Raw genomic sequence first — 114,648 nt, forward strand, 5'->3', positions numbered from 1 at the left:
ACCGCCTGGCCGAACGGATTCACCGGGTCGTGGCGTCTGCTCGCGCCCGGCATTATTGTGACGTTCCTGCCGTCGGTTCTCTCCACCGGAACCGACCCGCAAACGTGGCGCGCCATCCTGGTGATGAGCCTGGCCCTGGCCTCAATCCTGATCGGTGCGGTCAAGCGACTGGCCGCGCCCTTCATTCTGGGACTGGCGGTGCTGCCGATCGAGATCATCGTCGTCTTCACGGTGCAGATCGGGCGGACGATCAACCCGCTGCTCTGGTGGATCACCCTCGCCACAGCCGGCGCCGTGCTGCTGATCATCGCCATTACCGCGGAGCGCAAGGGCGCGGACGGCACCGCGGTGACCGCCCGGATGCGGGACCTCGGCTAGGTCGATCGGACGCCGCGTGGTGGCAGCCCGTGGCACTTGTCCACCCGGATTCACGGTGCAAGAGTGAATTGGTGATCACGCCGAAAGTTCTCTTTCTCCCGGGTAGTGTGCTCCCGGCTCAGCTCGCCTACGGGAGTCTGCTGGCCGAGTTGGGTCGCGACGTCGATGCTGTAGCGAAAGAGCTGGAGGTCTACTCAGGGGCCCACCCGCCAACCGACTACTCCCTCGACAACGAAGTCGATGGTGTGCTGCGGGAGGCGGACGGCCGCGGCTGGGACAGGTTCCATCTCGTCGGCTACTCCGGTGGTGGCGCGTCAGCTCTCGCCTTCACCGCACGATTCCCCGACCGGCTGCTCAGCCTCGCCCTGCTAGAACCGGCCTGGGCGGGTAATTGGGTTGACATCAGTGAGGCACACCGTGCATTCTGGGCGACAATCGCCACGCTCGACGCTGTGCCGCCCGGTGAATTCATGAGCGCCTTCATGCGACTCAACGTGCGCCCCGAGGTCGAGCTTCCCCCGCCGCCCGCCGGCGATCCTCCGCCATGGATGGCGCTGCGCCCTGCGGGCATGCGGGCATTCATTACGACGTTCGGCACGTACGATCTGGACCGTGACGCACTGCGCCGGTTCTCTCGGCCGGTCTACTTCGCCCTCGGTGGGTTGAGCAATCCCGACGAATACGGCGAGATCGCCGAGCGGCTGGCCACAGTGTTCGCAGATTTCACCCTGGAGGTCTTCGAAGACCGCCATCATTTCGATCCGCCGCACCGTGCAGAGCCAGAGCGATTGGCCCGCTCCCTGCGCACGCTCTGGGCCCGCGGCGCGACCGCTGCGTAATTCCACCGCGGGTCACTCTGTGTCGCGATCGAGCATGCGGAGGTCACGGGCGGCGATGCGTTCGAGTTCCGCACCGATCCCGATGTCAACGACCACGAGCCTCCCGACGAAATCAGAAGCCGGCGCTCTCAGCAGCCCGGCCTTGCACCCGCCGAATGTCACGGTCAGGATGGCGGGCAGCACGGTCGAATCGGGCACGTCTCCTCGATCGGGGCCGATCCCGCTCGGGATGTCGACGGCGACCACCGCCGGGCCGCCGCCGTGCACCAGCGGGAGAAGGGCCGCAACGAGCGAGCGCGCTCGGCCGCGGAGCGCCGGATTTTCGCTGGTGCCGGTGCCTAGAATTCCATCGAGGATCACGTCGGCGTCGGTAGCCGCAGCGACCACCGCACTGGTGAGTTCTTCCGCTGAATCGCTGAGCGACAGCAGCCGCGCCCCGGCGGCACGTGCGGCGGCGAGGCCGGCTTCGTGCATTCGAGTCGCGGTCGGGACGATTGTCACGAGTGCTCCGCGCGCGGCAAGGAGGGCGCCGGCATGAAGTGCGTCGCCGCCGTTGTCCCCCGCACCGGCCAACACTATGATCCGTGCTCCGGCGATGAGACCATCGGCTGGAACAGAAGAGCCGGGGGCCGGATCAACGACGGACTGTCGCCGCTCGCGGAGCAATGCGGCGGTCTCGTCGGCGAGTGCCGCCGACGCCCGGGCCATCAGCGGCACACCGGCCGCCAACGCGGGCGCCTCGGCTTCCCGCACCTGCGCAGCCGTGTACGTCTTCACCTCGCCACACTACGCCGATGCCGGGACATCGCTGCCAATCGCCGCTGTCGTGGTCAAATAGGTTCTGATGATCACTCCTGCCGCACCTCCGCCCCGCTCCGTCTACTCCCCCGACGGCGTCAAGCTGGCGACCTATGAGTTCGGCGATCCCACCGACCCGACGATCGTCGCGGTGCACGGATTCGCTTCGAGCGCTCTCCTTAATTGGCATGCAACGGGATGGACCCGCGACCTCACTCGGGCCGGCTATCACGTGATCGCCATCGACCAGCGTGGGCACGGCGCGAGCGACAAGCCCCACGATCCCGCGGCGTACACGATGGAGTTACTTGTCGCCGACGTGCTGCAGGTTCTCGACGCCTACCTTCTCGACGAAGTCAGCTACGCCGGCTACTCGCTCGGTGCCCGCGTCGGCTGGCAGTCCGCCCGGGAGCATCCCGATCGCATTACCAGGGCCCTGCTCGGCGGGATTCCCGACGGCGATCCGCTGAAGCGCTTTCAGGTTGAGGATGCCCGGGCGCACATCGAGAGCGGCACGGATCTGACCGACCGACTCACCGGCGCCTATCTCACGATGGCCCGATCGGTTCCGGGGAACGACCTCGAGGCGCTCGTCGCACTGGTCGAGGGCCTGCGTGACGGGCCCCAGCCGCAGGCTGACAATGCCCCGGCGCAGCCCGTTCTGTTTGCGACCGGGAGCGAGGATGCGATCCTGGCCGCGTCACGCACTCTCGCCGAGGCCACGCCGAACGGCGCATTCTTCGAGATTCCGGGTCGCAATCATTTCAACGCGCCGACCTCACGGGCATTCCGGGATGCCGGCGTTGCGTTCTTCAACGCGGGCCGCTGACCGTCACGATCATCGATGCACGAAGTGCGGCTGACGCTTCTCCGTGAAGGCACGCATGCCTTCTTTCTGATCCTCGGTGGCGAAGCTGGAGAAGAAGAGCCGGCGCTCAAACTGCACTCCGGTCGTCAACGGCAGGGCGAAGGCCGCGTTCACGGCTTCTTTGGCCATGATGGCCACCGGCTTGGACATCCCAGCGATCGTTTCGGCCGCTGACACAGCCGCGCGCAGAAGATCGCTGGTCGGAACGACCCGGGCGACGAGCCCGGACCGCTCGGCTTCGACCGCATCCATGGTGCGACCGGTCAGTACCATGTCCATGGCCTTGGCCTTGCCGATCGCCCGCGTCAAGCGTTGCGAACCGCCCATTCCCGGAATCACGCCGAGCGTGATCTCCGGCTGACCGAACTGGGCATTGTCGCCGGCAATGATGAAATCACAGAGCAGGGCGAGCTCGCAGCCGCCGCCGAACGCGTAGCCCGCCACGGCCGCGATGAGGGGCGTGCGCACCCGGGCGAGGTCGTCCCAGGCCGAAAACCACTCGGCCCGGTACATCTCGCTCACCGACTTCTCGGCCATCTCCTTGATGTCGGCACCGGCAGCGAACACGCGCTCCGACCCGGTGATCACGATCGCGCCGATCCCCGCATCCGCGTCGAAGTCCTGCGCGGCGGCCAGCACTTCGCGGCTCAGTGCGTCGTTGAGCGCGTTGAGGGCCCGGGGCCGGTTCAGTGTGATGATGCCGACCCGCCCCTGCCGGGTCACAAGAATTGTCTCGTTCTCTGTCACAGCTTCCCCCTCGAATCAGTCTTCGTCGGGTCGCTGTTCGCCCGAATCTCTTCGATAATTGCCGAGAAGTCTCTGGCCCCACCCGGGCCGTCGGCGAACTGACGGTAGATTTCGGCGGCCCGGCCGCCGAGCTCTGCGACGACCCCGGTCGATTCCAAAGCCTGGGCGGCCAGGCCGAGGTCTTTGGCCATCAGCGCTCCGGCAAAGCCCGGCAGATAGTCCCGGTTCGCGGGGCTGCCCGGAACCGGCCCCGGAACCGGGCAGTTGGTCGTCAACGCCCAGCACTGACCGGATGCGTGCGCTGCGACATCGAACAGCGCCTGGTTGGTGAGGCCGAGCGCTTCGCCGAGCACGAATGCCTCGCTCACGGCGATCATCGACACCCCGAGGATCATGTTGTTGCACACCTTGGCCGCTTGACCGGCGCCCGGCCCGCCACAATGCACGATCCGCGAGCCCAGCACCTGCAGAATCTCTTCGGCCGCCGCGAAATCGTTGGTCTCCCCGCCGACCATGATGGTCAGTGTTCCAGCCTCAGCCCCCACGACCCCGCCGGAGACCGGTGCGTCAACACCGCGGTGCCCCGCAGCGCGCAGCAGTTCGTGGGCGGCCCGGGCGTCGTCGACGGCGATGGTCGACGATTCAATGAACAGGGTGCCCGGCTGTGCAGCCGCGATGAGCCCGTCGTCGAGGTAGGCGGCGCGAACATGTTCTCCGGCGGGCAGCATCGTGATCACCACGTCGGCTGTTGCCGCTGCCTCGGCCGCCGATTCCACCACCTGCACGCCGTCAGCGCGCGCTTGCGTCAGGGCGGCGGGAACCAGGTCGAACCCTCGAACTGCATACCCCGCTTTCACCAGGTTCGCTGCCATCGGTCCGCCCATGTGGCCGAGCCCGATGAAGGCGATTGTTTCGTTTGTCATGCTGCGCTCCCCTGCATCGTTGACGCCCGTGTCCCTACTCGTCGGCCAGAATCCGGCCGACGATCAGACGCATGATCTCGTTGCTTCCCTCGAGGATCTGGTGAACGCGAAGGTCCCGCATGATCTTCTCCAGGCCGTATTCCGCCAGGTATCCGTAGCCGCCGTGCAGCTGGATGGCGCTGTTGGCGACGGTGAAACCGGCATCTGTGGCGACCCGCTTGGCCATGGCGCAGAGCTTGACCGCGTCGGGCGCGTTGCGGTCAAGCGCATCCGCTGCCCGCCAGAGCAGCGCCCGGGCTGCCTGCAATTCGGTCTCCATGTCGGCAAGCTGAAAGAGCACGGTTTGCTGCTCGATCAGCGGCCCGCCGAACGCCGTGCGTTGCTTCAGATAGGCGATGGAACTGGTGAGGGCGGCTTGCCCGCCGCCGAGCGAGCAGGCGCCGATGTTGAGGCGTCCGCCGTTCAGTCCCTTCATCGCAATGCCGAACCCGCTGCCTTCCTCACCCAACCGGTTGGTGAGCGGCACACGCACATTATCGAAGATCACCGAGCGCGTCGGTTGGGCGTTCCAGCCCATCTTCTTCTCGTTGGCGCCGAACGACAGCCCGTCGACTCCAGCGGGAACCACGATGGCGGTGATGCCGCGGCTGCCGGTGTCGGCAGTGCGCGCCATGACAACGTAGATGCCGGATGCCCCGGCACCCGAAGTGAACTGTTTGGCGCCGTTGATCACGTAGTCGTCACCGTCGCGCACAGCCCTCGTGCTCAGTGCTCCGGCGTCGGAACCCACCCCCGGCTCGGTCAGGCAATAGCTGGCCAACATCTCCATGCTGGCCAAAGCCGGTACCCATTCGGCCCGTTGCACGTCGTTTCCGAACTCGTCAATCATCCAGACCACCATGTTGTGGATGGAGATGTAGGCGGCGATTGTCGGGTCGGCCTTGGCCAACTCCTCAAAGATCAAAACAGTGTCGAGCCGAGAGAGACCCGACCCGCCGAACCGCTCCTCCGCGTAGATTCCGCCCATTCCGAGCGCTCCAGCTTCGCGAAGCACGTCGACCGGAAAATGTTTGGTCTGGTCCCATTCGATGGCGTGCGGGGCGATCGCCACGGAGGCGAAGTCGCGCACCATGTCAACGAGTGCCTGCTGCTCTTCGGTGAGTTCGAACATGGCTGCCCGGTCAGCGCGTCAACGTCGTCGGGCCGACGTGCGCATCGAGCCAGGTGGTCAGGGGCCGAGCGTCGTGCAAGAAACTGACCACGTGCTCCTTCGCTTCTGCCGTCTGGAGCCAGTCACCGGTGCCCCACTCCGTCCACGCCGCGAGGTCTTTGTTCTTCAAGAGATCGGCGCGTGGGTGCTCTTTCGGGTAGCCACGGGGAACGGTTTTGAGGGCGTCGCGCACGGTGACCTCGATGCCGCGCTCCTCGACCGCGGCGATGCTGTCCCGCAGGCTCTCTCCGGTCTGCTCGTCGGCCACGGCCCGGCGGTAGCGTTCCAGCTGGTCAAGAGCGAGCCGATGGTATCCGGCGCCGGCGGCCAAGCCGCGCGCCGACAACTGAACGTAGCCCCCGCTCGGCAGCGTCGCGCCGATCGCCGTCTTATAGAGGGTCTTGTCGGCGCTGAACCGCACGTCTCGGTAGGGCCGAAACACACGACCGGGACCGAACTCCTCGGCGAGCTCGTCGAGAAGTTCGGTCATCGGCTGCAGCACCTGCTGCTCGTACACCTCGTGGTGGGCAAGCCAGTAGGCCTTGGAATTGTCGAGTTCCAGGCCCCGGTAGAAGTCAAGTGCTGCGCGCGGCCAGCCGTCAAAGGTCATGACCAGAGGGTATGCCCGGCCCGCGCCGGGCGGCAAGCGTTTTGGTTAGTACCAGCCCGCTGACTCCGAGTGGTCCCAGGCGGCGCAGGGGTTGCTGTAGCGACCCGCGATGTAGCCGAGACCCCAGGTGATCTGAGTGGCCGGGTTGGTCGCCCAGTCGGCACCAGCCGTTGCCATCTTGCTACCGGGCAAGGCCTGCGGGATTCCCGTGGCACCGCTCGACGCGTTGTACGCGTTCACGTTCCAGCCTGATTCCCGGTTCCACAGGCTGACGAGGCAGCCGAACTGGTCGTCTCCCCAGCCGTACTGGGACGCCATCAGGTCGCGGGCGATGGCCTGGGCACCACTCGGGTCGGTCGGTGCTGCGGGCCGGGACGACGCGGCCGGCGCCTTCGGGGCAGCGGCTTCAGCAGCAGCCTCGGCGGCAGCCTTGGCAGCGGCAGCTTCGGCGGCAGCCTGCGCTTCGGCAGCGGCCTGTGCGGCGGCGGCAGTGGCCTGCTCGGCGGCAACACGGTCGACCTCAACCGTCGCGGCCTGAACTGTTGCCGTCTGAGTCTTGGTCACAGTGGCCAGATCAGTGATCGTCGCGGGTTCAGCGATCAGGGTCGCACGACTCAGCGCGGTGACCGAGGTCGCCAGCGTCGTGGCGTCGGTCTTGCCCTGTGCGGCGGCGATCACGGTGTTTGCGCCGGAGACCGTGGACTTGGCGGTCCAGACGGCGTGGGCGCGCAGAACGCGATCGGCCAGTTCGGCCTCGGACTGACGGGTCTCGGCTGCCGAAGCAGCACTCTCGTTCTGAGCGGCGACCGCTGACTGCACCACGAAACCGGTGCCGACGAGGGCTCCGACTGCGACGACCGCTCCGGCCATCAGCACCCGCTGGCGGTTGCGACCGCGGCGTCGGCGCCTCTGCTCAACACGGGTACCACCCGAGTCGGAGTCGAGATCTGTGGAATTGGAGAACGAGGAGAACAAAGAACGAAGTGGGTTTGGCATGACTTTCACAAAGTGAATCGCTCAGGCGTGACGCCAGAGCGACTCTTGATCGACAATCCACGGGCGGGGGTCCGCCCGGGCGAAGTTGCCAGTATGCAGACGTCATCTGCACAAGTCCTGCCGGTTTCCTGGCAATGTCATCAGAGCTGAGGATTGGTCGAACTCACACCGGCTGCAGCAGAAACAGTCGCACCGTGCGCCCTGAATCCCGCTCATAGCCCCGGTATCCGGGCCACTGCCGTTCGATCTTGTGCCACGCGGCATCGACTTCGGAGGGGGTCAGTCGCCGGGCCTGCACGTTCGTGCGTTTGCCGCGCACGCTGATTGCGGCATCCGGATGTGCCATCAGGTTGTAGGTCCAGGCCGGATGCCCCGCGCGGGCGAAACTCGTTCCGGCGACGATCGCCCGACCGCGACCGTCGGGGGTGTACATCAGCATGGTGTCGCGTTCGATGCCGGAATGGGCGCCGATCGAGTGCAAGACAAGTGAGGGAACGAGCAGACCGCTCAGTTGTACGCGGCCACCGCTCAGCCATTTCAGTACGCGTTCGGCCGGGGGCAGCACGCGGGGACCCAGCCAGCGGAACAGGCGCGTGCGCGTGAGCGGGGCGATGAGTGAACGCACAAGCTGCAGGGCGGTGGGCATGCGCCTATTCTGCTCGTGCTCGGCGGCTCGCGTCGAGATCTGTGCGGGGGCTAACTCCGGTAATTCTTCGCAGATCGCGCCCGAACAGCCTGTTTCGGACGAATCTGACGGGGATTACCGGAGTTAGCCACCCACCACCGAGGAGGGAGGGGATGACTGCGTGCGCTGGCTAGGCGACGGCAGACTCCGGCACCGATGTATCTGCCGGCGAGGAAAGCGGCGTGATGTAGGAGTAGCCCGTCGCGTTGTTCTTCGTCATCGACAGCACGAGTTCCATGTGCGGCTCCAGCGCAGTGACCTTGTCGAGCGGCGCCCCGATGATGAGCTGGAAACCCAGCCCCTTCCAGGCGGCGACGGCCCGGCCTGCGAACTCGGAGTCCGACTTCACGAACCCTTCGTCCAGGAAGACCGGGGCGAAGCGCGGGCGCGTGCGACTCTCGTCGCCGAGCTGGAACCGCAGTGCGGCCCCGACCACGAACGCCACGAGCTCCTGCGATTCGCCACCGCTCTTGCCGCCGAGCGAGGAGTAGGTGCTCACCTCGACCCCGTCGGGTGTCATGCGCACCGCGGTGATCTCGACATGCTTGCGCACATCGAGCAGCAGATCGCGCGGCGACTCCCCTTTCGAGACGCCGTCGGGCTTGCGGATCAGGCCCATGAACGCCTGCAGGCGTCGGAAACGGCTTTCGACCTCGTCGTCGTTGAGTTCGTCGGTCGCGCCCGACGAGAGCGCCTTGAGCTCCTTGCGGAACGCCGACGAGTCATCCCGGTGCAGGCGACGCAGCGAGATCTTCAACCGGTCGCGGCCCGCACCGAACGGCAGAGTGGCCAGAATCTCGTTGATCGGACGCAGCCGGTCTTCGATCTCCTCGATCGCGGTGGCGAAGGCGACGGTCAGCGGCACGAGGTCTTGCCCGCTCCACTCGGAGAGGCGACGCTTCCACTCCTGCCGACGTTCATGCAGGCCGAGGGTGTGCACCGCGTCGAGAATGTCAAGGTAGCTCGTGTACGACTCGATCGACACTCCGACGTTCGGATCTGGCCAGCGGTTCTGGAACGTCACGAAGATGGCCACCAGGGTGTCGTGCGCGCTGTCGGCGTTGCGTCGGTCCTGCTGCGACTGCTCGGTGAGACGCTCACGCAGCCGGCGAAGGCTCGCGGCGAAGCCGTCGAGATCGTGGGTGTCGCCGACCGCGGCGAACTGGGCGTCAAGGTGCTCGACGTGTTCGTCGGCCAACGTGACGGCCTGTTCGCGTTCGATCCGGTCGAGCAGATCGTTGACTTCGTCGTTGCGGTCGACGATGGATGCCTGTGAGGCGGCCAGCGACGCTGCCTCGAGATCGGTCACGTGCCTGAGCTTCTGTGCGTTCTCAAGCTCGGCGACGAGACGTTCTTCCTCGTCTTTCAGCCCGCGCAGAATGTCGCTGTTGGCGAGCACCCGCTCGAGTTCGGCCTTCTTCTCGGCCACACGTGCCTCGGCGGCATCCACGTCGATCGAGAGCCACACGGTGTCGAGCACGAACTGGTGTGCTTCCTTCTGCGTGCGCAGCTCCCCGAGGCCGACGCCGACCGCGGCAGCACGACCGGCGATGGCTGTCGCCTTTTCGGCCAGCGCATCCAGCTCGGCCGAGAGCTCCTCCAGCCGCGCGACACTGGAGAACCCGATGATGGGTTTCTGGTCGGCGTTGAAACCGTGGGCGCCGCGCTTGCCGTTGCGGGTTTGTCCGCTCTGGGTGACGCGCGGGCCGTCGCCGGCCAGCTCGGACGGGCCCGACACGCAGAGCGCGTCCAGGTGCGCTGCGCTCACCCGATCCTGAACCCAGCCGCTGAACGGCGACGGTTTGAAGACAAGCTTGCCCGAGACGTAGCGCGGGTCACCGGCCCTGTCCTGGTGCGGGGCCAGGGCCACCCCTTCGAACTGAATCCGCACCGGGATGCGCAGCGGCTCAATGGCGGCGCTGAGGGCACCGAGGCGGGTTTCGTCGACGAGCATGACCCGGGCGACGGATGCGAGCGTCACCTCGGCCGCGCGCCGCCAGGAATCCTCCCCGGGGGCGAGGTCGATCAGCTCAGCCACGAAGGGCAGCTCCTCGATCGGCAGGCCGGCGGCCTCGGCGATCAGAACGCGGGCGGCGTGCAGGTGCTGCGGAACCAGGCTCTCGCGCCCGGTGAGGAACGTCTTCTCCTGCTTGAGCGTGCGAATCTGCTCTTCGAGCGGGTAGGACTCCTTGTGGAGCGCCGTGCGACGCGCCTCCAACTCGGCGTCGGCGGCAGCGAATCCGGCCAGAAAGCTCTCCGCGTCGGCGCGCGCAGCCATGAAACCGTCGGCCGAGTTCACCTCGGAATCGAGCACGGCGATGCGTTCGGCGAACCTGCTGTGCTCGTCCTGCACGGCGTCACGCTGGGTGGCGAGTGTGTCGACATCGCTCTGCAGCCCGGCCAGCACATCGCCGCCGTTCTCCCGCTGCTGACGCTGCACACCGGTGACCCGCGACTTGAGGTCGCTTTCCGCGTCGCGAGCGGCGCTCAGCGCGGCCTGGTTTTCACGGCGTGCCGCCCGGTTGGCGTCCTCGGCCTGCTCCAGCAGGCGCTGCTCCGTCGTCAGGCTCCAGAGCACGAACGGGGTGTCGCCGCTGCGATTCACGCCGAAGGTGTCGACCATCGCCGCTTGGGCGCTCGAGGTCTCCCATTCGGCATACAACTCGGGCAGACGCTCAAGCACCGCGGCCTTCTGCGCTTCGGTGAGCATTGCCCCGTAGGAGCGCTCGAGATCTTCGAAGTGGGCCACGGCCTTGTCGGCGGCGGCGAAGGTCGTCGGCTCTTCGAGCACCATCGACTTGTAGAGGCCGTCGACGGTCTTGACCTGCTGTCCGGCCTGAATGCGGGCGAGCAGGCGCAGCGCCTTGCCGCCTTCACCGTTGGCGCCGATGCCGAGGCGCGTGTACAGGGTTTGCGCGAACGCGGCGTAGGTGTCGAACACCTCCAGATCGGTGAACCGGTTCTTCAGCGCGCGCTTCTCGAACCGGGAATCGACGACGTCGGCCAGTTCACGCAGGTCGAGGGCGCCGTCACGGGTCGCCATCTTCATGCTGATGTCACCGAACTTGTTGCCCCCGCGCGGCAGGAAGTAGGTGCGCAGCACCGTGAACCGGCGCTGGTTGTCGTCGATGAAGGTCATCGCCACTCCGCCCCAGGTGGCGGAGTCCGCGCCGCGCAGAACCTGGTCGTGCATCTCGCCGGTCTGCGCCTCACGAGTGGAGTCAGTCTTGCCCTTGAGATAGGTCATCAGGTTGCGCTGGTCACTCGAGCGCGCCCGCCCGGAACCGGCGTCGTTGGACGCACCGTTGAACGGGGTGTCTGAGGGCATCAGAAGCGCGAGGTAGGCATCCATCAGGCTGCTCTTGCCGGTTCCGGATGCGCCGGAGATCAGCGTGGCCGTCGGGGCGATCGCCACTTCGTGGTGCCCGTGGAAGCCACCCCAGTTGACCATCTGGAACGACTCGGCACGCCACTGGGTCGTGCCCTCTGTCGCGCCATCCATGTGAAAGAGAGGGGAATCGGTCATTTGATCGGCTCCAATTCAGGCTCGGTCGGAGCGGTCAGATCGTCGATGTCGGTGAAGCCGTCGTTGTCGGCGCCATTCTGCTCGACCAGCCAGTCGAGAAGTTCCCGCAACCGTTCGACCGGAAGAAGCACCTCGATCACGGGCGAGATGCGGAACCGGTCGGGATCGCTCGTCTTGGCGAGCACCCGCGACTTGACGAGGCTGTCGACCGCGGCCGAGGCACGACGGGCATCGCCGGAGCGGTCGGTCGCGTACTCGGGCCGGAAGTGCGCCACATTGTCCAGCAGATTGTCGCGGTCGACGATCACGATGTCGTGGCCGTTCGCGCGTTCGCTGCGGAACCTCTGGCGGAGCAGCACGAGCAGGATCGTCTCTTCGCGCGTGTAGGAGACGTCGTGCAGCAAGGTGGGGAACCGGTCGCCGCCCTCGGCCACGGCCTGGCGCTTGAACGCGACCTCGTAGTGCCGGTCGACGTGCAGGTCGAGGAAGAGGTCGTTGAGGCGGCCCTTGAGCAGGCGCTCGGAGGCGAGCAAGGTGCGCCACTCCGACGGGTAAAGCGCGGCGGACAGGTAGCGGTGCTTCAGCAGCAGCACGAGCGTGCGGCGCTGCGCAGGGGTCAGCCCGCCCTCATCGCCTTCGAAGAGCGAGAAGCTCTCCGACTCGGCGCGGGTCGCGTCGTCGATCGGTGTCTCGTCGGTCGGGGCATCGTCGGTCATCGCGTCTCCGTCGAAACGGTCGTCGGTCGGCTCATCAGTCATGATCAGATCCATAGCTCAGAGCGGCCAGGGCCGCGGTGTCGTCGGTGTTCAGGGTGAGACGCGGAACCGAGAAGCTGCGGCTCGTGCCGTCGGGCCGGACGGTTTCAAACCGCTCGACCTCGTTCGCGTGGAGTCCATCGCCCAGCTGGGTGGCCATCTGCAGCAGTCCCAGAATCTCGACCGGACGGCGTAGCCCCTCGTCGAGGTCGTTGAAGGCTTCGCCGAGGGATGCCGCGTCGCCGGCGCCGAAAGCGCTCACGAGCGCATCTCGCATCTCTTCCAACTGAGGCCCACCCTGCTGGCGCATCGCATCGAGACTCAGCGGCTCGGGCGCATCGTCGGACACGTCGTCGAGTGGTGGTGGTGGCAGGTGGGTTTCCGGATCGTAGAACTTCTCACGCAGGTGCTCGACGTCGAGTGTGCCGGGCATGAGTTCCGCGGTGACGACGGAGCGGGGGCCCGAGGTCTTCATCCAGGAGAACAGCTCCTTGTTGATGTCGCGCAGCAGCCGCTCGAGTTCGCGGTCCTTGACCACATCGTGGTTGACGATGTGCTCCCGCAGAGTGGTCGTCAGGCCGTTGCGCTGGGTCAGCACGTTGTCGATGCCGGTGCGGATCAGGCTCACCGTCGCCATGAAACTGCGCCGTTCGGTCTGACTCAATTCAAGGGCGAACGGGTGCAGGATGATCGTCTCGAGGTCGCTCTTCAGGTCGAGCAGCAGCGCGTCGTTGCGGAGCAGTGCGAACGCCCCCTCGAAGGCGCGCCCCTCGGCGGTCGACGACATCAAGGCATCCGTCTTCGACAGGTACTCGTCGAGCACCTCGCTGATCGGGCGTTCCTCGCTGCGGAAGTCGTTGACGATCTGGCGGTGCATACCGGCCACCGACTCTTCGACCCGCTTGAAGTCGCTGGGCAGTTGGGCGATGAGGTCGACCAGGTCGACGTAGCCCTCGTGCATTTGATCGACCGAGGCGGCGGCGATCTCACCGCCCGCGGCGAGACGATCGCGTTCGCTCATTTTCTCGGCAATGTCCTGGTCGAGGCGACGGATGCGCTCCTCGCGATCGGGGCTGGCCTGCGTGGCGCGGTGACGCACGGCGTCGACGATCGTGGTCAGGCGTGATTCGCTGATCAGGGCGCGATCGCGGGACATCCCGTCGACGAGAAGCATCGCTTCGAGCGCGTGCGAGGTAAGCGAGTACTGCTCGTCGCCGGCCTCATCGGTTTCCCGGTAGAGCCAGAGGTCGTTCATCCACTGCACGCAGAGCGCCCGCCCGTTCTTGCCGGGCGGCACTTCGGTGCCGACGGTGCGCAGATCGGCCAGGTAGGCGTCGACCTGGGTGTGCAGCAGATCGGAGGGAATGCTGCGACGGTCACGGCTGAACGACGATTTGAAGACGGCGAGCACGAACGGCGCCCACTTGCGATCCAACAGGCGCAGGGTGGGTTTGTCGAAGGCCTCACGCACGCGCGCCAATTCGCCCGCAATTTCACTCACTCTTAATGCACCTCTTTCGACCTCATCAACCGTAGCTTGCCGGGTGCGTAAGGCAGGTATTGGCGCACGCGGCATGTGGACTTCGTAAGGATCCGGCAGAAACCCGTATGGACGGCGTATGGATCATTCCACTTTCAGCGGGAGCGGCGCACTCTTGAATTGTGAACACCATCATGCGGCGAGTGATTGACGGCGACCGGAAGTGGGGCACGCTTGACTTCTCCCCGGCCGGACGCACCATGTGGCAGAGCGTGCACCTCACCGCCTATCCGCCCGGCATCACGACGGCCGAGCGCCGAATGCTTCATTTCGCTCATGTCTGGCCGGTTGCCGGTTCCGTGCTCTGCCTGGTGCTGATGGTCATGCTGAGTGATGTGCTGACTCCATTGTGGAGCCTGATCACAGCCGTCGCCGTCTTCCTTGCCGGCCTTCTGCTCGGCTCGCGCCTGACCCGTCCACTGAAGGGGCGTATCCGCACCCTGACCGTCTCGACGGTCTATCTGGACGGAAAGCTCAACTCGTTCGGCGATACCAAACTGATGGCAGTGGCGCGGGCGCGGTTCGATGCGCTCGACGCTCGCGATGCGGACGGATCTCTCGCGCCGGTCGAGTATGAGGCTGAATGGGCGGACATCTACGCCATGCTTCCGGCCCGTTCGTCTGCGCCGGCCCTGATCTGAGCGGAGTAGCGCCGTCCCGCGTACCCCTGCAGATTCGACGCGGCACCTATCAGGCGCGACTATGGAGCCATGGATTTTCAAGACGTGGTGCGCCGCCGGCGAATGGTGCGTCGTTACAGTTCGCAGCCCGTCGACGGGGCCGCCGTCGACCGGATGCTGCGAAACGCAGTGCGGGCCCCCAACGCCGGATTCACCCAGGGCTGGGCGTTTCTGGTTCTTGACACGCCTCGGGATGTCGCACGGTTCTGGAGTTCGACGACTCCTCTTACTCAGGCGGGAACCTCGAACCGTTGGCTCGCCGGCATGCAGACCGCGCCAGTCGTGATCGTTCCGATGTCGTCGAAGGCCGAGTATGTGCGCCGCTATGCCGAGGATGACAAAGGCCGGTCAGAGAATGAGGAACCGCGTTGGGCGGTGCCGTATTGGCATGTCGATGCGGGAATGGCCGCCCTGCTCGTGCTGCAGACGGCAGTGGACGAGGGGCTGGGCGGATGCTTCTTCGGGCTGCCGCCGGCACGCATCGACGCGTTTCGGGCCGAGTTCGGCGTGCCGGAGGACTACTCCCCCGTCGGCGCGATCACCATCGGTCACCCGGAATCGCCCGGCGCGACGACCGGCTCCCCCACCCGCCGCGCCCGTAAACACCTCGACGAGGTGGTGCATCGGGGCGACTGGCGGGGCTGAGTTGGCGCCCGGGCCGCCGGGCGATCTACCGGCCCTCGGTGAGACATCCGCCGGCATCGAGAGCGAGCCACCGGGTGATTCCGAGCCGCTCCAGAAACGCGTCGTCGTGACTCACGATCAGCAGGCCGCCCCGGTAGCCGGCGAGGGCATCCACCAGCTCGTCGACGCTGTTCAGGTCGAGGCTGTTCGTCGGCTCATCCAGAATGAGCAGCTGACTCGGCGGGTCGGCCAGGAGCAGCCGGGCCAGCGCGACACGAAACCGCTCCCCGCCTGACAATTGGCCGACCGGGCGGTCGACGGCGTCGCCGCGGAACAGAAAGCGGGCCAGGCTCGCCCGCACCTCGCCCGGCGGAGTGTTCGGCGCGGCGGCGCGCACGCTCTCCAGCACGGTGACCTGGTCGTCGAGGCTGTCCAACCGTTGCGCGAGGTAGCCGATTCGCTCGGTGAGCGCGACGCCGTAGCTCGACGCACCCCGCTCCTCGTCGGCCGGCCCGACGAGTGAATCCAGGAGTCGCGACTTCCCGACCCCGTTTCCACCGGTCAACGCGACTCGCTCCGGCCCCTGAATGACGATCGAGTGCTCGGCATCGTGAAGCTCGGCGAGACGCCGGGTCGATGCAACGCCCGGGTCGGGCAGTTCGATTCGGATGCGTTTGTCGGTACGGATGCGACGGCTCTGCTCGTCGAGCGCGTCACGCGCGCTGTCGACCTTGCTGTCGGCTTCGGTGCTGAGCCGCCCGGCCGATACCTGGGCATTCGATTTGCGTTGGTTCATCAGAATCTTCGCCGCCCGCTTGTTCTCGAAGTCCGAGCGGGCATACCGGCTGCGGCGAGCAAGCTTGGTCTCGGCCTCGATGCGCTGACGCTTCTCGGTCTTCAGCACCTGTTCCGCGGAGCGGACCGCTCGCGCCGCGGCATCCTGTTCCTGCTCGAGGTGCTCACGGTAGGCCGTGTAGTTGCCGCCGGACACGGCCAGCGCACCGTTGTTGAGCTCGGCAATGTCGTCCATCAGGTCAAGCAGCGCGGTGTCGTGGCTGACCACGACGAGCGCGCCCTTCCACGATCGGATCATGGCGTAGAGACGGTGTCGCGCGGCCCGGTCGAGGTTGTTCGTCGGTTCGTCGAGCAGCACGATCGGCGCGTTGGCCAGGCGCAGGCCGGCCAGCGCGGCGAGGATCGACTCGCCTCCCGAGAGTTCCCCCACCGATCGGTCGAGGTCGAACTCGCCGAGCCCGACCAGTCGCAGCGCCTCCTGGGCTCGCGTGTCGACATCCCAATCGTCGCCGAGCGTCTCGAAGTGGTGGATCGCCACGTCACCGGACTCGATCGCCCGTAACGCGTCGACGGTGTGACGGATGCCGAGCAGGTCCGCGAGCGTCGCCTCCGTGTCCAGCGTGAGATGTTGCGGCAGATAGCTTCGGTCTGTCGACGCGGTCACGGTGCCCGCGGTCGGGGTGAGTTGGCCGGTGATCAGTCTGAGCAGCGTCGACTTACCGGTGCCGTTCGCCCCGACGATTCCGGTGCGACCAGCGCCGAAGCTCGCCGAGGCATCGCGCAGGATGCCGGTGCCGTCAGGCCACGCGAAGCTCGCGTTGTTGAAAAGGACAGTCGGTTGGTGAGTCGTGAACATGAAGCTCCAGAGTTGTCAGCGGATGCGCTGACACCGGAGCCCGGAACGGGAAGATCGACGAAGTCAGCGCGCAGAAAGCGGCGGGAAATCGACGAGAATCTTCACTGGCTTCACCAAACTGTAAGGAACAAGACGTCACCTAGTCTTGCACACGCGACGTTCTACGCGTTCGCAGACCGGAGCGACTACGTGAGCGGATTGCGTGGCTTGCGCCCGAAGATCCAGTAGGCGACCGAGCCGATCGTGTTCAGCGCACTCGCCACCCGCCACACCGCTTTGTTGCCACGCACCTCGTCATCGGTGCGCGAGGCGATGTCCCGCCAGGTCAGGATCAGCACGATCACGTGAATGATCAGGGTCGGGATGACGGCACGCTTGTCAGGTTGCTTCTCCATGCGCTTCGCCTTGAACTTGTCCATCTGCTTCGCCATACGCTTTTCCATTTGCTTCTTGCGCTGCAACAGCTCTTTCGACGTCGGCTTCACATTCGACTTTGTATTCACGGCAGCTCCTTCGATCCGAGGAAAGCGACGCGCACACGGCGTTCGCGTCGCAAGTGTCCCCATCCTGGCACCGCGTCCGGCAACCGGTAAGACCACGACCGGTCAGATTCGGCCGAGCAGTTCGGTGCGTTTCACTTGGAATTCTTCTTCACTCAACAGTCCCTGATCACGAAGTTCTGCGAGCCGGCGGATCTGCTCGACGGGATCGATCTGGCCCGCGCCGCCACCCGGGCGAGCCGGCGCGACGGGGTCTGCGGCTTGGGCTGATCGACCGGGGCCGGGCGGGGCTGCGCGGCGGGCGAGCGACACAATAATGAGTACTCCGCCCACCACGACGGCTCCGATCACGATCAGCACGCCAAGGATGATCAGCACGTGCCATCCCGTCAGATTCTGCACGATTGGTCCCCCGAGTCCCCGCTGGCAGCCGCATCCGGACTGCGCAGATAGAACAGAGACTACGCACCGCTCGGTTCTCGCGCGAGGAATCGACGATGTTCGGAACAGAGATATGAGATTTCTGCTGCTATCTTGTGATGCATGACAGCGGATGTGGGTGCACAGCTTCGGAAAGGTGTTGTCGAGTACTGCATCCTCGGCGTGCTCTCGCGCGAGGCGATGTACGGCTGGCAGCTGTCGGAAACCCTGATCGAACGCGGGCTGATCGCCAGCATCGGCACCCTCTACCCGGTACTCAGTCGCCTCCGCGCCCAGGGACTCGTCACGACGCACGACGAGCAATCCGACACCGGCCCGGTTCGCAAGTACTACCGGTTGACGGAGGCCGGTACCCAGCAACTCGACAGCTTTCGCACGCAGTGGGGCCCGTTCACCCGGACGGTCACTGAATTGGTTGGGGGAACCGACAATGACTGAGACCACGACACCGCCCGTGGTGCAGGACTATCTGGCCCAGCTCGACGCCGCACTGGTCGGGGTGGCGGATGCGACGGCGCACGACATCCGCGACGCGATCGCCGAGGAGCTCACCGGCCTCGACGCCGCAACGGCAGCCGTGCGCATCGAACAGTTGGGCGACCCGTTCTTCATCGCCGCCGAGGCGCGCGAGGCGAGCCGCGTGCCCGCGCCCACCGAACCGGCCCGACCTCAGACATTCGTCGCCGAGGACCGGACTGACGGCGTCGGCTACGTGCTTCTCGCTTCGCTGCTCGTCGCGCTCGGCGGCATGGTGATCCCCGTGCTCGGTTGGGCCGCCGGCATCGTCATGGTGTGGTTGTCGCGAGCCTGGAGCCGTGCGGAGAAGTGGGCCGCGGTGCTGATACCGGTCGGTGCGGTGCTCGTGACCGCCGCGAGCTATGCCATTGGGATAGCAATCAAGCAGAGCACCTCGGCGCAGGGTGCGTTGGAGCGAGTGCAGGGCGGCGGCGACGGATTTCACGGGCCGAAGATCGAAGACTTCACTCCGGTCATACCCGCCTGGTACGACCTCCTCTGGTCGTCGGCGTTGGTGCTCATCCTGGTCAATTTCGCCGTCGGAATCGCGTTATTGGTGCGTGCGGTGCGCCGCCGTCGGCTCAGCGAATGAACGAAGCGAGTGCCAGCACGATCGGAGTCGACTGGCCATCCCAGGTTCCGACCAGGCTCTGCGCGGCATCCGTGACCTCGACGCCCTCACCGAGCACACGCCTGACCGACAAACGGAGTGAGCCGGCATCGATGACCGTGACGTCGCCGTGCTGCGTCGCCGCTACCGTGTCGATCGGCGCGACGGTCGTGTCGCGGGCTCCACTCCCCTGCACGTGAGTCGTGCTGGGTTGGGGCTGGAGGCTGTCGCCGACCTGCACGAACTGTTCGACCTCGGTGCCACCCGCGAGAATCGCAGCGGCCAGAGCGGATGCGTATACCGGGTCGCCGCTGGCGTCATACACCCAGCGCTTGCCCAAGACGGAGTGATCCATCGTGCTGATCAGCCACTGCTCGGCGCCGTCGAGCGGAGCACCACGGTAGGTGAGCGGAACTTGGAGCAGGTGTCCCTCGCCCGCCCTGACAATCAGCGTCTCGATTCCGACCTCCCCCGCTGGATCGTCAAAGCGGTAGGACGCAACGCGGTGAAGATCAGACTCCACGAGCTGCCCGACCCCTGACCAGTCCTGGGCCGGCAGCCAGCGGGCAAGGAGCTCAAGTTTGGAGGGCCGCAACTCGGCCTGATGCAGGATCGCCATGACTCCGATCGTAGGACATGGCGATTCCCCGAATCGCGAACCGATAGCATTAGCTCCGTTTGGGGGAACAGTTTCAAGCGACGATTGAGCGCTTGAGAGTCATTTCATGTGAAAAGGAACTTCGTGGGTCGTCGCGCAACAAAGTTGTTCAGCTCGATAGCAGCAGTCGGAATCGGGATCGTCGGTGCCGGCCTCGTGGCCCAACCTGCGTCGGCGACGCCGCCCGCAAGCGACTGTGTCACCGCCTGCACCGTCACGTTCTCCACGACTGGCCCCGGCCAGACCTTCACGATTCCCACCGGCATCAGTTCGTTGCATGCGACGATCGCCGGTTCGGCCGGCGCGCCCGCCTCCTTCGCCATCACCAACGATCCGACTGCCGTCGGTGGTGGCGGCGGAGCCGCATCACTCGACCTCGGCGCATCGTACGCCGGTTCAACGTTCACCTTCGGTGTCGGCGCGACCGGCGCGGGAACGTCGTTGCAGGACAGCGACAACACCCTTCTCGCAGTTGCCGGTGGCGGTGGAGGCGGCGGATATGCCGCGTATTTCCAATGGCCAGACCAGATCCTCGCTACCTACCCCGGCGGTGATGGCGCGGCGCCCGCCACCCTCGGCGTGACGGCCGGTGGCGACGGCACGGCGTTCGGAACTCTTGCGGCCAACGGCACAGGCGGAACAGCCGTCGGCGGTCAGGCCGGCACCGGCGACTCAACCGGATCAACCGACGGAACACTGACCACCCTGTCCGCCGGGGTGCCGACACTCGGTGCAGGCGGAGTGGGCGGCTCCCTGACCGTCGGCGCGACCCACGTCGGCGGGGCCGGCGGCGGCGGATACACCGGTGGTGGCGGCGGTGCGGTCAAGCGCAACGTACCGGGCGGGGATGTCGACGTCGATGTCGTCGCACCCGGCGGCGGCGGCTCGGCCTTCCTCGCTGTCGACCTGGCGGCATCCGCGCTGGCTCCGAACCCCAACGGTGGCTACGTGAGTTTCATCTGGGACTACACCCCCACCATCGACAACCCCCTCCCCGGCGCGACTCCCGGCACGCCGCCGGTCGTGAAGCGCGGCGCAATCATCCCCGTACGCATCGCGGGACTTCCTGCCGCTGCCCCGTTCAGCGTGCTCTTCGACGGTGAAGTCGTGGCCTCCGGCACGACGGATGCCTCCGGCACGGCGATCGCCTCTTTCACGATTCCCGAGACCCAGAGCGCGGGGACCTACACCTTCGCCCTGCGGGTCGGCACGACCACCGTTGCGGTCTCGGCACCGATCGTTGTCGAGGTTCCGAACCCTGTCGATCCCGGTACCGGCGGACCCGGCGTGACCAACCCCGAAACTGACGTCCCAAGCGTGACCGTTCCCGCGGCCGTGGCAACGGCGAACCCGACTGCTGGCACAGCAGGTCTGGCCTCCACTGGAACGGCCTTCGTCGGAGGGCTGGCCGTCGTCGCCGGCGTGCTCCTCATCGCAGGGGCGGCCATCTTCTTCATCGGTCGCCGACGACGCACCGCCGCGTCGGACACCACGACGTCGCCGACCGACGAGTCGTAACCGCTCGGCCACTGCCGCTCAACCCCGACCGCGGCAGGCGGTACTACTACTCCTCGTCGCTGAGCAGATTCGGGTCGGTGCGCTCCGTGAGCGATCCCTTCTGCTGCGTGCGCCGCCTCTGATTCGCGATGAAGGCAATCACCCCGAGCGCGGCAAGCACCAGCGCTGCCGCGATCGGAGAGGCAATGTCGAGGCCGGTTGACGCCATCGGGCCGCCCTGGCTCGCTCCCCCGCCCGGGGCTCCCGGCGTCGCGGCGGGCCTCGGAGCCGGCGTGACGCTCGGCTTCGCGGTGGGAGTGGGCGTCGCCGTGGGAGTGGTGGTGGCCGTCGGCGTCGGCGTCGGCGTCGGGATGACAGGTACCGGCGCCACGACGAAACGTGCGGATGCGATATCGAGGCCCACCGAGAAGACGGTCGGTGCTGCCACGGCGATACCGCGCTCCAGCCGCAGGCACTCAAGCGCAAGAGTGACGCCGGTCGACAGTGGATAATCAGCGAGCACGACGTCGGTCGAAACAACGGCCGGTTGCGCCGGGTCAGCGATCGGCTCGGAGGCGGAGACCACAAATGCAGCACCTGAATCCGTGATCAGACTGATTCGCGCAGCATCGGTGAACCCCGTTGAGCAGGCGTCGGCTGCCGTGACGCTGGCGAAGCTGGGACTGCTCGTCGTGCTGCCGTCAGCCAGAACCCGTCCCGTTGCATCCTTCAGCGTGACAATGCCGACGCTGTTCGACGGAACGGTCGGGGCCAGCGCGAACGAAGCGACCGGTGCCGCGAGTGCGATGAACCCCGTGAGGGCGATCGAAATCGGCCGGTGGGAGGTAAGACGAGATAGCACGGGTGAGGCCCTTCTACGCGTTCTGCACCAGTCGGTGCAAACCTGTGAATCGTCTCGCACGTGGGTGTCGCGGAAGCATCGCCGCTCTGAACAACCGACGCCTCCCGGCTACCGCGTGTTTGCTTCCCGACTTCTCTCGTCTATCTGAACTCCTTAGGCTCGCGATGCCCTGTCAGCAGAAGGAGATTTCCGATGTGCACGATCCCTCATACCCCGACTTTGAACCGGCGCCAGCTCATGCAGGCCGCTGGGGTAGTCGCGGCCGGCGTTGTGGCCGCCTCCGCCCTCTCATCTGACCGGGCTCACGCCTCAACAGCCGTCGTGCCCCACATGGATGCCGCCGGCTTCGACGACCCCGTCTCGCCAACCTGGCTGGTCGGTGATCACCACGTGCACACCGTCTATAGCCACGACGCCAAGTATTTGCAGAGCCAGCAGCTCGACAAAGCGCAGGAATACGGCGTCGACGTTCTCACCTTTACCGAGCACAGCAATTGGGGTCATGCCAACGGTGGCGGCGCCCTGAACTCGCACCGCGACATCACCCTCGCCCGTGCCGCCCGGCCCGACATGCTCATCTTTCAAGGACTCGAGTGGTACATCCCGGCTGCAGAGCACGCGTCGGTGATTGTTGCGCCGGGGCTGAACGAAGCGCGCATCCTGCGTCAATTCGAGCTGCTCTGGGACGGCAAACTCAACAAGTGGGAGAAACCGGAACCCGACACCGGCCAAGCGGCAGACTGGGAGCCGAAGGCGCGGCAGGCGATTAAATGGCTGGCCGCGCAGAAGCGGGCTGGCTTCATTGACGATGTGCTCGTGCTGGCCAACCACCCGTCACGGCTCGGCTACGACTCCCCTCATGAGATGCGCGGATGGCGTGACGCCGATCCCGAGATCATGATCGGGATGGAAGGCGCACCCGGTGCACAAGCCTCGGCGTTCGGGCTCAACCGCAGCCCGAACAATCAGCGTGGCGAGTACGAAAACTCACCGAGCAGGTTCTCATTCGCCGGATTCCCGGCGGAGGCATATACGACGAGGGGCGGTTTCGACTGGGTCACCTCCGTTGTCGGCGGCATGTGGGACTCGATGCTGGCCGAAGGCAAGCCGTTCTGGATCACCACGAACAGCGACAATCACCTCACCGCCATGGACACCATGCGCGTCGGCGACTTCCCGAGCGGCAGCCCGTGGAACACCGACCAGGGCCTCGACAGCTTCACTCGGGCCGGACGCCGGGCAGACCCGATCGAAACGGGCAGCCCACAGGGCGGAAGCGACTACTGGCCCGGCCAATTCAGTCGTACACACATCGGCGCTGACGCCCGCACCTACGGCAGCGTCATGGCCGCGATGCGTGCCGGTCGCATGTGGGTCGACCACGGTCACCTGATCAATGGCCTCGACGTGCGGGTGCGCCCGGTCGGGCACGCCGGCCCTGGACGCGGCATGGGTTCGACACTCACCGTTCCGCGCGGCACCGATGTAGAACTGACCATCACCATCCGCCCGACGACGACTGAGAATTTCGCGGGAATCCTGCCGAAGCTGGCCCATGTCGACATCATTCGCGGGCTTGTGACCGGGCCCGTCTCAGATCCCGATGCCATCACCACACCGGGCACACGCGTGCACGAGCAGATCGACACGACGGGCACGACTGGGCAAATCTCCCTCACGCGCACGTTCACCAGCGTCGACACGTCCTTCTATCTCCGGTTGCGGGGCAGCGACGGCAATCGCGGCGGTGTGGGGCCGCTGGGTGCGACAGTCGACCCGCGGGGCCCGATCGCGCACGGTGGTGGCGCCGACGAGGGCAATCCGTGGATCGACACCTGGTTCTACAGCAACCCGGTGTTCATCACGGTCGTGTAGACGTCGGCAGACGAGGGCAGCCGTTGGGCCAACCTCACAGTGTGATGACGACTTTGCCGCCAACTCGACCCGCCTGCATGTGCTCGATCGCTGCGGCCGTGTCGCTGAGCGGATAGGTGCGGTCGATCGCCGGCGTGATCGCTCCCGCCTCCAGCATCCCCGCAAGTTCGACAAGATCGGCGCGATTCTCGGAGGCGATGAAGCTCACCAGTCGCTGGCTGATCCAGGGCGACAACACCATGGCCTGCAGTTGGCGTTCGGTTCCGCCGAGCCACCGGCCGCCCGTTTCGGCGCCCACGATCACCACGGTTCCGGTCGGCGTGAGCGCCTTCCGGAGCAGTGACAGCGGCCGATTTCCGCCGGTGTCGAGAATGACGTCGTAGCGCTTACCGTCGTCGGTAATCCCGGAGGTGATGTCAGCACGGGTGTAGTCGATAACGCGATCGGCCCCGAGCGAGGTCACGAGCTCGACCTTGCCCGTGCTGCAGACCCCGGTGACGTCCGCGCCCCGAGCCTTCGCGATTTGTACCGCGAAACTCCCCACCCCGCCGCCGGCGCCGATGATCAGCACCTTCTGACCGGCCTGAACCCGACCGTGATCGCGCACCGCCTGGAGTGCGGTCAGCGCGGAGATCGGCACGGCCGCCGCCTGCACCATCGTCAGATTCTTCGGCTTCGGCACGAGGAGATCGGCCCGGCACGACGCAAACTCGGCGAACGCTCCCTCGCCGATCCCGAAAACCTCATCGCCCGGCTTCACCGTGTTCACCCGGTTCCCGACGGACTCGACGACACCCGCCAGTTCGCGACCCCGAACCCCGGTTTTCGGTGACCTGATCCCGTATCCCGCGAGCCGTACCGGATAGGGCAAGCCCGCCATCAGGTGCCAGGCTCCGCGGTCGACCCCTGCAGCATTCACCCGCACGACGACCTCCTCATCATCGGGTGCCGGCCGCTTGATCTTCAGAAGGTTCAGCACATCACGCGCCTCGCCGTACTCGTGCTGCACCATCGCTGACATGCGCTGGTCCCCCGGGCTCACACGTGTCGACGCAGCCTGTTGCTTGGTGTCGTTCATGATCATCCTTCGTTCACTGATTCCAAAACTTACGTTGTAAGTAACGGTAGGCTTACGCTGTAAGTGTTGTCAAGGGGAATGCAGAGCGAAAGTACGAGCACCGTGACGAAATCCACCACAGAATCCCGCCGCCGCCTCGATCGCGCACAGGTGGTGGCGGCCGGAATGACGGTGGCGGATGCCGGCGGTCTCGACGTGCTGACGATGCGCAAGGTCGGCGAGGCACTCGGCGTAGAGGCGATGTCGCTCTACAACCATGTGGCGAACAAGGAAGACCTCCTCGACGCAATGATCGATGTCGTCTATGGGGAGATCGAGCTGCCGACCGTCGGCTCCGAGTGGAAGAGCGCGATTCGCCGCCGGTCGGTGTCGGTCAATGAGGCACTGCGCCGGCACCCCTGGGCGACCCCGTTGATGGAGTCCCGGCAAGCCCCCGGCCCGGCCAACCTCCGCCACCACGACTCGGTACTCGGCACGCTGCGCGTCGGCGGGTTTCCCTTGCTCCTCGCCGCGCACGCGTATTCGACGATCGACAGCTATCTCTACGGCTTTGCCCTCCAAGCCAAAAACCTGCCGTTCGATACTTTCGAAGAGACCGAAGCGGTGATGGAGATGATGATGGCGCAGATGCCAGTCGACCAGTATCCGCACCTCGCCGAGATTGCCAGTGAGCTCGTGATGCAGCCGGGCTATTCCTACAACAACGAGTTCGAGTTCGGGCTCGACCTCGTTCTCGACGCGCTGGAGCGTCAGCTCAACTCCGATGCAGCCAGGGACGCAGCATCCGCGTGATGAACGGAAGCACCCAATAGGTCATGACCGGCGTGAGCAGGAGTGTTGAGACCAGTACCGTGAAGAGTGGCAAGAAGCTGCGCCACCCGGGGACCAGTGCGACGGCGAACAGGGTGAAGGCCAGGTTGACCGGGTAGAAGCCGAGACCGATGATCACCGCTTGTTTCCAGCGAGGCGGCGCGGATGTCACTGGCGCTTCGGTCTCCTGCGGCGAGTCGAACCACCCCTCAATGCCAGTGCGTTTGTCGACGCGAGCCACCTCAACCAACTCGCGGCCGTCGAACAGCCAGTCGGCGCGGTCGTCCGAGACCTCCCAGTCGTCAAGCAGTGCCACATCGCTGAACCGATAGAGCAGATGCCACTCGTGCGAGTCGGCCGAGGCGCGCACCCAGCCGGAGCCGAGGAATCCCGGATAGCTGCTCGCCAGGTTCACGCCCTCCTGCACCCAGCGCGTCGCCTCGGCGATGTTTGTCGGGTCGACCAACCGTGTGATCGACACTGTGACGGGCAGGCCGCCGCCGTGGGATGCTCCGGTGTCGTCGCCCGAGCGTTCGTCAGCGTTCATCCTTCAAGTATTGCCGGTGTGCCGAGCCGACATGCCGCGCTGGGGCGCGCCGCAGCCGCTGGCTAGCGCTCGTCAACCACCCGGATGACGACGTTCCCGATCTTCACCCCTGACTCGACGTATTGATAGGCCAGGGCAATCTCGTCGAGGGAGAAGCTCCGGTCGATGACCGGCTTGAACGCGCCGATTTCCATCAGCCCCTTGAGAAAAATCACGTCGTCTCTCGTGTCTTTCGGGATGGGAAAGAGCACCTTTTTGCCGCCAAACATGGCGGTTCCGATGGCGAGTAGCGGGTTCTGCCACCCGCGGCCCAGCTCGGTCGACACGTAGACGCCGTGCGGGTTCAGCAGCGTCTTGCACGCGCCGAAGGAACTCTTTCCGACGGTATCGAGAACCGCGTCGAACTGCTCGTCGAGCCGGGTGAAATCCTCCCGGGTGTAGTCGACGACGCGGTCGGCGCCGAGGGAGGCGACGAGCGCGACGCTCTTCGTGTCGCACACCGCGGTCACTCGCGCGCCGAGATGCTTCACGAGTTGCACCGCCGACGACCCGATGGCGCCGGTTGCACCATAGATGAGCACGTTCTGCCCGGCGAAGATTCCTGCCGCGCGAATGATGTTCAAGGCGTAGTGGGCGCCCTCCGTGCTGGGAACGACCTCGGCGTAGGTCATCCCCGCGGGGATGAGCGCCACCATCCCTGTGACGCGGGCCGTCTTGTACTCGGCCTGGCCGCCGAACCCGTATCCGTCGTAACCGAAGACATCCTGACCGACCGAAAACGTGGTGACGCCGTCGCCCACCGCTTCGACCCGGCCGGCGAATTCATTGCCGAGGGTCTGCGCCTTCGGCTTGCCGACGCCGCTGAACAGCCTGACGAGCAGTGGTTTTCCCCGCAGGAATCCGCAATCGGTGCGATTGACCGATGCGGCGAACACCTTGATCAGAATCTCACCGGGCAACGCGCGCGGTTTGGCGACGTGCTCGATGCTCAGAACCTCGGGTCCGCCGTACTTCGTATGAACTGCAGCGCGCATGCGCACAATCTAACAGGGGATCCCCGTGCAGGCGGCACGTTCATTTCAGCCTGTTGCACTTCGCCTCACCCACTTGGTGTGATGCTCACGTTTCGGCCAATCCGTAGCCTGAATCCGCCGTCGGCCGAAGCTCGTCGGGCTCAGGTAGTGGCGAACCGAGTGGAGGACCCTGGCATGACGACTCTCACCGACCCGAAGCAGCGGACTAAAGCAGTCACGACCGAATCGAGGGCGTTGATGGCGGGCGCGATCGCGTTCGTGGTGACGGCTCTGATTGGGCTGGTGGCGTTCGCCGGCCACGACGCCCCGCTCGCGGGGCCGGGATCCGTCGGCCAGCTGGCCGCCTTGACCGGCGCCGCGTGCACACTGGTCGTTTTCGTGATCTCCTACACACTCGCCACTCGCACACCGTCGATGGTCTGGCTGCGCGGTTCCCACCTGCCGAAACAGATCCTCGATGTGGCGGCGCTCGCGTTCGCGCACGCCGCCCTCGCGCTGCTCACGATCCTGGTCAGCTTCTGGGTCATCCAGCGTGGCTTCACCGATGCCGTGCTGTACTTCGTTCCCGCCGCATTGTTCGCCGCCGCCATCGTCGCAGGCACGATCTACTTCGTCTATCTCTCCGCAGCCCGGATGGACATGTTCCGCCTCTCCACCCTTCTCGCGGTCTTTCTTGTCGCGGGTGGCCTCACGAGCATGCTCACCGCCCAAGACCCGCATTGGTGGCAGGAGAACGTGAGCACACTCGGCATTGACGACGACTTTTCCTCGGCGGCCTTCAACGTGACGCTCGTCGTGACCGGGATCATCCTGACCACGCTCGCCAACTACATGACCACGGAACTCGAGCTGACAGCCGTTGCGGCAGGTCGCCCGACCCGGGGTCCGCGGGTCGTGAAATGGTCGCTGGTGCTGATTGGATTGTTCCTCGCCTGCGTCGGGATCTTCCCCACCGACGAGTTCCACACCATTCACAACACCGTCGCGATCGGAATGGCGCTGATCTACGTCTACCTCGTCATCGCCGTTCGGAGCCTGATCCCCAGCCTTCCGCGCACCTTCCTCGCCCTCGGCTATCTGTTCATCGCCGTGATCGGGGTTGCCGCAGTGCTGTACGGCATCGGCTACTACAACCTGACGGCGGTCGAGCTGATCGCCGCCGTGCTGATCTTCACCTGGGTGATCGTGCTCATCCGCAACACCGCTGCGGTCAGTCAGGATGACCGCACCGAGGCGCACGCGCAACTCGACGACGCCGCCGGACTCGGGTCGGAGTCTGCTGTCGCGGTGGCGCCGAATTTTCCGGGTTAGGCGCCGCAGCGTTGGAGAGGCCCAGCGAATCGCCCCGCAGTCACATGCTCACCGGTTCATCACCTCACCGGTTCATCGGCCGACCGGTTCACGGCCGTCAGAAGCTCGGTGCCGAGTTCGGCCGGCCGGGTGAACTGCGGCCAGTGACCGGTCGGCAGATCGACATACTCGACGTCGTGGATGCGCGCGAGCTCGGCCACATACGGATGCGCGCCCTGAATCCACTCACGAATCTGCGCCGACGGAAACTCGCACGCAATGATCGTGGTCGGCACGTCGAAACGGCGCTCGTCGTTCAGCGGCTGCTGCGAGTCGTAGGCGACGCCACGCGGCTCGGGAATCGCCCTGGCCCGGAATCCGGCCCGCAGCTCGTCGGTCAGATCGGTGAGGTCGGCGGCGTCGAAGGTCTCCCACGACGGCAACGGCACCTCGTCTTCGGTGGCCGGAAGCTCGCTGTTGATGACGCCGCCCGGGGCGAGCGGGCCGCTGTCGACGTAGATCGCGCGGGCGACCCGGTCGGGACGCGCGTCCGTTGCGCCGTAGATGATGGCGCCGCCGCCGGAATGGCCGACGAGCACGACGGGGCCGACAAGAGCGTCGATCGCCTTCACGACGGCATCGATGTGATCCTGCAAGCCGATGCCGGCCCGCGAGGCTTCGAGAGACTCTTTGCCGGGCAGGGTCAGCGGGTGCACGCGATGGCCGGCCGCGACGAGCGGCGGCGACACCTCTGACCAGGACGACGCATCCAACCAGAATCCGGGTACCAAAATGATGTCCATGCGGGCACGCTACACCGCCCCTCCGACATGGTGGCGTTGGCCGGCGCGTGCGCCGAACATCCACAGGTCGCTGTGTCAGGAGTACGCTGCGCACGCAGACGGGAGAGAAAATGTTCATGAAATATGTGTTGATTCCGGGTGCCGGTGGGTCGGCTTGGTACTGGAGTCGTGTACTCCCGCACCTCCGCACCGCCGGGCATGACGTCGTCGCGGTCGATCTCCCCGGTGACGACGAGTCGGCCGGGCTCGCCGAATACGCCGCACTGGTCGAGCGGGCCATCGGTCACAGCAAGCACGTGGTGCTCGTCGCGCAGTCGCTCGGAGGGTTCACCGCGCCACTCGCCGCGGCCCACCCGGCGGTTCAGGAGCTCATCCTGGTGAATCCGATGATCCCGGTTCCCGGCGAAACTCCAGGCGAGTGGTGGGAGGACACCGGTTGGGAGGAGGCGCGGGTGCAGGCCGCCCTCGACGGTGGATACAGCACCGACTTCGACAACGACACCTATTTTCTTCATGACATTTCACCCGATGTGGCGGCCGAGGGCGAGCCGTACCAACGGCCGGAGGCCAGCGCCGCATTCGACTCACCGTGTGACTTCGTTGAATGGCCGGAGATCGCGGTGCGGGTGCTGGCCGGACGGCACGACCGGTTCTTCCCGCTCGAGTTTCAACGTCAGGTCGCGATTGATCGACTCGGCATCGAACCGGATGTCGTGGCCGGCGGTCACCTGGTCGCACTCGCGAACCCGCGGGGCGTGGCCGACTACCTGCTCGGTTAGCTCTGGGTGGTAATCACTTCTCTTCGCCCAAACGCCCAGCCGGCCGCGAATGCCAGAAGCAGCATCCCGAGACTACCGATGCCAGATGCGGTCTGCTGCAGCGGGGTCAGAAAGGTCCCGGACGGCACGAAGGTCGTCTCACTGAGCGGTTGGTAGGCGAACCAGCCGATCGTTGGCGGGCTGACGGGCAGGAAGAAAAGCACGAGGCCAACCAGCACTGCCACGATCCCCACGGCAAGCAGGCCGAAATGGGCCGACCTGGAGCGACGCGTGCGGGGACCTGGCGCCTGATTCGCTGACTGCTCGCTCATGCAGCCAGACTAGTGCGGCGCTCTCCCCGCTCTGGGCAGTCCGGCGCGAAATGCTCGCGTATCTCCCCCGGCACTCAATAGACTGTGCCGCATGTTCGCCGTTGCCGTCGTCACCTTCATGCTCGTTCTCGGTGCGCTCATCGACATCATCCTGAGGCAAGACGGCCAGGTGAAGCATCTGCCGAAGACGATGTGGATCATGATCGTCATTTTTCTTCCGCTGATCGGCTGCATCCTCTGGTTCACGATCGGGCGCGAGTATGCCACGCCCATCGACCGCGGTGGCTTCGGCGACCCTCGCCGACGCGAAACGCCCCGCCCGAATGCTGACGAACCCATGCGCAGAAACGGCAAGACCACCGAAGACGAACTCGCTGAGCTCGATCGGGAAATCGAGTTCTACAACAAGCAAGCTCAGCTGCGCCGGCTGCAGGGCGAACTCGACGAACCGCCCCGCGTGTCGGACTGATGCCGCCGCCGACCCCGATCAGACTGCGACGCGAAGCCTGGGGCTTTGCGCTCGGTTCCTTCTTCTTTCTCATCGGCGCCGTTCCGTTCTATGCCGTCGCCGTCGGTCCCGCGATCACCAACCTCACCTTCTTCATCGGGGCACTGTGGTTTACCGCCGCCGCCTTCATCCAACTCAGCTTGAGTGGCAGGCGTCCGCCGCACCGGTCAATGAACCGACCAGACGCGTTCGACTGGTGGGGCTCGGCCATCCAGTTTCTTGGCACCCTCTTCTTCAACCTGAGCACCACCGAAGCCCTCATCACCGCACTGAACAGCGACACGCGGGTCAACAGCGGCTGGGCGCCGGATGCCGTCGGCTCGGCCTGCTTTCTGGTCGCGAGCGCCTTCGCCGTGGTCGCGACGACCGAGCGGGACACGCTGTGGGACCCGAGCGCACGCACCTGGCGGTGCACCTGGCTGAACATGCTCGGGTCGGTCTTCTTCGGCCTGTCAGCGATCGGCGCGTACGTGCTTCCGGCGACCGGCGACCTGGTCAGTCTGTTCTGGGCGAATCTCGGAACGTTCCTCGGTGCCGCGTGCTTCCTGATCGCGGCGCTGTTGAGTCGCCGCGGTATCGAGCCGGTGAGCCGGCGAGTGCCTCAGCCGAGCTGATACCGAGGCCAGCCCTCATCCCGGCTCGGCGCCGGCGCGACCGTTAGGCCGCGGCATCCTCATCGTCGGCATCCTCTGCCTCGTCGACGCTCCCCCGCGTGACTGCGGCAATCTGCTCGTAGAGCTCCTCGTAGCGCAGGATCACGTTCTGGGCGTCGTGCTCCTGGGCCTTCCCGAATGCCGCGCGGCGCATCCGTTCGTCTGCTTCGTCATCGTTTCGAAGGATCGATTCGATCGCCCGGGCGAATTCCTCGGCGTTCTGCGGTTCGACAAGATGACCGTTCTCGCCATGCTCGATCAAGTGCGGCAGCGCCATCGCGTCGGCGAGCACGACCGGCGTGCCACAGGCCATCGCCTCGAGGGTGGCGATGCTTTGCAGCTCGGCGGTCGAAGCCATCACGAACACCGAGGCCTGCTCGTGGAGCTCGATCAGTCGTTCGTCGCTGACCCGGCCGTGGAAGACCACGCGGTCTTCAATTCCCAGCTCCCGCGCGCAGGCCTGCAAACGTGAGTGTGCGGTTCCGCCGCCGACGAGGTCGAGTCCGTCGCTGAGTTCGCGCGGAACCATCGAGTACGCGGTCAGAAGCGTGTCGATGTTCTTCTCGGGGTCGAGGCGACCGACGTAGACCACGCGGTTTCCGGCGGGGCGCTCGAATCGCGGGGTGAAGCGCTCCAGGTCGATGCCGCACGACAACGGGATGACGGTTCCGACGCTCGTGTTCTCGGTGAGGTAGCGCGCGGCGATCGGGGTCGGGCTCGTGACGGTGTCGGCGAGGGTGAGCACCGAATCGGCGAGGTTCCAGCCGATCTGGGCGAGGCGGGGCTTCAACACTTCGGGAAAACCGCTGACGTCGACGATGTTATCTGGCATCACATGGTTGGTGGCCATGAGCGGCAGCTCCCGGGCGTGGGCTTCACGTGCGAGGCCGCGACCGATGTTGATGAAAGACTGAACGTGTACCACATCAGGTGTGACCTCGTCGAGAATGCGTCCGGCCGCTGCGCGTACCCGCCACGGAGGCACGAAACGAAGCCAGTCGTGCGACGGCCAGCGCACGCTGCCGAGTCGGTGCACGCTGATCGGCTGCCCGTCGATGAGTTCGATCCCCGTTGCGGAACGGGTGCTGGTCGCCGGTGCCACGACGTGGACATCGTGGCCGCGCTTCGAGAGTCGCACGGCGAGATCGCGGGTGAATCGTGCTGCACCGTTGACGTCGGGGATGAAGGTGTCAGCACCGATCAAAATCCGCAGACGATTGGTGCTGAGGTCAGACAATGGGTGGCCTCTGAGTTGACAAGAGCGTCGCCCTTTCCGGGGTGCATGGCGTTCAAGAAGACTGAGGTGCCGACGGTATGCGTTCCCCCCGCGTCGATGCCCCCCATTCGGAGGTGACCATCGCAGATCTCGAATGACCAGTCGGCAGCCGTTATATTACCGGTTCCCGGCAACCATCGGACGCCGGCGCCCGCTTCCTGCGATTTCCCTTCCACGTTCAGCGCCGCACGGGCAACATCGTGAACGTTCTCGGCGCGGTGTATCCCGCTGGGCGCGGGGTAGAGGGCGCGCCAGTGGGGATACACCGCGCCAGAATGGGGCAGGCAGGCGGAAACAGCGCCCGGGTCGGGGTCAGAGCACCGGCAAGACCTGCTCCCTCACCTGCTTACGCAAGATCTTGCCCAGCATCGAACGCGGAGTGTCGGTGATCGGCACGATCCGCTTCGGGATCTTGTAGGCCGCCAGGTGGTCGCGGCAATGCGCGCGCAAGGCTTCCTCGTCGAACGCGCTTCCGGGTTCGAGCTCGACCGCCGCGACGACCATCTCACCGCCGCGCTCCAGCGGCTTGCCGAACACCGCGGCATCCTTCACCGCGGGGTGCAGACGCAGAACACCCTCGACCTCCGAGGGCGACACGTTGAAGCCGCCCGTGATGATCAGCTCCTTGGCGCGGTCGACGATGGTCGTGAAACCGTCGGCGTCGACGGTGACGATGTCGCCGGTGCGCAGCCAGCCGTCGGCCGTGAGCACCTTGGCAGTCTCTTCGGGATTGTTCAGGTAACCGCTGAAGACCTGCGGTCCCTTGATCAACAACTCCCCCGGCTCCCCCTGCGGCACCTCGTGCGTCGGGTCATCAAGATCGACTACCTTCATCAGGGTCGACGGGAACGGCACGCCGATCGTGCCGGTGCGCCGGGTCGGGTGGAACGGGTTGCCGAGCGCGACCGGCGACGACTCGGTCATCCCGTAGCCCTCGACGAGCAGACCGCCCGACATCGATTCCCACAGCTCAACCACGTGGTCAGGCAGGTTCATCGCACCCGAGATGCAGTACTTGCACGAGCGCAGCGACACCCCCTTCTCCTTGGCCGCCAGCGCCGTGCGCTCATAGATCGGCGGCACCGCGCAGTACACCGTGGCCGGCGACTTCTTCATCGCGTCGAGGATCAGGCCGGGCTCGAACTTCAGAAACAGCACGAGCAGACCCTGCTTGCGGATGCCGAAGGTCAGGTAGAGCGTCATGCCGAACGCGTGGAACATGGGCAAGATCGCGTAGAAGATCTCCTTGCGGTACTCGGCCCCCTGCATCCATGCCTCGCCCTGCAACGCGTTGGAATACAGGTTGAAGTGGGTGAGCATCGCGCCCTTCGGGCGGCCGGTCGTACCCGAGGTGTACTGGATCGCGGCCAAGTCGTCGACCGAGGGGCGCGGATGCTCCGGGTCGATCGGTCCGTGACTGAGCAAGTCTTTCCAGGGGATGGTCCCGGGTGCAGCACCCGTCAACGCCTCGCGTGATTCGCGCAGACTCTTCACCGGCAGGTACAGCGCGAATCGCTTGACCGCGGGGAAGGCCTGCAGCAGGTTGACGGAGACGACATGGTCGATTTCGATGTCGGCCGGGAAATCGTGGACCGCCGCAGCGGACTTGTCCCAGGCGATCACGACGCGGGCCTGGTGATCCTCGAACTGGTGACGCAGCTCGCGCGAGGTGTAGAGCGGGTTGTGCTCGACGACGACGGCACCGAGGCGCAGGATCGCGTAGAACGCGACGACGTGCTGTGGGCAGTTCGGCAGGATGAGGGCGACGCGGTCGCCCGCGCGCACCCCGAGCTGTCGCAGCCCTTCGGCGGCCCGGTCGATCTGCTCGCCGAGCTCGGTGTAGCTCGTGCGGCGGCCGAAGAATTCGAGGGCGGGAGCCTCGCCCGCCTCGGCGACCGAGCGTTCGAGCATCGCCACAAGCGACTCCGTCGGAAGCTCGATCTCGGCCGGTACTCCCGGCTGATAGTTCATGACCCAGGGCTGCTGCTCAGTGTTCGCCATGAGTCAATCTTCCCCCGAACCCGGCGCTCTGGCGTGCGAAATCCCGGTGGGCGTGCGCCATCTCGCACGCCCAGCGGGATTCGCCACGCCCAGATTGGAAGCCAGGGCTCCCCTACGAGCGCTCGAACACCGTCTGACCGCCCACCACGGTCAACATCACCTGGGCGCCGAGGAGACTCTCCTCGCCCTGCTCGAACGGGTTGGTGTCAAGCACGATGAAATCGGCGAGCATTCCAGTGGCCAGACTTCCACGATTGAGCTCGTCGCCGCACGAGTAGGCGGCGTCGATGGTGGCGTGCCACAGCGCGTCCTCGAGGGAGACCTTCATCGACGGCACATTCGCCAGCAGGCTCGGCACCAAGGCGGACCGCCGCGTCGCGGCGATGAACATATTGGGCAGCGCTTCGTGAGGGGCCGTCGGGGCGTCGGTTCCAAACGCCACCCGGGCACCGGCATCCGTCATCTCCGGCCACGGAAACCCGCGATCCACCCGCCCGTCACCGAGCATCGCGCGCCAGTTCTCTTGCACAGCCGGGTCGGCATGCACCGGTTGCATGGATGCGACGACACCGAGTTGCGCGAGCCGCGTCACGTTCTCGGCCAGCACGGTTTCCAGGTGCTCGATGCGGTGCCGCCGGGGCCGCGGCCCGTTCACGATCTGGGCTTGTTCGAATGCGGTGAGCGCGTTGTCGGAGGCCAGGTCGCCGATGGCATGCACGGCGATCTGAAGCCCGGCGGCATCCGCGGCGGTGATGACATCGATGAGAGAGTCCAGGTCCCAGATCGGGTCGGGGCGCGACCCGTCGTGGAACGGATCGACCATCGCCGCGGTGCAGGCGTCGATGACGCCGTCGACCATGAGTTTGATTCCGGCCAGGCGAAACCAGGGGCCGGCGATCGTGCGCGCCAGTTCGGCGGCGTGCTCGACCTCGGCCAGGCCGAGCGCCCGGTCGTCGAACAAGGAGACGCGCCAGTGCCCGACCACGCGCAGCGGGAGTCGACCGCCGTGACGCACGATCGCGCGTTCCATGGCGGCGACGGCGTCAGCATCCATCGCCATGTCGATGGCTCCAGTCACCCCGGCCTCGGTATACGCGGCGAAGGTGGCATCGATCGCCACATCGCGCTCCTCATCGGAGGTCAGCGCTGCGAGCCCGGCCCAGGCGATGCCCAACGCTGCCATTTCGTAGAGCATCCCGTCGGGCTCGCCGTCGCTGTTGCGGCTGATCGTGCCGCCGATGGGGTCTGGCGTGTCTCGGCTCACGCCGAGTTCGGCGAGCGCTGCGCTGTTCAGCCAGATGGAATGGAGGTCGTTGGCGTCCAGGTAGACGGGGATGTCTGACACCGCCTCGTCGAGCATGGCCCGCGTCGGCGTTCCATTGGGAATCACGTTGAAGAGCCAGCTGCGGCCGAACAGTCGCTTCGCCCCGGGGTTGGCGGCCCGGGCGGCGCGCAGACGCTCCTGGATGTCTGCCACGTCGACGGCATCCATCAGGTCGACTTTTTGGAGTGACTGCCCCATCATCAGCAGATGCGTGTGCGCGTCGATGAACCCGGGCATGACCATCCGCCCGCCGAGGTTCACCTCCGTCGTCGCCGACCCGGCGAGGCGACGGGCGGTCGCCTCGTCACCGACCCAGGCGAGTCGATCGCCCTGGACGACGAAGGCCTCAGCCCAGCCAGTCTCGTGAGCGGTGAATACTGTGCAGCTGGTGTAGAGGGTTGTGGAGCGGGGCGTCATTGGCTTTTGTTTCTCTCTCTGCGGTGGCTGGTCTCGGGGTGGTCGCCGTGTTCGATGCGGGCGATCTACGCAGTTGAGCTGGCAAGCAAATTGATCTGCAGGCTAGCGGTCTTCAGCGCCTCGCGCTTTTCGATTCGGCTCGATAGACGCGCGATGTAGACAAGCGGAACCACCAGCGCGAACGAGATACACCCCAGGATGATGCCCAGCCCGTTGTAGCCGAAGAGATCGGCCAGCGACGCTCCGATCACGGGCGCGAAGCTGGAGCCGACGAGGTAGGTTCCGAGCAGCGGCCCCGACCAGCGGCCGGCGGCATCGAGTGCTGCGGCAGTGGCGACGATGTACATGAACGCCGTGGCATAGATGGTGTTCCAGACGATGATGAGGCCGGCATAGAGCACGGGGTCTGTCGCGTAGGCCGCCCAGATCTTGAGGGCACCGCCGAGCACGAGCATGATGCCGAGCGGCAACGCACGACCGCCCTTCGCCCCCACGAAGATGAGCGCGATGGCAACGACAAGCCCGCCCGCCGTCGACGCACTCAGCACCAGCCCGAGGTTCTGTTCGGTGAAGCCGGCATGGTCGGCGCCCATCGCCCCGGCCATCGCCCAGAGAGAGTCTTCGGCCACGGCCCAGAGGGCAAAACTTACGAGCAGAATGAACCCGGCGATCGTCACGCGACGATCGCCGGTGGGCTTGCCTGGCACGCGAGCCGAGGGAGCCGGCTCTACCGCTGCGCCGACCACCGGGGTCGACACCGCTGCTGCCGTCGACAGCGGCAGCCAGCGCACGGTGAAGATCGCGGCGAGCGCCAGCAGGGCAAGAATTCCGAATGCGCTCTGCATCACGATTCCGAACAGGGGAATCAGCGCAAGCACGACGGTGACCAACACTCGGTTGGTCAGCCCGCTGAAACCGGATGCCCTGTTCGGGTTGCGCAGTGCGGCCAACGCCGCACCGGCAGACGAGACCGCGCCACCCGCACCGAGCCCACCCACGATGACTCCGGCGATCGCCAGCGGTGCGATCAGCACGACCGCCGCCGCGCCGAAGCCCAGGAAGGCAACAAGCAATCCGAGCCGGGCGATGAGCTGCCGCTGTGTTCCCGCAGCCCAGCGCGCTGTGATCAAAGCGGTCAGAGCGGTCGAGACAAGACTGGCGGTCATGACGGTTCCCGCCTGCGTGACCGTCAGGCCGAGCTGGTCGGACAGCGCGATCATCATCAACGGCACGAGGTTCGCCGTCATGAAACCGACGACTCCGATGCCGAAGATCGCGACTCCTTTGCGGAGCGTCAGAGCGACCCGTCCGTCGGCACCCGGAGCAGCCGAAGCAGTGCCGTGCTCGGAGGCATCTGCGGTCAGGTCGGCAGTTTCACGTGTTTCAGTCATTCTTCTCCATTGAAAACGAGTGCACGGGGTCGGTCATCAAGGTAACCGAATGGTATTCGGTTACCTTACGAGAAAGGTCGGCAGTTCCACAACCTTTTTCTTGGGCGCCGATAGGGTGAACTGAGCGTGACGCTCTCCCTTCCTGCAACGCCGACCTTGGAGTGCACGTGGCTCGCCCTCTCTCGCCGAAGCTCTCGCTCGATCTCATCGCCGAAGAAGCCCTCGCCTTGATTGACTCCGGACAACCATTTGGAGTGAATGCTCTGGCCCGTCGGCTCGGCGTCACCCCGTCATCGCTATACAGCCACGTCAGCGGGCGCGACGAGATCGTTGAACTCGTGCGCGCCAGGATGATTCCAGACGTGGGGATGCACCCCGATCCCACCCTGCCCTGGGATGAAGCCCTCCAAGCAACGCTGTGGGCTCAGCGTCGCATGTACGCCTCTCACCCCCACGCGATCTTGCTCCTCGTCGAACTCACCATCACCTCCCCCGATGTCGTTGCCTTCTACGCGCGGCTCGCCGATCTACTCACCGACGCCGGCTTCCCCGAGTCCGACGTGCTCCCCATCATCGAAATGCTCGACGCTCTGGCCATCGGATTCGGAATCGATCAGGCCTCGCCGAGCGCTATCTGGCAGACGAGCGACACCTCGAGCCGATTCGGCCGGCTACTCGCCGCCGCCGAACAGGGAGACGGCAGATCCGACCACGCGTTTGAACTCGCCCTCTCACTCCTCATCGACGCACTGCGCAGACGGCTCGAAGGCATCCACTAGGAGCAGTGGATGCCTTCGGTGCGCCGGATCGGCGGCTCGATTGCGAGCGGTTTCGAGTGGTTCAGGCGAGGATGCGGGCCTTCTGAGCTTCGAACTCCGCATCGGTGAGCGCTCCGGAGTCCCGGAGTGCCGCGAGCTGCGTGAGCTGGGCGATGGGATCTGCCGGGGCCGCAGCGGGAGGTGCTGCAGCGGGGGGCGCGGGAGGCTGTGCGGCCTGCGCATCCGCCACGCCCTGCTGGTACCCGGCTTCACTCGCTTCGGCATTGGCGGTATTGGCTTTGTTCGCTGCATGCGCTCCCACGGCAGCGGCGGTGCCGGCGACCACGGTCGTGCGTACCGCCATGCGGGCGAGCGGGCGTCTTCTCAACATGTCTGACTCCTCTTCTATCTTTCTCTGGCTACTCTGCCGACGGCAGGCCGTCAAGTGCTGCGCTGATGATTTCGTGCGGGATGCGTGCCCCCTCGAGCAGGATTCCGCCCGAGTTGCGCAGCGATTCGGCGAACGGTGCAGCCCACACGTCTTCCCAGATGAGCAAGGCTGCCGACGAGTTGGCTTCCAGTCGCTCTGCCGCGTGTTCGATGTCCTCCGGGCTGATCAGCCCACCCACGTCGGCGTCGACGTCGGCGAATCCCGGCATGTCCTCGACCTCGAACGAGACGGTGTCGCCGTTCGCGTCCTTCCCAATGAAGATGAGGTCAAGAATGCGGATCTTTCCGGATTCGACAAGCGCAATCAGCTCGGGAGCGATCGCACCGTGGAACTCGTTGCCGGGAAAGCCGACGACGATGTATTCAACAGGTCCAATGGTCATGTCGTTTGTTCTCTCTCTCCTTGATCGATACCGATGTCGATACCGGTTGCTACTGGATGGCGGTTGCCACCCGCATCCGCTCTTCTGCGCTGATCAGATGGTCTTGGCTGTCGGTTCCGGTGCGAGGCCGACATCGAGAGTTTCATCGGTGGAAGAGTTCCTCGGAGCTGTCTCACCGATCCGACTGCCGCCGGACGCCGTCCCGTCGATGAAGAGTTCCTTTGCGTCGTAGGTGATCAGCCCGACATGGGCGCGATGCGGTATCGGCAGATTGGAGCGGGACATCGTCGCCACAGGGGTTCCTCCCTTTTGTGCCGCCGGAAGCGGCCAGCCGACGCGTTCCTCGATGCTCGCCAGACGCGTCACTCGACATATTCCCCCATGGCGGGTCGAGATTTCTAACCCCCATCGGGTGAATTGGCCTCAGGCGCAGGAGGATGTCCCCCCGCACGGCGGTCACAACGGGGCGTCGACCCATTCCTGGCCCGCCGTTTCGAGCGCCGAACCCCCGGCCGTCACTCCGGCGACGATGGCCGCCAGTCGCGTGGCATCGTCGTCGGCAATCCGCAGTACCGCGTCGCGCCCATAGTCGGTTCCCAGAATAAGTACGCCGCGCTGGCGTAGCTCGGCCTCGATCCGGCCCGCATCCGTGTGCGAGAGCGCCAGTGTGAAGAGCTCGCGGCGTTCACGCGCGACGACTCGACCCTGGGCGTGCGCCTCGTCGATCGTCGTCAGCACGGCCTCTGAATACGCGCGCACCAGGCCACCGGCACCGAGCAGAGTGCCGCCGAAGTAGCGGCTGACCACCGCGACGCAGTCGATGAATCCGCGCCCCTCGAGCGCCTCGAGCATCGGCCGGCCGGCGGTGCCCGAAGGTTCACCGTCCTCGTTCGAGCGTCGTACCTGGGCCGGGTCGCGTGCTGAGCCGAGCACGAAGGCCGAGCAGTGGTGACGGGCATTCCAGTGTTCCTTGCGCGCCTCCTCGATGACGGCCCGCGCCGCATCCTCGGACTCGACCCTGACCAGGCGGCAGAGGAAACGGGAACGTTTGACTTCGATCTCGGTGTCGACGCGGCCCCCGACGCCGCCGCGCACTGTGAGATCTGGCATGACCCCAGTCTCGCGCATCCGGACTTCGGAGGGCGTCGACGTGGGGTCGCCCTGCTATCGAAATGCGCGATTTTTCGACCGAAAAGGTTTCAAATCGAGGCAATTTCGGCACGAATTTCACCGAAAACGTTGTTTTGTCGCCCCGCACGAGGTATACACACAATTTCAGCGACTACCTTTAGAGGATGACGTCACCCGAAACATCCCCGCAGGGCGAGGCAGAAACTGCCCCCGTAGCGAAGCCCTTCTCCGAACTCGGGCTCTCCGACGCAGTATTGAAGGCGCTTAAAGACGTCGGCTACGAGACCCCCTCGGCCATCCAGGCCGCCACTATTCCCCCACTTCTTGACGGCCGCGATGTCGTCGGACTCGCCCAGACCGGCACCGGCAAGACGGCAGCGTTCGCGCTGCCGATCCTCTCGCGCCTCGACCTGTCGCAGAAGGCACCCCAGGCCCTCGTTCTCGCACCGACCCGTGAGCTCGCCTTGCAGGTCTGCGAAGCGTTCGAGAAGTATGCCTCGCACCTCAAGGGTGTTCACGTGCTTCCGATCTACGGCGGCCAGGGCTACGGCGTTCAGCTGTCCGCGCTGCGCCGTGGAGTGCACGTTGTCGTCGGCACGCCCGGCCGCATCATGGACCACCTCGCCAAGGGCACCCTCGATCTCTCCCAGCTCAAGTACCTCGTGCTTGACGAGGCCGACGAGATGCTCAAGATGGGCTTCGCCGAGGATGTCGAGACGATCCTTGCCGACACCCCGTCCGACAAGCAGGTCGCACTGTTCTCGGCCACGATGCCGGCGCAGATCCGCCGTATCTCCAAGCAGTACCTCAACGATCCCGAAGAGATCACGGTCAAGAACAAGACCACGACCTCGTCGACCATCACGCAGCGCTACCTGATGGTGTCGTACCCGCAGAAGGTCGACGCACTGACGCGCATCCTCGAGGTCGAGAACTTCGAGGGCATGATCGTCTTCACGCGCACCAAGAACGAGACAGAGACCCTCGCCGAGAAGCTGCGTGCGCGTGGCTACTCCGCCGCGGCGATCAACGGTGACGTTGCTCAGGTTCAGCGTGAGCGCACGGTCAACCAGCTCAAGTCGGGCAAGCTCGACATTCTGGTCGCAACGGATGTCGCTGCCCGCGGTCTCGACGTGGAGCGCATCAGCCACGTCGTCAACTACGACCTGCCCATCGACACCGAGTCGTACGTGCACCGCATCGGCCGCACCGGCCGCGCAGGCCGTACCGGCGACGCGATCAGCTTCGTCACCCCGCGCGAACGCCGCATGCTCACCGCAATCGAGCGGGCCACGCGCCAGTCGATCACGCAGATGCAGTTGCCGAGCGTCGAAGACGTCAACGTCACGCGCCTGGCGCGCTTCGACGACGCGATCACCGCGGCGCTCAGCAGCCCCGACCAGATCGCCCAGTTCCGCGACATCGTCGGCCACTACGTCGAACACCACGACGTGCCAGAGGCCGATGTCGCTGCCGCACTGGCGATTGTCGCGCAGGGTGACACCCCGCTGCTGCTTTCGCCCGAGGATGCCCGCGCGCAGCGTTTCGAGCGCGAGAACCGCGATGACCGTGGTGACCGTGGAGATCGCGGCGACCGTTACAGCCGCGATGACCGTGGCAGCCGTGACGACCGCGGCGACCGCGGCGGCGACCGCTACAACCGTGACGACCGTGGTGCCCGCGAGCGTCCCGAACGTCGCGAGCGCACCTCCAGCGGTTCGATGGCGACCTACCGCATTGAGGTGGGCAAGCGTCACAAGGTGGAGCCGCGTCAGATCGTCGGAGCCATTGCCAACGAGGGTGGCCTGAGCCGCAACGACTTCGGTGCGATCAAGATTCAGCCTGACTTCTCGATCGTCGAGCTGCCGGCCGACATGTCGAAAGATGTGCTCGCCAAGCTGGAGAACACTCGCATCAGCGGCAAGCTGATCGAGCTGCGCCCCGACAGCGGTTCAGCACGTCGTGAAGGTCCGCCGCGCGCGCCGCGTCGCGAGTACGAAGGCCGCAACTAAGCACCTCGCTCCTGACCGAGTGTGAACGGCGGTCGATGTCTCTGCGGAGCATCGGCCGCCGTTTTGTCGTTCCGGGCGGACTCCCCGCCGGTCATGGAGTAGCGCGGGCACGTCTCGAGAACCCGGTTCTACGATAAGGGAGTGGATATCCGCCGCCGTGTGAAGCGCACCCAGATGAGAACACTCAACCTGGTGCACCATGTTGTCCTCGGAGCCACGGGCGGGCGCCTCGGTTGGTCGATCGGGGCGATGCCCGTCGTCGAGTTGCACACCATCGGCCGCAGGAGCGGACAACGTCGCTCCACCTTGCTCACTTCTCCGATTCACGAACCAGGACGCTACGTTCTGGTGGCCTCGAGGGGTGGCGACGACCGGCATCCCGAGTGGTACCTCAACCTGCAGACGAACCCTGACGTCGAGTTGAGCGCTCACGGTCGCACTCTGGCGATGCGGGCGCGCACCGCGACACCCGCGGAGAAGGCCGAACTGTGGCCGCGAATTGTTGCGGCGGGGCCGAGCTATGCGGGCTATCAACAGAAGACCGAACGCGACATCCCGGTGGTCATCTGCGAGCAGCGCTGGAGCGACGAGCAGCCGGTGACGGAACTCTAGCGGGAGGCTCCGACCGGAATGCACCAGGAGACCCGAGCGGCGAGAAGCGGTCCAGCAGCCCGACGAACACGACCAATGCGAGTGCCGAGAAGCTCACGGGTTGACCTGCCTGGCCGACCGTGACGCTGTCACGAACAATCGTTCATGTTTGAGATGCAGGATCGCCGCTTGCGTGCGGTGCTCGAGGCCAAGTTTCGACAGCAAGGAGGTCACATAGTTCTTCACGGTCTTCTCGGCGAGCCCCAGTTGTTCCGCAGTCTGTCGGTTGGTGAGGCCTTCGGCGATCAATGCGAGCACTTGCAGTTCGCGCAGGCCGAGCGAGTCGAACGCTCGACTCTGCCGTGAGCCGGGCGCCGGGCCGAAACCCGCGTTCGTGCTCGCGGATTCGTTCAGTTGCTCGCCGGCGGCTGTCACCCTCACGGCAGCAATGAAACTGCTGGCGCGAATGTTTGTGGTGACACACCCCGACGCACCCGCGAGAGCGGCGGCTCGCGCCGTCTCCCCGTCGTCGTCGGCCACGAGGATGAGGCATCTCACGTCTGGCCGCGCACTTCGAATCGACCGCGCGACATCGATTCCGCTTTCGTCGGGCAAGGTGACATCGACCACCACCACAGTGGGCTCGGTGGCCGCTACGAGGTCGCGAGCCGAGCGCGCGGTTGCGGCTTCGCCCACGACATCGATATCCTCCGCGTCGTCGAGCACGGCGGCGATCCCCCGTCGAACGAGCTCACGGTCGGAGACGAGGAGCACCCGAACGACGCCGTCGTGACGTGACGGGTCGTGTGAGGTGCTCGCTTCGTCGTGCGCCACAGACAGTCCGATCGGGCCTTCATCGGGGCGAAGGCGCCTAGGTCAGAGTGTAGCCACGTGCCACAGAATCGTTCGAGTGCGAAGTTGGCTATTCACGCATGAGCATGGCCTGCGCCTCGCGCTCGACATCGACATAGGGCTCCCCGCTGACCTCGACGCGCACACGATGCAGGGTGCCGCCGGTGAACGACCACGGATCCGAGCCCGGGTAGTCCATCGTCACGGGTGCGCCGCTGTCACGGCCAACGGTGAGTCCTTCTCCCGCAAGCGAGAACTTGCCGGGCTGGGTGGCGATTCGCACTCTCGCCACTTCTTTGTCACCGTGGTACAGCGACAGCATCCCCGTCGCGCGATGCATCTCGTCTTGGCCATCTTTCACGAAAGATGCGGCGACGATCAGGTTCGTCCCGGTCGGAAGGTCTTCGCTCGCAACGACCATCTGCTCGAGAGTGCCGACGACATTATTCACGTAGTGCAGGCGGTGGTTCTTGACGTAGAGCGCGTGCCCACCGAACAGCGACCCTTGCGCGAAAAGTACGCCTTCGGCATCCGTCGACGGCAAGTCGACGAGCGCACCGATGATGAACGACCGGCTGCGGATGTTGACCGCTTGCGACTCCGGCACTTCGGCGGTGCCCGGGAAGTAGACGTACCGGTCGCGGGCTTCAGCGATGACCGGTCGTGGCGTCATGACGATCTCGAAGGCCGAACGATCGTCGAGCGGGAAGGCCCCGTTCCGACCGGCCTCTGCATACCAGAGGTCGACCAGTTCACGCAGTTTGCCCGGCTGTTCCGACGCGAGATTGTGCAGCTCCGCGCGATCCACGTCGGTGTGATAGAGCTCCCATTCGTCGTCGTGAAAATGCCCCCAGCCGCTCAGCGTCGGGTGGTTGGTGATAGCTTTCCAGCCGTCGTGCCAGACCGCCCGAGATCCCAGCATCGAGTAAAACTGCGTGTGTCGTTCTGAGGGGGCGTCGGCCGTGTCGAACGAGTAGCGCATGCTCACTCCGTCGAAGCCGCTCTGCTCGTGCCCCTTGATGCGTGCCGGAGGCTCGACCCCCAGCACATCGAGGATGGTCGGAACGATGTCGACGGCGTGATGGTATTGCGGACGCAGCTCGCCTCTGGACACCAGCCCGGCCGGCCACGACATGATGCACGGGTCGCTCGTTCCGCCGTTGAACTCGTAGCGCTTCCACATTTTGAACGGGGTGTTGAAGGCCATCGCCCAGCCGTTCGGGTAATGGTTGTAAGTGGCCACCCCGCCGAGTTCATCGAGTTTAGTGAGGTTGTCGGCCATATCGTCGGGAACGCCGTTGATGAATTTCATCTCGTTGACCGATCCGTTCGGACCGCCCTCGCCGCTGGCCCCGTTGTCGGAGACGACGACGATCAATGTGTTCTCCCGGTCTCCGGATTCTTCGAGATAGTCGAGCAGGCGTCCGATCTGGTGATCTGCGTGAGAGAGGAACCCGGCATAGACCTCGGCCATTCGGGAGAAGAGCCGTTTCTCGTCATCTCCGAGCGAGTCCCAGGGACGGGTTTCGTCCATGACCGGGAAGGGGAGTCCGTCGGGGCCGGTCCGTGTGGACGGAGTTCCGATTGGGTTCATCGGCGGCAGCACGGTGTCGGCCGGAACGATTCCCATGGTCTTCTGCCGTGCCAACGTCTCGCCACGAATCGCCTCGTAGCCCTGGTCGAACTTTCCGGCGTAGCGGTCGGCCCATTCCTTCGGAGCGTGATGCGGTGCGTGGGCCGCGCCTGGAGCGTAGTACAGAAAATACGGCTTGTCCGGAGCGATCGCTTTCGCATCCCGGATGAACTCGAGAGCTTTGTCGGTGATATCGATGGAGAAGTGATAGCCATCCTCCGGGCTCTTCGGTTGCTCGGTGGGGTGGTTGTCGTAGATGAGCTCGGGGTACCACTGGTTCGTCTCAGCGCCGAGAAATCCATACGAGCGTTCGAAGCCACGGCCCGACGGCCAGTTGCGCCGAGTGGACGCCACATTCATCTCGACCTCCGGGCACAGGTGCCATTTGCCGACCATGTAGGTGTTCCAGCCCAGGTCCCCCAGAACTTCCGACAGCATCCCGTTGGCCGCGGGGATCGTGCCGCTCGCGTTCGGAAAGCCGATTGCGGCCTCGGTGATGCACGCCATACTGTTGCGCGTGTGATTGCGCCCGGTGAGCAGGCAGGAGCGTGTCGGCGAGCAGAGGGCCGTCGTGTGCCATTGGGTGTAGCGTATGCCGTCGGCCGCGATCCGGTCGATGTTCGGGGTGTCGATCGGCCCGCCATACGACGACATCGCGGAGTAGCCGACATCGTCCAAAACTATGAACACCACGTTCGGCGCCCCGGGAGGGGCCGTCGGCGGCTGGAAAGGCTCCCAGTCAGGGACCGAGTCTCTGATGTCCATGTTGATGGTGCCGCTGAAGGGTTTCGACATGAGGATTCCGTTCTCCCTGGACCGACGGTGTGGCGGTTCACGCTCGGACCTTAGACAGGAGGTCGACTCGACGCTAGAGACGAAGGTCCCGTGACCCCGCCTCACGTCGGCGGTCACGGTTCCCGCCGATCACGCCTTCTGCGCAGCGCCCTTTGCTGCTGCCTTCGCTGCCTTCTTGTTCTCGCGCACACGCGCCAACGACTCGGGGTCAACGATGTCGGCCACCGACATGTACGCATCGGTGTCACCGTAGTGTCCGGCCGCCTCGCGCCAGCCCGCGGCAGTGACGCCGCGCTGCTTGCCGAGCAGCGCCAGGAAGATTCGCGCCTTCTGCTCGCCGAAGCCCGGCAGCGCCTTCAACCGGCGCAGAATCTCGGCACCGTCGGGTTCACCCTTGGCCCAGATGAGTGAGGCATCGTTGTCCCATTCGTCACGCACGGCGGCGCACAGCGCCTGGGTGCGTGCGGCCATGGAACCCGGGAACCGGTGGACCGCCGGGCTCTGCTTGAACACCTCGATGAAGGCATCCGGTTCGTAGCCGGCAATCGTCGCGGCATCGACCGATCCGATGCGGTCACGAATCTTCGCCGGGCCCGCGAAGGCGGACTCCATGGTCACCTGCTGGTCGAGGAGCATGCCGACGAGCAGGGCGAGGGGGTTCTCGGTCAGAAGGGTGTCGGCGTCGGTGTCGCCGGTGATGTGGAGGTCCATGCTGCAATCCTGCCACTCACCTCCGCTGCCGGTGTGTGTGGGAGCGATTTCACCGGCGGGAGCCTCGGCCCGGCCCGGGCAGCAGCCGACCCGCTGGGCCGCTACGATCGGATCGGCCCTGATCGACGAATTGTTTCGGACAGCGCACAATCGAAGGGCGTAATCGTCGTGACTGGAGTCGTTCTGTGAGCATTGTCGAAGTCGTCGTGCTCTTCGTCGCCGGCACCCTGGCCGGCGCGATCAATGCAGTCGTCGGTTCCGGCTCCCTGATCACCTTTCCGGCCCTGTTGGCGCTCGGCTACCCGCCGGTGCTCGCCAACGTCACGAACAACGTCGGCATGGTGCCCGGCTCCATCGCCAGCACGATCACCTACCGTCGCCTCCTGGCCGGGCAGTGGAAACACCTCAGCGTGATTGCCACGTTCTCGGCTGCGGGCGGTGTCGCAGGTGCTCTGCTGTTGCTGCAGCTGCCCGCCGAGGCGTTTCGGATGATCGTCCCGGCGCTCATCGTGATCGCCCTCCTGCTGGTGGTCTTCGGCCCCGTCGTCAAAAGTTGGTCGGCCGCGCACGCCAACCGACCCGATCAACCGGAGAAGAAGGCGCCGCTGTTCACCGCGGCGGCTCTGACCGGCGTCTACGGAGGATACTTCGGCGCCGCTCAGGGCGTGCTGTTGTTGGGCTTTCTGCCGCTGCTCATCAAGGGCGGACTCCAACGGGCGAATGCCTACAAGAACGTGATGGCCGGCGCCGCAAACTTCTCGGCAGCGCTCGTCTTTGTGGCCTTCAGCGAGGTGGCGTGGGGGGCCGCGCTGGTCATCGCCGTCGGCGCCTTTCTCGGCGGCACGCTCGGCGGAAGGTATGGCCAGAAATTGCCGCAGAGCGTCTACCGGGTGTTCATCGTCATTGTCGGTATCGCGGCGCTCAGCTACTTCGTCGTGACCGGGTAGCGGCGACCGAACCAGTTGCCCGACAACGGGCGACCCTCTGGTTGGTGCTGCCGCTCAGAGTTGGAACTGCACGACCCGGCCGGAGTCCCATGGCGTCGCCCAACCCAGCTCATCGAACAGCCGAGACAGTACGAGCGCGGTGAAGCCCCAGATGAGCCTGCCGTCGACGGTGAACGCCGGCATGCGAAGGGTGCGGATGCCGACGGCATGCTCGGTGTGCGCGCGGTTGGCCGGGTCGAGCAGGTCGGCAACCGGAATCCGGAACACCTCGACGGTCTCCTCGTGGTCAACGGCCGCAACCTCCGACGGGTGCGTCCACCAGGCCAACACCGGTGTGACGAGGTGATTGCTCACGGCCAGCGGAAGCTCGGCCAGCGTGCCGAGCGTTTCAAGTCCGTCGGGGTCGAGCCCAGTCTCCTCGACCGCTTCGCGGAGTGCTGCGGCCGTGGGGTCGACATCCGTTTCCTCGAGGCGGCCGCCTGGGAAGGCGATCTGTCCCGGGTGGCTGCCGAGTGTCGCCGCGCGGCGGAGCAGCAGCACGTCGAGGTCGCGCGGCACCGGGGACACCGCCGATTCCTCGGCAGGTTCTGTCGTCACATCCGCAGAGTGCGGAGTGGCCGCTGGCACCGAATCGAGCACCCCAAACAGGATCAGGACTGCGGCGCGGCGCGCGTGGGCGACGTCGGGCAGGACGCGAGACACGTCGGCGTTCCAATCGATTCCGCGTTCGCAGAGCGCCTGAAGCTCGGCGCGAGGTCCATCGGTCAGCGAGTGCATCTGCTCAGCCTACGAAGGATGCCGGAGAATCGTCGCGTTCCCGGTCTTCTTCACTGCCTGGTAATTCAGACGCGCGTGCACGCCGACGCAGGGCGATGGTTGCAACGGCACCAGCGACGACGAGTGCGCCGATCATGACGACGACGTTCGGGATGCTTCCGCCCAGATCCACGACCCAAGACTCGAGGGCGAAGACGGCGCTGGTCGACACGATGCCGCCGAACCCTTCAGCGCCCACGAGGAGAAGGAACACACCGAGGGTCAGCGAGAGCAGCCCCGAGACGATGGCGTGCCAGCTGTTCGTCCAGCGACCGATGCGCAGCATACGGGGCCGAACCCACGCTCGGCGATTCCGCTGGATTCTCTTCCAGACGAGGGCAAGAACGAGCAGTGGCACGGTCATCCCGAGCGCGTAGATCGCAAGCAGGATGCCGCCATAGGTCGGGTTCGCCCCGACCGCTGCCATCGTCAGTACGGAGCCGAGGATGGGACCCGTACACACGCCGGCGACGCCGTAGGCGGCACCAAGCACGTAGACAGTGATGGTGCTCCCCGTGTCAGCCGGGTCGCGGCGACCCACTGCCGGTAGAGAGATGCCGAGCATCTGAACAAGACCAAGCACAATCACCAACACCGCAGCAACGGATATCAGTTCGCTTTGATAGCGCAGAAGGAAGGCCCCGATCGTGCCGGCAAGGATGCCGAGAGGGACCAGGGTTGTTACGAGGCCAAGGTAGAAAACGCCGGTGCGGCCCACCAGCGTCGCCGGGTTGGTGAAGGCATAGGCGAAGAACGCTGGGAGCAGCATCACTGAACAGGGGCTGAGTAGGCTCAATACCCCACCGAGAAGCGCCCCGAGGTAACCGATATCCATCAGTGGCCCACAGCAGCCAGCTCCTGCGCGATGACCTCGCGGAACACCGCGAGCGGCTGCGCTCCGCGCACGGCGGTATTTCCGACGACAAATGTGGGAGTGCTGGCCACCCCGATCCTTGTCGACTCCTGCGCCTCGCGCGCGACCCGCTGTGCGTGGGCCGGGTCGTCGAGGGCATCAGTGAAGGCCTTGACATCGAGTTCGGGGATCGAGGAGGCGATCGCGAGCAGGGCCTCACTGTCCCAGTTCGTCTTGCTGGTTGGCGAGGTCGCGAAGAGGGCCGCGTTGTACTCCCAGAACAACCCCTGCGCACCCGCGGCATGAGCGGCGATCGCGGCATCCGGCGAAGTTGCGCCGAGCACCGGCGCGTCGCGCCACTCAATGCGCACGAGCCCCGACTCGACATAGTCGGTCAGCACCGTCGGCAGCACCTCGTTGGTGAAGACCGCACAGTAGGCGCATCGGAAGTCGGCATACTCAATGATGACGAGAGGCGCGTCGACCGCACCCTTCGCCGCGGTGTCGGCCGGGTCACGGCGGGCGAGCTGGGAGAGTTGCGGTGCCGCAGACTCGCCGGCCCCGGGTTCTGGCTCCGCCGCGGATGCGCTCGCGGAAGGCGACACCACGGTGCCCGCTTCGGGCTGATTCTGTGCCACAGCGCCGACAATTCCCACTGCGAGGACGACAACGCCACCGATGATCCATGCGGCTGGGCGGCGGAGCCTCCGCCGGGAGCCTCCGCTCATTCTCGCTGCGGATGTTCCTGCGGGTTGTGTTGCCAAAGCTGTGACGCCTCCGGTATCGAGATTCGGGTGATGAGGCGTAGTGAACGACCCCCCTGTACGACGCTACACGAGTGGATGCCTCCGACTCTCGTCGGCCTGATCACTCCTGTCGCGCTGGTTGCCCCGAACTCGCGGAATCAGGTTCGGTTCCCGCTAATCTTCCGAATATGGATGCCACAGTGAGCGACGGGAGCACCCCGAGGCGGGTCAGGCACCCGCTTGTCGGATTGGCCGTCGTGGGCGTGAGCCTCACTGTCTGGTGGCCCGCGTTCACGCTCGGCGCGTGGGGGCAACTCTTCTTCGACCAGGTGCTCACCGTCTGGGTGGCGGCAACCGCGACATTTGTGGTCGTCGCGTTTCAGCCCCGACCGTCACCCCACCGCATCCGTCGCCTGATCGCGCTGGCCATTCCGAGCGTCTGGCTCGCGCTCTCCTTCGCCGGGCGCCCCGGTGGCGGTCCGATCCTCGTCGGTATCGACGCGCTCGCCTTCGTCATTGCGATCGCCGGAGTCCCGTTCACCAGCTGGGTTCTGGCCCGCATCTTCTGGCCCGATTTCGGCGACGGCATCCCCCGCCGAATTGTCGCCCTCGGTCTGGCCGTGATCGCCCTGATGGTCGTGGCCAGTTTCGTGCTGGGAACACAGCAAGCTCGTTTTCTGACCTGCCAGGATTTTGCGCTCAGCGGAAATTCAAACCCACCCGGATGCGTGGATGCGACCACCGGCCGCTGACTTCACTGGCTTCGAAGCGGCAGTGGAATCCACGTGTCGAGGGGTGCGACATCGCCCCGGCAGACGATCGACAGCCGCGGGAGAAAGTGCGCCCACCCCTCAATGTGGCCGGCGACCCGGAGGTCGGGCAACCCACTGTGCAGAAGGTCGACCCGGGTACCTGAGTCGGTGGGTATGAGGGTGAAACTCACTTGGGATGCGCCGGGAGGCAGATCCTCGCTTCCGGCGACGCCCCAGGACACGACGACTCGGTGCGGCCGATCGACCTCCAGAAAGGTGCCACGAATCGGGGAGCCGGCGATGTCGACCTCGAAGACGCCTCCGGCACGCGCGTCGAGTACCGCGTGCTCCCCCATCCACAGGGTGAGTCCCTCCGCCGTCACGAGATACTCGAACACCACCTCCGGACTGGCGGGGATCTCAATCGACGATGCATGTTCAGCCATTGGCTCGATCCCGTCCTGCTTCGACGGCCGTTTGAAGGGCTGCAAGCTTGCCTGGCCAGAAGCCGTCGAGATACGACCGCACTGCCCCGAACCCGTCATCATTCACCAGGAACAAATGCCGGGTTCCCGCCCGAGTCTCGACGACCAACCCGGCGCTTCGAAGCACGCCGAGGTGGTGGGATGTCGTTTGCTGCGAGAGGCCGACGCCCCCGGCGATTTCACCGACCGACCGCGGACTCGACTGAATCTCCGTGAGGATCGCGCGCCGGTTTGCATCGGCGAGCGCTCGCAAAGCCTGGTCGAGCATCGGTGCTGACATCACTGTCACCTCCGCAATCTAGGTTGTTTCCGTTATACCACCAACAACCCCTTGTACAAGTGGTCATTTGTGGTCTAGGTTGGCGGCAAGATTCCAGGGAGATTCCAGGGAGAACGCATCATGACCAGCACATCAGGCATCAGCACACCAGATACCAGCACGCCCGACACCAGCCCTGTCGCGGCATCCGTCGCCCGCCGCTATATCGAAGCGGTGAGCGCACACGACCTCGCCCCGCTCGATCAGCTTCTCGACGAGGCGTTGGCCGCCCGTTTTGCCGGTGCAACCCTCGACAAATCCGCGTGGATCGGAGCGCTCGGCCGGCTGCTTCCCGCGCTCGTGCGCAATGACATCCGCGAGGTCTTCAGTGCCGGCGACCGCGCCTGTGTCGTCTACGACTTCGTCACGGACACCGAGGCCGGCGCCGTGCGCTGCATCGAGCTACTGTCTGTCACCGACGGGCGGATTCGCGAGATTGAACTCGTTCTGGATCGCGTCGCATTCGCACCGGTGAATCAGGCACTCGCCGAGCGCGCCGCGCTCCGGCGCTGACCAGGGTCTCTCTTCGCCCTCGATTCAATTCGCAGGCTCGTCGCCCGCGGAGGAAGGTGCCGGACCGAAGGCCGCCACAATTTCCTCGTGCGGCAGACGATAGCTTGCGTGCCCCGCGCGCCCCACCATGTCTTCCGCGGCGACGAGAACGTTGAGCACGCTTTCGTCAACCGCCTCGACGACCGATTCATAGAGTGCGTCGATCGACCCCCAGGGCAGGAAGGTCAAGCTCTCGAGTCGGGAGGTCTCGTCTGGCACCTCCATGCGCGAGCTGAGCGCCCCGGGGTTGGCCGTTGAAAATGCGAGAAAGATATCTCCCGAGAAATGGCTTCCCGTCGTGCCACTCCGGGCCAAGCCGAGGGGCACCCGCCGCGCCAGCGCCGCGCATTGGCCGGGGAGAAGCGGGGCGTCGGTGGCGATGATCACGATCACGCTGCCGGCTCCCCCGACGGCCCGCCCTCCGCCATCGGCTGCGAGCCAGTCGTCGTCGGCTTCAATCGGGCTCGGGGCTGCTGACTGCCGGCCGAGCGGCACCCCTGACACACGGAGTTCCTTGCGAGATCCAAAGTTCGCCTGTGTGAACACACCGAGCGTGTACTCGGCTCCGTCGATGGTGATCACCCGCGAGGCAGTACCGCTGCCCCCCTTGAACCCATAGCAATTCATGCCTGTTCCGCCGCCGACGTTTCCTTCGGGTACCGGCCCCGGGCTCGCCCGGTCGAGTGCCATGCCCGCATCGTCAGACTCGACGTGCTGCCCGTTGATCTCGTTGAGATAGCCGTCCCAGGTCTCGGCAACGACCGGCAGCATCCACTGCGCCGAGACCTCACGATTCGTGCGGTGGAGCCACTCATTGACCCCACGATGCACCGCGCCGACCGAGTGCGAGTTGGTGATGGCGATGGGAAGGGCGAGCGATCCCGACTCGTCGATCCACGCGCGACCGGTCATCTCTCCGTTTCCATTGAGCGAGTAGGTGCCCGCGGCACACGGCACGCCGACCCCGTCCTTTCCGCGAGGCAGGATCGCGGTGACGCCCGTGCGTGCCACGGCGTCATCGGTGTCACGGATTACCGTCACCATGCCGACGAGGACGCCGGGGACATCGGTGATTGCGTTGTGATGCCCCGTCACACCGTCGAGTGGAATTCCGAAGGACCGCGCGCGCGGCCGGGTCGAGTCAGCCGGGAGAATACTCATAGCACCCCAATCAAGGATTTAAACGGATCTCAGATATTCTTGCATGCCCCTTACAAACAGTGACAGAAACCCATACACTCAGTCTGAACTTAGTTCAGAACATGTCCAGACACAGTGATTCGAGGAGTCAACGATGACCCAGCACAACATCACCCACCGCGCGCCAGCGGGGCCGCCCGTCGAAAATCGTCTGGCCGCCGGCCGCTTGGGAACCTGGGACATCGTCTTCTTCGTTCTCTCGGCTGCCGCGCCGCTCACCGTGGTTGTGAGCTCGGCGCCGACTGCCTTCCGCATCGGCGGAATCGGTGCGCCGGGAGCAATGCTGGTCGCCGGCGTCGTGTTGATTTTCTTCGCAATCGGATTTACCGCGATGTCGAAGTCGGTCAAGAACTCCGGTGCGTTCTACGCGTATGTGTCGCGTGGAATCAGTAAGCCGGTCGGGATCGGGATCGCTCTGGTCACTCTCTTCGCGTATCTGTTTCTCACGATCTGCTTTTACGCGTATTTCGGGTTCTACGCCGAGTTCACCGCGGAAGAGTTGTTTGGAGTCGTGCTGCCGTGGTGGATCTGGGCATTCGGCGCACTGGCCGTCGTCGCTCTTCTCGGCTACCGCCAGATCGACGTCGGCGCCAAGGTGCTCGCAGTTCTGCTGACCGCCGAAATTGCCGTGCTGCTCGTATTCTCCATCGCCGTCATCATCGGCGGTGGGCCGGAACAGTGGAGCCTGGCGCCCTTCAACCCGGAATACATCTTCTTCGGCACCTCCTCGGGGATGCTCTTCGTGACAGCGTTCGGCGCATTCCTCGGTTTTGAGAGCACCGCAATCTATGCCGAGGAGGCGAAACGCCCCGAGCGCACCATCCCGATGGCCACGTTCATCGCCGTCGCTTTCCTGGCAGTGTTCTACGCCGGAACCTTCTGGATTCTGACCGTCGCCTTCGGCGTCGACGGCGTGATCGAGCTCGCACTCGGAGACGGATTCGAAACGATGGTGATCACAGGCGCCGGGCAGGCCGTCGGCCCGTGGGCTGCCTGGGTCATGAAACTTCTCATCGTGACGAGCTTTCTCGCCTGCCTGATCGCATTCCACAATGCATCGAGCCGGTACACCTTCAACCTCGGTCGGGATCGGCTGATCCCCCGAGCGTTCGGCCGCACACATCCCACCACGCATGCGCCGCACATCGCGAGCTTTGCGATCAGCGCGGTCTGCGCTGTTGCGATCGTCCTCGCCGCGTTGCTCGGTTCCGACCCGTTCCTCGGCCTCGGCCTCTGGACCTACGCCACGGGAGTGCAGGGGTTGGTGTTCGCCCAGGCGGCCGCCGCGGTGGCCGTGGTGATGTACTTCGCGAAAGACCGTCAAGGGCACAGCGCCTGGCGCGTCGTCGTGGCACCGGTGATCGGCGCGCTGGGCCTCATCGTGAGCTTCGTGTTGATCGTGACCAACTTCGAGTTCGTCACCGGTTTGGTGGGGCCGGTCAACTGGCTGCTGCTGATGCCCACCCCCGTGCTCTTGTTCGTCGGAATTGTCTACGGTCTGGTCATTCGCCGACGCGCGCCCCAGCACTACGGCGCGCTCACCGAGACGATCTCGACGGTCGAGCGGGTCGAGTAGAGCCCGCCCCATAGACTGACGCTGTGAGCAAGACTGAGCGGCAAGCGATACGACGAGGCGAACTCGTCTCGGCATTCTGGAAAGTCGCCTCCCGCGGCTCCGCCGGCGTGAATGTTCGGGCAGTAGCCGCCGAAGCCAAGGTGAGTCCGGCCAGTGTGCTCTACTACTTTCCGAGCATGGACGCGCTGGCCACGACGGCGCTTGACGGGGTGATGGAGGAGTTCTATGAGCGCCGCAAGGTGCTCACGGAGCTACCGCTCAGCGCCACCGACCGACTCGCTTTACTCATCCAGGGCGGCATCCCGGAAGTCGTCAGTGACGAACTGAAGTGGGTGTACGCCAACAACGCCTCAGTCATCGAGAATCCGTCGTTGCAGGCGCTCCACCGATCGCTCACCGAACGGCAGGTGATGCTCTTTCGCACCCTCATTGAGATCGGCCGGGCCGTCGGAGAATTCGAACCCGTGCATCCGTCAGATGAGATCGCACGATGCATCGTCGCACTCGAGGATTCATTCGGGTTTTACCCGTTGATTGGGATGACACCCCCGCGTGCCGTGCTCCTGCAGCACATCAGGGACTATGCCGAGTTGAGCCTCCGATGCTCCCTGCCCCGGCCGGAAGACGTCATTGCTCGCTCGGCTGCGTCTCCGGCGCAGTCGTGACAACCTCGCTCAGCCGGCTCGACATCGCACCGCTATTGCGCAGAAACAGGATGATCCATCCAAAGACGAGCAGGAACGCGACAAGCTCGACCGCGGTCAGGTTGTAGTAGCCGGTGATGAAAAACACTGCGAGCGCCACGATCACTCCGACGAAAATGTAGCCGAGCAGCACAAAGACGCGCGGCATTGCGGGAATCCAGCGGCGGAGGCTGAGCACCATTGTCACGAAAATGATCGCCATCCCGCTTGCCGAGACATTGTGGGCCGTGAGGAATTTGTCGACCGGGAAGAGGCCGACACAGGCCAGAAGGATGCCCATCACGACCAACGCGAGCCGCACGAGATTCCGTCCGCGCAATTCTCGTTCGTTCGCAACGGGGATCGCGGCCGTCGCGTAGTGGGCGATGGTCGTCACGATGACGCCGGCGATGATCAGGGTGACGTTGAAGGTGAGCGACGAGACATCGTCAGAGATTCCCAGGGTGCTCAGATTCTTCTGCCACCAGTACGGGTCGGTGGCGCTCAACATGCTTGCGAAGGTACCGACGACGAGGAATGCGGCGAGGATCACCGAGAAGAGCATCGGGGTGAGGCGCACTGCCGAGAGCACGACGATGTATGCCGTGACGGCAATGGCCGCTCCGGCCAGCACCGCCGCCGCGAGCGAGTACACGACAGCACCGGTGAAACTCTTCTCAAGCAGGTTCGCGATGCCCAGCCAGCCGAGCAGTGCGATGATCGCGTGGGCGAGTGCCAGTGCGGCGACGTCGAACCAGTGCAGGCGCACACCCGGCATATCAAGTCGGTTCCAGACTCCGCGACCGTCGTTCCCACGCGAATTCATGATTATTCGCGCCAGTGCGAAGACCACAATCGCGGCAGTTGCCGAACCCAGCGCCACGAACTGTCCGATCGAACCCGGGCCGGAGATCGGCAGGTCACCGCTCCCCCAGAACCACAGCGCGGCCACGATGCCCGATACGACGAAGACGATGGCGCCGACGACAAGCGCCGACGACTCGAGCGACTCCGAGTTCGCAACGGGCCGACGGAGCAACCGTCGGATCGGTGTTGATTGGCTCATCTGACCCCCGCTTTCCTGCGGCGCCTACTTCTTCGCATCCGCATTTTGCTTTTTGCCGGCAATTTCAATCGGGATGCCGCGGGAGAACACCAGAGACCCCACTGCGATCACGATGAGCCCGAAGAACCCCACACGCAGGGATCCAAGCTGGGACTCCTGGTAGATGTCGGCAAGCGTTGCGGATTCCTCGGCGGAGAGTCCCGCCTCCCGCGCAAGCTCGTCGACGGTTGCGGCGGGCACGATCTCCACGCCGCCTACTGTCGCCTCGTTCACAATTGATCGCGCTTCGGGCGAAACGTCGCTGTCGGCAACTCCCGTCGCGAACGACGTCGAGAGGGCGCCGATCAGGATGGACCCGATCAAGGCGGTTCCGAGCGAGGATCCCAAGTTCTGGAACACTCCCTGTAATCCGCCGACCTCGCTCGATTCTTTCTCCGACACGCTCGACATGTTCACGTTGCCGAGCTGGGAGGCCAGGAGCCCGAGCGCGGTTCCGGCGAGGAACATTCCGGTGGCGAAGAGTCCACTCCGCAGATCGGGAGTCACCGACCAGAGCAGCAGGAACGCGCTGCCCACAAGAATGAGTTGACCGGTCCTCACGATGCGGCGCGGACCCCAGACCCGCGACAGGCCTGTTCCCACGATCGAGAAGAGGATAAGTGAAATGGAGAGCGGGAAGATCTTGATGCCGGTCTGCAGGGCGTCCAGCCCCAGGGTCATCTGCAGGTAGACTGGCACCATGAAGAAGAGCCCGGCGGTGACCGCGTACTGGGCCCCGAGCACGCTCAGGCCACTGCGCAATTGCCGGATTGAGAACTTTTCGACGCGCAACAGTGGCGGGCGGCCGATGGCGACGAGGTGCTGCTGACGTCGGACAAAGAGGTAGAGCAGTACAGCGCCGAGAACCATCAGCCAGGCCGTGAGGGAGATGCCCAGCGGCGCGATCGGTGCTCCCGCGACCTCGGGCGACTGCAGCGGGATGACCCATCCCCACGTCTTGCTCTGCAGCATCCCGAACACGATGAGCACCAGGCCCGCTGCCGAGAGCAGCACGCTCAACACATCGATGCGCACGGACTGTCGCGGGGTGGGATCGTTGATCACGCGGGCGAAGAGCACCACCACGGCCATGATCACGACCTCAGCGACGAAGACGTAGCGCCAACTGAAGTAGGTGGTGACGAAGCCGCCGATCAGTGGGCCGGCGGCGACCGCGGCACCGGAAACTGCTCCGATTGTCGCGAAAGCCGTGATGCGGGCACGCCCTTGATAATTGTCGGCGACCAGAGCGGCGATGGCGGGGATGACCAGGACCGCTCCCAGCCCCTCGATGATTGACCAACCGAGGAACAGCAGTTGCACGTTCGGGCTGAAAGCGGTGATCAGCGATCCCAGCGCATAGATGCAGGAGCCGATCACGAACGCCCGACGACGCCCCCACACGTCGCCGAGCTTCGCACCGAGCAGCATCATCGACGCCATGGTGAGTGTGTAAAACGTGATCGCCGCCTGCATCGCTGCGACGGTGGTGTCCAGGTCGGCGACCACGGTGGAGATCGAAACGTTCATCACGGTGCCGTCGAGCACCATCACGAACTGAGCACAGGCCAAGATGATGACGACAGACCACTTTTTCATGACCTGTGTCCCCCTTCGCCCCGGACTACCCTTCGCCCCGGACTACCCCTCGTCTGAGCGAAGCTCGCGGCCGTGTGCGGTGAGCGCGTAGATGATCAGCACGTCCATTCCGATGACGATGATCGCCCACCACGGCTGGGCCGGAATGAGCATCATTTGAACGACAGCGCTGATGACCGCGAGGATGATGGCAACCACCCGCGCCCAGGTCGCCCCGGTGAACAGCGCCAATGCCGTGAGAATGAGCAGGATGCCGATGATGAGGTTCCACCATCCCCAGCCGGCGACGTCAAAGAGGTAGAGCGAGCCCTCGGTGGCGACGTAGTACGTGTTAGGTCCGATCAGGGCGACGAGGCCCTGGATTCCGCTGAAGATTCCACTGACGAGAATGATGACGCCCGCGAACCGAGCCCAGCCGACCCATCCGGTTTCTTTGACAGTACTCATTTTTCGACCACCTATTCGTTGAAGAGCGAAATGCTCTGCTGTCGACCTCTCGGCCTCGTTGCACTGGTGGAGCTATTACTGAGGGTCATTATGCTCGCGCTCGTCGTCGCCGGTCAATATTTTTGCCTGACGGGTCGGCCCGAGCGCCACGGCTCGTGCTGGCGAGTACTGGCTAGTGCTCGGGACCGACAGCTGTCGTGTGCATGTGGGCGCGTTCACCGTCGTGGTCGAAGATCGTGAGAATCTCTACCGGGCCGTCGTGTGCACCGATGACGTGAGGCACCATCGTCGAGAACTCGGCGGCGTCGCCCTCGCCCACCAGGACGACCCGGTCACCCAGCTGCAAGCTGACGGTTCCGGAGAGCACCGTGAACCATTCGCGGCCCGGGTGCACTTGCACATGCTCTGCTCCGGCAGGCCGTTCGGGCGTGATGCGCATCTTCGCGACCGTCATTCCGCGCGACGACGGCTCGCGCGACAGCAACCATGTCGTCAGCCCGGGAGCGTGTTGTGGTTCTGGTCTGATGATCACGTCGTCGTCATCGATGGGCTCGACCAGTTGATCGAGCGTCGTATCGAGCGCCCGGGCGATGAGCACCAGCTGGTCGAGAGCGATTCTGCGGTGGCCCGTTTCGATGCGGCTCAGCGTCGACGGGCTGAGAAAGCACCGTGCGGCGAGAGTGTCGAGTGACCATCCCCGTGCCAGGCGCAGTCCACGGATGCGTTTCCGCACCACGGATTCCAATTCAATGTCTTGCGGCATACGCAAGAGTGTATGCGCTGAGCGCACAGCGAGGTTAGCGTGGAGGCATGGCGCCTTCAGCTCAGCACCCTCCGCACGGTCAGTCTCAGCACGGTCAGGATCAGCACGGTCAAACGCAGGACCGGCGCAGTCACGGTGCCAGTCGGAGTGCCGAGCACGTGCACGGTACCGAGCACAGCCACGGTGACGAATCGGGCATGGCCGACATGCTCGATCTCGACGCCGAAGTTCTCGCATCCCAGCTGGCGAAGGTGATCGACTGGGCGGGGCAGCTCGGCAGTGGCACTCCCGGAAGAATCGCCGATGTCGGAGCGGGTACCGGAACCGGGAGTCTTGCACTCGCCCGGCGCTTTGCCGAGGCGGAGATCGTCGCCCTCGATGTGTCGCCGGGCATGCTCGAGCGTCTCGTGGCGTCATCGATCGAGCAGGGGCTGGCCGAACGGATGAGCACGGTCCAGGCCGATCTCGACGCCGCCTGGCCCGAGGCGGGCCGGTTCGATCTCGTCTGGGCCGCTTCGTCACTGCACCACTTTGCGGAGGTGGATCGGGTGCTTCGCGACATCCTGACCGCTCTGAACCCCGGCGGCCTTTTCGTGGCCGTGGAGATGGATGGGTTTCCCCGTGTGCTCCCCGACGACCTGGGGTTCGGACGTCCTGGCCTCGAGACGCGCCTGCACGACGTCATCGCTCGCCGCGGCTGGAACGCGCACCCCGACTGGCAGGTGAACCTGGCGTCCGCAGGCTTCGAGATGATCGAACGGCGCGTCTTCACCGCCGATCTGAACCCGGCGCCGCCGATCACTGGTCGCTATGCCCACGCCTTTCTCAGCCGAGTTCGCACGGGCCTGACCGACGAACTGGCCGCCGACGACCTGGCTGCACTCGATCGCCTTCTGGTGGTTGACGGGCCGGACAGCGTTCTGCAGCGCGGTGACTTGACGGTGCGAAGTAGCCGCACGGCGTGGGCGGCGCGCCGAGCTACTGAGCGCCCAACGGCCTGAGCATGATCAGTCGACCGCCGATCACCCACTCCGTCACCGCGATCGCCCCCGACCGAGTGACGGCGATGCCGTGAGGGCTTCGAAATGTCCCGGCCGGCATCGGGGTTCTCTCGACGACATCCCCCGCGAGCGTGTTCGGCCAACCGACTTCTGTCGACGGGGCGCCATCACCGAGCCGCGCCACGACGCGGTCGTCGGGGTCGAATGCGACGATGGCGCCGAACAGCTCGGTAACCCAGAGCAGATTCCCGTCGATGGCGAACCCGGAAGGACTCGACAGCTCGCCCAGCCCGATCGTGCGGAGAAAGCGGCCATCCAGGTCGAGGGCGACGATGCGCTTGTTGCCCCGATCGGCGACTAGCAGCTCAGGACTGTCCCGGCGCGTGTCGACGATGATCGCGTGGGGAGAATCGAAGGCAGTGCCGCTGTCGCTGCCGTCGTCGCTCCAGACCACCTCCCCGTCACGGGAAAAACAGTGAACGTAGCTGGTGCCATAACCGTCGGCGACCCAGACGCGACCGCCGTCCTCCGCCGGCTCACTGGTGACATCCGTCGGCCGCCAGCCTCGGAGCCATTCCGGGAGCGTGGCGGCCTCGAGCGTCTGGAGGATGCTCCCCTCGGCACTCACACGCAGCACCTGTCCTGGCCGATCGATCTCACGGCGCTCACCGCCGTCGCGTGATCCGTATTTCTCGCCGTGGTCGGCCACCCAGATCGAATAGTCTCCGTCGAACGCGTCAACGCTCATCCCATGGCACTCCGTGACGCCGAGCATCACACCGCGACGTGCATCCGTGTCGGTCAGGTGCACGAACGCCTGCCCATCGGGAGATGCCGCGATGAAACCGTCACCCGAGGCGTCGACGACGACCCCGTGATGACCCCAGTCGTTGGTCGGCACCGCACTGGTCGCGTGTTCGCTCCACTGATAGCTGCGCCCCGCCAACTCGATCGTCGGTGTCGACGTGGCGACCTCCGATGTCCAGGTCTTCGTCATTGCTGTCCAAACTGTCGGAGTTGTTCGATGTTCGCCGGTCGACCAGTGGTCTACAGGCCGTCGTCCTCGTGCCAGTGCTCCTGCCAACGCCAGTCGATCGGCTCTGACGCACGCTGGTAGCGGATGTCGGTCGACAGCCGGATGCGACCACCCGGGTCGACGTTGTCGGTGCTGGCATGCACCACGTAGGAGGAGTGCACGACGACGTCGCCCGCGGTGAAGTCGGCCAGAAGCCACCGTGCGTCGTGCTTCTCGGCCAACCCTGGCAAATCCGCGGTGATCGACGCGGCGGGTCGGCGATGTCCGCGTTCCCGTTCATCGGCGAGCGCCCAGTGATGGCTTCCTTCGAGATAGGTGAGGCCACCCATTTCTGGCGGGCAGTCCCCCAACGGAATCCACATCGAGAGCACGCGTTCGCTCCCCTCGCGAAGATAGACGAGGTCGTAGTGGGCCTGAGTGGCAGTGCCGATGCCGGTCTCGCCCGGCATCAGGTGCCGGATGATCTTGCGTTTGTGGAGGTGTACATCGTCGCCGAGAAACCACTGGAACCAACCCTTGATCTTGGGGTGGGTCGTCAACGCTTCGTAGCGCGCGCCTGGCACGATCTCGCTGAAGAGAACGTTGTGCACCGTCTCACGATCGGCGCGAGTCGTGGCGCCGATGCCGTCTGCCGGGTTCGTTCCCGGGGCGATGATTCCGGTGTCGGCCAACGTGGTGAAATAGTAGCGGCGAAAGTCGTTGACGAGTTCAGCCTCGAGCTGCTGCGGCAAGTAGAGGTAGCCGTCGCGGCGCAGTAGCTCCCAGAGGGCGTCCTTGTCGGCGCGGGCGGATTCCGGAACCGGTTCGAGCCGGCCGAGTCTCGCCTCAGAGTCATCGAGGGTGTATCCGTTGGAGGTAAGCATCCATCAAGAATCGGCGAGTCTTGGACTATGCGCCATAGATTATCCGGCGTGATCATTGGACTTTTCGGCGGCGTCGCCTGGTCCTTGGACAATTCGCCCGCTGGTGAAGCTGCGTCGGCAGCGTCGCGGCTACAGCTTGTCGAGCTCGGTATGAATGGATCGCGCCTGCTGCAGACGGAACACCGTTGGCGCGACGCCGACTCGACGGGTGAACAGTCGCGAGAAGTAGGCCGGATCGTCGTAGCCGACGCGCTCGGCAATCACACCGATGTCGAGCCCCGTCTCGGCCAACAACGCCTGAGCCTTTGCAATCCGCACCTCGATCACGAAGTCGCCCAGTGTGCGCCCGGTGGCAGCCTTGACTCTCGCGCTCAGCACACCCACCGACATCCCGACCTGGCGTGCTCGGTCGGCGACATCCAGTCGGCGCGCGGCATCCTGAGCCAACTGGTTCAGATAGGGGGGAAGATCGGTCGCTTCGTCGCTCGCATCGACTGCATCGACGATGGCGAGCAGGAGGCGTTGGGTGGCGAGTGAAGCCGCCAATTCTGACCGTGCCCCCACCGTCGCCAGGGATGCCCGCAGCTTAGCGAAAAGCAGGTCGGCGCCGTCAATCGGCCGCTCCAGGGACAGCACCGGGTGGGTACGGTTGCCCACTCCCAGTTCTTCAAACGCGGCGAAAGACTCCCCGGCGAACAATATCCAGTGCTCGTTCCAGCCCTCTCGGTCAGGACCGTAGCCGTGTTCGACGCCCGGGAAGAGCCAGACCACGGCAGGAGCCTGAATGGGGACGCTCGGTGCGCCAGGTGCGGACGTGTAGGTGCCGCTCCCCTCGGAGACGTAGACGAGTGCGCGCGTCGGGAGTTTTCTCTGCCGGAATGGAGGAGAGAATCCCGCTTGCTCCCCCGCGCCATGACAGGCGATCAGAAACTGCCGCACGGCGTTGCGAGGTGTCGCATACAGCGACCACGGTTCAATGATGTCCACTGCGACTGATCCTAGCGAAGCGTGATGCCCGTAAATCCCAGGGTTCGAGCAGTTAGCTGGGCGGGTCCGAAATCAGGAGTGGAGGTGTGTCGCGGTGGTGGAGAGCAGACTGCTCCGCGGGCGGGACTCCGCCGACACACCTCCGCTCCTCACTTTGGGTCGGGATCAGACCGAACTGGGCGAAAAGGTGGAGAGGGTGGAGAGGATGGAAAGGGGCCGGCGCAGGCCTCACCACTCCGGCTGGTCAGACCCCAGACTGCGCGCCGGAATCGGCGCAGATGCCCGCATACCCTCGACGCGAAGGGGCATCACGAGGCGCCGCGCGGCCCCCCACTCGGTGTGCTCGATCTCAGGCGCGACGTCATTCGAGCGCTCGGGATCGATCGCCTCCTGCACCCCGACGATCCCGTAGCCGGTGAGCAGATGCGCGGTGCGCGCCAACGACAGCGAGGCCCGGCTACCCGTTTCCGAGTGGAGCCGCCGGGTGATCCCGCGCACCGCCGCCGCGGCCATCAGGTAGCCGGTGGCATGGTCGAGTGCCTGCACCGGCAGCGGGGTGGGCTTGTCACGGTGCAGCTGGCGCATCCCGGCGTCCGCGATCCCGGCGCTCATCTGCACCAGGCTGTCGAAGCCGCGCCGGGTCGTCCACTCACTGGACCAGCCGTACGCATCAAGACTGACCTCGATCAGGCCGGGTCGGGCGGCGAGCCGGGTGGCGGCATCGAGGCCGACACTGTCCAGGGCGCCCGGCCGATAGCCGTGCACCAACACATCGCAGTGGTCCAGAAGCGCCAGCAGCCGTTGGCGATCATCCGCGCTCTGCAGATCGAGGCGCGCCGAGCGTTTGCCGAGCATGACATCGGGAATGACGCCGGGTTCCTCCCACCATGGCGGGTCGATGCGCAGAACATCGGCGCCGAACAAGGCGAGAAAGCGGGTGGCGATCGGCCCGGCGAGCACACGAGTCAGATCAAGCACCCGGATGCCGGCCAACGGGCGAGAAGCATCGAATGGCGCGCGGGGCGACGCCGACCCCCAGCCGGCGCCGGCAGAGTCCCCGTCTCCAGAGCCGGTGCCTGACCAGGCGATGAGCGGTTCGGCCGCGACCCGACGGCCGACCTCACTCTGCTGCCATTCGGACAGTGTCTGCAGGGACGCTGCGCAGCCACCGGCAGCGACTACCGCAGCTTCCAGGGCATCCTTCGTCCATCGGGCCACCGCATCCGCCACCTTCTCGCGGTCGGCGGGCACCCCGAGCACACGGAGGGCGGCGGCTCGGTGCGCCGGTGCATTGGTGTGCAGTCGAATCCAACCGTCGACGGTTCGATAGTCACCGGCGATCGCATCCCAGGGTGGCGGCGGTTGCCACCCGTCGGGCCGAATCGAAGAGGCGAACCACATCGAGGCCAATCGTCGATCGACCGTGACGGCCGGGCGGGTTCCCGTGGCGGCAGCGACGAGGTCGCTGAGAGCGAGACCGGCAGCGCCGATCGACGCGGTCGCCAGCTCGGTGACCGCAAACACGGAGGGCAGGTTGCCGCGACCCGTCACCGTGACATCCTGTGCCCAACGACCGAATGCCGGACCACCGGACGCGGGAGCCGACACCGGATCGGGGTCCGACGCGAGAATCTGAGCCAGCATGTCCGCGATGATCGCGCCGGAGTCGGACGGAAACCCGGCCGGAGGATCGATGGTGACCATGGAAAACCTGCTTTCTTCGCCGGCGGTGCTGCGCGCTGAGCTCGGACGCGCTGAGCTCAGGCGAGCTGTTTGCGGGGCATCACGACTTCCTTGATGATTAAGATAATCCCGGCGGAGATCGGGATGGCGACCAGCGCGCCGGCCAGGCCGAACAGGGTGGATCCGGCGAGTGCCGAGATGAGCACGACTGAGCCGGGGATTTGGACCGCCTTGCCCATCACTTTCGGGGTGAGAATATATGCCTCCACCTGCATGTAGATGAGCATGAAGATCAGAACGACGATGCCGGACGTCGGCGAGTGGATGAACGCAAGAATCGTCATCGCAATGGTGGTGAGCACCGTTCCAATCAGCGGGATGAGCGTGATGAAGAAGGCAGCGATGCCGATCAAGAATGCTCCGGGAACCCCCGTGACCACCAGCAGAATGACGCTGTAGACCGCGTTGAAGAACGCGAGGATGACCATGCCGCTGAGATAGCTTCCGAAATTCTTGAGGATGCGTTCGGAGTAGTTCATGAACGACGCCCGGTGGGAGGCGGCGACGAGCCGGTAGGCCGCTGCCTTGGTCGAGTCGTAGCTCACGATGAAGTAGATGGTCAGGATGGCGATGAAGAAGCCGGACGTGATGGCGTTGACCACCGACAGTCCAAAGCCAAGAAGACCGGATCCGACCGCCGCCCAGACCGTCGGGTCGGTGATCTCCGTGGAGACCCACGTCACGAGCGTGTTCAATGCCCCATTGCTCGCCTCATTGACCTGGTCGAACCAGCCCTGGTCTTTCATTGCCGCGACTTCCTGCGGAATGGTCGTCGCGAAGTAGCTGATCTGATTCACCACGACCGGCAGCACCACCCAGATGATGGTGACGAGCACGGCGACGATGAGCAGGATTACGGTGACGATGGCCCATCCCCGCGAGAACCTGCGGCGTTCGAACCAGCGCACGAGCGGGTCAAGGCCGACCGTTGCGAAGGCAGCGAAGAACACCGTGAAGAGCAAGGAGCTCAGCCCGTACAACGCGAGGCCGGTCGCCACCGCACCGATCGCGCCGAGCGTGAAGATGTATCCCGATGCAAACGGACCCCGACGCGCTGGAGGCGGCGGAGTTGCAGGGGCCGTCGTAGTGGCGACGCCAACGACATCGGCGACCGGAACCCGTTTCGTTGAACGCATATGCCCCACTCTCGGACTCCCGAGAGTCCTGTTCGAAATACCGAGTCGCGCTCGTGGCCCGATCACGACAATCATTGCGCGAATCTTCTCCTTCACGTCACCACGACGCGCACCCCGAGGCTCCGCTCCTCCTGAGATAGATAGGCTGGTCTCGTGAACATCTCTTCAATCGCGACGCCCACCGGGTGCTGGGAGGTCGTCGGCGGCTCGTCCTCCGGCCTCAGTCCGTCGTTCTGATCTGCCCTCACCGTTTCGGTGAGACCCGGCACAGCCGTCGCTGTCGTTTTGACCGCTGAGCCGGCGTGCTGTTGTGAACGAGGAATCCCCGTGGCGCCAGCGACCACGGGTTGAACGATTGGAGAATCACCATGCTTGCACTCGACGAAAAGACCATCCGGGCGTCATTCGTCAACGCCTCTCGAAAAGAGGTCAGCGATCTCAGTCTGCCGGCTGATTTCGCGCAGCTCGACTGGAACAAAATCGACTATCTCGGCTGGTGCGACCCCAAGTATGCCCGCCGCGCCTACATTGTGGTTCCCGTCGACGATCAGCTGGTCGGCATCCTTCTGAAACAGGCGGAGGGCTCAGCTCGCTCACGCCCGCAATGCTCCTGGTGCGAAGACGTGCACCTTCCCAACGATGTCGTGCTCTACACCGCGCGCCGCGGCGGGGCCGCCGGACGCAACGGAAACACCGTCGGAACTCTCATCTGTGCTGAGTTCGAGTGCTCGGCAAATGTGCGCAAGCCGCCGCGGATGGCGTACATCGGTTTCGACGTGGAAGCTGCGCGGGAGAAGCGGATCGCCACATTGCGCGAACGAGCAGAGACGTTTGCGTCTGGGCTGCTGCACGACGTCTAGCGCAGGCTCAGGCCCAGCCGGCGAGGCCCGACGCAGGACTCTGCAGCGGACCTCGCCGGCTCATCCACTGTCTTCTGGCTACGCCAGAGAGGATCGAGTCGGCGCGCAGACAATCAGACGCGCGTCACGACGAACAGCTGCCCCTGCTCAGGGTTGATCACCGGCATCATCACTCCGAGCGAGGCGAGCACGGCTCCGCTCAATTCCACACGGGGAGGCCCGTCGGCGAATGTGGCTTGCGTGTAATCCGAATAGCCGCCGGCCGCCGTGATCGGTCCCCACCACGGCGCCGGGCGCATGCTGTTCGGGATGCCCCCGAGCAGCACCGGTTCGACGCGATAGCGGCTCTCGGCTTCGAGCCCGGGGAGGCGAACCCGACCGGGGCTCGAAACGACGGCACGGGCCATCGAGACAAACGAATAAAGCGCTTGCGAACCGTCACTCGCGACGACGCCGTGAACGACGAGGGTGTCGTCGGGGTGGTCAAGCCGCACCAATTCACCGTTGTGGAGAACATCCCGGTACTGCTTGTGCAGATTCACCCAGGCCGTGAGCTCGGCGAGGTCCGCCGCGCTCGTGCCACGCAGGTCAAGCTCGACGCCGAGGTGCCCGAACACAGCGGTCAGGGCACGGAACGAGAGCGAGTGGGTGCGGCCTGTCGTGTGTGAGGTGGCCGAAGCGATGTGGGTGCCCATCAACTCGGGTGGCACAAGCTGGGTCGTCCACCGGTTCATCTGCTGGCGGTCGATCGGATCATTGTTGTCTGACACCCAGACCCGGTCGGTGCGGGCGAGCGCACCCAGATCGACCCGGCCGCCGCCCGACGAGCACGATTCGATTTCAAGACCCGGAAAACGGGCCTTGAGTTCGTCAACCAGCCGGTAGAACGCGAGGGTCTGCTCGTGTACCCCGGCTCGCCCCGTCGACCCGTTGCCTGCGTCGACGAGATCCCGGTTGTGATCCCACTTGATGTAAGCGATCTCATATTCATCGAGGATCGCGCAGATGGCATCCCGAATGTGGGCATAGCACTCGGGGATGCCCAGGTTCAGAACCTGCTGGTGCCGGGACTCCGGCGGGAGTCGGTCGCTCGCGGACATGATCCACTCGGGATGCGCCCGGGCCAGATCGGAATCGGCGTTGATCATCTCCGGCTCGAACCAGAGCCCGAACTGCATGCCGAGAGCACGCACGTGGTCGACGATCGGGTGCAGCCCATTCGGCCACACCTCCGGTGAGACCGTCCAGTCGCCGAGCCCAGCCCGGTCGTTCCGGCGCCCGCCGAACCAGCCATCGTCGAGAACGAAACGCTCAACGCCGATCTCAGCCGCCTTGTCGGCGAGGTCACGCAGGATGTCGGCGTCATGGTCGAAGTACACCGCCTCCCAGACGTTCAAAGTGACAGGCCGGGGCGTGCGAGGGTAACCGGCGCGCGCGCGCAGGTGCCGGTGCATCCGTTTGGCCGACTCGTCGAGCCCGACGCCGTAGATGCCGTAGACCCAGGGGCTTTCATACCGCTCGCCGCGGGCGAGACGCACCTCGCCCGGCAGCAGAAGTTCGCCGCCGCCGAGCAGTTGAACGCCGCCCTGCACGCGCTCGATCTGGTGCACGTGATTGCCTGACCACCCGGTGTGGATGCCCCAGACCTCACCTTGGGCGAATCCGAACCCGGCCACTCCCGCCGTGAGGATCATCGCGGCATCCAGGCCGGTGCGGCCGCGACGGGACTCGCGCCGATGGGTGCCGACAGTGATCGCGCGGCGCTGCGGAGCCCGTTCACCGGCCCAACGTCCGGCGAAGTCGAGAGCCTCGGTGGCGATGGACGGGGTCGGCAGGGTGAGCAGCAGGTCGTCGAGTTGGTAGATCTGCTCGCCGAGGTTCTCGATCACGGCCTGAACCTTGACGATGCCGGCCTCACTGAGTTCGACTGTGAGAATCAGTGCCAGTTCGGCTGCGGCATCGGCGGCCGTCACGACGAGCGTTCCCGCGCCGGTGTTGACGACCTCTCGGCGGTTGGCGCCTTCCTCGGCGCCTAGGCGCACACCATCAAGTGCGACGGCAGTCGTCACCCACAGGGGCGACCAGGAGGTTCCTTCGCGGGAACCGCTGACGCCCGGGCGGCCGTCCCAGCCACGAGAATGCTCGGGCAGAATCGACAACCGCACCGGGACATCCATCTCGCTGGCGGCGATCGGCAGGATGCCGGTGTCTCGCAACGCGGAGAACTCCGGCTCGCTCTGTGCTCCGATGTCGGCGCCCCAGTGCAACACAGTGGGCAGGGCTCCGTCGCTGAGGTCGAGCACGAGCGCCACGTCTCCGGCGCGCATCACGAGTCCAAGGTCGGGAGAAGTTGTCATAGTAAAGTTCCTTTTCATTCGTCTGCTCGACTAGTGTTTACGTCATCATGCTGATTGACTCGACGACCTCGCCCGGATGTAGCGCGCCGCGGGCACGCGCATCGATCAACGATGTCGCAGTTCAAGCCGGGGTCTCTGCTCAAACCGTCTCGCGTGTCGCGAACGGTATGAACAATGTGCGACCGGCGACCCGAGAGCGTGTGCTCGCGGCCATGCAGTCGCTCAACTACCGCCCGAACAGCGCCGCTCGAAATCTGAAGGCCGGTCGCTTCCGCAGCATTGGGTTCGTCACGTTCAACCTCGCGACCTTCGGCAATGAGCGCACGCTCAGCGCTGTTGCCGAGGCATCCGAAGCCGCCGGATACACGACAACGCTGTTGCCCGTCGCTGATCCCACTCAGCTCGACGTCGCAGGAGCCTTCGGCCGCCTCGAGGAGCAGGCCGTCGACGGCATCATCTTGGTCATGTCGGCCGAGGTCGGCTCGCTTGACGAGATTTCGATGACCGTCGGTCTGCCGCTCGTCATCGTCGATTCCGATGCACACCTGCCCTACACGGTCGTCGACACCGACCAGGAGCAGGGTGCGCGCCTTGCACTGCAGCACCTCTTCGAACTCGGCCACCGCGACATCGTTCACGTCTCCGGTCCCGAGTCGTCCTACTCTGCCCGGCGACGCGCCGAGGCGTACCGACACGCGATGATCGAGCACGAGCTCGCCGTGCTGCCGGTGCTCACCGGCGACTGGTCGGCCGCATCGGGTCTGGAACTGGGGCGACAGATGCTCGCCGGCGACCGCGTGCCGACCGCAGTCTTCGCAGCCAACGACCAGATGGCGCTCGGAGTCATGCACGCGATCCATGACCACGGACTCCGCGTTCCCGAAGACATCAGTGTGATCGGATTCGACGACGTCGACGGCGCTGCCGAGTTCTGGCCGGCGCTCACCACCGTTCATCAGAACCTCGACGAGGTCGGCCGCCAGGCCGCAACTTTGCTGCTCGCCCTCATCGACGGCGAGCCCGACGAGAAGCAGAAGATCCTCGTGCAGACCAGGCTCGTCGTACGCGACAGCACCGGAGAGGTGCGCGCAGACTGAACACTGCTTGATTGAGGACAGCCGAGCCCCGCTCAGCTCGGCTGAGGATGGCCCAGCTGAGCGCTGCTCAATCGAGGCCACCGTGGGCATCCCGAGTGGCCGGACAGACCGGTGTTCCATGTCGTCAGGCCTCGGCGGATCCGAGGTTCGGGCGGGCCACGAAACGCACGGTGGCAGATGCGGCCCCGGCGGTCTCGAAGACGACGATCTCATTGGCCCCCTCCCGCAGCACCGGTGCGGGTACGAAGAGTGTGCGCTGCGGTCCGCGGCTCCAGTAGCGACCGAGGTTAAATCCGTTCAGCCACACCACGCCCTTGCCCCAGCCGTGCGTGTCGAGGTGCAGATCGTGAGTCTCCCCAAGCGTGAACGTGCCACGCGCGAACGCCGGCCCGCTCAGCGGCCCGGGGGCGTCGGCAGCTGAGGCCTCGAGGGCAACCCGGATCGCGGGATTCAGGCTTCCGCCGTCTTCGAGTGCGACCGAGCCCGCCGTCCAGTCGGTGAGCGGTTCGCCGTCCAGGGTCACCGGACCGATGAGGCCCTTGGCCTCGCCGATGCGCGGGCCGTAATTCACGCCGCCCATGAACTCCACCAACAGCGTGAGTTCTCCCTGCGCCTGGGGCGGGAGCGGAATCATCCGATCATGGTGGTCACGGTTGAGGATGCCGACGGGGCTGCCGTCCAGGAACAGTTGCGCTCGGTCGCGCACCTCGGCGAAGGCGAGCAGGCCTCCGTGCGCGACCTCGGTGGAGTAAAGCGCAAAGCCGCGTGACGAGCCGAGTTGGCGCGCATCCGGAAGCTGTTCGAAACTCGTGCCCACCACAATCGGCACGCTGCGGAGCGGCACGCTTCGGTCGAGCGCAACGGTGAAGGCGGGAGCGTCGACCCTCTCGGCGGGTCGTTCGTCCGGAACCGGGCCGTACTTCGCGAGCACATCGCGGAACCGCCAGTACTTCTCGGTGGGCGTGCCATCCTCGGCGAGAGGGGCGTCATAGTCATACGACGTGATGTTCGGCCGATAGGTGCCCTTGTCATCGGCCCCCGAGGTGAATCCGAAGTTCGTGCCGCCGTGGAACATGTAGATGTTCACGGAGGCCCCGGCTGCCAGCAGCTCATCGAGCTCGCGCGCTGAATCTGCAGCGGAAGTGGTGCGGTGCGGCGCCCCCCAGGCGTCGAACCAGCCGCACCAGAATTCGGAACACATGAGCGGTCCCGTCGGCTGGTGCCGGCGCAGTGTGGCGAGCCGTTCGGTTGCCCGGGACCCGAACGATCCGGTCCTGTGCAATTCGTCGAGGCTGCCGTGCGACAGCATCGCGTCGGTCGGCTGGTCGACAGTGGTCAGGGGTACTTCGATGCCCTGTTCTCTGGTCAGGGATGTCAGCGCACGCAGGTAGTCGGAGTCGGAACCGTAAGCGCCGTACTCGTTTTCAATCTGCACGAGGATGACCGGACCTCCGTGCTGAACCTGCCGCGGCACGACGATCTCGTACACGGAGCGAAGGTACTCGGACACCGCCTCGAGATAGGCCGGGTCGCTGGTTCGAAGCACCATCGCCGGATCGGCAGTGAGCCAACCGGGCAGGCCCCCGTCGGTCCATTCGGCGCAGATGTACGGGCCGGGCCGCACGATGGCGTGCATTCCCTCGGCGTGAACAAGCTCGAGGAACCGGGCGAGGTCGAGCTGTCCGTCGGTGCGGAACTCGCCGCGGGAGGGTGAGTGCTCGTTCCACGGCACGTACGTCTCGATGGTGTTCAGGCCCATCAGTCGGGCCTTGTGGATGCGGTCGGCCCACTGATCGGGGTGCACGCGAAAGTAGTGGAGTGCGCCGGCAAGCACGCGATACGGCGAGCCATCGAGCAGAAAGTCGGTGTCACCGATGGAGAAGGTAGGCATGCGCTGTCCTGTCGTGTTACTGACCGCGGGGTGCCTGCCACGATGGCAGACACCCCGCGATTGGGTGCAGGTGTTACGTGTTACGTGTTGACTACTTGTTGACCGAGAAGCCCTGCGTGTTGCCGTACTCGACGAGCGTCTTCTGCCACTCTTCGAATGCTGCGTTCAGGTCGGTTCCGGCGCCGAGTGCTGCGCCGACCGAGTCGGAGAACACGTTGTTGGCGTAACCCTGGTAGGGCAGGTACTGCCATCCGGGAACAACCGACTCGGACGACGCTGCGCCGATCTGGTTCGCCGGCTGACCGCCGTAGGCGGGGAACGGCTTGTTCAGCCACTCCGGGTTGCTGAGGTCGGCTGTTGTCGACGGGAAGCCGTTCTCATTCAGGAGCGCGCGTCCGTCGCCGTCGGCGAAGTACTTCAGCACCGCTGCTGCGGCGGCCTTGTTCTTGCTCTGGTCGGTGACGGAGAGTGCGCTGCCGCCGTTTTCGGCGGAGGCGGGCTTGCCATCCCATGACGGCATCGGTGCGACGGCCCACTTACCGGCGGTGCCGTAGTCGTCCATGCCGCCGATCATCCAGGAGCCCATCATCAGGGTGCCGAGCTTGTCCTGGGTGAGTGCCTTGGTCCACTCGTCGGACCAGGTTGCAACCGGGGAGAGTTCGCCGTTGCTGAGACGGCTGTTCCAGAAGTCCGCGAACTTCTTGGAGCCCTCGTCCTGCAGGTTGATCGTGACGTTCTCGCCATCGACGGCGAACGGCTGGCCGCCGGATGCCCAGATCATGCTGGTCACGAAGCCGGCATCGCCGCTGTTTGCGATGTAGGCCTCGGGGTCTGCGGCGTGGATCTTGGCGCTGGCGTCAGCCCACTCGTCCCACGTGGTCGGAGCCGCGGCGACGCCCGACTTCGCGTAGAGGTCCTTGTTGTAGATCATGACCATGGGGCCGGAGTCCATTGGCAGGGCGACGAGCTTGTCCTGCAGGTTCACGGAGTTCCAGGTCGAAGCGGTGAAGGCGTCCTTGTAGCTGTCCAGGCCGTACGGCGTCAGATCGGCGAGAGCCTTGCCCATGGTGAGCTGCGGCAGCGTCTGGTACTCAACCGGCACGAGGTCGGGGGCGCCCTTGCCCGCCTTGACCGCGTTCTGCAGCTTGGTGACCACGGCATCCGGGTTCTCCAGCTTGACCACGTCGAACGTGATGTCCGGGTACTTCGCAGTGAAGGCATCCGCGAGGTCCTGGGTGCTGTCGCTCCAGGTCCACCAGGTGAGCTTCGTGGGTACGGTGACCGCTGCATCGAGGTCGGTCGAGCCTTCGCTGGAGCCTCCCGCTGCAGCGCTGCAGCCCGAGAGTGCTCCGACGAGGAGCGCGCCGGCGCCGACGACGGCGCCAAATCGCGCCCATCGGCTTGTTGTCATTTTTTCCATTGTGATTCCCTTCGCTTGGTGTTGGGGGTGTAGCTCCGGACGAACCGGTCTATTTCACGCTCCCGGCGGTCAATCCCGACTGCCAGAAACGCTGCAGATAGAGGAATGCCGCTGAGATCGGAATAACGGTGAGCAGTGAACCGGTGATGACGAGGTTCGGGATCGCCTCGCCACCGATCGCGCTCATCTGCGCTGACCACTGAGCGAGGCCGACCGGGAGTGGGTACCACTGCGGGTCGCTCAGCATGATCAACGGGAGAAAGTAGTTGTTCCAGGTCGCGACCACGGTGAACATCAACACCGTGATCAGCGCCGGCGCGAGCTGGCGAAGAGAGATCGAAAAGAAGATGCGGATCTCTCCGGCGCCGTCGAGGCGGGCCGCTTCGATCAGCTCGTCGGGAATTGCTTCAGCTGCGTAGACCCAGATCAGGTAGAGCCCGAACGCGCTCACCATCGAGGGGATGATGACCGAGAACGGTGTGTTGGTGAGGCCGATGTTGCTGAAGAGCAGAAACTGTGGCACGGCCAGCACCGAGGTGGGGATCGCCATGCCACCGATGATGACGGCGAAGACCCAGCGGCGCCCGGGGAAGTTGTACTTCGCCAGCCCGTACCCAGCCAAGGTGGCGAGCAGAGTGGCGCCTCCGGCACCGACTACGACGTAGAGAATCGTGTTGAGGAACCAGCGAGTGAAGATGCCGTCGTGGTAGGTCAGGGTCTCAACGATGTTGTCCCACAGAGCGAACTCGCCGCTGAACCAGAACGCGAACGAGTTGTACAGCGAGTCCATCGTCTTCGTCGAGTTGACGACGAGCCACCAGATCGGCACGAGGCAGTAGAGCATCATCGCCGTCATCAGCAGGCCCAGGGTGATGGACGCGCGCTTGTGCCGTGGAGTGGCCTGCTTCTTCAGGGCTCGGTCGCGAGGTGCGACCTTTCCGCTGGCCAGACGACTCGGCGCCCGGCTTGAACGGACCGCACTCGGGGTGGCGCTCATGCCAGCTTCTCCTTCTTTTCGCCGGTGGCCTGAACAAGGTAGGCAACCACCATGGTGATGACTCCCGACAGGATGGCGATCGCTGCCGCGTAGTTGAACTGAGAGCCGGCGAACGACAGATTGAACGCGTACATATTCGGAGTGAAGTACGTCGTGAACGAGTTCGGCGCGATCGTCTGCAGGATCGAGGGTTCGTTGAAGAGCTGGAAACTTCCGATCACCGAAAACACCGTCGCAATGATCAGGGCGCCGCGGATGGACGGCAGCTTGATGGCGAAGATCGTGCGGAACGCTCCGGCACCATCGATTTCTGCTGCTTCATAGAGATCCTGGGGAATCGCCTTCAGCGCTGAGAAGAAGATGAGCATGTTGTAGCCGACGAATTCCCAGGTCACGATGTTTCCGATCGCGGCCATCACGAAGTTCGGGGCCATCGGCGACGGCAGGGCGAGCCCGAAGAACCGGTTCAGGTCGGCAATGAGCCCGAACTGTGATCCGTACATATAGCCCCAGATCATCACCGCGACGACGCCAGGGACCGCATAGGGCAGAAAGATCGAGAGACGGTAGAAACCCACCCAACGCAAGCGCGCGCTGTCGAGGGCAAGTGCGGCGAAGAGAGCGAGCAGCAACATGATCGGCACCTGCACCAGCAGGAAGATTGAGACACGGAGAATGGCATCCCAGAATTTGGGGTCGGTGAGCGCGATCCCGTAGTTCTCCAGCCCGACGAACGAATTGCCACCGACGAGCGTCTCGCGGAAGAGGCTGAGGAAGATCGCGTAGGCGAGCGGTGCAATGAAGACGAGCGCGAAGAGCGCCATGAACGGCCCGACGAACATCCATCCAGACCAGTTGCGGCGCTGCTTCTTCAGGGCTGCCGGCGCGCCGGGCGATGCCGGGATCAGGAGGCTTTCGGTGCTGGGGTTGGAACCGGTCGCCGGGTGTACCAGCGTTCCGGTGCCGAGGGGAACGGTAGTCATGGGCGACCCACCTTGTCACCTCGTGCGTTCGACGTCTTCGTCATTCGCTCGCTTCCTTCTTCAGAATGTTTGCGTTCCCATCACAGTATGGGACAGGATGATGTTTGCGCAAACAGAATTGTGAAAATCAAGTAACGAAAGAGTCACAGATGATCTCTACCCTGCATGTGGTCTTCAAAACGCACCTCGATCTCGGCTTCACCGACTACGCCGTCAACGTCACCGATCGCTACGTGCACGAGTACCTTCCGCGAGCGATCGAACTCGCCCGCGAGCTGGATCGGCGCGGAGGCCAAGCCGGCTTCATCTGGACTACCGGCTCCTGGCTCATCCACGAAGCGCTCCGCCTCGGCACCCCCGACGAGCGTGCCGCTCTTGAGGATGCGATCCGCGCCGGCCAGGTGAGCTGGCACGGACTCCCCCTGAGCACCCACACCGAACTGATGGATGCGGGGCTGGTCGAACACGGCATCTCGATCGGGCGTCGACTCGACGCCCGATTCGGTCGTCACACCATCGCCGCAAAGATGACAGATGTCCCCGGTCACACCATCGGCCTCGTTCCGTTCCTTTCCCGCGCGGGCCTCGATTATCTGCACCTCGGCGTGAACGGCGCCTCTGCCGTTCCCGAGGTGCCTGAGTTCTTCATCTGGCGGGCGCCCAACGGGAGCGAGGTGGTCGTCAACTATGCGCAGAGTTACGGCGCCACGGATCTCGGCGTCGCTCTGGCACCCGGCGGCACCGATGCATTGCACCTCGCCCACACCGGCGACAACTTCGGGCCTCCCTCTGTCGCCGACGTCGAGGAGCTCTTCGCTCAATTGCAGGAGGAGTACCCCGGCACTCGGATCATCGCCTCCACCCTCGACGCATTCGCGGCGGCCGTCCTACAGGACCGCAACCTTCTCCCCGTGCTCGAGCAGGAGATCGGCGACTCCTGGATTCACGGCGTCGCGAGCGACCCCGTGCTGACAGCGCGCCTCCGCGCCCTGCTGCGTCTCCGCACGGGTTGGGTCACATCCGGTGCGCTGGTGCCGGGCACCGCAGAGTGCGACGGATTCAGCGATGGGCTGCTACTCATTCCCGAGCACACCTGGGGCGAAGACCTGAAGACCCACCTTCCCGACTATGTGAACTACGAGAAGGCAGCATTTCAGGCGGCGCGGGCCGCGGATGTGATCGACCCCGTCCAGAATCCGGCGCAGTTCGACGAGTTCGCCTGGGCCTACACCGACCACCCGAGCGCACAGGGGTTGACCTATTCGAGTTTCGAGCGATCCTGGGCCGAGCAGCGCGCCCACGTCGACCGCGCGTTGGCCGCGCTCTCCCCCGCACGACGAGTCGAGGCCGAAGCCGCCCTGGCCGGCTGCGAGCCAACGAACGAGCCGCAACCGAATGCCGCGGCGATCGATTGCGGGGCCGAACACGCTGTCGGCGACTACCGGGTGCGATTCGGTCGTGATGGTTCGCTCGTCTCCCTGATCGATGCCGACGGCACGCAGTGGGCCGGGGCCGAGCATCCGCTCGCCGCCTACGCCTATCAAACCTTCGACGAACGCGACGAAGCCCGTTGGCTGAGAGAGTACGGCCGCAATCGTGCCGAGAACGGCATGTGGTCGATCCCCGATTTCTCGAAGCCCGGACTCTCGATCGCGAACACACAGCCCGGCACGCTCTTCACGCCGACCATCGTCGCGGCCGAGCGGCACGATGCTGCAGACGCTGCGGTGCTGACGCTGTCACTTGAGCTGCCGGCGATCGCGAGTGAGGCCTGGGGCGCGCCCCGCGACATCCGGCTGAGCTATCGCTTTCCGAGTGCTGGGCCGATCGGGATCACGCTCGACCTCTGCGACAAGGATGCCTCGCGCCTGCCCGAGGCGAGTTGGCTCGAATTTCGGCCGCGCACCGCGCCCGGCGACTGGACGCTCACCAAGATCGACAGCCACGTCGACCCGCAATCGGTGGTGCGCAATGGCAACCGGAGCATGCACGCGGTAGCCGCTGTGACTCATACGGCATCGACGCACACGGCGGATCGTACCTTCGCTCTGCGTCCACTGGATGCGGCACTCGTCGCGGTCGGCCAGCCGGCCCTACTGCGATTCACCAACGACGTGCCCGACCCGAACGACGGCTTTCACGTCAACCTGCACAACAATATCTGGGGTACGAACTTCACGATGTGGGTCGAAGACGACCTTCGTTTCCGCTTCGAGCTGGAGCTCGCGTGACGAGCATTCAAGAGAGAAAGAACACTATGACGTCGCTAGTCACCAGCCCACCCGTCGTGATGGCACCCCGCGAAGACGGCGCAGAGGTCGTCTGGGGCGTGAGCCGGCTCAGTCGCGGCTGGCTGGAGTGGAAATCTGCCGACGGGCGCCGCGGCGTCGCGACCGCGGATGCCTTCGGCATGGTTCCGCAGGGCGACCGGGTACTGCGGGTGCGACTGGCCGGGCTTCCTGCCGGGAGCGAGCTGAGCATCCGCGCGGTGACCGAGGCGATCGAGGACCCGGCGGAGCGCCACGAGAGCGAGTGGAAGACGGTGCGCACCTTCGCCCCGGATGCGCCGACCTCTCGCTTCGCCGTCTGGAATGACACTCACCAGAACGATGACACCGTGCGCGCGTTGGACGCGCTGACCCCCGAGGTCGACGTGCTCGTCTGGAACGGTGACCTCTGCAATGACTGGAAGGAGCCGACCTGGTTCACCTCCACGATCTTGAATCCCGCCGGCCTCGATGTGAGCGCCGACCGCCCCCTCGCGATCGTGATGGGAAATCATGATGTGCGGGGGCGCTACGCCTACCAACTGGAGGAGTTCGTCGCCGCACCGGAGGGCCGCCCGTTCACCGCGTTCCGCATCGGCCCCGTCGCCTGCGTGGTGCTGCACACCGGCGAAGACAAGCCAGACGCGCACCCGAGCTTCGAGGGCCGGGTGGCGTTCGAACCGCTGCGGGCCGAGCAGGCCGAGTGGCTGCGCGAGGTGACCACACGCCCCGAGTTCCGGGATGCCCCGTACCGGGTCGTGTTCTGCCACATCCCCCTGCGCTGGATCGACGAGACTCCGGCCGACTACGACGCCGGCGGCTACGACTGGTTCAGCCGGATGAGCCGCGATGCGTGGCATGACGCGCTCGTGAACTGGGGAGCCCAGATCGTCGTCTCCGGGCACACCCACGAGCCGGCCTGGCTGCAGCCGTCGGAGGAGTTTCCCTACGGCCAGCTCGTCGGCGGCGGGCCCGACGCCGATATCGCATCCGTCGAGGCCGCAACCTGGATCGACGGCGTGGCGACGCCCGAGTCGCTCGTGCTGACCATGCGCACTCTCGACGGCGAGGTGCTGCACGAGATCCGGCTCGCACCCGTGACGGCCGACGCCATGTTCGCGACAGCCGCCGTCTAGCCAGAACATGCGTCGAGGTCGGGCCGCCACTGGCGACCCGACCTCGATTGATGCGCTCAGCGCTTGTGCGCCGCCCCTAGCTCAGGGGCTTGCAGAGCAGCGCGCTCGGCACGCCGCCCTGGCTCCAGCGCCAGGTGAACGCGACGCCGGCGATGTACTCGTTGTCAGCACACTGCCCCTTGTACTTCGTCGGAGCCCAGTCGCTGGCGGTCGACCCGCCGTTGGCCGGACGATTGTCACCCTGGTCGAACCACACGTTCCTGCCCTGGCTCGCCGGCAGCGCCTGCGCGCTCTGACCGCAGAGCAGCTTCGACGTCGACCATTTGTTCGTGCTGCCGATCGTCAGGCTGTAGCCGATCGCCATCTGGCCGGTCGGGCACTGCAACTTGTTGTATCCCGACGCCCAATCGTTCGTCACGTTGGCCTCGTTGCTGACGAGGCTGGTGACGGCGGTCGTCTGCGGCTGCGCGTTGTCGGTGCAGAGCGCGCGGTTCGTGCTGCGCGCGACACCGATCAGCCGCTCGGAATCGGGGCAGGTTCCCTTCCACTTGCCCGAATCCCAGTCGGGCTGGCTCTGCATCCGAAGCGACGCATTGGTGTCGGGGCTGGTGCTACCGCTGCCGAGCATGTTCCAGCGCACCGGCGTGGCCACCGCACCGGTCTTCGAGGGCGCGTTCACGAGCTTGACCCAGGCCGGGTAACGCCAGTCCTCGGCGATGCTGAGCTTGGTGCCGTCTGCCTTGTAGGCCAGCAGCGCGAACGTGTCGGCGAAGTTTCCTGATGCATCGGCCCAGGTGACGAGCGGCCAGGCAGCGAAATCAGTGTCGTTCGCCACCAGCACGTCAGTGAAGTTGACCCACCACGCCTTCTCCTTGTCATTGGTCTGGCTTGCCCCGGCCGTGCCGAACTCGCTCAACCAGACTGGTGCGGTGTAGTGCTGGTTTGCCGTGTTCACAAACAGGGCCTCGGTCTTCATTTCTGCGGCAAGCTCAGTCGCAGTGAGGTCGCGATAGCGGTTGTCGTGGGTCTCCCCGAGCCCCGTCGCACCGGTGTGCTGCGGCCCGGTGAACCCGTAGACGTGAGCAGAGTAGACCAGCTTGTTCGGAAAGAGGATTGTGTTCGAGGTCGACGCCACCGGCTTCAACTGCGGACGGTCATGGAACAGGCCGTCGAGGGGAATCCCCTGCCAGTTGATCCCCTCCATCACGATGAGCGCATTCGAGTTCACCTTCTGAATGGCGATTGCCGCCTGCTGGTAGGCCTTGTACAGATCGTTTCCGTCGCCCATTCCCCAGTTGGGGTCATCCAGGATGTCGCGACGTACCTCGTTGCGCAGGTCCATGCCGACCACACGCGGGTTGCCCTGGTACCGCGCCGCCAACATGACCCAGTCGCTCACCCACTTCTCGGTGGTTTGACTGCTGTACCACTTGCTGTTTCCGTCGTCGGCGCCGCAGCACCAACGCGAGGTTGTGGTGTGGTTGTTCAGCACCACAGCGAATCCGTCGGCGGTCAGTGCGGCAATCACCGCATCGAAGATCTGCAGCGGCGTCTTGCCCGCGAGGTCCGGGTTCGCGAGCACCGCGGCATCCGGCACCGGCGTAGTCGTTCCGAGCATCTCGTTCGAGAACGGCAGACGGATGCTGTTGATGCCGAGCGCATGGAAATCGTTCATGAGTGTCGCCATCGGCACCCGGTCGAGCCCCATCGGGATGTCATAAGTCGGTCCGGCGATCGTCTGATTGGCCGGGTCGGTCTTGGATCCGGTTCCGTTCCAGTGCCCCTGGGCTCCGTCCCAGTTCGCGGACTTCAGCTTGAAGCGATTACCGTTCGCATCGACGATGTAGCGCCCGCGGGTGCTGAGCGGTGCAGCCCAGGATGCCGACAGTTCGGCGCCGGTCACCGCGGGAATCGGATCAGCAGGAGTTGTGGCGTAGACGGGCGTGGCCACCGACATCGCCAACGTGGCGGTGGTGAGTGCGACGGTGAGCCGCAGGAAGCGACGTTGCATTGCGAACCTCTCTGTTCGTTCTCGCACCGTCGCACCCCTCCCAGAAAGGGGGGCACGGGTGCCTGACATCGTCATGCTAGGGGCGCGATCCACGGAATGTCAACGTAAACATGTCAACGTAAACATCGCCGATTGCCCCTCGGACGGGTGGTTCGCCCGTTCCGGGTGAGGGATTGCCGGCAGCGACTCAGAATCATGGGGAGTGGCGGGCATGCAATGTCAGTCGCGTACGGTCGCTCCGGAGGAGGAGCGACCGCGTCACCAACGAGTGAGGGGCACAAGAGCAATGACGACAGAGAATTCTTCGGTACAGCGTGGGGCGCTGCCGATTCCCGACCTGGCGTTCACCGGAACGGTGACCTACGACGCGACCGATCCCGACACTCACTACCCGCCGATCCGGCGCCTGCTGCCTCCGGCGGGAGCTCCGAACGTGCTCGTCATTCTGATCGACGACACCGGCTTCGGCGCATCCAGTGCGTTCGGCGGTCCTGTCGCAACGCCGAACTTCGAGCGCGTCGCCGCTCAGGGCCTCAAATACACCCGCTTTCACACCACCGCGCTCTGCTCCCCCACCCGGGCAGCTTTGCTCTCCGGACGCAACCACCACACGGTCGGGATGGGCGGCATCACCGAGATCGCCACCAGCGCGCCCGGTTACAACTCACTGCGCCCGAACAACTGTGCGCCCCTCGCCGAGACGCTGCGCCTCAATGGCTACAGCACCGCCCAGTTCGGCAAATGCCACGAGGTGCCCGTGTGGGAATCCAGCGCGGTCGGCCCGTTCGATCACTGGCCGACGCCGGGCGGTGGATTCGAGTACTTCTACGGCTTCATCGGCGGGGAAACCAACCAGTGGTATCCCGCGATCTATGAGGGAACGACGCCGGTCGAGCCCTGGGGCACGCCCGAAGAGGGCTACCACTTCATGGACGATATGACCGAAAAGGCAATCGTCTGGACCAAGCAGCAGAAGTCCCTCGCGCCCGACAAGCCCTTCTTCACCTACTTCGCGCCGGGCGCCACCCACGCCCCGCACCACGTTCCCGCCGAGTGGGCTGACAAGTACAAGGGAAAGTTCGACCAGGGCTGGGACAAGCTGCGTGAAGAGACCTACGACCGGCAGGTAGCGCTCGGCGTGATACCTGAAAACGCGACTCTCACGACTCGCAGCGAGGGCATCCCTGCCTGGGATGAGATGAGCGATGAGATCAAGCCGGTGCTCGCGCGCCAGATGGAGGTCTACGCGGGCTACCTCGAATACGCGGACCACTATGTCGGCAAGCTGCTCGATGCCCTGGAAGAAATCGGTGAACTCGACGACACGCTCGTCTACGTGATCATCGGCGACAACGGCGCGTCGGCCGAAGGCACGATGACCGGCACCACCAACGAGGCCTTCACCATCAACCACATGACCGAGATCGAGACCGACGAGTACAAGATCGCGCACAAGGATGACCTGGGCACGCCGCGCTCCTACAACCACTACGCCATCGGCTGGGCCCACGCGATGGACACCCCGTACCAGTGGACGAAGCAGGTCGCCTCGCACTGGGGCGGCACCCGCAACGGCACGATCGTGTCCTGGCCGAACGGCATCCCGGCCAGAGGCGAGATTCGCAACCAGTTCGCACACGTGATCGATGTGGCCCCGACCGTGCTCGCCGCAGCCGGCATCCCGGAGCCGTCGACCGTGTACGGCGTGACCCAGCGCCCGTACGAGGGCACGCCGATGAACTACAGCTTCGATGCAGCGGATGCCGCAGAACAGCACACCACCCAGTACTTCGAGATGCTCGGAAACCGGGCCATCTTCCACAAGGGCTGGACCGCCGTCGCCATGCACAAGAAGCCGTGGCTCGGCTCTGACCACGGCCTCGATGAGGATGTCTGGGAGCTGTACAACGTGGAGGAGGACTGGACGCAGTCCCACGACCTCGCCGCCCAGGAGCCGGAACGGCTCGCCCAGTTGCAGCGTCTGTTCCTGATCCAGGCCGCGCGCTTCAATGTGCTGCCGCTCGACATCCGTTCGGCTGAACGCTTCAACGAGGAGATCGCCGGCCGGCCGGCGTTGGTGCGGGGCACCTCGCAAACGTTCTATGCCGGGATGAAGCGACTGAGTGAGAACTCCGTCGTCAATGTGAAGAACAAGTCGTTCACGGTCACGGCGAAGGTCACGGTCCCCGAGGGCGGCGCCAACGGCGTGATCATTGCGCAGGGCGGTACCTACGGCGGATGGTCGTGCTACCTCACCGACGGAAAGCCGGCTTTCGCCTACAATTTGGGCGGCATCTCAACGGATTTCGTGCGGTCGGACACGGTGCTCGCCACGGGCGAGCACGAGTTGGTCGTGCATTTCGCCTACGACGGCGGCGGACTCGGCAAGGGCGGCACGGTCACCATCTCCGACGGCGCCGCTTCTCAGGGCACGGCGGCGCTGGCCGAGGGCCGGGTCGAACGCACGCTGCCCTTCTTCTTCTCGATGGACGAGACCGTCGACATCGGGGAAGACCTCGCCTCGCCGGTCTCGAGTGACTATGGGGCGACGGGCAACGCCTTCACCGGAAAGATCGCCTCGATTCGGCTTGACGCCGGAGACGACTCTCACGACGACCTCATCGAGCCGGAACACCTGATGAAGATCGCGATGACGCGGCAGTAGCGGGTCGCGATCGCACGCCGGGCATCCTGGCGTGCGGAATCCCGCTGGGCGTGCGAAAGGGCGCACGCCCAGCGGGATTCTCCACGCCCAGGCCGGAGAACCCGGCCGCGCATCCACTCGCTGGCCGCCGCGTGTCCTAATATCGAACGAGCGGATCAGATAGTGAGACGATCGTCGTCGATGCACCGGTGGAAAAGAGGCACGGATGGCAGAGCAGAGCAGCGCGCAAGCGGGATCCCAGACGCTCGACCGCGGCATCCGCTTGTTGGAGATTCTGGCCAGCGCCGACCGCAATCTCTCGATCGCCGAGCTGGCGGCCACGCTGGATGTGCATCGCTCCGTTGCCTACCGGCTACTGCGCACCCTCGAAGACCACGACCTCGTCACGCGCGACACCGCCGGCCATCTCGCGCTCGGCGTGGGGCTGGCTGCGCTCAATTCCGGTGTCGCACGCAACCTCCAGCAGGCGGCCTCGCCCGTGCTCAACGAGATCGCCAACGAGCTCGGCATGACGTGCCTGCTCGCGGTGCTGGCCGACAGCGGCGAAGCGGTCACGCTGGTGAGCGCGGTGCCGCGCCAGACCGTTGCCGTGGTGTCGTACCGGCCGGGATACCGGCACCCGATCAGCCGGGGCGGCCCCGGCAAGGCGATCTTGATGGGGCTCCCCGAGAGCGCCTGGCCCGCCGATCTGAGTGCAGAATTGCGGGACGAACTCGCCGAGAGCCGGCTGCGCGGCTACGCCTCCAGCCACGATGAAGTCGTGCCGTCGCTGCGGTCGGTGGCGGTGCCGCTCACCCTCCCCGGGCAACCGCGCGCCTCAATCGCGGTCATCCATGTCTTCCTCCCGGACTCCGAGAGCGAGATCGCCGAGCGGCTGAAACTCGGCGCCCAGAGCGTGGCACGCGCCTACGGCGCTTGACCCCCACCTCGCGAGGGAGCGGCGAATCGCTCACCGCCCCCTCCTTCTTTCACGCCGGTGCTACCGGGCGAGCAAGTTCGTTCTGAAGAACGCCGCCAGTTCGTCGGTCGCTGACAGCGGCAGCACGTTCGCCACGTACTGGTCGGGGCGCACCACCACGACGACGCCGCCACGGTCGAGCCCGCGAACCTCGAAGATGTCCTCCGCCGGGTCGATGCCGTAAACCTTCTCGTAGTCGGTCAGCCCGAACGGGCCGGTCTTCGGCAGGAACACCGGCGGAACCCGACTGATGTCGACCTCCGGGTGCGGCTGCTGGTAGATCACCTTGACGTCGAACACGCTGTCGACGTCGCGATCCTTCGGAGAGTGCACGAGCAGCGGAGAGTCCGGCGCGGTCTGCAGCCAGTGGGCCCAGTCGGCGAGTGCCGACGGTTCACCGGATGCCGCGGCATCCGCGAACGCGTAGACGCGCCACCGGCCGTCGGCGCGGTGGTGGTGCCCGAGCTGCACGTAGTTGGCATCGCCCACCCGCACGGCACGGGCCGACTTGAAACGTTTGCCGATCGGAAAGCCCGTCGCGAGGTCTTGGAACGACGCCTCACCGACCAGCATCGACGGCGGGTACTGCGTCATGAACCCGGCCGGGAACTCGGCGGTGCGTGTGTAGAAGTCTTCGAGCTCGGTCGGGTCGTCGAGATCCTCCGGCCGTGTGGCCATCAGAGTCGACCACTGCTTGTCGAAGTCGATGAGGCTCTTGGCGACCGGCTGGCGCTCGGCCGAATAGGTGCTCAGCAGGCTCTCGGGACTGCGACCGTCGAGTACGTAACCGAGCTTCCAGCCGATGTTGAAGCCATCCTGCATCGACACGTTCATGCCCTGCCCGGCCTTCGCACTGTGCGTGTGGCAGGCGTCACCGGTAATGAAAACCCGCGGCGTGCGCGTGCCGATCTCCTCGACAACCACGTCGTCGAAGCGGTCGGTGAGCCGGTGCCCGACCTCGTAGACACTGTGCCAGGGCACATCTTTCACGTCGAGCGTGTACGGGTGCAGAATCGCGTTGGCCTTCGCAATGATCTGCTCGAGTGTGGTCTGGCGCACCGCTCCCTTGTCAGAGGGGTCCACCTCACCCAGGTCGACGTACATACGAAACAGCTGGCCGCCCTCCCGCGGAATGTGCAGGATGTTTCCACCCGTGTCGGATTGGATCGCGCACTTGGTGCGGATGTCCGGGAAGTCGGTGACCGCGAGGGTGTCCATGACGCCCCAAGCGTGGAATGCCTGATCTCCGGCCATCGTGCAGCCGATGGATTCACGCACAGCACTGTGGGCACCGTCGGCGCCGACCACGTACTTGGCATGAACGATGCGTTCCTGCCCCGCGTGCTCGCCCGTCGTGTGCACGAGCGTCACGGTGACGGGGTACTCGGCGTCTTCGTCGGGGGCGGCGACCTGAAGGCTCTTGAATTCAAACCCGTAGTCGGGCTTCATTCGGGCCGGCGAGTTGGCCATGAATTCGGCGAAGTAGTCCAGCACGCGTGCCTGGTTGACGATCAAGTGCGGAAACTCGCTGATCCCCGTCGGGTCGTCGACCGCGCGGGCGGCGCGGGCGATCTTCGAGGGGTCGCTGGGGTCTGGCTTCCAGAACGCCATCTCCGTGATCTGGTAGGCCTCGTCGATGATTCGATTCGCGAAGCCGAATGCCTGGAAGGTCTCGACGCTGCGGGCCTGGATGCCGTCGGCCTGGCCGATCGGGAGCCGGTCGCCACGGCGCTCCACGATCCGGGTCGTGACGCTCGGGAACTGTGCCAGCTGGGCGGCGGTGACGATGCCGGCCGGGCCCGTTCCCACAATGAGCACATCGACGTTCTCGGGAAGCTCATCGGGCCGATCGATGCCGACCCCTGCTGCTGGTTCGACGCGCGGGTCGGTGGATACGTATCCGTGGTGGTGGAACTGCACGGCTTCCTCACTTCTCTGTGGGTGATGTGGACCAAGGTCCCAAGTTGTTCGATAATCGAACTGAGCGTTCTAATATCGCTCGTTGAATCATACGACTGGTCGAGGCCTGGAACAAGCACATCGCTCGTTGAGAATCACTCGTTGGGATTCAGTTACAAAGAAGCCGGATGTGCCTCACCGCTGGAGCGGGCACGATCGCCCCAGACGTCGCGCTGCATTCTCGTGTTGTGACGCCTCACACAATCTTCTGCCCGTAGACACACCCGATCGCCCTCCCTCATGATCGATATCTGAAGGGGAGTAGCTCCCACCGCCGCGTGATCACGGGGCGACGCGGTACGTCGACATACTGGCGGGTCATGACGATCTGCCCGGCGTGCCTCCTCGATTTCGAGGTGAGCGAGACCTTCGGCCCGATAGTCGGCCGGAGCGTCAGAGTACCCTCCGGTCGTTCGAGACCTGGAGACACCCATGCCCCCACAACTAGTTCGCCGCATTCTGCTCTGCCTCGGCATTGCGGCTCCGGCCATGACCCTGCGAATCCTGGGCCTCTCCCCCAATCCCGTGCTCGATCTGGCGTTGTTCGGAGCCGCCGTCGTCGCGGCATCCTTCCTCCTCGCGTGGGCCGCGGAGGCGGCACAGAAAGACATCTCCGGAGCCCTGGCCATCGCGCTGCTCGCCTTGATCGCGGTGCTCCCCGAGTATGCGGTCGACCTCTTCTACGCCTTCAAATCAGGTTCGGACCCGGCATACGCGCAATTCGCGGCAGCGAACATGACCGGCTCAAACCGGCTTTTGCTCGGCTTCGGCTGGCCGCTCGTCGTGCTCGTCGCACTCGCGGTGGCACGCAGATCGGCGCGCCGGCTGGGCGCCCCGAAACCGACGTTCTTGCAGCTTCCTCGTGCAAGCCGCCTCGACATCGGCTTCTTGGCGATTCTGGCGGTCGTCGCGTTCGCGATTCCGCTGATGGGTCAGATCCCGTCGTGGTTCGGCCTGGCCCTCATCATGGTGTTCGCGCTCTACCTCTGGCAAGCCGGCCGCGCGCCCGACGACGGCCACGACGAGTTCGTCGGCATGGCCGCGCACATCGCTGAGATGCCACAGACTCGTCGGCGGATCACTGTGATCGCCCTGTTTGCCGTGTCGGCGATCGTGATTGTGATGGCGGCCGAGCCGTTTGCCGAGTCCCTCGTCGCATCCGGTTCGGCGCTGGGAATCGACTCGTACTTTCTCGTGCAGTGGCTCGCGCCACTCGCGTCTGAGGCTCCGGAGTTCATCATCGCCGTGCTTTTCGCGATGCGCGGCATGGGAGCCGCGGCCATCGGCACGCTGATCGCCTCCAAGATCAACCAGTGGTCGCTGCTCGTCGGTTCGCTCCCGCTGGCCCATTGGATGGGTGGCGGCGGGTCGAGCTTGCCTCTCGATGGCCGTCAGATCGAGGAATTCGTGCTCACCGCCAGCCAGACCATGATGGGGGTCGCGATCATCGTGGCACTTCGATTCCATCGATCGGCAGCGTTCGCTCTGGCTGGCGTCTTTGTGCTGCAGTTCTTTGTCACTGACACCACCGGGCGCTACGTTCTCAGCGCCACCCAGATGCTCGTCGCCATCGTGATGCTGTTCATCAACCGTCGCCACATCCTTCCGGCGTTGCGTGCTCCGTTCGGCCGAATGAAGAAGCGCGATGTCGCTCCTTCGACCGAGAAGATTTCGGCATGACTAGGCTGAGAGCCATGCCCCATCCTCCGGTTTCGAAGGTCGTCGAAGACTACGTGACCCTCATCTGGAAGGCGTACGAGTGGGCGGATGTCGCCCCGCAAACCACCGAGTTGGCCGACCGCCTCGGCGTCACCCCCTCGACAGTGTCGGCGAATCTGAAGAAACTCGCCCGCGAGGGGTGGGTTGCGTACGAGGCCTACGGACCCGTCACACTCACTCTTGCCGGAGACGCGGTCGCTCGTGAAGTTGTGCGTCGCCACCGGATCATCGAGACGTATCTCGTGCAGCGACTCGGCCTGGGCTGGGAACAGGTGCATGCCGAGGCTGACGAGTTGGAGCATTCCGTTTCAGATCTGGTACTCGCCGCGATGGAGAAGCAACTCGGCTTTCCCACCCGGGATCCGCACGGCGACCCGATCCCGACGGTCGATGGCGTTGTGCACTCCGTCGAGGCGACCCGGCTGACGGATGCCGCCGCCGGATATGTCGGCAGCATCGCACGCGTGGCCGACCGCCACCCCGATGTCTTGCGCTACCTCGACGAGAAGGGCTTGCGACTCGACACCACGCTCACCGTCGTGCGCACGAGTTCTGCGGCAGGAATCATCCTGGTCAGTGCGAATGGTCGGACGGTTGAGTTGCCTCTGACTGTCGCGGATGCGATCTGGACTCGTCCGACTACCTGAGTGAGGCTCCCTCGCCAGCACCGGATGTCGAGGCAAATGGTGCGAGGAAGGCCGCGAGGTGCGCCTCATACGCTGCAGGATCGACGTTCCAGCTTTGGATATGGCCCGCCTCCGGCACCGGAACATAGGTGGCTGAGGGCAGCCCGGCAGCGAACTGCTCACTTTCGGCATGCGGCACGAGTGGATCGGCGAGGCCTTGGAACAGCAGGATGGGCAGATTCTCGAAGGTCTCGGTCTGAGTCAGCTCGTCGAGCATGCCGAGGTCGATGTCACCCCGCCAGGAGACGACGGATTGGAGCGCTCCGCCGAGAAATCCGACGTGGAGACGATCGGCCTGACCCTGCAACACGCCTTTCCAATTGAGCACCGGCGCATCCAACACCATGCCGACGACCTTCGGCGCGTACTGCGACTGGTGCATGAATTGGGTCACCATGCTGCCACCCATTGAATCGCCGTAGAGGATGAATTCGGTCGCGCCCTGGCTGAGCGCATAGGCGGCGGCTGCGTCGAGGTCGTGCCACTCGGTCTGACCGAGGTGGATGAGCCCGTTCGGGCTGGCCGGGGCATCGGTATCGTTGCGATAGCTGATGGCCAGGGTGGGCAGGCCCGCGGCCACCAGAGTGGGTAGCGGTCGTAGTGCACTTTGCCGGAGGCCGTCGATTCCGTGAACGAAAAGCACCCAGGTGCTTCCGGTTCCCTCGACCTTCCAGGCCGGCATCGACCCGAGTGCACCCTGTACCAGGGCGGTGCTGAACGGGATGCCCAGGCTGGTCTCTGGGTCACCGGTGTAGATGTTTGGGTTGAGCTTCACTGCTGTACCGACCGTCAACGTGCCCTGGATGTTGGAAATCGGGCGGATGACCGTGTCAGTCGTGCTCGACACGACCGGTCCGATCGTCGCGGTTCCTGCAGTGGCGGCGCTGTCGGAATCCGCGGCCCATTGCAACCCATACGTGCCGACGCGCTCGGTGACCGCAGTCTTCTTGAGCGTAATCTGCGTCTCGGTGAGGTCGAGCACCGTGCCGGCGGCGGTGGTCATCCCATGATGCGGGGTGAGGAGCACTTGGGCGCCGCCGAAGACAACGCCGACGAATGCCAGCAGCGCGACGAGCGCCAGTGCCCCGAGCGTGATCCACGGCCAACGACGGCGGCGACCCCCGGCCCGTCTCATACGTCTGTTCTCCCTCACCGCAACACTCTAACGGGTGGTCTGGTCAGGCCGAGGTGCGCAGAAGTCGCGTCGCAGCCACCTGATCGAATCGGGCGGCGCAACGACGAGCAGTCGTCGGTTTGGCCTCCTCGCATGACTCGAAGTGGGAGATGCGTCAGCAGATGACTCAGCAACGGCGCCCGCCTGGGTTATCCGATCCGGTCTGGTCGGGCCCGAGTCAGAACGGTGGCGGTGTGACCTGGATCAGGTTCGCCGGTTCGGTCGTGTAGGTGTGCCCGGTCGGTGTGGTCCAGTCGATGACGCCGCCGGGCCGGTGGTTCAGGGTCCAGTTGGTCTCGGTTTTCAGTTTGTGCATCCGCTTGCAGAGATGGGCGAGGTTGTCGTGGCGGGTGCGGCCCTGCTCGTGCCATTCGATGCCGTGGTCGATGTCGCAGCTCGCGGCGGACTGGTTGCAGCCCGGTCCGCGGCAGGTCTCGTCGCGCACCCGCAACCAGCGGCGGAGGTCTGCCGGCACCGCGTACCGGCTGCGACCGACGGAGAGGATGACGCCGGTCTCCGGATCGGTCAGCATCCGGGTGAAACTCGGTGCGTGGGCGGCGATCCGACGGGCGGTGTCGGCATCGATCGGCCCGTACCCGTCGAGGTGGGCGGGGTCGTCGTCGTGGCCGAGCAGGGTCATCACCGACACCATCACCGCGACATTCCCGCGGACGCCCCGGCCGAGCCCACCCGAGGTAACCCCGTCGAGGAGCACCTCGGTGATCGCGTCGGCACGCAACTGGGTGAGGGTGCGGGCTTCATCGGCGCGTTGCAGCACTGTCGCCAGGCCGGTGGCCCGGTCGAAGACCGCCTGCACCTTCTCCACCGACTGGTACAGGTGCAGGTACGCCATCCCGTCCGGCGCCGGTTCGAAGACCAGCTCCCGGTCATCGAGACAGCGTTGGTGCCGCACCGCGATCGACTCGGGGTGCAGTTTCTCCCGCCAGCGCCGGGCGACACGGTCGAACTGCGCCACCGTCAACGTCGCCGCATTCGGCAGCACCGCCGCCTCGAACCCGGGCCGCGCCGCGGCCGGCAGCGACCAGGCCTGGTCGAGGAGAGCGTGCGCGTGCCGGTAGCTGATCTGCCCGGCACCGAGCGCGGCGAGGGTGTCCGGGAAGTCATGCACCAACGCCTGGCTTTCAGCGATCAACGTTTGCACGGTGCGGTCCGGCAACCGGAGCAGGGCGGCCAGCTCGCTGACCAGCACCCGGTTGGTCAGATCACGTTGGTAGGCGTCCCCGCCGAAGCCGACGTAGGCCGGGGCGACCAGCGCACTGGTGTTGATCGTCAGCTCGGAGAAGAGGCGGGCGGCGTCGATGCGGCGGGCCCGGTCGGCATCCGCCGCGGCGCGCGCCTGTTCGGAATCCAGCACCAAGTCGATTAGGGAGCCGAGGTGATCGGCCATGGCCGCCGGGGACATCCGGGATACGTCCGGGGGAACCGGATCGGGCGGTTTCGCATCGGGCGGTTTCGCGTCGGGCGGTTGGGAGAACTCGTCGTTGAGGTTCATACCCCTAGGTCAACCGGTGACCACTGACATTCGAGGGCCGAAAAGACCCCGAAACGACGGGTCTGGGAAACATTCTCGGAATCTTTTTCCAGACCGGGGCGAAGTACCTTCAGAGGTCGGCTCGCGAGATCTCGAGACACGTGCTCGCAAGCTCGCGCGCTCCTCGATCAACGAGGCGGGGCCGCACAACCCGAGTTTCGGAGGTCGGCTCGCGAGGTCTCGACAGGCTCGACCACCGAGGACGGCCGAGTTCGGAGGTCGGCTCACGAGGTCTCGACAGGCTCGACCACCGAGAACGGCCAAGTTCAGAGGTCGGCTCGCGCGGTCTCGACAGGCTCGACCACCGAGGACCGTCGAGTTCAGCGAGCAGCTCGCGCGATCGTGAGACGCCACCGCGCGAGCCTTCGCGGTAGCCGCTACAACGCCGGCGCCCCCACCGAGTCGTACATCGCGTAATCGTCGGTGACCAGGGTGCCGTTGTTGAACAGGTTCAGCCCGAAGCTGACCGCAGTTGCTCCGGCGGGCAGCGCCGGTGTCGTGAAGCTCGCCTGCGTGTACGCGGCGGCCGCGGCGAACCAGGGACTCGAGGTCCAGTAGACCCAGGTTCCGGATGCATCGCGATAGTAGAGCGCGAACTGGGTCACTGCAGTCGAGGTGTACCAGGCACGCACCGAGTAGGTGTGGCCGGCGATCGCAGCCGGGGCGCAGGAGGTGCTGTCAAGCGTCGGCAGCAGCTTCGCGTCACCACTGGAGTAGCCCGACATGACCAGGCGCTCCGCCTTGGTGCCGGAATGCGCGGTGGCGACGGTACTGAAGACTGGCGTGTTGGTACCGAATCCGCTCGTCTGCCAGCACTGCGGCGTGGACCCGGTGCCGGCGGTCTCCAGGCTCGCGTTCTGCACGAGGTTGGAGCCGGCGGGCGGCGGTGGCGGTGGCGGAGTCGCGGTGGAGTCGAACATCTCGTAGTCGTCGGTCGTGAGCGTGCCATTGCTGACAAGGTTGAGCCCGAAGCTGATCGCGCTCGCCCCGGCCGGCAGAGGCGGCGTTGTCCAGGTAGCCTTCAGATAGCTCGTGGAGCCGGCGAAGAACGGGCTTGCAGTCCAGTAAGTCCACGATCCGAGGCCCGTGCGGTAGTACAGCTCGAATTGGGTGGGCGCGGTTGATTTGTACCACGCGCCAAGCGCGTAACTGTGTCCGACGGTCGCGTTGGGTGAGCATCCGCCGAGATCGAGTGCCGGAAGCCACTTCGCATCGCCGCTCACGTACCCGGCCACTCGCAGCTGCACCGCGCGACTGCCGGTTCGCCCGGGGCTCACCGTCGTGAACGTCGGGGTGTTCGTGCCATAGCCGCCGTTCTGCCAGCACTGCGGCACCCCATTCGTCAGGGTTTCGACCCCGGGGTTGGTGATGAGGTTGCTGCCGACCGGCTTGGGCGCGACGACCGGGCCAGAGACGAGGGCCTTCACGGGGCCGCCGATCACCTGGTCGATCGTCTTGACCGTCGTCGTTGCCGGGCGCGCTTTGAGCCAGGTCGCGAACTGAGTGAACAAGGTGGGCGAGACGATGAGGGGGTCAGTGCCACCGGTACCGATGTGATGGAAGGTCAGCTGCATCCAGCCGCCGGCCGTCTCGGCCTGCGTGACGGTCCTCTGCAGATCGGCGAGTGTCCAGGTGTTGTCGACCTCATCCGGTGCCTGCATTTGGAACGGATCGGCGGGCGGAATCGACTCCGCCAGGGCGCAGCCCCTGCAGCCGAACCGGGTTTGGATGTCCCCCAGGCTGCGGGCACTGTTATAACCGCAGTTGTTCACGATCGTCTCGGTCGCCGGCGTCAGCGAGGCGAACGGATAGGCAAAACTCGTGATCCTGAAGCCCCAATTACTCAGATTCACCCGGTCGTTGCACACCTGCCGGGTGGCCTCGTCGGCCGGCAGCGTCGCCAGGTCGGGATGCGTCACCGTGTGCCCGGCGATCTCGTTGCCGTCTGCGGCGAGCCCCTGCAGATTGGCCACCGAGAGGTAGCCCGGCTGGTTGACGTAGCCGGACGGGATATAGAAGGTGCCGTGCAACCCGTTCGTCTTCATGATCGAGGCGGCGGTCAGTTGATCAGCATTGGCGTCGTCGAAGGTGAGGGTGATCACCGCCGGATTGGCGGCCTGCGCCGGTGCCGCAGTGATTCCGTCTGCAATGCCCGCCGATGCCATGACGACGATCGCGAGCGCCGTCGCCATCCAGGCGAACCATCGACGTCGACCGGATGTCCCTGGTGCAGAAATCGGAGGCGAAATGCGGTTTCGCTGGGTGGACATGGCGTTGCTCCGTTCGACGTCGCGGGGGCTCGTCGGCATCGGGGGTAGGGACGGCCGACTGTGCGACTGCGCTATTAAGTTCCGGATTCGGCGGTGCTGTCAATGACTTTCGCCGTCGAGATGTGACGGTGTGCGCGCGGATGTTCCCATTGCGGCGCAGCGCGACGCGCCGCCTCGGAATAGCCCTCCCTCTGACGGCGTTCAGCTCAGAGGTGACGACGCGCCAGCGCCGCCACTTTCCGCTTTGAAAGGCCACACTGAATGGATCTCTTCTCGCCCGTCTCTCTCGGAGACCTGCACCTGCCCAACCGCGTCGTCATGGCACCGCTCACCCGAACTCGCTCGGGCGAATCCGGTATTCCGGGCGATCTTCTCGTTGAGCACTACGCGCAGCGCTCCAGCATCGGTCTCATCATCACCGAAGGCACCTACCCGAGCCACGAGTCGCGCGCGTACCCGGGTCAGCCCGGCATCGTGACCGACGAACAGAGTGACGGATGGCGACGGGTCACCGACGCCGTGCACGCAAAGGGCGGTCGGATGGTCATGCAGCTGATGCACAGTGGGCGGGTCTCGCACACGGAGATCACCGGGACCGACCGGATCGTGGCGCCGAGCGCGGTCGCCATCGCCGGCGAAACACACACCGCGACCGGCAAGGTTGCCTATCCCGTGCCGCACGCCCTGACGACCGACGAACTCGCGGACATCCGTGACGAGTTCGTGGCCGCGGCGAAGCGCGCGATCGACGCCGGTCTCGACGGGGTCGAGGTGCACAGTGCCAACGGCTACCTGCTGCACCAGTTCCTCTCTCCGGTATCGAACCAGCGCGACGACATCTACGGCGGTTCCCCCGAGAACCGCGCACGTTTGACGATCGAAGTGACCACCGCGATTGCGGAGGCGATCGGTGCCGGACGCGTCGGAATCCGCCTCTCGCCCATGCACAACATCCAGGATGTCTTCGAGACCGACGAGGTCGATGCGAAGGCCACCTACGACGCGCTCGTCGACGGAATCGCCCCGCTCGGACTCGCCTATTTGAGCGTGCTGCACAGTGAGCCGACCGGCGCACTCGTGCAGGACCTTCGGGCCCGGTTCGGCGGCAAAGTCATCGCCAACAGCGGTTTCAACAGTGTCACGACGCGCGAGGAAGCCATCGCGCTGATCGCGAACTCCGACGCCGACGCCGTTGCCATCGGTCGCCTCGCCATCGCCAACCCCGACCTCGTCGAACGCTGGCACGGTGAGCACCCGGTGAATGAACCCAACCCCGCCACGTTCTACGGACCGGATTCCGTCGGCTACACCGATTACCCGCGGCTCAGCGCCTAACAGCGTAGGGCGCCTCACACACCCGATCACACCAGCGCGGCTGCCGGAGATTCTCCGGCGGCCGCGTTCGTGCGTGGACCCGCTCTCGGCTCCGGATCGCTCCCCCAGATCGTTCATCGGCGACCGCGCGACCTGAGTGCAACCGGTCGTAAGCTCGAAGCTGGTGAGACCGCGCCGGTGACGTCGTCGAGAACAGCGACGGCGCATCCGTGGAGCTGACGCCTGACGGTTGCACGACAGATGGAGAAACGATGAGCACTGCCACGAGCGTCGACACGCAGTCGCCGGAACTGCACGTTGCCGACACGCACGACCTGATCCGCGTGCGGGGCGCGCGGGTGAACAACCTCAAGGATGTCAGCGTCGAGATCCCCAAGCGCCGGCTGACGGTGTTCACCGGTGTGTCCGGTTCGGGCAAGAGCTCGCTCGTGTTCGGCACGATCGCCGCGGAATCACAGCGGATGATCAATGAGACCTACAGCGCGTTCGTGCAGGGATTCATGCCGACGCAGTCCCGGCCCGATGTCGACGTGCTCGAGGGACTGACCACGGCCATCATCGTCGACCAGGAGCGGATGGGCTCGAACCCACGATCGACCGTCGGCACCGTCACCGACGCCAATGCGATGTTGCGCATCATCTTCAGCCGGATCGGCACGCCACACATCGGTTCCTCTCAAGCGTTCTCGTTCAACGTGGCCTCGGTCAGCGGCGCGGGCGCTGTCACGATCGAGCGTGGCGGAGAAAAGGTGAAGGAGCGCCGCAGCTTCTCGATCACCGGCGGCATGTGCCCCCGGTGTGAGGGAGTCGGCAGCGTGACCGACCTCGACCTCACCCAGCTGTACGACGACAGCAAATCGCTCGACGAAGGCGCACTCACCGTTCCCGGCTACAACGCCGGCGGCTGGAACATGCGCCTCTACAAGGAATCGGGCTTCTTCGACCCCGAGAAGCCGATCCGCGACTTCACGAAGGCGGAGCTTCACGATTTTCTTCACAAAGAGCCGGTGCGCATGAAGATCGCCGGCATCAACATGACCTACGAGGGGCTCATCCCCCGCATCCAGAAGTCGATGCTCAGCAAAGACAAGGAGTCGATGCAGCCCCACATCCGCGCGTTCGTCGACCGGGCAGTCACTTACACGACCTGCCCCGATTGCCAGGGAACCCGGTTGAACGAGGGCGCCCGGTCGTCGAAGATCCGGGGCTTGAGCATCGCGGATGTCTGCGCGATGCAGATCAGCGACCTGGCCGAATGGGTGCGTGAGTTCGACGAGCCGTCGGTGGCGCCCCTGGTCGAGACGCTGCAGCTGACCCTCGATTCGTTCGTGGGAATCGGGCTCGGCTATCTCTCCCTCGAACGCCCGTCTGGCACGCTCTCCGGCGGAGAGGCCCAGCGCACCAAGATGATCCGTCACCTGGAATCGTCGCTGACCGACATCACCTACGTCTTCGACGAGCCGACGATCGGGCTGCACCCGCACGACATCCAGCGCATGAACACCCTGCTGCTGCAGCTGCGCGACAAGGGCAACACGGTGCTCGTGGTGGAGCATAAGCCGGAGACGATCGCGATCGCCGACCACATCGTCGACCTCGGCCCGCGCGCCGGCACCGGTGGCGGAACCGTCTGTTTCGAAGGAACCGTCGACGGCCTGCGTGCCAGCGGCACCCTCACCGGTCGCCATTTCGACGACCGGGCCGCGCTCACAGAGACGGTGCGCACCCCCACCGGCACACTGGATGTGCGCGGCGCGACGATGCACAACCTGCAGAACGTCGACGTCGACATCCCGCTCGGCGTTCTTGCCGTCGTCACCGGAGTCTCCGGTTCCGGAAAAAGCTCGCTGATTCACGGGTCAGTCTCCGCTCGCGACGGAGTGGTGACCATCGACCAGGGCGCCATCCGCGGCTCCCGGCGCAGCAACCCGGCGACCTATACCGGGCTGCTCGAGCCGATCCGCAAGGCGTTCGCGAAGGCGAACGGCGTGAAGCCGGCCCTGTTCAGCTCGAACTCGGAGGGCGCCTGCCCCACCTGCAACGGCGCCGGCGTCATCTACACCGATCTCGCGATGATGGCCCCTGTGGCCACGATCTGCGAGGAGTGCGACGGCAAGCGATTCCAGGCATCCGTGTTGGAGTACCACCTCGGCGGCCGTGACATCAGCGAGGTGCTCGCGATGTCGGTGACCGAAGCCGAGGAATTCTTCAGCGCCGGTGACGCACGCACACCGGCCGCGCACGCCATCCTGCACCGACTCGTCGACGTGGGTCTCGGCTACCTGAGCCTGGGCCAGCCGCTACCGACCCTGTCGGGAGGCGAACGCCAGCGGCTGAAACTGGCCAGCCAGATGGGCGAGAAGGGCGACGTTTATGTGCTCGACGAGCCGACCACCGGCCTGCACCTCGCCGACGTGGAGCACCTGCTCGGCCTGCTCGACCGGCTCGTGAAATCGGGCAAGTCGGTGATCGTGATCGAGCACCACCAGGCGGTCATGGCCCACGCCGACTGGATCATCGATCTCGGCCCCGGTGCCGGCCACGACGGCGGCCGGATCGTCTTCGAGGGCACGCCGGCCGACCTCGTCGCCGACCGTTCGACGCTCACCGGCGAGTATCTCGCGGCGTACGTCGGGGCCTGATCGCGGCGATCCATCGCAATCCGGGTGGTTGAGGAGGCCCGCCAGGGCCGTCTCGAAACCTCGTGAGCCGACGTCGAGAACGCAACCGACTTTCAGGGATCGGCTTGCGTGGTTTCGAGACGCGGCCGACTCCGTCGGGCGCTCCTCAACCACCAAAGACTGACATGTAGTACCTCAGGCCCATGTGTCGAACGCACACATGGGCACTCGTGGGGACGCGCCGCAGGGCGTGGGAATTTAGCGTGAGAACACTTGACATGTTCTGACCGAAGGAATCCCCTCTATGTCGCTGCTCACCCGCCTGAGCCTCGCTAATCGCGCCATCGTCGCCCTACTCAGCCTGCTGATCGTTGCGGTCGGGCTCTGGGCGACCGGCTCGATGAAACAAGAACTGCTCCCCTCGATCGAGCAACCGACCGCGGTCGTCGTTGTGGCCAAGCCCGGGGCATCCTCGGCAACGCTCGACCGGCAGGTCGTGGTTCCGCTCACCCAGGCGCTCTCGTCGGTGGCCGGAGTAGACGAGGTGCGGTCAAACACCTCAAGCGGCTCCGCCGAGATCAGTGTTCTGTGGGGATTCGGGGCCGACGGCGACAAGATCCTTGCCGATGTGAAGGCCGCGACGGCGAGCACGCTTGCGGTCGCGCCGGATGGCGTCAACTCCACCGTCTTCGCGGGAAGCACCAGCGACATCCCGGTTTTGGCCCTCGCCCTCACCAGTGACGGCGAACCAGACGCGCTCGCGGCGCGCGTGGATGCGGTTCTGGTTCCGGTGATCTCGAATGTTCCCGGCGTGCGTGATGTTCAGGTTTCCGGACGCACCCAGGAACGCGTGCTGGTGACGGCCAACCCGGCAGCCCTGGCAGAGCACAAAATCGATCAGGCACTGATCGGTGCATTGCTGCGCACCGCGGGCACCGTTGTTCCGGCGGGCACGAGCGTGGAGGGAAGCCAGTCACTCGCGATCGAGGTGGGACAGGAGAACACCACTCTCGCCGATGTGGCCGCGTTGCCGATCCCGACCCTCGCCGGCCCAGTGGCTTTGTCTGAGCTGGCCTCGGTCGAGCTGGTTCCGGTCGACAAAACGTCGCTCTCCCGCGCCGCCGGTCTCCCCGCAATCGGGCTGACGATCACGAAAACCCCCGATGCGAATGCTGTGCAGGTCTCCCACGCGGTGGCCGCTGCCATCGCGGAGACACTCCCCCAGCTCGGAGCCGGCGCGGCGACGCACACGATCTTCGATCAGTCGACGATGGTCGAGCAGTCGATCCACGATCTCTCGGTCGAGGGCGGCCTCGGACTCCTTTTCGCCGTGCTCATCATCCTGATCTTCCTGCTCTCGCCGCGTGCGACACTCATCACCGCGATCTCGATTCCGATGTCCCTGCTCATCGCGATCATCGGCTTGCGGGTCGGCGGCTTCTCGCTCAATATCTTCACGCTCGCCGCGCTCACCGTGGCGGTGGGACGCGTCGTCGACGATTCGATTGTCGTCATCGAGAACATCACGAGGCGGCGGGGCTCGGGAGGGCTCACGATCGAAGGAGTACGCGAATCGGTGGGCCAGGTGGCGGGAGCCGTCACGGCGTCCACCCTGACGACCGTCGCGGTCTTCCTGCCCGTCGCCTTCGTCGGCGGGGTCTCCGGCGAACTGTTCCGTCCCTTCGCCGTGACTGTCTCGATCGCCCTGCTCGCCTCGCTCGTGGTCTCGCTCACAATCGTGCCCGTTCTCGCCTACTGGTTCATGCGCAAGCCCTCGACGTCGGCCGGGAAAGCAGGCCATCAGGCCGCAGAACCCGCTGACGGCACCGGGATCGCGATCGCCGAACAGGCCGAGGCCACCACGCCCATGCAACGGGCCTACCTTCCGGCGTTGCGACTCGCATTGCGCCGGCCCGTGACCATGGTGATCGTCGCCGTGCTGATGTTCGCGGGAACGCTGATGGCCACCGGATTCCTGAAGACCGACATGCTCGGCAGTTTTGCCGACGCTCGAGCAGTGCAGTTGAAGCAGACGATGCCGCTGGACTCGACCCTCGAAGCGGCGGATGCGGTGGCTCGTGAAATCGAGAAGAACATCGCCTCGGTCGACGAGGTGGAGTCGTACCAGACGACGCTCGGGTCGCAGGGCGCGCCGGTGCAGCTTGACCTCGTGCTGGCGAAAGACGTCGATCCTGATGCCGCACTGACGAGCATCCGTGCGTCGGTCTCATCGCTGCCCCGCGCCGACGACATCACCGTTGCGACGCAAGCCACGCAGACGACCAGTTCGACGATCGACGTCATCGTGAAGGGCACCGACGAGGCCACCCTGTCCACGGCGACGTCCGCGATCGCTGACAAGCTGGGCGCGCTCCCCGAGATCACAACGGTCACCACCGATCTCGCCGCCGAGCAGCCGGTGCTCAAGGTGTCAGTGGACCCCACGGCCGCCGCAGCACAAGGTTTCAGCGTCGTCGAGGTCGGCACCGCGATCGCCGCCGCCGTCGAGGGCGAGCGACTCGGTTCGGTGAGTGTTGACGGTCAGACGCATGATCTCGTGCTGCGCTCCCAGGTGACCCAGAGCGATCCCGCGGCGATCGGCGCACTGGCACTCCCCGTCTCGGCGCTTCAGCAGCAACGCGCTCAAAAGAATGCGGTGGACGCCCTCACGCTGGAGCAACAACAGATTTCCGACGACGCTCGGTCCGAGGGGAACCGCTCGGCCGATCGGCAGGTTTCGAAGCTGGTGGATGCACGCGCCCAGTCGGCTCGGGATCTGGCCGGCCTGCGAGACCAGCTTGCAACTCTGATCGCGAACCCACCGCCCGCAGACCCGAACCCGGTGACCGGTGGGGACCTCAGCGCTCTGGAATACCAGAAGCTCGTCGGAGAACTCAGCGGCGCGGTCAGCGGCGCAGCGGCCGGTCTGACTGCCCTCGATGAGCAGATCGCCTCGGCCAGGGAGTCCATTTCCGATGCGGCTGCTCAGCAGGCCACCGCTGAACGACTCAGCCAAGCTCAGCGGAACATCGAGAATCTCACGGCACCCGCCATCCATGTGAGCGATGTCGCAACGGTGACGGTGGTGAACGCCCCGGCGACGATCACCCGAATTGACGGAGTGCGTGCGATCACCATCTCGGCCATGCCGCGGGGTGGCGACCTCGGCGCCGCGGCAGCGGCGGTCGACAGCACTGTTGCCGCGCTCGACCTGCCCGGCGGCGTCAGTCTCGATCAAGGTGGTGCGGCCGAGGAACAGACTGACTCGTTCGCCCAGCTCGGACTCGCCATGGTCATTGCCATCGCCCTGGTCTACATCGTTCTCGTGGCGACCTTCCGCTCGCTCGTACAGCCGCTTCTCCTGCTCGTTTCGGTGCCGCTTGCGGCGACCGGCGCGATCGTGGGACTGCTCATCACGGGAACGCCGCTCGGAATCCCCGCGATGATCGGGATGCTGATGCTTATCGGCATTGTCGTGACGAACGCGATCGTTCTGATCGACCTGATCAATGACTATCGCCGACAGGGTTCAAGCATCGACGAAGCGGTCACCCACGGCGCCCGACTGCGGTTGCGACCGATCATCATGACGGCATGCGCGACGGTATTCGCGCTGCTGCCGATGGCGTTCGGGCTCACCGGAGGCGGCGCATTCATCTCCAAATCGCTGGCGGTCGTTGTGATCGGCGGGCTCGTGTCCTCCACGATTCTCACCTTGCTGCTCGTCCCCGCGCTCTACGCACTCCACGAGCGCCGGGTCGAACGCCGCGCGGCCAAGCGTGCGATGCGCAGAGAACCGTCGATCAACGAGGAGGACGACATCGACTTCAGCGACAATGCATCCGCGGTCAGTGACCTCGACCTCGACCGTGGGAGACTGACACCGTGACCGACACTGTGCCGCGCAGCATTGCTCTGGCCGAGCGTTGGCAGCGTCACCCCCGGCTGGTCGACACCTTGGTGGCTCTCAGCTGGGTGCTGGTCAGCGCTCCGTCCTTGCTGTTTGCCACGGTGGGCCCCGCCTTCAACTGGGTCTCGGGCGTCGTGTTCGTTGTCATCGTGGTCGTCGTCGCCGGTTGTCTCCTGGTGTTCCGCCGTCGCCGGCCGCTGCTCGCCTTCGCGATCACGTTCATCGTCACCCTGCCCCTTGTTCTGCTGAGCCCCGATCTTCCGAGCGTGGCAGCGGCGTTCTGCATCTTCGCCATTGGTGTCTACGACTCCGTGCGTCGGGCACGGCTGGCCGCCGCCGCGTCGGCCACCGTCGCTCTGCTGACATCCGTGACCTTTTTCTTCCTCGATCCTCCGCTCCTCGTGCCGTCCGAAGGCGTTTCACGAATCGGCAACGTCATCACCTACGCGGTGACCGGCCTGCTCGTCTTGCTCGTGGCGTTGCTCTGGGGGCAGAACTCCGGCAATCGCAAGCGGTACATCGAGAGCCTGCTCGAGCACGCCCGGCACCTTGAGCGCGAACGGGATCAGCAGGCTCAGCTCGCCGCTCTGGCCGAGCGGTCCCGCATCGCGCGCGACATTCACGACATCGTCTCGCACTCGTTGTCGGTGATCGTTCGTCTCTCCGACGGTGCCAGCGCTGTGTTCGCTCGGGAGCCACAACGAGCCAAAGTTGCGATCGACCAGGTCGGCGGGGTCGCGCGTTCCTCTCTCACCGAGATGCGACGGGTCATCAGTGTCTTCGAGTCCACACCCGGCACTGCCGCCTCGCAGGCCGGCACCGGCTACGACGATCTCCCCCGGCTCGTCGAGGTCTACCGTGGCATCGGGCTGCCCGTTGAACTCACGGTGATCGGGGAGGCCCCGCCGGAGTCAGGTGTGCAGGTGACGGTGTTCCGCGTGGTGCAGGAAGCCCTGACGAATGTGTTGCGTCACGCGCGCACCCCGGTGATCGTGCGCGTGCAGGTGGAGGCCGGCGACGACGTGACCGTCACCGTGCAGAACGACGGCGCACCAGAACATCCGCAGCCCGACGACGCGCACCGCGAACGCGTCGGCCGAGGCCTCGTCGGCATGCGCGAGAGGGCCGCCCTCTATGGCGGAACCCTGTCGGCTGGTCCCGACGGCAACGGAAGTTGGACCGTGCACCTCGTTCTTCCGGGGGCCGGCCGATGAGCACCATCCGAATCTTGATCGTCGACGACCAGGCTCTCATCCGCGCAGGTCTCGCCATGGTACTGGGGGCGACCGAGGGCATGGATGTCGTCGGAGAGGCCTCTGACGGGCTCGAGGCCGTCGCGCTCGCTGGGGTGTTGAAACCCGACATCGTTCTGATGGACGTGCAAATGCCCCGGATGGACGGCATCGAGGCCACCCGGGAGATCATGGCGCAGGGCGGTGGCAGCCGGGTCATCATCGTGACCACGTTCGACGTCGACGCCTACGCCTTCGGCGGGCTCGAGGCCGGAGCGAGCGGCTTTCTGCTCAAAGACTCGACGAGCGAGGACATCCTCACCGCCGTTCGAGCGGTGGCAGCGGGCGATGCCGTGCTCGCGCCGCGCGTGACGTCCGAGCTGCTGCGGCGCTACGGCGCGCTGAGTCGACCGACGGGTGACTCGGCCGAGCTGCAGCAGGTCGCTGACCGCCACGCGGCACTCGAGCGGCTGCAGGCTCTCACTGATCGTGAGCGTGACGTGTTCGACGCGCTCGTGCTCGGGCTCTCCAACGCCGAGATCGCAGAGCGGCTCTGGCTCTCCGACTCCACCGTCAAGACTCATGTCGGTCGCATCCTGCAGAAGCTCGGGATGCGGGACCGCGTGCAGGCTGTCGTCTTCGCCTTTCGAAACGGCGTGATCTAGCCCGACGCGCTGTGCGCATCCTCTCGGTGCTCGAGTCTCAGACCGAGCGATCCGAGTCTCACACCCAACCCTTCCCGCTCGCGCACCCACAAGGTTCGCGGCATCGTCCCACCCCTCCACCCAGAAATTGGAACCATGAAAAAGCTGCTCAGAATCACACTCAAGACGATCGCTGGCATCGTCGTTGTCATCGCCCTCTTCTTGGCCACCACGTCGATCGTGAACCTCGTTGCGACCAACTCGGAGGGCGGAAAGATCGAATCCTACGGGCAGCTCGTCCATGTCGACGGCAAGAAAATGAACGTGACGATCAGCGGTGCCGGCGACGAGACGGTCGTGCTGCTGCCCGGGTTCGGCACCGCGGCCCCCGCTCTCGACTTCCTGCCGGTGATCGAGCAGCTCACGCCGAACTACCGTGTGGTCGCGATCGAGCCGTTCGGCTACGGACTGAGCGATCCCACCGACAAGGAGCGCACGACCGAAAATATTGTCAGCGAGGTACATGAGGCGCTGCAACAGCTCGACATTGACCGGTACGTCTTGATGGGCCACTCGATCGCGGGTATCTACGGCATCGAATACGCCCAGACCTACCGCGACGAAGTCACCGCCTTTGTCGGCATCGACTCGAGCGTGCCGGGCCAGCCCGGAATGGACGACGCGATGCCGATCGGTGAGCTGAAGGCGGCGAAGGCGCTCGGGCTGATGCGCGTGCTCGGCGCGATCGGCGGCGACCCCTACGCAGGTACGACGTTCGACGACAAGACCAAGGAGCAGATGACGTTCCTGTCGAACAAGAACTCGCTGTCGTCGACCTATGCGAACGAGATGGAGCACATCGGCGCCAACTTCGCCGCAGCGACGGGAAAGACGTTCCCCGCGGATCTCCCCGTGTTGCTCTTCGTGCAGGCCAACGACCCGGAGGTTGCGGGCTGGGTTGAACTACATGAGGCGCAGGCGGCAAGCGTCGACCACGGCGAGGCGATCCTGCTCGACGGCGGCCATTACCTGCACCACACCCTGTCGAAGCAGATCGCTGCGGACACCCAGCAGTTCCTGTCAGAGCTACCGCCGGCATCCGCGGAGTAGCGACTGCGCCGAGGTCTCACCATTTCGTTGGGTGAGGAGCACGCGAAGCGCGCGTCTCGAAACCACGCGAACCGACGATCGAACGCAACCCAGGTTCAAGGATCGGCTCCCGTGGTTTCGAGACGCGGCCTCCTGCGTCGGCTGCTCCTCGACCAACGACATGTCGGCCGGGGTCCACTGGAACGGGCGTATGGTGGGGCACACTGAATTCTCATGGACATCGACGACCTCGGCATCAGCATCGCCACGCTTCCTGACCTCGCCTGGGTGCCACAGATCGGCACAGCCCAGGTCGACGAGTCCCTCGGCCAACTCACTCTGGTCGCCGAGCCCGGCGTCGACTGGTCGAACGATGCCCTCGGCGCCAGCAGCCAAACGGATGCGACTCTGCTCGGTTTCGAGGCACCGGCCGAGTTCTCCTTGTCGGCTCGTGCGCGCGTCGACGGCCAGCGCACCACCTTCGATGCGGGAGTGCTCGCCCTCTGGGCAGACTCCGACCACTGGGCGAAGCTCTGCTTCGAGTACTCCCCCGACGGGCATCCGATGGTCGTCAGCGTGGTCACCAACGGCTTTTCCGACGACTGCAATTCAACGATCGTCACGACCGATGCCGTCTACTTGCGTGTGATGCGCACCGGTGCGGCCTGGGCTTTCCATGCCTCAACCGACGGAGTCAGCTGGGATTTCGTCAGACTGTTCCGGCTGAATGCAACCGGGCCGATCCGGGTCGGATTCCTGTCGCAGGCCCCGATGGGCGACTCGTGTGTGGCTCGATTCGACGAAATCAGGTTCAGCCACGACGTGCCGCAGAACCTCCGCGACGGAAGCTGAGCCCCTCGGGCATCCGCTTCGATCGCCGCGACACGAGCGGCCCTCTAGGCCTCCGGAATCTCCCGCCCGAAGCTCTCGAGGGTGATCATTTCCGGCTCGGGGCCGCCGCGGATGCCGGTGTCGAGCGCGTCGATCGACGCAAGTTCGTCGGCGGCGAGTTCGAAGTCGAACACATCGAAGTTCTCGGCGATGCGCTCGGGGCGCACCGACTTCGGGATGGCCTGGCGGCCCTCCTGCAGGTGCCAGCGAAGCATGACCTGCGCCGCCGTCTTGCCGTGCCCATCAGCCAGACCGACGATAACCGGATCGGTGAACGTGGTCTTCGAGCTGTCGCCGCGATACGACGTGATCCCGCCGATCGGCGACCAGGCCTGGGTGACGATTCCGTGCGCTACATCGGCCCTCTGCACGTCGGGCTGCGAGAAGTACGGGTGCACCTCGACCTGATTGACGGCGGGCACGACGTCGGTCGCCGCCAGAAGCTCATCCAGATGAGCAGGCATGAAGTTGCTCACGCCGATGGCACGCACCCGACCATCCGCGAGGAGCGTTTCGAGGGCGCGGTAGGCGGCGATGGTCTTGTCGAATGCGCCCGGCAGTGCCTGGTGCAGGATGAGGAGATCGAGGGTGTCGACGCCGAGCTTGCGCACGCTCTTTTCGAAGGCGTGGAGGGTTTTGTCGTATCCGTAGTCGCTGATCCACACCTTGGTCTCGATGAAGATGTCGGAGCGGTCGAGGCCCGACCGACGGATACCGTCGCCGACCCCGCGTTCATTCAGGTATGCAGCGGCGGTGTCGATGTGCCGGTAGCCGACGCGGAGCGCGGTCTCGACGGCCTCCGCCGTGGCATCCGGCGGCGTCTGGAACACACCGAAACCGAGAGCCGGCATGACGACGCCGTTGTTCAAAGTGATCGTTGAGGTCATGCGCCAACGCTAGACCAGCTTGCCGTGCGCAGGGAGCCCCGTGAGTACAGGGTTGGGCAGTGAACTCCTGATCGTCACAACCGGCGCGCTTCGTGCCGCCCGGGTGTGTGAAAACAATTCCGGTGCAGCAGGGGGTGCCCAAGGTACGCTGTCGGCATGATTCGATACCAGCCTCCGATTGCCGACATTGCGTTCGCCCTCGAGCACGTTGTGGGCTACCCGGAGATAGCCAACCTTCCGGGCTTCGAGCACGCCGACCTCGACACGGTCGTCGATCTCATCGAGCAGTGCGGCGAGTTCATGGCCGAAGTTGTGGCGCCGACCAATCAAACCGGCGATGTCCAAGGGGCACGTCGGCAGCCCGACGGCTCGGTTCTGACCCCCGACGGGTTTGCGGAGGCCTATCACCAGTACGTCGAAGCCGGATGGGGCTCGGTGCCTCTCCCCGAGCAGTTCGGCGGTGGCGGTTTTCCCCGCACCGTCGGCCTCATCATTCAGGAGCTCATGACGAGCGCGAACATGGCGTTCGCGCTCTGCCCGCTGCTGACGCAAGGTGCGATTGAGGCTCTGCTGCACTACGGCGATGACGCCCAGAAACTGCGCTATCTGCCCAAGATGGTCAGCGGTGAATGGACGGGAACGATGAATCTCACCGAGCCCCAGGCCGGGTCGGATGTCGGCGCACTCACCACGCGCGCTGTTCCGCAGGCCGACGGCAGTTTCGCCATCACCGGGCAGAAGATTTTCATCACCTTCGGCGACCACGACATGTCCGAACAGATCGTTCACCTCGTGCTGGCCCGCACGCCAGGCGCTCCGGCGGGCACCAAGGGCATCTCCTGCTTCATCGTTCCGAAGTTTCTCGTCAACGACGACGAATCGCTGGGCGAACGCAACTCGGTGCACACCGTGTCGCTGGAGCACAAGATGGGAATCCACGGCGCGCCCACCTGCGTGCTCTCCTACGAAGAAGCCACCGGTTACCTCATCGGCGAGGAGAACCTCGGCATGCGCATCATGTTCGTGATGATGAACAGCGCGCGGCTCTCGGTGGGCATGCAGGGCCTCGCGGTCGGCGAACTCGCCTATCAGCAGTCACTCGCCTATGCGCAGGAGCGTCGGCAGGGCCTCGCGATCGGTGCAACGGGCGCCGAATCCGCGATCATCGAGTTTCCCGATGTGCGCCGGATGCTGATGACGCAGCGTGCCTCACTGGCGGCGCTTCGGTACGTCATGCTGCTCGACGCCAGCTATGTTGACCGCAGCACGCACGATCCCGACCCCGCCGTGCGCGCCCGCGCAAACGAGATCGTCGGAATCCTCACGCCCATCTGCAAGTCCTTCGGCTCTGACCTCGGCAATGAGCTCACCTCACTCGCTCTCCAGATTCACGGCGGCATGGGCTACATCGAGGAGACCGGCGTGGCCCAGCACGTGCGCGACGTGAGGATCGCCGCGATCTACGAGGGCACGAACGGCATCCAGGCCGCAGACCTCGTCGGCCGAAAACTCGGCGTGCGCGGCGGTGCGTCTGTGCTCGAGTTCCTCGCGACGATGCGCGAAGTCGCGGCAGAACTGGCCGATGCCGGCAGCGAATTCGACACGATCCGCGACGAGCTCGGCCGGCAGTTCGATGCCCTCGAGGAGGCCACCCACTGGATGCTCCGCACCGGTCACATCGATCCGAATGCCGTGCTCGCCGGCTCGACGCCGTACCTGCGAATGTGGGGGCTCTGCGCCGGGGGCTGGCTGCTGGCGCGTGCAGCGGTCGCGGCTCCGGCAACGGGCGACATCGCGTTGGCTGAGAGTCAGCTGGTGTTGGCCCGGTTCTATGCGGAGCAACTGCTGCCTCAGTGTGCTGGTCTGCTGGGGGCGGCCACCGCCGGTTCGAGCGATCTCTTCGCACTTGATGCGTATCAGCTCGCGGGTGCAGCAAGTCGGGTCAGACGCTAGCGGCCTCTCTCGCCGGAAGACTCTGTGGAGCGCGCCAGCTCCGCCCGTGAGGCGACAGCTTCGGCTTGTTGCGAGCCTCGCGTTGCGAGCCTCGCGCCAGCAGAAGCCGGAACCTCACGGGGTGGGAGAGAATGCTGGTGCGTTCAGAAGGTGATCAGACCTGCCGTGGTGTCGCGGGCACGCTCGAATCGGCGTGTGACGTTTGCCCAGTCGATGATGCTCCAGAACGCGGTGACATAGCTCGCGCGCACGTTCTGATAGTCGAGGTAATACGCGTGCTCCCAGACATCCAGCATGAGCAGCGGGATGATGCCGGCGGGAAGATTGCCCTGCTGGTCGTAGAGCTGCACGATAATCGGTTGCTGGCCGAGAGTATCCCACGCCAGGATGGCCCAGCCCGAGCCCTGCACGCCCAGCGCGGTGGCGGTGAAATGTGCCTGGAACTTCTCGAACGAACCAAACGCGTCATCCAGCGCAGCGGCGAGTTCGCCCTCGGCCCGCTCGCCGTTCGGTGCCGTGAGGTTCGTCCAGAAGATTGAGTGGTTGACGTGGCCGCCAAGGTTGAACGCGAGATCCCTCTGCAGCTTGTTGACGTTCGACAGGCTTCCGGAGTCGCGGGCGTCGGCCAGCGCATCCAGAGCCGCGTTGGCGCCTGTCACGTACGCCTGGTGGTGCTTGCTGTGGTGCAGCTCCATGATGCGGCCGCTGATGGCAGGCTCCAGGGCACTGTAGTCGTAGCCCAGCTCGGGCAGGGTGTATCGGGTCATCGGATTCCATTCTGTGGGAGGCCACCGCCGGTCGGCGGTGAGGATGGGCAGTGAAGACGAACAGCGGCGATGGACAGCGAACGGATGCGGGCGAACGGATGCAGGCGAACGCCGGCCTGATCAGGTCAGGACGCTGCTTCGATGCGGTGAAAACCGCGATCGTGGTAGACGAGCGGGGTGCCGGTCTCGCCATGCTCGATCGCGAGCACCTCGACGACGACCAGGGTGGATCCGCCGACCGGAACCGTCTGAATGATGCGACACCGCAGCATCGCGAGCGCACTGCGGAGAACCGGCTCCCCCGTCGCCAGGGTCGTCCACCCTTGCTCCGGGGTGAAGCGAGGAGCACCGGAGCGAGCGAATGCTTGAGCGATCTCGACATGTTCCGAGTGCAAGAGGTGCACGACAAGACTTGGTGCGGCCAGGATGACCCCGGCCGAGCCGGTCACCGTGGTGACGGAGAACACCAGCGCGGCGGGGTCCGCCGAGACGGATGCGACGCTGGAGGCGGTCAACCCGACCGGGCCGTCCGGACCAGCTGCAGTGATCAGCGAGACTCCCGCTGGGTGCATTCGAAACACGGATTTGAACTGTTCCACCAGCTCAACCGGTGCCGTCTCAGTCTGGGCGATCTTCGTCATCCGTCTCCTTGATTCACGCGCTCTCCGTTGAAACGGTGCGCCATCTGGACGCTAACACCTCAAGTACACTTGAGGTCAAAACGGCTGACGGATGGCGGACCAGGTGGCGAAGGAATGACCGAGAAGGTGTCGACGGTTGACCTCTTGCCGATTGGGCAGGTTGCGAGCCGAGCCGGCGTGCCGGTCTCGACGGTGCGCTACTACGAATCGTTGGGTCTCATCCCGGCGACGCGGTCGGCCGGGAATGTGCGACTCTTCCCGCGGCATGTGCTCCGGCGCATCGCGCTGATTCAGGTGTCAGTGCGCTACGGCATCTCGCTCGCCGAGGTCGCCGAGTTGCTCGCCACTCTCCCGCGTGACCGGCCGCCGAGCCGGGCGGATTGGCAACGCATCTCCGAGAAGTGGTCTGAGCATCTCGAGCAGCAGCAGCGGGTGATCGCTCGCATGCAGGAGGAACTCACCGGCTGCATCGGCTGCGGCTGCCTGTCGCAATCGCGTTGCGCCGTCGTGAACTCACAAGACCGGCTCGGGCAGGAGGGTGCTGGCCCGCGCCGAGTGCTGGACGAGGTCGGCTCCTGACCTGTCCCGCTCACGATGTACTCGTAAGGTGCCAGCTTGTACACGCTCCGGGCTCCGCCAACGAGCAAGAGTTGGCACCTCACGGAGGCGAGGGCCCGAGGAGGCAATCTCAGAAAATGCTTGCGCGCAAGAAAACGCTCGGCTAACGTCACCTGTTAATCGATTAACTTAATCGGTTAAACGACCCGCCACCGCGGCCCGTCGAGTGGATTCAAAGGAGAAGCCCATGCAGTTCAGCCGATCACGCACCGCAGTGGTCATTGCTCTCGGCGCGATTGCCGCGCTCGGACTCAGCGCGTGCGCCAGCGGCGGCAGTAATGCCGCCGGCTCCGGCGCCGAAACCGGCGATGTCACCATCAGTTACGCTCTCTGGGACAAAAACCAGGAGCCGGCCATGAAAGAGATCGCGGCCGCATTCACCCAGGAGCACCCGAACGTCACCGTCGACGTGCAGGTGACGCCGTTCACCGACGGGGCCTACTTCACCAAGCTGCAGACATCCGTGTCAGGAGGTTCCGGGCCCGACGTGTTCTGGATGAACGGACCGAACTTCCAGTTCTACGCCGCCAATGGCGTGCTCGCCCCGCTCGACGACCAAGGCATCGACGCGGCCGACTACCCGCAGGGCCTCATCGATCTGTACACCTTCGACGGCAAGCTCTACGGAGCGCCGAAAGACTTCGACACCGTCGCACTCTGGTACAACAAGGAGCTGTTCGACGCGGCCGGCGTCGCGTACCCCGATGCCAGCTGGACCTGGGACACCCTCAAGGAAAACGCGGCCAAGCTCACCAACCCCGCTACCGGCGTCTACGGAATCACCGCGACCCAGTACGGCCAGGAGAACTACTACAACAACATCGTGCAGGCTGGAGGCGAGGTGATCAGCGCCGATGGCACCACCTCAGGCTTCGGCTCCCCCGAGGCGCTGGAAGGCATCTCCGTCTGGACCGACATCTTGGCGGCGGGATCCTCACCGACCGCGCAGCAGATGACCGAGTCGAGCCCCGAGAGCTTCTTTCTCTCGGGCAAGTCGGCCATGTATCAGAACGGTTCCTGGGCGGCAGTCGGTTATGCCGACAACCCCGACCTCGCCGCCAAGGTGAATGTGGCTCCGCTGCCGAAGGGCCCGACGGGCAACCAGAGCATGATCCACGGTCTCGGCAACGTCGTCAACGCCAAGAGCAAGCACCTCGATGCAGCCAAGCAGTTCGCCGCCTTCGCGAGTGGTGCGGAAGCCGCGAAGATCCAGGCCGACACCGGCACCGTCATCCCGGCCTTCGCCGGAACTCAGCAGGACTGGGTCGACGCCCTGCCGCAGTACGACCTGCAGGTGTACATCGATGCGCTCGAGACCGCGGTGCCCTACCCGGTTTCGAAGAACACCGCGGCCTGGAACGCCATTCAAGACGAGATCCTCGCGCAGGTGTGGGCCGGCACGGTGACGCCGAAGGATGGCCTCGCCGACCTCGCCGTCAAGATGCAAGCGGCGCTCGACAAAGAATCCGAGTAGTCAATGTCCGAACTGATCGCCAAGCGCAGCGCTCTGCCGACCCAGGAGCGCACGGTCGCGCCGGTCACGCAGCGCCGCGCCGCCGGGGCGACGCCGAACGGAGTGCGGCCGCGTGCGACCGTGCTCCGCCGGCGGCGCCGAGGACCTGGGCAATCGGGGTGGTGGGCCCTCGTCTTTCTCGGGCCCACCGCCGTCGGCCTGCTCACCTTCTATCTCTGGCCGACCGTGCGCACGTTCATGCTCTCGTTCACCAAGTCCGGCCCTTTCGGAGGATCGGAGTTCATCGGCTTCGGCAACTACGTCGCCCTCTTCCAGGACCCCGAACTGGTCGGCGCCCTGCGCAACACGGCCCTGTACACGGTCATCGCGCTGCTCGGCATTCCGATTGCAGTGGCCATTGCCGCCCTCCTCAACACGGAGGGGCTGCGCGGCCGCGGCATCTACCGCACTCTCTACTTCATCCCCGTCGTCACGATGCCGGCCGCTATTGCGCTGGTGTGGCGCATGATCTACAACGGCGACTACGGCGTGCTCAATGAGACCCTCCGCTTCGTCGGCATCCCGGGCAACAACTGGCTGACCGACCCGAACACTGCGCTCGTCGCGATTGCCGTCGTCGGCATTTGGGCGGGCCTCGGCACGAACATCGTGATCTTCCTCGCCGGCCTGCAGGGCATTCCCGACACCATTGTCGAAGCGGCCGACCTTGACGGCGCGGGCCCGGTGCGCAAGTTCTTCTCGATCACCATCCCATTGCTCAGCCCGAGCATCTTCTTTGTGAGCGTGATCAGTGTGATCAGCGCACTGCAGGTGTTCGACCTCATCTACATGATGCTCGGCCGCAACAACCCGGCGATGCCGAACACCCGCACGATCGTCTACCTCTTCTATCAGGCGGGATTCCTCGACAACGAGCGGGGCTACGCGGCGGCCGTCGCCTTCCTCTTGTTGCTCATCATTCTCGTGCTCACGGTCGTTCAGTTCCGGATGCAGAAAAAGTGGGTGCACTATGAGTAACCCGACGTTGGTTCACGCGAACGCGGAGCGCACTGAGAAGCAGAGCGTGGATGTTCAGAGCACGGATGCGGCCCGTCGCGCCCCGCGCGGAACATCCGTCGCCTCGCGCCGACCGCAGAACCGCGGGCTCTGGATTGTGCACCTGTTGCTGATCTCCGGCGCTGTGGTGATGGTGTTCCCGTTTGTCTGGCAGGCGCTCACCGCGTTCAAGACGTTCGAGGACTCGGTGCAGGTGCCGCCCACGATCCTCCCCGACCCCTGGGTCTTCACGAACTTCGCCGAGGTGTTCGACACGATGCCGTTCGGTCAGATGTTCCTGAACTCGGTCGTGCTGACGCTCGGACGCACGGCCGGCCAAGTCGTGCTCTGCACGATGGCCGGCTACGCGTTCGCGCGCATTCCGTTTCGGGGTCGGAACGCCGTGTTTGTGGTGTTCCTGTCGGTGCTGATGGTGCCGTCGCAGCTCTACCTGCTGCCGCAATATGAGCTCATGCAGAACCTCGGTTGGCTGAACACGTTGCAGGCGCTCATCGTGCCCGGCATTTTCAGCGCGTTCGGCACCTTCTTGATGCGGCAGTTCTTCATGTCGATGCCGGCGGAGCTCGAGGAAGCGGCACGGATCGACGGCGCC

The 114,648-nt window shown here is 65.3% G+C and carries 102 protein-coding genes (2 of these 102 running past the window's edge); 43 read left to right on the plus strand and 59 right to left on the minus strand.

The features are described 5' to 3' along the window. On the plus strand, positions 1-378 hold the 3' end of the coding sequence (locus AB4Y63_RS00550) for an SCO7613 C-terminal domain-containing membrane protein (protein WP_441789074.1). It extends 3,417 nt beyond the left edge of the window; only the last 378 of its 3,795 coding nucleotides appear in the window; its start codon lies beyond the left edge, outside the window; its stop codon occupies positions 376-378. A 71-nt stretch (positions 379-449) separates the two neighbouring features. Beyond that, on the plus strand, positions 450-1,217 hold the full coding sequence (locus AB4Y63_RS00555; RefSeq protein ID WP_441789075.1) for an alpha/beta fold hydrolase: 768 nt from the start codon (positions 450-452) through the stop codon (positions 1,215-1,217). A gap of 12 nt (positions 1,218-1,229) precedes the next feature. Here AB4Y63_RS00555 and AB4Y63_RS00560 read toward each other — a convergent pair whose 3' ends face one another. Beyond that, a complete protein-coding gene (locus AB4Y63_RS00560; protein WP_441789076.1) occupies positions 1,230-1,994 on the minus strand; it encodes an NAD(P)H-hydrate epimerase in 765 nt (254 codons plus the stop codon). 67 nt (positions 1,995-2,061) lie between these two features. Between AB4Y63_RS00560 and AB4Y63_RS00565 the strand changes: the two genes are divergently transcribed. Next, positions 2,062-2,844, plus strand: coding sequence for an alpha/beta fold hydrolase (locus tag AB4Y63_RS00565; protein ID WP_441789077.1), 783 nt, complete (start codon positions 2,062-2,064; stop codon positions 2,842-2,844). 9 nt (positions 2,845-2,853) lie between these two features. Here AB4Y63_RS00565 and AB4Y63_RS00570 read toward each other — a convergent pair whose 3' ends face one another. From AB4Y63_RS00570 to AB4Y63_RS00610, 9 genes are all read right to left on the minus strand, one after another. Next, positions 2,854-3,630 (minus strand): enoyl-CoA hydratase, encoded by a 777-nt coding sequence (locus AB4Y63_RS00570; protein ID WP_441789078.1) that lies wholly within the window; start codon positions 3,628-3,630, stop codon positions 2,854-2,856. Next, positions 3,627-4,553 (minus strand): 3-hydroxyisobutyrate dehydrogenase, encoded by a 927-nt coding sequence (gene mmsB, locus AB4Y63_RS00575; RefSeq protein ID WP_441789079.1) that lies wholly within the window; start codon positions 4,551-4,553, stop codon positions 3,627-3,629. Before mmsB ends, AB4Y63_RS00570 begins: the two co-directional genes overlap by 4 nt. Positions 4,554-4,587: 34 nt before the next feature. After that, positions 4,588-5,724 (minus strand): acyl-CoA dehydrogenase family protein, encoded by a 1,137-nt coding sequence (locus AB4Y63_RS00580; RefSeq protein ID WP_441789080.1) that lies wholly within the window; start codon positions 5,722-5,724, stop codon positions 4,588-4,590. A 10-nt stretch (positions 5,725-5,734) separates the two neighbouring features. Then, positions 5,735-6,373, minus strand: a complete 639-nt coding sequence (locus tag AB4Y63_RS00585; RefSeq protein WP_441789081.1) for a DUF2461 domain-containing protein — start codon at positions 6,371-6,373, stop codon at positions 5,735-5,737. 45 nt (positions 6,374-6,418) lie between these two features. Further along, entirely contained in the window at positions 6,419-7,369 is a 951-nt protein-coding gene (locus AB4Y63_RS00590; RefSeq protein WP_441789082.1) for a lytic transglycosylase domain-containing protein, read from the minus strand. A 163-nt stretch (positions 7,370-7,532) separates the two neighbouring features. Continuing rightward, positions 7,533-8,015, minus strand: a complete 483-nt coding sequence (locus AB4Y63_RS00595) for a nitroreductase family deazaflavin-dependent oxidoreductase (protein ID WP_441789083.1) — start codon at positions 8,013-8,015, stop codon at positions 7,533-7,535. A gap of 169 nt (positions 8,016-8,184) precedes the next feature. Continuing rightward, entirely contained in the window at positions 8,185-11,580 is a 3,396-nt protein-coding gene (locus AB4Y63_RS00600) for an ATP-binding protein (protein ID WP_441789084.1), read from the minus strand. Beyond that, positions 11,577-12,338, minus strand: coding sequence for a DUF4194 domain-containing protein (locus tag AB4Y63_RS00605; RefSeq protein ID WP_441789085.1), 762 nt, complete (start codon positions 12,336-12,338; stop codon positions 11,577-11,579). The genes AB4Y63_RS00600 and AB4Y63_RS00605 overlap by 4 nt, the downstream gene beginning before the upstream one ends. Next, positions 12,331-13,836, minus strand: coding sequence for a DUF3375 domain-containing protein (locus AB4Y63_RS00610; RefSeq protein ID WP_441789086.1), 1,506 nt, complete (start codon positions 13,834-13,836; stop codon positions 12,331-12,333). The genes AB4Y63_RS00605 and AB4Y63_RS00610 overlap by 8 nt, the downstream gene beginning before the upstream one ends. Before the next feature lie 161 nt (positions 13,837-13,997). On the opposite strand from AB4Y63_RS00610, the gene AB4Y63_RS00615 reads away from it, so the two are divergent. Together AB4Y63_RS00615 and AB4Y63_RS00620 are read left to right on the plus strand one after the other, a co-directional pair. Then, the gene (locus AB4Y63_RS00615) at positions 13,998-14,516 is read left to right on the plus strand and encodes a DUF6611 family protein (protein WP_441789087.1); all 519 of its coding nucleotides are present in this window, start codon (positions 13,998-14,000) and stop codon (positions 14,514-14,516) included. Between the two features lie 69 nt (positions 14,517-14,585). Continuing rightward, the gene (locus tag AB4Y63_RS00620; protein WP_441789088.1) at positions 14,586-15,200 is read left to right on the plus strand and encodes a nitroreductase family protein; all 615 of its coding nucleotides are present in this window, start codon (positions 14,586-14,588) and stop codon (positions 15,198-15,200) included. A 25-nt stretch (positions 15,201-15,225) separates the two neighbouring features. Here AB4Y63_RS00620 and AB4Y63_RS00625 read toward each other — a convergent pair whose 3' ends face one another. From AB4Y63_RS00625 to AB4Y63_RS00635, 3 genes are all read right to left on the minus strand, one after another. Further along, positions 15,226-16,830 carry an ABC-F family ATP-binding cassette domain-containing protein gene (locus AB4Y63_RS00625; protein ID WP_441789089.1) on the minus strand — a complete coding sequence of 535 codons (1,605 nt, stop codon included), beginning with the start codon at positions 16,828-16,830 and terminating at the stop codon, positions 15,226-15,228. Between the two features lie 185 nt (positions 16,831-17,015). After that, the gene (locus AB4Y63_RS00630) at positions 17,016-17,333 is read right to left on the minus strand and encodes a PLD nuclease N-terminal domain-containing protein (protein ID WP_441789090.1); all 318 of its coding nucleotides are present in this window, start codon (positions 17,331-17,333) and stop codon (positions 17,016-17,018) included. 102 nt (positions 17,334-17,435) lie between these two features. Next, entirely contained in the window at positions 17,436-17,732 is a 297-nt protein-coding gene (locus tag AB4Y63_RS00635) for an SHOCT domain-containing protein (RefSeq protein WP_441789091.1), read from the minus strand. A 141-nt stretch (positions 17,733-17,873) separates the two neighbouring features. Between AB4Y63_RS00635 and AB4Y63_RS00640 the strand changes: the two genes are divergently transcribed. Together AB4Y63_RS00640 and AB4Y63_RS00645 are read left to right on the plus strand one after the other, a co-directional pair. After that, the gene (locus AB4Y63_RS00640) at positions 17,874-18,209 is read left to right on the plus strand and encodes a PadR family transcriptional regulator (RefSeq protein WP_441789092.1); all 336 of its coding nucleotides are present in this window, start codon (positions 17,874-17,876) and stop codon (positions 18,207-18,209) included. Continuing rightward, positions 18,202-18,879, plus strand: a complete 678-nt coding sequence (locus tag AB4Y63_RS00645; protein WP_441789093.1) for a hypothetical protein — start codon at positions 18,202-18,204, stop codon at positions 18,877-18,879. The genes AB4Y63_RS00640 and AB4Y63_RS00645 overlap by 8 nt, the downstream gene beginning before the upstream one ends. Here the strand turns inward: AB4Y63_RS00645 and AB4Y63_RS00650 are convergent. After that, positions 18,869-19,516 carry a CG0192-related protein gene (locus AB4Y63_RS00650; RefSeq protein ID WP_441789094.1) on the minus strand — a complete coding sequence of 216 codons (648 nt, stop codon included), beginning with the start codon at positions 19,514-19,516 and terminating at the stop codon, positions 18,869-18,871. The two genes, AB4Y63_RS00645 and AB4Y63_RS00650, sit on opposite strands and share 11 nt — an antisense overlap. Positions 19,517-19,639: 123 nt before the next feature. Here AB4Y63_RS00650 and AB4Y63_RS00655 point away from each other — a divergent pair, with 123 nt between their 5' ends. Continuing rightward, on the plus strand, positions 19,640-21,073 hold the full coding sequence (locus tag AB4Y63_RS00655) for a hypothetical protein (protein WP_441789095.1): 1,434 nt from the start codon (positions 19,640-19,642) through the stop codon (positions 21,071-21,073). 46 nt (positions 21,074-21,119) lie between these two features. Here the strand turns inward: AB4Y63_RS00655 and AB4Y63_RS00660 are convergent, their stop codons facing one another. Next, complete coding sequence (locus AB4Y63_RS00660) at positions 21,120-21,914, minus strand: hypothetical protein (RefSeq protein ID WP_441789096.1); 795 nt, start codon at positions 21,912-21,914, stop codon at positions 21,120-21,122. Positions 21,915-22,106: 192 nt separating this feature from the next. Between AB4Y63_RS00660 and AB4Y63_RS00665 the strand changes: the two genes are divergently transcribed. Then, the gene (locus AB4Y63_RS00665; RefSeq protein ID WP_441789097.1) at positions 22,107-23,789 is read left to right on the plus strand and encodes a histidinol-phosphatase; all 1,683 of its coding nucleotides are present in this window, start codon (positions 22,107-22,109) and stop codon (positions 23,787-23,789) included. A 34-nt stretch (positions 23,790-23,823) separates the two neighbouring features. Here the strand turns inward: AB4Y63_RS00665 and AB4Y63_RS00670 are convergent, their stop codons facing one another. Continuing rightward, on the minus strand, positions 23,824-24,867 hold the full coding sequence (locus AB4Y63_RS00670) for an NAD(P)-dependent alcohol dehydrogenase (protein WP_441789098.1): 1,044 nt from the start codon (positions 24,865-24,867) through the stop codon (positions 23,824-23,826). Between the two features lie 102 nt (positions 24,868-24,969). Here AB4Y63_RS00670 and AB4Y63_RS00675 point away from each other — a divergent pair, with 102 nt between their 5' ends. Continuing rightward, positions 24,970-25,659: a TetR/AcrR family transcriptional regulator gene (locus tag AB4Y63_RS00675; protein WP_441789099.1), complete on the plus strand. Its 690-nt coding sequence runs from the start codon at positions 24,970-24,972 to the stop codon at positions 25,657-25,659. On the opposite strand, the gene AB4Y63_RS00680 is transcribed toward AB4Y63_RS00675, so the two are convergent. Both AB4Y63_RS00680 and AB4Y63_RS00685 read right to left on the minus strand, forming a co-directional pair. After that, on the minus strand, positions 25,622-26,224 hold the full coding sequence (locus AB4Y63_RS00680) for an antibiotic biosynthesis monooxygenase (RefSeq protein WP_441789100.1): 603 nt from the start codon (positions 26,222-26,224) through the stop codon (positions 25,622-25,624). The two genes, AB4Y63_RS00675 and AB4Y63_RS00680, sit on opposite strands and share 38 nt — an antisense overlap. Before the next feature lie 62 nt (positions 26,225-26,286). Next, positions 26,287-27,258 (minus strand): NAD(P)-dependent alcohol dehydrogenase, encoded by a 972-nt coding sequence (locus tag AB4Y63_RS00685; protein WP_441789101.1) that lies wholly within the window; start codon positions 27,256-27,258, stop codon positions 26,287-26,289. Positions 27,259-27,432: 174 nt separating this feature from the next. Here AB4Y63_RS00685 and AB4Y63_RS00690 point away from each other — a divergent pair, with 174 nt between their 5' ends. Then, positions 27,433-28,569 carry a DUF998 domain-containing protein gene (locus AB4Y63_RS00690; RefSeq protein WP_441789102.1) on the plus strand — a complete coding sequence of 379 codons (1,137 nt, stop codon included), beginning with the start codon at positions 27,433-27,435 and terminating at the stop codon, positions 28,567-28,569. 59 nt (positions 28,570-28,628) lie between these two features. On the opposite strand, the gene AB4Y63_RS00695 is transcribed toward AB4Y63_RS00690, so the two are convergent. Next, positions 28,629-29,351 carry an alpha/beta fold hydrolase gene (locus tag AB4Y63_RS00695; protein ID WP_441789103.1) on the minus strand — a complete coding sequence of 241 codons (723 nt, stop codon included), beginning with the start codon at positions 29,349-29,351 and terminating at the stop codon, positions 28,629-28,631. Between the two features lie 116 nt (positions 29,352-29,467). Between AB4Y63_RS00695 and AB4Y63_RS00700 the strand changes: the two genes are divergently transcribed. Continuing rightward, the gene (locus tag AB4Y63_RS00700; RefSeq protein WP_441789104.1) at positions 29,468-30,130 is read left to right on the plus strand and encodes an alpha/beta fold hydrolase; all 663 of its coding nucleotides are present in this window, start codon (positions 29,468-29,470) and stop codon (positions 30,128-30,130) included. Here the strand turns inward: AB4Y63_RS00700 and AB4Y63_RS00705 are convergent. Beyond that, the gene (locus AB4Y63_RS00705; RefSeq protein ID WP_441789105.1) at positions 30,127-30,441 is read right to left on the minus strand and encodes a hypothetical protein; all 315 of its coding nucleotides are present in this window, start codon (positions 30,439-30,441) and stop codon (positions 30,127-30,129) included. The genes AB4Y63_RS00700 and AB4Y63_RS00705 overlap by 4 nt on opposite strands. A gap of 91 nt (positions 30,442-30,532) precedes the next feature. Between AB4Y63_RS00705 and AB4Y63_RS00710 the strand changes: the two genes are divergently transcribed. Beyond that, complete coding sequence (locus AB4Y63_RS00710) at positions 30,533-30,910, plus strand: PLDc N-terminal domain-containing protein (RefSeq protein ID WP_441789106.1); 378 nt, start codon at positions 30,533-30,535, stop codon at positions 30,908-30,910. Beyond that, the gene (locus AB4Y63_RS00715; protein ID WP_441789107.1) at positions 30,910-31,563 is read left to right on the plus strand and encodes a hypothetical protein; all 654 of its coding nucleotides are present in this window, start codon (positions 30,910-30,912) and stop codon (positions 31,561-31,563) included. Before AB4Y63_RS00710 ends, AB4Y63_RS00715 begins: the two co-directional genes overlap by 1 nt. A gap of 43 nt (positions 31,564-31,606) precedes the next feature. On the opposite strand, the gene AB4Y63_RS00720 is transcribed toward AB4Y63_RS00715, so the two are convergent. The 4 genes from AB4Y63_RS00720 to AB4Y63_RS00735 all read right to left on the minus strand — a co-directional run bounded on the left by AB4Y63_RS00720 (position 31,607) and on the right by AB4Y63_RS00735 (position 38,011). Then, positions 31,607-32,839 (minus strand): glycosyltransferase, encoded by a 1,233-nt coding sequence (locus AB4Y63_RS00720; protein ID WP_441789108.1) that lies wholly within the window; start codon positions 32,837-32,839, stop codon positions 31,607-31,609. A gap of 351 nt (positions 32,840-33,190) precedes the next feature. Next, positions 33,191-34,879: a long-chain-fatty-acid--CoA ligase gene (locus tag AB4Y63_RS00725; protein ID WP_441789109.1), complete on the minus strand. Its 1,689-nt coding sequence runs from the start codon at positions 34,877-34,879 to the stop codon at positions 33,191-33,193. 112 nt (positions 34,880-34,991) lie between these two features. After that, on the minus strand, positions 34,992-36,620 hold the full coding sequence (locus tag AB4Y63_RS00730) for an amidohydrolase (protein WP_441789110.1): 1,629 nt from the start codon (positions 36,618-36,620) through the stop codon (positions 34,992-34,994). Between the two features lie 65 nt (positions 36,621-36,685). Further along, on the minus strand, positions 36,686-38,011 hold the full coding sequence (locus AB4Y63_RS00735) for an MFS transporter (RefSeq protein WP_441789111.1): 1,326 nt from the start codon (positions 38,009-38,011) through the stop codon (positions 36,686-36,688). 167 nt (positions 38,012-38,178) lie between these two features. Here AB4Y63_RS00735 and AB4Y63_RS00740 point away from each other — a divergent pair, with 167 nt between their 5' ends. Next, positions 38,179-38,790, plus strand: coding sequence for a TetR/AcrR family transcriptional regulator (locus tag AB4Y63_RS00740; RefSeq protein WP_441789112.1), 612 nt, complete (start codon positions 38,179-38,181; stop codon positions 38,788-38,790). 61 nt (positions 38,791-38,851) lie between these two features. Here the strand turns inward: AB4Y63_RS00740 and AB4Y63_RS00745 are convergent, their stop codons facing one another. From AB4Y63_RS00745 to AB4Y63_RS00760, 4 genes are all read right to left on the minus strand, one after another. After that, positions 38,852-39,160 carry an SHOCT domain-containing protein gene (locus tag AB4Y63_RS00745; protein ID WP_441789113.1) on the minus strand — a complete coding sequence of 103 codons (309 nt, stop codon included), beginning with the start codon at positions 39,158-39,160 and terminating at the stop codon, positions 38,852-38,854. 28 nt (positions 39,161-39,188) lie between these two features. Beyond that, the gene (locus AB4Y63_RS00750; RefSeq protein WP_441789114.1) at positions 39,189-39,602 is read right to left on the minus strand and encodes a DUF6325 family protein; all 414 of its coding nucleotides are present in this window, start codon (positions 39,600-39,602) and stop codon (positions 39,189-39,191) included. A gap of 93 nt (positions 39,603-39,695) precedes the next feature. Beyond that, a complete protein-coding gene (locus AB4Y63_RS00755; RefSeq protein ID WP_441789115.1) occupies positions 39,696-39,968 on the minus strand; it encodes a hypothetical protein in 273 nt (90 codons plus the stop codon). Between the two features lie 90 nt (positions 39,969-40,058). Further along, on the minus strand, positions 40,059-40,712 hold the full coding sequence (locus tag AB4Y63_RS00760; protein WP_441789116.1) for an IMPACT family protein: 654 nt from the start codon (positions 40,710-40,712) through the stop codon (positions 40,059-40,061). A 185-nt stretch (positions 40,713-40,897) separates the two neighbouring features. Here AB4Y63_RS00760 and AB4Y63_RS00765 point away from each other — a divergent pair, with 185 nt between their 5' ends. Further along, on the plus strand, positions 40,898-42,745 hold the full coding sequence (locus AB4Y63_RS00765) for a DEAD/DEAH box helicase (RefSeq protein ID WP_441789117.1): 1,848 nt from the start codon (positions 40,898-40,900) through the stop codon (positions 42,743-42,745). Between the two features lie 174 nt (positions 42,746-42,919). Then, the gene (locus AB4Y63_RS00770; protein ID WP_441789118.1) at positions 42,920-43,357 is read left to right on the plus strand and encodes a nitroreductase family deazaflavin-dependent oxidoreductase; all 438 of its coding nucleotides are present in this window, start codon (positions 42,920-42,922) and stop codon (positions 43,355-43,357) included. 93 nt (positions 43,358-43,450) lie between these two features. Here the strand turns inward: AB4Y63_RS00770 and AB4Y63_RS00775 are convergent, their stop codons facing one another. From AB4Y63_RS00775 to AB4Y63_RS00785, 3 genes are all read right to left on the minus strand, one after another. Then, a complete protein-coding gene (locus tag AB4Y63_RS00775) occupies positions 43,451-44,170 on the minus strand; it encodes a response regulator transcription factor (RefSeq protein ID WP_441789119.1) in 720 nt (239 codons plus the stop codon). Between the two features lie 88 nt (positions 44,171-44,258). Beyond that, complete coding sequence (locus tag AB4Y63_RS00780; RefSeq protein ID WP_441789120.1) at positions 44,259-46,616, minus strand: arylsulfatase; 2,358 nt, start codon at positions 46,614-46,616, stop codon at positions 44,259-44,261. A 129-nt stretch (positions 46,617-46,745) separates the two neighbouring features. Then, positions 46,746-47,327, minus strand: coding sequence for an HhH-GPD-type base excision DNA repair protein (locus tag AB4Y63_RS00785; RefSeq protein ID WP_441789121.1), 582 nt, complete (start codon positions 47,325-47,327; stop codon positions 46,746-46,748). A 185-nt stretch (positions 47,328-47,512) separates the two neighbouring features. Here AB4Y63_RS00785 and AB4Y63_RS00790 point away from each other — a divergent pair, with 185 nt between their 5' ends. Continuing rightward, positions 47,513-48,274, plus strand: coding sequence for a sulfite exporter TauE/SafE family protein (locus AB4Y63_RS00790; RefSeq protein WP_441789122.1), 762 nt, complete (start codon positions 47,513-47,515; stop codon positions 48,272-48,274). 54 nt (positions 48,275-48,328) lie between these two features. On the opposite strand, the gene AB4Y63_RS00795 is transcribed toward AB4Y63_RS00790, so the two are convergent. From AB4Y63_RS00795 to AB4Y63_RS00805, 3 genes are read right to left on the minus strand one after another with little or no spacing between them, the layout of a single operon-like run. Then, positions 48,329-49,051 (minus strand): NUDIX hydrolase, encoded by a 723-nt coding sequence (locus tag AB4Y63_RS00795; protein ID WP_441789123.1) that lies wholly within the window; start codon positions 49,049-49,051, stop codon positions 48,329-48,331. A gap of 4 nt (positions 49,052-49,055) precedes the next feature. Continuing rightward, entirely contained in the window at positions 49,056-49,925 is an 870-nt protein-coding gene (locus AB4Y63_RS00800) for a cytochrome c biogenesis CcdA family protein (RefSeq protein WP_441789124.1), read from the minus strand. Next, positions 49,925-50,581 (minus strand): DsbA family protein, encoded by a 657-nt coding sequence (locus AB4Y63_RS00805; protein WP_441789125.1) that lies wholly within the window; start codon positions 50,579-50,581, stop codon positions 49,925-49,927. Before AB4Y63_RS00805 ends, AB4Y63_RS00800 begins: the two co-directional genes overlap by 1 nt. A 308-nt stretch (positions 50,582-50,889) precedes the next feature. Between AB4Y63_RS00805 and AB4Y63_RS00810 the strand changes: the two genes are divergently transcribed. Next, positions 50,890-51,441: a hypothetical protein gene (locus tag AB4Y63_RS00810; RefSeq protein WP_441789126.1), complete on the plus strand. Its 552-nt coding sequence runs from the start codon at positions 50,890-50,892 to the stop codon at positions 51,439-51,441. 2 nt (positions 51,442-51,443) lie between these two features. Here AB4Y63_RS00810 and AB4Y63_RS00815 read toward each other — a convergent pair whose 3' ends face one another. Continuing rightward, complete coding sequence (locus AB4Y63_RS00815) at positions 51,444-51,887, minus strand: SRPBCC family protein (protein ID WP_441789127.1); 444 nt, start codon at positions 51,885-51,887, stop codon at positions 51,444-51,446. After that, positions 51,880-52,206 (minus strand): ArsR/SmtB family transcription factor, encoded by a 327-nt coding sequence (locus tag AB4Y63_RS00820; RefSeq protein ID WP_441789327.1) that lies wholly within the window; start codon positions 52,204-52,206, stop codon positions 51,880-51,882. The genes AB4Y63_RS00815 and AB4Y63_RS00820 overlap by 8 nt, the downstream gene beginning before the upstream one ends. Positions 52,207-52,326: 120 nt before the next feature. Here AB4Y63_RS00820 and AB4Y63_RS00825 point away from each other — a divergent pair, with 120 nt between their 5' ends. Then, positions 52,327-52,758, plus strand: a complete 432-nt coding sequence (locus AB4Y63_RS00825; RefSeq protein WP_441789128.1) for a nuclear transport factor 2 family protein — start codon at positions 52,327-52,329, stop codon at positions 52,756-52,758. 24 nt (positions 52,759-52,782) lie between these two features. Here AB4Y63_RS00825 and AB4Y63_RS00830 read toward each other — a convergent pair whose 3' ends face one another. Next, positions 52,783-53,958 carry a DmpA family aminopeptidase gene (locus AB4Y63_RS00830; RefSeq protein WP_441789129.1) on the minus strand — a complete coding sequence of 392 codons (1,176 nt, stop codon included), beginning with the start codon at positions 53,956-53,958 and terminating at the stop codon, positions 52,783-52,785. A 133-nt stretch (positions 53,959-54,091) separates the two neighbouring features. Between AB4Y63_RS00830 and AB4Y63_RS00835 the strand changes: the two genes are divergently transcribed. Together AB4Y63_RS00835 and AB4Y63_RS00840 are read left to right on the plus strand one after the other, a co-directional pair. After that, positions 54,092-55,573: an APC family permease gene (locus AB4Y63_RS00835; protein ID WP_441789130.1), complete on the plus strand. Its 1,482-nt coding sequence runs from the start codon at positions 54,092-54,094 to the stop codon at positions 55,571-55,573. A 23-nt stretch (positions 55,574-55,596) separates the two neighbouring features. After that, a complete protein-coding gene (locus tag AB4Y63_RS00840; RefSeq protein ID WP_441789131.1) occupies positions 55,597-56,238 on the plus strand; it encodes a TetR/AcrR family transcriptional regulator in 642 nt (213 codons plus the stop codon). On the opposite strand, the gene AB4Y63_RS00845 is transcribed toward AB4Y63_RS00840, so the two are convergent. The 4 genes from AB4Y63_RS00845 to AB4Y63_RS00860 all read right to left on the minus strand — a co-directional run bounded on the left by AB4Y63_RS00845 (position 56,201) and on the right by AB4Y63_RS00860 (position 60,170). After that, on the minus strand, positions 56,201-57,322 hold the full coding sequence (locus AB4Y63_RS00845) for a DUF998 domain-containing protein (RefSeq protein ID WP_441789132.1): 1,122 nt from the start codon (positions 57,320-57,322) through the stop codon (positions 56,201-56,203). The genes AB4Y63_RS00840 and AB4Y63_RS00845 overlap by 38 nt on opposite strands. Positions 57,323-57,346: 24 nt before the next feature. After that, entirely contained in the window at positions 57,347-58,960 is a 1,614-nt protein-coding gene (locus AB4Y63_RS00850; RefSeq protein WP_441789133.1) for an MFS transporter, read from the minus strand. A gap of 42 nt (positions 58,961-59,002) precedes the next feature. Next, positions 59,003-59,407 carry a DUF7144 family membrane protein gene (locus AB4Y63_RS00855; protein ID WP_441789134.1) on the minus strand — a complete coding sequence of 135 codons (405 nt, stop codon included), beginning with the start codon at positions 59,405-59,407 and terminating at the stop codon, positions 59,003-59,005. Positions 59,408-59,579: 172 nt separating this feature from the next. Continuing rightward, a complete protein-coding gene (locus AB4Y63_RS00860) occupies positions 59,580-60,170 on the minus strand; it encodes a helix-turn-helix domain-containing protein (protein WP_441789135.1) in 591 nt (196 codons plus the stop codon). 47 nt (positions 60,171-60,217) lie between these two features. Here AB4Y63_RS00860 and AB4Y63_RS00865 point away from each other — a divergent pair, with 47 nt between their 5' ends. After that, positions 60,218-61,171 carry a class I SAM-dependent methyltransferase gene (locus tag AB4Y63_RS00865; RefSeq protein WP_441789136.1) on the plus strand — a complete coding sequence of 318 codons (954 nt, stop codon included), beginning with the start codon at positions 60,218-60,220 and terminating at the stop codon, positions 61,169-61,171. Here AB4Y63_RS00865 and AB4Y63_RS00870 read toward each other — a convergent pair. The 5 genes from AB4Y63_RS00870 to AB4Y63_RS00890 all read right to left on the minus strand — a co-directional run bounded on the left by AB4Y63_RS00870 (position 61,149) and on the right by AB4Y63_RS00890 (position 66,936). Beyond that, entirely contained in the window at positions 61,149-62,168 is a 1,020-nt protein-coding gene (locus AB4Y63_RS00870) for a hypothetical protein (protein ID WP_441789137.1), read from the minus strand. The two genes, AB4Y63_RS00865 and AB4Y63_RS00870, sit on opposite strands and share 23 nt — an antisense overlap. A 50-nt stretch (positions 62,169-62,218) precedes the next feature. Continuing rightward, complete coding sequence (locus tag AB4Y63_RS00875) at positions 62,219-63,070, minus strand: phytanoyl-CoA dioxygenase family protein (protein ID WP_441789138.1); 852 nt, start codon at positions 63,068-63,070, stop codon at positions 62,219-62,221. Positions 63,071-63,199: 129 nt separating this feature from the next. Then, a complete protein-coding gene (locus tag AB4Y63_RS00880; protein WP_441789139.1) occupies positions 63,200-64,057 on the minus strand; it encodes a helix-turn-helix domain-containing protein in 858 nt (285 codons plus the stop codon). 228 nt (positions 64,058-64,285) lie between these two features. Next, positions 64,286-65,761 carry a CoA transferase gene (locus AB4Y63_RS00885; protein ID WP_441789140.1) on the minus strand — a complete coding sequence of 492 codons (1,476 nt, stop codon included), beginning with the start codon at positions 65,759-65,761 and terminating at the stop codon, positions 64,286-64,288. A 56-nt stretch (positions 65,762-65,817) separates the two neighbouring features. Beyond that, positions 65,818-66,936 carry an AI-2E family transporter gene (locus AB4Y63_RS00890; RefSeq protein ID WP_441789141.1) on the minus strand — a complete coding sequence of 373 codons (1,119 nt, stop codon included), beginning with the start codon at positions 66,934-66,936 and terminating at the stop codon, positions 65,818-65,820. 368 nt (positions 66,937-67,304) lie between these two features. Here AB4Y63_RS00890 and AB4Y63_RS00895 point away from each other — a divergent pair, with 368 nt between their 5' ends. Beyond that, positions 67,305-67,796, plus strand: coding sequence for an FBP domain-containing protein (locus AB4Y63_RS00895; protein ID WP_441789142.1), 492 nt, complete (start codon positions 67,305-67,307; stop codon positions 67,794-67,796). 113 nt (positions 67,797-67,909) lie between these two features. Here the strand turns inward: AB4Y63_RS00895 and AB4Y63_RS00900 are convergent, their stop codons facing one another. Next, positions 67,910-70,153, minus strand: coding sequence for an alpha-galactosidase (locus tag AB4Y63_RS00900; RefSeq protein ID WP_441789143.1), 2,244 nt, complete (start codon positions 70,151-70,153; stop codon positions 67,910-67,912). Positions 70,154-70,200: 47 nt separating this feature from the next. On the opposite strand from AB4Y63_RS00900, the gene AB4Y63_RS00905 reads away from it, so the two are divergent. Beyond that, positions 70,201-71,250 carry a LacI family DNA-binding transcriptional regulator gene (locus tag AB4Y63_RS00905; RefSeq protein WP_441789144.1) on the plus strand — a complete coding sequence of 350 codons (1,050 nt, stop codon included), beginning with the start codon at positions 70,201-70,203 and terminating at the stop codon, positions 71,248-71,250. A 124-nt stretch (positions 71,251-71,374) separates the two neighbouring features. Here AB4Y63_RS00905 and AB4Y63_RS00910 read toward each other — a convergent pair whose 3' ends face one another. The 4 genes from AB4Y63_RS00910 to AB4Y63_RS00925 form a co-directional block, all read right to left on the minus strand. Next, complete coding sequence (locus tag AB4Y63_RS00910) at positions 71,375-73,141, minus strand: glycoside hydrolase family 35 protein (protein ID WP_441789145.1); 1,767 nt, start codon at positions 73,139-73,141, stop codon at positions 71,375-71,377. A gap of 91 nt (positions 73,142-73,232) precedes the next feature. Beyond that, entirely contained in the window at positions 73,233-74,552 is a 1,320-nt protein-coding gene (locus tag AB4Y63_RS00915; protein ID WP_441789146.1) for an ABC transporter substrate-binding protein, read from the minus strand. A gap of 58 nt (positions 74,553-74,610) precedes the next feature. Continuing rightward, a complete protein-coding gene (locus tag AB4Y63_RS00920; RefSeq protein ID WP_441789147.1) occupies positions 74,611-75,558 on the minus strand; it encodes a carbohydrate ABC transporter permease in 948 nt (315 codons plus the stop codon). Next, positions 75,555-76,541 (minus strand): carbohydrate ABC transporter permease, encoded by a 987-nt coding sequence (locus AB4Y63_RS00925; RefSeq protein ID WP_441789148.1) that lies wholly within the window; start codon positions 76,539-76,541, stop codon positions 75,555-75,557. Before AB4Y63_RS00925 ends, AB4Y63_RS00920 begins: the two co-directional genes overlap by 4 nt. A gap of 149 nt (positions 76,542-76,690) precedes the next feature. Between AB4Y63_RS00925 and AB4Y63_RS00930 the strand changes: the two genes are divergently transcribed. Both AB4Y63_RS00930 and AB4Y63_RS00935 read left to right on the plus strand, forming a co-directional pair. After that, the gene (locus AB4Y63_RS00930; RefSeq protein ID WP_441789149.1) at positions 76,691-78,772 is read left to right on the plus strand and encodes a DUF5054 domain-containing protein; all 2,082 of its coding nucleotides are present in this window, start codon (positions 76,691-76,693) and stop codon (positions 78,770-78,772) included. 26 nt (positions 78,773-78,798) lie between these two features. Next, positions 78,799-79,944: a metallophosphoesterase family protein gene (locus AB4Y63_RS00935; RefSeq protein WP_441789150.1), complete on the plus strand. Its 1,146-nt coding sequence runs from the start codon at positions 78,799-78,801 to the stop codon at positions 79,942-79,944. A gap of 76 nt (positions 79,945-80,020) precedes the next feature. Here AB4Y63_RS00935 and AB4Y63_RS00940 read toward each other — a convergent pair whose 3' ends face one another. Beyond that, positions 80,021-81,955: a glycoside hydrolase family 5 protein gene (locus tag AB4Y63_RS00940; protein WP_441789151.1), complete on the minus strand. Its 1,935-nt coding sequence runs from the start codon at positions 81,953-81,955 to the stop codon at positions 80,021-80,023. 286 nt (positions 81,956-82,241) lie between these two features. Between AB4Y63_RS00940 and AB4Y63_RS00945 the strand changes: the two genes are divergently transcribed. Further along, positions 82,242-84,620, plus strand: a complete 2,379-nt coding sequence (locus tag AB4Y63_RS00945; protein WP_441789152.1) for an arylsulfatase — start codon at positions 82,242-82,244, stop codon at positions 84,618-84,620. Between the two features lie 205 nt (positions 84,621-84,825). Then, positions 84,826-85,539: an IclR family transcriptional regulator gene (locus AB4Y63_RS00950; RefSeq protein ID WP_441789153.1), complete on the plus strand. Its 714-nt coding sequence runs from the start codon at positions 84,826-84,828 to the stop codon at positions 85,537-85,539. Positions 85,540-85,599: 60 nt separating this feature from the next. On the opposite strand, the gene AB4Y63_RS00955 is transcribed toward AB4Y63_RS00950, so the two are convergent. Further along, positions 85,600-87,498 carry an FAD-binding monooxygenase gene (locus AB4Y63_RS00955; RefSeq protein WP_441789154.1) on the minus strand — a complete coding sequence of 633 codons (1,899 nt, stop codon included), beginning with the start codon at positions 87,496-87,498 and terminating at the stop codon, positions 85,600-85,602. A gap of 471 nt (positions 87,499-87,969) precedes the next feature. Between AB4Y63_RS00955 and AB4Y63_RS00960 the strand changes: the two genes are divergently transcribed. Beyond that, entirely contained in the window at positions 87,970-89,217 is a 1,248-nt protein-coding gene (locus AB4Y63_RS00960) for a sodium:proton exchanger (protein WP_441789155.1), read from the plus strand. After that, positions 89,214-89,903, plus strand: coding sequence for a metal-dependent transcriptional regulator (locus AB4Y63_RS00965; RefSeq protein WP_441789156.1), 690 nt, complete (start codon positions 89,214-89,216; stop codon positions 89,901-89,903). The genes AB4Y63_RS00960 and AB4Y63_RS00965 overlap by 4 nt, the downstream gene beginning before the upstream one ends. Here the strand turns inward: AB4Y63_RS00965 and AB4Y63_RS00970 are convergent. From AB4Y63_RS00970 to AB4Y63_RS00980, 3 genes are all read right to left on the minus strand, one after another. Continuing rightward, on the minus strand, positions 89,896-91,077 hold the full coding sequence (locus AB4Y63_RS00970; protein WP_441789157.1) for an alpha/beta hydrolase: 1,182 nt from the start codon (positions 91,075-91,077) through the stop codon (positions 89,896-89,898). The genes AB4Y63_RS00965 and AB4Y63_RS00970 overlap by 8 nt on opposite strands. 217 nt (positions 91,078-91,294) lie before the next feature. Continuing rightward, positions 91,295-92,629 (minus strand): DUF222 domain-containing protein, encoded by a 1,335-nt coding sequence (locus tag AB4Y63_RS00975; RefSeq protein ID WP_441789158.1) that lies wholly within the window; start codon positions 92,627-92,629, stop codon positions 91,295-91,297. A gap of 416 nt (positions 92,630-93,045) precedes the next feature. Next, complete coding sequence (locus tag AB4Y63_RS00980) at positions 93,046-94,938, minus strand: polysaccharide deacetylase family protein (protein ID WP_441789159.1); 1,893 nt, start codon at positions 94,936-94,938, stop codon at positions 93,046-93,048. A 261-nt stretch (positions 94,939-95,199) separates the two neighbouring features. On the opposite strand from AB4Y63_RS00980, the gene AB4Y63_RS00985 reads away from it, so the two are divergent. The 7 genes from AB4Y63_RS00985 (at position 95,200) to AB4Y63_RS01015 (ending at position 106,621) form a co-directional block, all read left to right on the plus strand. Beyond that, positions 95,200-96,273, plus strand: a complete 1,074-nt coding sequence (locus AB4Y63_RS00985) for an alkene reductase (RefSeq protein WP_441789160.1) — start codon at positions 95,200-95,202, stop codon at positions 96,271-96,273. 251 nt (positions 96,274-96,524) lie between these two features. Beyond that, positions 96,525-98,915: an ATP-binding cassette domain-containing protein gene (locus AB4Y63_RS00990; protein WP_441789161.1), complete on the plus strand. Its 2,391-nt coding sequence runs from the start codon at positions 96,525-96,527 to the stop codon at positions 98,913-98,915. A 283-nt stretch (positions 98,916-99,198) separates the two neighbouring features. Further along, positions 99,199-102,783 carry an efflux RND transporter permease subunit gene (locus tag AB4Y63_RS00995; protein ID WP_441789162.1) on the plus strand — a complete coding sequence of 1,195 codons (3,585 nt, stop codon included), beginning with the start codon at positions 99,199-99,201 and terminating at the stop codon, positions 102,781-102,783. Beyond that, a complete protein-coding gene (locus tag AB4Y63_RS01000; RefSeq protein ID WP_441789163.1) occupies positions 102,780-104,018 on the plus strand; it encodes a sensor histidine kinase in 1,239 nt (412 codons plus the stop codon). Before AB4Y63_RS00995 ends, AB4Y63_RS01000 begins: the two co-directional genes overlap by 4 nt. Next, a complete protein-coding gene (locus AB4Y63_RS01005) occupies positions 104,015-104,701 on the plus strand; it encodes a response regulator (protein ID WP_441789164.1) in 687 nt (228 codons plus the stop codon). Before AB4Y63_RS01000 ends, AB4Y63_RS01005 begins: the two co-directional genes overlap by 4 nt. A gap of 135 nt (positions 104,702-104,836) precedes the next feature. Beyond that, positions 104,837-105,790, plus strand: a complete 954-nt coding sequence (locus tag AB4Y63_RS01010; protein ID WP_441789165.1) for an alpha/beta fold hydrolase — start codon at positions 104,837-104,839, stop codon at positions 105,788-105,790. A 213-nt stretch (positions 105,791-106,003) separates the two neighbouring features. After that, positions 106,004-106,621, plus strand: a complete 618-nt coding sequence (locus tag AB4Y63_RS01015; protein ID WP_441789166.1) for a DUF1349 domain-containing protein — start codon at positions 106,004-106,006, stop codon at positions 106,619-106,621. A gap of 44 nt (positions 106,622-106,665) precedes the next feature. On the opposite strand, the gene AB4Y63_RS01020 is transcribed toward AB4Y63_RS01015, so the two are convergent. Then, positions 106,666-107,547, minus strand: coding sequence for an aldo/keto reductase (locus AB4Y63_RS01020; RefSeq protein ID WP_441789167.1), 882 nt, complete (start codon positions 107,545-107,547; stop codon positions 106,666-106,668). A gap of 156 nt (positions 107,548-107,703) precedes the next feature. Between AB4Y63_RS01020 and AB4Y63_RS01025 the strand changes: the two genes are divergently transcribed. Further along, entirely contained in the window at positions 107,704-109,500 is a 1,797-nt protein-coding gene (locus tag AB4Y63_RS01025; RefSeq protein ID WP_441789168.1) for an acyl-CoA dehydrogenase, read from the plus strand. A gap of 143 nt (positions 109,501-109,643) precedes the next feature. On the opposite strand, the gene AB4Y63_RS01030 is transcribed toward AB4Y63_RS01025, so the two are convergent. Together AB4Y63_RS01030 and AB4Y63_RS01035 are read right to left on the minus strand one after the other, a co-directional pair. Then, entirely contained in the window at positions 109,644-110,267 is a 624-nt protein-coding gene (locus AB4Y63_RS01030) for a superoxide dismutase (protein ID WP_441789169.1), read from the minus strand. A 125-nt stretch (positions 110,268-110,392) separates the two neighbouring features. Continuing rightward, positions 110,393-110,908 carry a flavin reductase family protein gene (locus AB4Y63_RS01035; RefSeq protein ID WP_441789170.1) on the minus strand — a complete coding sequence of 172 codons (516 nt, stop codon included), beginning with the start codon at positions 110,906-110,908 and terminating at the stop codon, positions 110,393-110,395. Positions 110,909-111,022: 114 nt separating this feature from the next. On the opposite strand from AB4Y63_RS01035, the gene soxR reads away from it, so the two are divergent. From soxR to AB4Y63_RS01055, 4 genes are all read left to right on the plus strand, one after another. Beyond that, complete coding sequence (soxR, locus tag AB4Y63_RS01040; protein ID WP_441789171.1) at positions 111,023-111,487, plus strand: redox-sensitive transcriptional activator SoxR; 465 nt, start codon at positions 111,023-111,025, stop codon at positions 111,485-111,487. A 226-nt stretch (positions 111,488-111,713) separates the two neighbouring features. Beyond that, positions 111,714-113,000: an ABC transporter substrate-binding protein gene (locus AB4Y63_RS01045; protein WP_441789172.1), complete on the plus strand. Its 1,287-nt coding sequence runs from the start codon at positions 111,714-111,716 to the stop codon at positions 112,998-113,000. Between the two features lie 3 nt (positions 113,001-113,003). After that, the gene (locus tag AB4Y63_RS01050; protein WP_441789173.1) at positions 113,004-114,017 is read left to right on the plus strand and encodes a carbohydrate ABC transporter permease; all 1,014 of its coding nucleotides are present in this window, start codon (positions 113,004-113,006) and stop codon (positions 114,015-114,017) included. After that, a protein-coding gene (locus AB4Y63_RS01055; RefSeq protein ID WP_441789174.1) for a carbohydrate ABC transporter permease crosses the window boundary here: on the plus strand, positions 114,010-114,648 show its 5' portion. The gene runs 300 nt beyond the window's last position; the window shows 639 of its 939 coding nt (coding positions 1-639); it begins with the start codon at positions 114,010-114,012; its stop codon lies off the right edge, out of view. Before AB4Y63_RS01050 ends, AB4Y63_RS01055 begins: the two co-directional genes overlap by 8 nt.

Origin of the sequence: Leifsonia sp. YAF41 (genome assembly GCF_052113185.1) — a bacterium.
GTDB lineage: Bacteria > Actinomycetota > Actinomycetes > Actinomycetales > Microbacteriaceae > Cryobacterium.

Coding starts and splice junctions, on each gene's coding strand:
- AB4Y63_RS00860 (WP_441789135.1), bottom strand. CDS start 60,170: ATGCCGCAAGACATTGAATTGGAATCCGTGGTGCGGAAACGCATCCGT.
- AB4Y63_RS00890 (WP_441789141.1), bottom strand. CDS start 66,936: ATGCGTTCAACGAAACGGGTTCCGGTCGCCGATGTCGTTGGCGTCGCC.
- AB4Y63_RS00745 (WP_441789113.1), bottom strand. CDS start 39,160: ATGTTGAGAAGACGCCCGCTCGCCCGCATGGCGGTACGCACGACCGTG.
- AB4Y63_RS00855 (WP_441789134.1), bottom strand. CDS start 59,407: ATGAGTACTGTCAAAGAAACCGGATGGGTCGGCTGGGCTCGGTTCGCG.
- AB4Y63_RS00910 (WP_441789145.1), bottom strand. CDS start 73,141: ATGCCTACCTTCTCCATCGGTGACACCGACTTTCTGCTCGATGGCTCG.
- AB4Y63_RS00975 (WP_441789158.1), bottom strand. CDS start 92,629: ATGAACCTCAACGACGAGTTCTCCCAACCGCCCGACGCGAAACCGCCC.
- AB4Y63_RS00700 (WP_441789104.1), top strand. CDS start 29,468: ATGAAATATGTGTTGATTCCGGGTGCCGGTGGGTCGGCTTGGTACTGG.
- AB4Y63_RS00605 (WP_441789085.1), bottom strand. CDS start 12,338: ATGACTGATGAGCCGACCGACGACCGTTTCGACGGAGACGCGATGACC.
- AB4Y63_RS00565 (WP_441789077.1), top strand. CDS start 2,062: ATGATCACTCCTGCCGCACCTCCGCCCCGCTCCGTCTACTCCCCCGAC.
- AB4Y63_RS00935 (WP_441789150.1), top strand. CDS start 78,799: ATGACGTCGCTAGTCACCAGCCCACCCGTCGTGATGGCACCCCGCGAA.
- AB4Y63_RS00770 (WP_441789118.1), top strand. CDS start 42,920: ATGAGAACACTCAACCTGGTGCACCATGTTGTCCTCGGAGCCACGGGC.
- AB4Y63_RS00970 (WP_441789157.1), bottom strand. CDS start 91,077: ATGAGACGGGCCGGGGGTCGCCGCCGTCGTTGGCCGTGGATCACGCTC.
- AB4Y63_RS00995 (WP_441789162.1), top strand. CDS start 99,199: ATGTCGCTGCTCACCCGCCTGAGCCTCGCTAATCGCGCCATCGTCGCC.
- AB4Y63_RS00765 (WP_441789117.1), top strand. CDS start 40,898: ATGACGTCACCCGAAACATCCCCGCAGGGCGAGGCAGAAACTGCCCCC.
- AB4Y63_RS00850 (WP_441789133.1), bottom strand. CDS start 58,960: ATGAAAAAGTGGTCTGTCGTCATCATCTTGGCCTGTGCTCAGTTCGTG.
- AB4Y63_RS00785 (WP_441789121.1), bottom strand. CDS start 47,327: ATGGACCTCCACATCACCGGCGACACCGACGCCGACACCCTTCTGACC.
- AB4Y63_RS00925 (WP_441789148.1), bottom strand. CDS start 76,541: ATGACTACCGTTCCCCTCGGCACCGGAACGCTGGTACACCCGGCGACC.
- AB4Y63_RS00795 (WP_441789123.1), bottom strand. CDS start 49,051: ATGCACTCGCTGACCGATGGACCTCGCGCCGAGCTTCAGGCGCTCTGC.
- AB4Y63_RS00625 (WP_441789089.1), bottom strand. CDS start 16,830: ATGTTCACGACTCACCAACCGACTGTCCTTTTCAACAACGCGAGCTTC.
- AB4Y63_RS00990 (WP_441789161.1), top strand. CDS start 96,525: ATGAGCACTGCCACGAGCGTCGACACGCAGTCGCCGGAACTGCACGTT.
- AB4Y63_RS00640 (WP_441789092.1), top strand. CDS start 17,874: ATGACAGCGGATGTGGGTGCACAGCTTCGGAAAGGTGTTGTCGAGTAC.
- AB4Y63_RS00845 (WP_441789132.1), bottom strand. CDS start 57,322: ATGAGCCAATCAACACCGATCCGACGGTTGCTCCGTCGGCCCGTTGCG.
- mmsB (WP_441789079.1), bottom strand. CDS start 4,553: ATGACAAACGAAACAATCGCCTTCATCGGGCTCGGCCACATGGGCGGA.
- AB4Y63_RS00985 (WP_441789160.1), top strand. CDS start 95,200: ATGGATCTCTTCTCGCCCGTCTCTCTCGGAGACCTGCACCTGCCCAAC.
- AB4Y63_RS00905 (WP_441789144.1), top strand. CDS start 70,201: ATGCTGATTGACTCGACGACCTCGCCCGGATGTAGCGCGCCGCGGGCA.
- AB4Y63_RS01030 (WP_441789169.1), bottom strand. CDS start 110,267: ATGACCCGATACACCCTGCCCGAGCTGGGCTACGACTACAGTGCCCTG.
- AB4Y63_RS00595 (WP_441789083.1), bottom strand. CDS start 8,015: ATGCCCACCGCCCTGCAGCTTGTGCGTTCACTCATCGCCCCGCTCACG.
- AB4Y63_RS00950 (WP_441789153.1), top strand. CDS start 84,826: ATGGCAGAGCAGAGCAGCGCGCAAGCGGGATCCCAGACGCTCGACCGC.
- soxR (WP_441789171.1), top strand. CDS start 111,023: ATGACCGAGAAGGTGTCGACGGTTGACCTCTTGCCGATTGGGCAGGTT.
- AB4Y63_RS00685 (WP_441789101.1), bottom strand. CDS start 27,258: ATGCGCGCTGCAGTTCATACGAAGTACGGCGGACCCGAGGTTCTGAGC.
- AB4Y63_RS00940 (WP_441789151.1), bottom strand. CDS start 81,955: ATGCAACGTCGCTTCCTGCGGCTCACCGTCGCACTCACCACCGCCACG.
- AB4Y63_RS00580 (WP_441789080.1), bottom strand. CDS start 5,724: ATGTTCGAACTCACCGAAGAGCAGCAGGCACTCGTTGACATGGTGCGC.
- AB4Y63_RS00830 (WP_441789129.1), bottom strand. CDS start 53,958: ATGAGTATTCTCCCGGCTGACTCGACCCGGCCGCGCGCGCGGTCCTTC.
- AB4Y63_RS00680 (WP_441789100.1), bottom strand. CDS start 26,224: ATGAACGCTGACGAACGCTCGGGCGACGACACCGGAGCATCCCACGGC.
- AB4Y63_RS00620 (WP_441789088.1), top strand. CDS start 14,586: ATGGATTTTCAAGACGTGGTGCGCCGCCGGCGAATGGTGCGTCGTTAC.
- AB4Y63_RS00815 (WP_441789127.1), bottom strand. CDS start 51,887: ATGGCTGAACATGCATCGTCGATTGAGATCCCCGCCAGTCCGGAGGTG.
- AB4Y63_RS00875 (WP_441789138.1), bottom strand. CDS start 63,070: ATGCTTACCTCCAACGGATACACCCTCGATGACTCTGAGGCGAGACTC.
- AB4Y63_RS00945 (WP_441789152.1), top strand. CDS start 82,242: ATGACGACAGAGAATTCTTCGGTACAGCGTGGGGCGCTGCCGATTCCC.
- AB4Y63_RS00870 (WP_441789137.1), bottom strand. CDS start 62,168: ATGACGAAGACCTGGACATCGGAGGTCGCCACGTCGACACCGACGATC.
- AB4Y63_RS00780 (WP_441789120.1), bottom strand. CDS start 46,616: ATGTCGAAACCCTTCAGCGGCACCATCAACATGGACATCAGAGACTCG.
- AB4Y63_RS00920 (WP_441789147.1), bottom strand. CDS start 75,558: ATGAGCGCCACCCCGAGTGCGGTCCGTTCAAGCCGGGCGCCGAGTCGT.
- AB4Y63_RS00645 (WP_441789093.1), top strand. CDS start 18,202: ATGACTGAGACCACGACACCGCCCGTGGTGCAGGACTATCTGGCCCAG.
- AB4Y63_RS00750 (WP_441789114.1), bottom strand. CDS start 39,602: ATGACCATTGGACCTGTTGAATACATCGTCGTCGGCTTTCCCGGCAAC.
- AB4Y63_RS00600 (WP_441789084.1), bottom strand. CDS start 11,580: ATGACCGATTCCCCTCTCTTTCACATGGATGGCGCGACAGAGGGCACG.
- AB4Y63_RS00670 (WP_441789098.1), bottom strand. CDS start 24,867: ATGAACGACACCAAGCAACAGGCTGCGTCGACACGTGTGAGCCCGGGG.
- AB4Y63_RS01020 (WP_441789167.1), bottom strand. CDS start 107,547: ATGACCTCAACGATCACTTTGAACAACGGCGTCGTCATGCCGGCTCTC.
- AB4Y63_RS00915 (WP_441789146.1), bottom strand. CDS start 74,552: ATGACAACAAGCCGATGGGCGCGATTTGGCGCCGTCGTCGGCGCCGGC.
- AB4Y63_RS00835 (WP_441789130.1), top strand. CDS start 54,092: ATGACCCAGCACAACATCACCCACCGCGCGCCAGCGGGGCCGCCCGTC.
- AB4Y63_RS00650 (WP_441789094.1), bottom strand. CDS start 19,516: ATGGCGATCCTGCATCAGGCCGAGTTGCGGCCCTCCAAACTTGAGCTC.
- AB4Y63_RS00980 (WP_441789159.1), bottom strand. CDS start 94,938: ATGTCCACCCAGCGAAACCGCATTTCGCCTCCGATTTCTGCACCAGGG.
- AB4Y63_RS01025 (WP_441789168.1), top strand. CDS start 107,704: ATGATTCGATACCAGCCTCCGATTGCCGACATTGCGTTCGCCCTCGAG.
- AB4Y63_RS00665 (WP_441789097.1), top strand. CDS start 22,107: ATGTGCACGATCCCTCATACCCCGACTTTGAACCGGCGCCAGCTCATG.
- AB4Y63_RS01045 (WP_441789172.1), top strand. CDS start 111,714: ATGCAGTTCAGCCGATCACGCACCGCAGTGGTCATTGCTCTCGGCGCG.
- AB4Y63_RS00585 (WP_441789081.1), bottom strand. CDS start 6,373: ATGACCTTTGACGGCTGGCCGCGCGCAGCACTTGACTTCTACCGGGGC.
- AB4Y63_RS01015 (WP_441789166.1), top strand. CDS start 106,004: ATGGACATCGACGACCTCGGCATCAGCATCGCCACGCTTCCTGACCTC.
- AB4Y63_RS01010 (WP_441789165.1), top strand. CDS start 104,837: ATGAAAAAGCTGCTCAGAATCACACTCAAGACGATCGCTGGCATCGTC.
- AB4Y63_RS00965 (WP_441789156.1), top strand. CDS start 89,214: ATGACTAGGCTGAGAGCCATGCCCCATCCTCCGGTTTCGAAGGTCGTC.
- AB4Y63_RS00760 (WP_441789116.1), bottom strand. CDS start 40,712: ATGCCAGATCTCACAGTGCGCGGCGGCGTCGGGGGCCGCGTCGACACC.
- AB4Y63_RS00865 (WP_441789136.1), top strand. CDS start 60,218: ATGGCGCCTTCAGCTCAGCACCCTCCGCACGGTCAGTCTCAGCACGGT.
- AB4Y63_RS00735 (WP_441789111.1), bottom strand. CDS start 38,011: ATGACTGAAACACGTGAAACTGCCGACCTGACCGCAGATGCCTCCGAG.
- AB4Y63_RS00695 (WP_441789103.1), bottom strand. CDS start 29,351: ATGGACATCATTTTGGTACCCGGATTCTGGTTGGATGCGTCGTCCTGG.
- AB4Y63_RS00900 (WP_441789143.1), bottom strand. CDS start 70,153: ATGACAACTTCTCCCGACCTTGGACTCGTGATGCGCGCCGGAGACGTG.
- AB4Y63_RS00730 (WP_441789110.1), bottom strand. CDS start 36,620: ATGACGCCCCGCTCCACAACCCTCTACACCAGCTGCACAGTATTCACC.
- AB4Y63_RS00820 (WP_441789327.1), bottom strand. CDS start 52,206: ATGTCAGCACCGATGCTCGACCAGGCTTTGCGAGCGCTCGCCGATGCA.
- AB4Y63_RS00800 (WP_441789124.1), bottom strand. CDS start 49,925: ATGGATATCGGTTACCTCGGGGCGCTTCTCGGTGGGGTATTGAGCCTA.
- AB4Y63_RS00825 (WP_441789128.1), top strand. CDS start 52,327: ATGACCAGCACATCAGGCATCAGCACACCAGATACCAGCACGCCCGAC.
- AB4Y63_RS01005 (WP_441789164.1), top strand. CDS start 104,015: ATGAGCACCATCCGAATCTTGATCGTCGACGACCAGGCTCTCATCCGC.
- AB4Y63_RS01050 (WP_441789173.1), top strand. CDS start 113,004: ATGTCCGAACTGATCGCCAAGCGCAGCGCTCTGCCGACCCAGGAGCGC.
- AB4Y63_RS00895 (WP_441789142.1), top strand. CDS start 67,305: ATGCTTGCACTCGACGAAAAGACCATCCGGGCGTCATTCGTCAACGCC.
- AB4Y63_RS00725 (WP_441789109.1), bottom strand. CDS start 34,879: ATGGCGAACACTGAGCAGCAGCCCTGGGTCATGAACTATCAGCCGGGA.
- AB4Y63_RS00690 (WP_441789102.1), top strand. CDS start 27,433: ATGACGACTCTCACCGACCCGAAGCAGCGGACTAAAGCAGTCACGACC.
- AB4Y63_RS01035 (WP_441789170.1), bottom strand. CDS start 110,908: ATGACGAAGATCGCCCAGACTGAGACGGCACCGGTTGAGCTGGTGGAA.
- AB4Y63_RS00705 (WP_441789105.1), bottom strand. CDS start 30,441: ATGAGCGAGCAGTCAGCGAATCAGGCGCCAGGTCCCCGCACGCGTCGC.
- AB4Y63_RS00715 (WP_441789107.1), top strand. CDS start 30,910: ATGCCGCCGCCGACCCCGATCAGACTGCGACGCGAAGCCTGGGGCTTT.
- AB4Y63_RS00590 (WP_441789082.1), bottom strand. CDS start 7,369: ATGCCAAACCCACTTCGTTCTTTGTTCTCCTCGTTCTCCAATTCCACA.
- AB4Y63_RS00930 (WP_441789149.1), top strand. CDS start 76,691: ATGATCTCTACCCTGCATGTGGTCTTCAAAACGCACCTCGATCTCGGC.
- AB4Y63_RS00960 (WP_441789155.1), top strand. CDS start 87,970: ATGCCCCCACAACTAGTTCGCCGCATTCTGCTCTGCCTCGGCATTGCG.
- AB4Y63_RS00710 (WP_441789106.1), top strand. CDS start 30,533: ATGTTCGCCGTTGCCGTCGTCACCTTCATGCTCGTTCTCGGTGCGCTC.
- AB4Y63_RS00885 (WP_441789140.1), bottom strand. CDS start 65,761: ATGGTCACCATCGATCCTCCGGCCGGGTTTCCGTCCGACTCCGGCGCG.